Source organism: Pseudoalteromonas sp. Bsw20308, assembly GCF_000310105.2.
Classification (GTDB): domain Bacteria; phylum Pseudomonadota; class Gammaproteobacteria; order Enterobacterales; family Alteromonadaceae; genus Pseudoalteromonas; species Pseudoalteromonas fuliginea.
In genome coordinates this window covers 2306857-2422199 of the sequence record NZ_CP013138.1, presented here as the reverse complement: position 1 = coordinate 2422199, position 115343 = coordinate 2306857, and the positions used below count along the sequence as shown (strand labels likewise).

The following is a 115343-nucleotide window of genomic DNA, read 5'->3' as shown; positions in this document are numbered from 1 at the left end:
TGCCAGGCGCATGTACGCCAATTTCGTAACCTAAGTAAGAGCTACAAAACGGTTCGTTTAAGGTGGCGTAAGAGTGCACACGTTCCCCAAATGCTTTGGTAATTAAATCTGCGTAATGGGCAAATTCGTAAGCGGTGTTACGGTTTAGCCAGCCACCTTCGTCTTCAATGTGTTGTGGTAAATCCCAGTGGTACAGCGTTACAAAAGCTTTAATGTTACGACGTTTTAATTCATCTAAAATGTCGGTATAAAACTTAACGCCTGTCGGGTTTAAGTGACCGCTTTTAGTCATTACGCGTGGCCACGAAATTGAGAGTCTGTAAGCGTCTACACCTAATGACTCAATTAGGTTTATATCGTCTTTCCAGCGAGTGTAGTGCTCGCAGGCTACATCGCCATTTGAATTATCGACTATTTTGCCTTCTTTACTGCAAAAGGTATCCCAAATACATGGCAAGCGATCAGCTGCGCCGCCTTCAATTTGAAATGAGGCCGTAGCTACACCATAAGTAAAATTTTTGGCTAAAAGTGGTGAGCCACTAGGTAAAGATAATTGTTTCATTAAGAGAAAACCTCTGCTTCTTTTTTGGTAAAGTTTGCTTTGTATAGAGCGTATATTAAATTCATTATTGGAAGCGCTTCCATATTTAATTTGATTAATCACTAAGTATGGTATTTAATAACTTTAAGGAAGCGCTTCCATATTTAGGTTAGTGGCTATTGTTAAACAGGTCAATAGTTAAATTTAAATAACAAATGGGCGCTCACAAAATCACACTGACACAACACAGGGCTATAAAAATGAAAAAAAGCTTAAACACTAACAGGTTACACATGCTCCCCATTTTAATTGGAGGATTGTGCGTTTTAAGTGGGTGTAATAAACAAGAGATTAACGCAAATAATAGCCAAAGCGCCGTAGTCAAAAAGACTGAGCATGAGCAAGGTGATTTATCACTTTGGCCAACCCTTAAAAGTAAGGTAGTTAAAACCCCTGAAATTGAAAATACAATTGCACAGTATTTAAAAACAATGACGCTTGAGCAAAAAGTAGCGCAGATGATCCAACCTGAAATTCGCGATATTAGTGTTGAAGATATGCGCAAATACGGTTTTGGTTCGTATTTAAATGGCGGTGGCTCGTTCCCGAATGCTAATAAGCATGCAACGCCTGCAGATTGGATAACACTTGCTGAGAGCATGTACCAAGCCTCGGTTGATGACTCAATTGATGGCAGTAAAATTCCGACCATGTGGGGCACCGATGCCGTACATGGCCATAATAATGTGATTGGGGCGACGTTATTTCCGCACAATATTGGTTTAGGTGCAGCAAATAATCCTGCATTAATTGAGCAAATTGCAGCAGCTACGGCAATAGAAGTAATGGCAACAGGCATAGATTGGGTGTTTGCACCAACTGTTGCGGTTGTGCGCGACGACCGATGGGGCAGAACGTACGAAGGCTACTCAGAAGACCCTGCAATTGTACGTGAGTATTCAGCCGCAATTGTAAACGGATTGCAAGGCAGAGCCGATGAAGACTTTTTAAGTGATAAACGCGTAATTAGTACCGTTAAGCACTTTTTAGGCGATGGCGGCACAGTAGATGGTGACGATCAAGGCGATAACATTGATAGCGAAGAGGTGTTATATAACATTCATGCGCAAGGTTATATAGGTGGCTTAACCGCAGGTAGTCAGTCGGTTATGGCATCGTTTAATAGCTGGAATGGTAAAAAAAATCACGGCAACAAATACTTACTTACCGATGTATTAAAAAAAAAAATGGGTTTTGATGGCTTTGTTGTAGGAGATTGGAACGGACACGGACAAGTTGCAGGCTGTACAAATGAAAGTTGCCCACAGGCTGTTAATGCGGGGCTTGATATTTTTATGGTGCCAACGGGGGCTTGGAAGCCACTTTATGAAAATACAATTAAACAAGTAAAAGCGGGCACAATAACAATGGCGCGAATAGATGACGCCGTAGCACGTATTTTACGCGTTAAATTACGTGCGGGTTTATTTGATAAACCGAGCCCCGCAAATCGAAAATATTCAGGTAAATTAAAACTAATAGGTGCGCCAGCACATCGCGATATTGCCCGCCAAGCGGTACAAGAGTCGCTAGTACTGCTTAAAAACAACAACCATTTATTACCGCTTAACCCATCAAGCAACATACTTATAGCGGGCGATGCGGCCGATAACATAGGCAAGCAATCGGGTGGTTGGAGTATTACGTGGCAGGGAACTAATAATCAAAATGCAGATTTTCCTGGGGCAACGTCTATTTATGCGGGGCTAAAAACGCAAATTGAGGCTGCTGGCGGTAACGCTATTTTAAGCCCAACGGGTGAATTTAATACCAAACCCGATGTAGCCATTGTTGTATTTGGTGAAGAACCATACGCAGAGGGGCATGGTGATAAAGACAACCTTGAGTTTGAACGTAACAATAAACGTTCTCTTAAAATATTAAAAGCATTAAAGCAGCAAGGTATTGCGGTGGTATCGGTGTTTATATCAGGCAGACCAATGTGGGTTAACAGCGAGCTAAACGCGTCAGATGCATTTGTAGCAGCATGGCTTCCTGGCACTGAAGGGCAGGGTATTGCTGATGTTTTATTAGCGGATAAAAATGGGAAGGTGCAGTATGACTTTAAAGGTAAATTGTCGTTCTCGTGGCCTAAATCGCCACTACAAACCGCAGTAAATAAGGGCGATGCTGATTACTCGCCATTATTACCCTATGGCTTTGGCTTAACGTATAAAGATGAAAGTACGCTTAGCAATAATCTAAATGAAGACTCAGGTGTTGATATTAGTAACCTTGCGCCGCTATCTATATTTAATGGCAGCTTTAAAACACCGTGGCGTTTGTTTTTAAATTCAAACAGCGAGCAGCACCAAGTAGCAAGTAATAGTGTAAAGCTTGGCGGTATTACTTATCGCACTGAAGACAAAGCGATTCAAGAAGATGCGATGCAATTTAATTTTGATGGCACTGCAGCCAGCTACATCGAAATTAATAGTAACTTTACCGAAGACAAAGTGGCCTACATTGAAGCAAATTCAGCCCTAAGCTTTAGCTATAAAGTAAACCAAATACCTAGCTCACAAACATACCTTGCAATGAAGTGCGAACAAGGCTGTGGCGGCGAGCTTGATATTACCCGTGATCTTGAAAATGCTGATTTAAATAAATGGCAAACCATGAGTATAGATTTAACGTGTTTTGCTAAAAAGGGCGTTGATTTTGCCAGAGTAACCAGCCCTTTTATTATTAAAACGGCAGGAGAACTTAGCGTTTCAGTTGCAGATATCAGCTTTGAACCACAAGGCGCTAAAACAGCAAAAATAAAGTGTGAGTAGTAGAGTGCTTATAAGTTAAGTTTATTGTGTGTTGTCTCAAAGCCCTAAGGGCGTGTTGATCTTTGTGGATTGAAATTTGTTCAATCTAGGGGCAGTTTAATCGCGGCGCGAGGTTTGTAACCTAGTGGGCTAAGTAAAAACCGAGCAACAAAGAGTAAATTGCCCCTAGGCAGAACCCTACGGGCAGCGCATGTTTGGCATTTATGCTACGTTATCGCCTATTTATGGGGAATAACCACACTACATAGGCTCTGCCTTGCCTAAAAACCAAACATACTGCTGCAAATTCAACCACCAAAGAACAACACGCCCTAATAAGGGCTTTTTTTATGCTGGGCAATACTGCTTTAAAAAATCATGGTGAGGCGGTAATTGGCTTACGCGTTGCTCTATTTGTTGCTTAATACCGTGTAAAAAACGGGTGAGTTCTTCATCGCTCATCATGCTGGCTATTAAGTGATGTTGATTAGGCTCGATACCTTGGCCAAGCATAACTTGTACCCACGAATCGACTCTAAAAATGTCGCCATCGTCTAGAAATACACGGCCTGTTTGCTTAAACAAATCAATTTTATGTTGAAGTGTTTTTGGCACTTCCATGGCATTACAATGCTGCCAAAACTCGCTGTCATCGCGATTAGTTACTTTGTAGTGCAGCACGATAAAGTCGCGAATATTTTCAATTTCGCTTTTAAGCTGTTTGTTGTATTCATCAATGGCGTGATTGGTAATGCCATTAAACGGAAATAAACGCATAAAGCGAATAATACCCGACATAATTAAGTGAATGCTGGTGGACTCAAGTGGCTCTACAAAACCGCTAGCAAGGCCAAGCGCTAGGCAGTTTTTGTTCCAGCCTTTTAAGCGACGCCCTGTTTTAAATTTAATAATACGCGGCTCTGTAAGCGGCTCGCCCTCAATGTTATTTAATAATAGCGCTTTGGCTTGTTCGTCATCCATATATTGGCTGCAATAAACTAATCCGTTGCCGACACGGTTTTGCAGCGGTATACGCCATTGCCAGCCGCTTTTGTGGGCAATAGAGCGGGTAAGTGGCAATACGGTCTCGCTGGTTGATTTTGTTTGCACCGCAATGGCGCTGTTACACGGTAGTAAATGAGACCAGTCTTCGTAGCCAGTATGCAATGCTTGCTCTATTAATAAGCCTCTAAAGCCGGTGCAATCAATAAAAAAGTCGCCGTTAATGTGCTCACCACTATTTAAAATCAATGATTCTATATGGCCCGTTTTAGTGTTTTTTATTACTTTTTGTATTTTACCTTCAATGCGTTTTACACCTAATGGCTCTGAAAATTCACGTAAAAACTGCGCGTAACGCGTGGCATCCATATGGTAAGCATAGTTAATGGGGTTTTGCTGATTAAACGCAAATTTACCGGCTTTAGCCGCTTGCAGCTCGTAGCAGTAATCGCCAAATGGGTTGTTTATTCCAAGTACTTGACCTTGCAGCCAAAAGTGATGAAATTCACCCGCCCAGCATTCTTTGCCCGTTGCGCCAAATGAGTGAATATAATGCGTGTTTTCATCGCCCCAGTTTTCAAAGCTAATACCTAATTTAAAGCTTGCTTGAGTGGCTTTCATAAATGCTTGCTCGTTTATACCCAGCAATTTATGGAATGTACGAATAGGCGGAATTGTAGCTTCGCCAACACCTACAGTGCCAATATCGTCAGATTCAATAAGGGTTATGTTTATATTGTTACCAATTAGTTTAGCAAGTGCCGCTGCGGCCATCCAACCAGCGGTGCCGCCTCCAGCAATTACTACGTTTTTAACAGCGTTTGTTTTAGTCATTATGTGGCTGCCCATTATTTGATAAAAGGTGATTTAAAAGCGCGCGATTACTTGGCAGCCCATTTAAGCACTGCGCTATTTTTTCGCGATTTTGCTGGTAATAATAATCCCCAGCACGTGGGTCGTTAAATGTATTTTGTGCAGAGACTGTTTGTGTATTAAAGCCCATGCCATATAAAACGTATTGGTAACTGCTTGATGAAAACACTTCTTCGTTTTCAATAAAATCAAAGCGGCTAGGGGGCTGAAATTGCCAAAGTTTAAGTAAGTTTTGCAGGCGCTCGGGCGCGGTATTTAAATTACTAATATCTTGCCAATAAGGAGTATCGTCGCGCTTGCTTAGCACATAATGAAGTTTTAAAAACTCAATAACGCGTTGCCAACGAGTGCTAAAACGGTCATTAAAACGCGTTTTAAGCTGGCTCATGTGGGTGCGGTTTTGCGGGAGTTGCTCGCTTATCATGCTAATTGAAAGCTCAACCATAGCAAGAGCTGACGCTTCAAGTGGCTCTAAAAAGCCAGCTGACATACCTACGGCAACACAGTTTTTAATCCAAAACTTTTGTCTGTAACCAGGGCTGAATTTTAATACGCGGTAGGTAAGTTGCTCAGCTTGTTGCTCACTGGTGCTTTTGGTTATGTAGCTTTTTAGAGTATTTGCTGCGCTTTCATCACTTTGATATTTACTACTAAATACATAACCTGTGCCACGGCGTGTTGGCAGGGCTATGTCCCAAATCCAACCGTTACTTTGCGCTGTAGATAGCGTAGCAGAGGCAATTGGTTGATTGATGTGTGCATTAGGTATTTGCGCCGCAACAGCGCTGTTATTAAATAAAATATGATCTTGCGCTATAAACTCACTATTAAAATGATCACCAATTAAACGAGCGCAAGAGCCTGAGCAATCTATAAATAAATCACCCGTTATATCGCCATTATTATTTGTTTTTAATGCGGCAATATAGCCATGCTCGTCGTTAATAACCTCGGTTACATCGTCAGTAATATGAGTAACATTTAGGTTTTTAACGCAGTAATTTTTTAAAAACTCAGCAAATTTACCCGCATCTAAATGATAGCCATAGTTGGTAACTGCTGCATATTCGGGAGTTTGTAATTGTTTTGGTGCAAGTGCTGCTTGGCATACAAAGCTTTGCATATTAACAACGTCGGCAAATTTTTGGTTAGGTGCAATACGTTGCCAACTGGCGTGTAAATTAGTGTGCTCGTAGCCTTGTGGATTCATAAAAGGGTGGTAGTAGTTTTCTCCCTCGCTGAGGTTTCGCCAATTTATAAATTTAGAACCTTGCTTAAATGATGCGTCGCACTGGGTTATAAAATCACTTTCTTTAATGCCAATGCGCTTTAGCGTATTACGCATTGACGGCCATGTACCTTCGCCCACACCCAATATAGGCACATTTGCCGACTCCACTAACGTTACATTAAGGTGCGGGTGTTCGGCGGCTAATAAGCCTGCGCTTAGCCAGCCGGCAGTACCACCACCTAAAACGACTATTTTTGTTATTGGTTTGGTCATGAGTTAACCCCCTAAAGTTGATAACAATTAAACTAGCATTAATACTGTTTTAAATACAAAAAAGCCGCTAGTAAAAACTAACGGCTTTACTTTGTATTACCTTTAGAAGTTGTAACGCATACCAATATTGTAACGTGCACCTAGCTGTTGTAGGTTCCACAATTGAACTGACGTACGGCCATGTTCGCGGCTGTTTTGTTCAGTAATATTAAGGCCTTCAACAAAAAACGATAGTTGTTCGCTGTAGTTGTACGCAACATTAAAGTCGATTTGATAATATTCTTCAGTAAAGCCTGGCTCGTTTACGTATCGAGCTGCGCTATTTAAAAACTTATCACGCCAGTTGTAAGCAATACGTGCCTGAAAATCATCGTTTTCGTACATTGCTATAAAGTTAGCTGTATCGCTTAAACCCACTAATGCAAATTGTGTTGTAGTAGGGTCAGCGTTTACATCAAAGTCTATGTCGCCATTAACTGTGGTGTAGTTTGCTTGCACACCAAAGCCGCTTTCACCAAAAAAGTGCTGAAAGGCAATTTCGAAACCATCAATAGTGGCATTTTTATTGTTGGTAGGTACTTGCGCTGTAAATTCTAGTAATGGGTCATCGCTGTTAGCAATTACATCGTAAGCGGCTTCAAACTCTTCGTAAGTCATAGAGTCAAAATCAACGCCATTTTCTGTTGCGGCAACCATTTGAAATAAGTTTGAATCGGTTAGAGCAAGTCCGCGAGATTCTAGCTCAGCAATGGCAGCTTGAGCGCGAGGACCCGCTGTTGCATCGCGTAATCCGTAGTAGTTTTGCGTCATTGGTGTTAAACCAATAAAGTTTTCGATGTCTTTAGTGTAATAACCTACCGACACATAACTTGTTTCTGCAAAGTACCACTCAGCCGATACATCAATATTATCTGATTCAAGCGGCACTAAACCAGGGTTACCCGTTGACGCAGTAGCCGGTGAAGAACCCGCTAAAAGAGTAGGGGCGCCCGGTACACCAACAGTCGCTGCTGAACTTAAGTTGTCGTAAGTTGGGCGAGCAATTGTTGTGCTATAAGAAAAACGCGCTTTTATGTTTTCGATTACTTCTATGTCAAAGTCAAAGCTTGGTAAAAAGTGATCGTAGCTAGATTTAAGCGTGAAATCTTCTTTAGCTGAGCCAAAACGAACATTAAAGTCGTTATTACCTTCCCACGCTACTGCGTTAGGTAAGTCGATATTAGCCGTTGAGGTAATGTCGGTAGACTCTTGGCGCGCGCCAATTACAATGTTGTATGGCATATCGCCAATGTATCCGTTGTAAGTAAATTGCACAAACGCTGCGGTTATATCTTCTTCAATGGTGCGGTTAGTTGCAAATGCGCCATCGGCTGCAAAGTTAAACCCGTATTCTTCACCTGCCCAGTAACCAATTTGCGATGCGCTGCCAGTATAACCTTGGTTGTACGAGCCCGATGTATCGTAGTCGTCAAACTCAGCTAAAAAGTTTGTTGGGTTTAGGTAGCCATCAGGCAGTTCGCCTGGGTTTTCGATACCCCAGTTACCCATTGTATTACGTGTAAGTGATTGCAGTGAATGGCTTTCCATAGAGCGAGACTCTATACCAAAGTCAATTGCACCGTTTTCAATTTCGTATTTACCATGGATTCTAAATTCTGTTATTTCAGACTCTTGGCGAGCAAAGTTAGAATCTAAAATAGACGTACCCACATCAGAGGCATCTAACGTGTTATTACAATTTAGGTTATTTCGGCGGCAATCATCAAAATCGATACTCATTGATGGAAGTTCGCGGCTAAAATCAACTTCTTGTGCGTTAACTACGTTTGCACCCAAGCCTGCGTTTACCCAGCTGCCGTAAGGTGCATCTGGTTTGCTAGTGGCTTTTGAATTGTGCGCATCAAACATAAAGCTCAATTCTGAATTGAAATAGTACTCAACGTTTAAACCAATAGAGTCGTTTTGGTTAACTTGGTTTAACTCTTGAAACGCTAAACCTAAATCGCGTGTTTGCTGATCGCGACGTTCTTCTCGGTAATAAATAGGAGTTTTTACCGTGTTATCGTCAAACGTTAGCGCGCTTTTGTAGTTATCCATCCATATTGATTGCTCAGCACGGGCTTCGAATAAATCTTGCTTAGAATATGTGTAATCAAGCGTGGCTGTTAAATCGTCAATAGGGCTGTACTGCAGCGTTAATTGCGCGTTTGTACGAGTACGTTCTCTGTCGGCAATGGTGTAGCGCAAATCTGATGGCATTGAATAAAGCTGGCCAACGGCGGGTGCATTAGTTAAAACAATATCGTCTGCAGCTTGTGGGATTGTGCCGTCAAAAGCTGATGTATTCCATTGATTTACAAATGCACCTGTTGATGAGCTATCGCGCTGTTGCATACTTGCAGTTAACGAGGCACCAAATTTAGCTTCACTGTCGGTCCAGCTAATTAACCCCGAAAGCTCTGGTGTTATGTCATCACCAACGCGGTTTGTTGAGTCGTGTAATGCTTTTACGCCAATGCTTGAAACAAAGCCTGGGTTATCAAGTGGGCGAGCGGTATTAATATTAATTGTTGCGCCAATACCACCTGATGCAATGCTTGCTTTACCAGTTTTATATACTTCAACCGATTTAACGCTATCAGACGCTAAGTTTGCAAAGTCAAAAGCACGAGAGCTGGGTGTACCACCGCCTGCAGGCAAAGATGCCGCCGGCATTGTACGCCCGTTTAGGGTTACCATATTGTAGTCGGGGCCAAAACCACGAACCGTTACTTTAGAACCTTCACCATTTGAACGATCAATCGACACACCTGTAATACGCTGTAGCGACTCGGCTAAGTTGGTATCGGGGAATTTACCAATATCTTCAGCTGATATAGCATCTACAACACCAGCGGCGTCGCGTTTTAAACGAGTCGACTCTTTAATACTGCTTTTAAAACCAGTAACTTGAATTACTTCAACATCTGTATTTGCTTCTTGTGCATATACAGGTAAAGAGATTGATGCGCCTAAAATCAGAGATAGGCTAGTGGCTATCTTTGTTTTTCTTACAATATGGTTGGACATTCGGTTTCCCTCGCGCTTTTATCATTATTATTAACAGCTTGTATGGGGCTGTTATTGTGTAGTTATAAACATTGTCAAATGTATGGAAGCGCTTCCAGAAAGATCTGTTTAACTAGAATTTGTGGAAGCGCTTCCAGAAATGCTAGTTTAAATTTTGTATAGGGTCAACTATTGTTTTAATAAAATGAGACTAAATTGTTTTTAAAATGTATGTTTATTGGATTTGATTTTATTTAAATTATAAATTACAGGTGGTTATAAAAAACCATTTGAAATGGTGGTGTAACAATATTTTATTATAAGGAAGCTGGTTATTGATTCATTTAGTTATTTACACACTGTTATGAGGTGTTTAAATCAGCTTTTAGTAAGGGCTAAAGTTAATAAATCGGCCGTGGTCACTCAACAAAAAATAGGTACATTTGCTAACTTAGCGAAAATGCCGATGTAGTGATTATGTAAAACGCAATTGATGAAAACGCATCAAGCGGCGGTACTATCTCACTTTATGAATAGGTTATTAAAAAACCAATAATTGTTTAAAAAATCGTTAAATAAATCACTAAAAAGTAAGGTAGTTTTTGCAGAATATGGTTTAACCATAAACTTATAAAGTATTACGCATAAGGGAGTTGCGAGTCGCTAGTTTTATCGCTATTTTAAAGGTTCTCTCATAGATGGATTTTTTATGCGCAATAAATTTTTAGCGAGCTTTTATTCTTTTTTCTTATTAGTACTATTTGGGTGTGATGATCAAGTTTCGTCTTCGCAGAAAAAAGCCCATTTAGAGGATTTAGTAAAACCATCTTCAGATTCAAAACAACAAGAACAATTTACTAACGTTGAGGATCCAGTGTTAGTACTAGGGTTAGTTGCAACACATTGTAAAATGAATGAAACCGCTTATATAAACGCTAAGATGCAAAAAGTGCTGCGTAATCCAAGTGAAGATATTGCTTATAAACTTGAGCCTACTGATAACGTACTTTCTATTTGTGTTGCTAAAGACGACTCATCATTGAGCTATCGATTTGGTCGAATTAATGACATAGGGCTTGAAAAAGAAGCTACACCAAGTGCACCATTTGGTAGTTACTACAGGCAAGTAGGGCGTATTGGCGAGAGTATTTTATTTTTTAGTAATGGCGAGTATCATTATTATATTATTAACTCAGGCGGCATGGGCAGTGGTGTAACCGTTAATGTTTATAAAAATAAAACGCTAATAACTGAGCTTTTTTCAGGTAACGATCCTTATGATGACTTTGTTATAGCAACTGATTTAAATTTACCAAAAAAGCTGGTCAGTGAAAGGCAGCCTTTTAATAAGAAAATGCAGTAAATAATGACTCCACAACAGCAAAAGGTGATTGAACAAGGACACTGGTTTAAAAACCGCAGCCCTTATTTAAAAAGCTTTTTATTAACGCAAGGCAAAACGCTCACGCTAAAAGCCCAGCAATCATTATTTTTGCGAGGTGATAAGCACGATGGAATTTATGCCGTACTTAGCGGCGTGGTACGTATTAGTGGCGTAAGCAACGAAGGCAAAGAAGCCGTATTGAGTTTTGTAGATACGTCGCTGTGGTTTGGCGAAGTTACCTTGTTTGATGGTGGCCGGCGCACTCATGATGTATATGCACAAACTGATGTTGTGCTTTTTTACGTACCCCAACGCGCGCTTGAACAGCTTTTAAATGAACAGCCACAATATTGGCAAGAGTTTGGTTTATTGCTGGCACAAAAGTTACGGCTAATGTTTACCTCAATGGAAGATCACGCATTATTAAGCGCTGAACAAAAAGTATGTAATCGGCTTTTAATGTTGAGTGAACACACAGAGCATTTAACACCGCTTGTTTTATCTCAGCAGCAACTTGCTGATATGACCTACCTAACGCGCCAAACTATTAATCAAATACTGCAACAACTTGTTAGCCTACAAGCTATTAGCTTGGGGTATCAACGTATTACTATTATAGATAAACAAAAGTTACAGGCCTGTGCTGCACAAGCTTAAATAGGCTGGGTATTTTTAGTTGGAACCAAAATTGCTAAAGATAATGTAATGCAACAATGGATTTGAGCTAATGACAACAATAACCTTTAAAAATCAATATAGTAACTATAACTCATCGATTATAACTAAAGCGGCAAGCCCGAGCGAAGTTACGGCAACTAATGTCCTCCCTAATGAAAAAACAAGTGAAGTTAAAGGCATAAGCTCAGGCCCTCAAGAGCAAACATTTTTAGAAAGCGCGCAAGAAGCGCTGGTTTATCAGCGCTTAGGTGTAAATAAAGACAAGATAGACGAGCTCAAAGCGGCAATAGAAGAACTCACTAAAGAGCTACAAGGTGAGGGCGCAGACCCTGACGCAATTGCTGATAAAATTGAGGAACTTCAAAAAATGATCGATCAAGAGTATCAACAAGGGCGCGAGCGAATTGATATGCAAGGTGAGCATGAGCCGGGTAAAATAATTTCTGCATTTGCTTAATTTACACAATGTCGGATACCTGACATTGTTGTTGTGTCTACTTTTGCTAAAGTAAGTTTTACACATAAATTAAAGGCAATAAAATGAAAACACTTCAACAGCAACTTGGTAAATATGGTTTGTATCATCGTTCTAAGCGTAATGTACTAACGCACTTTTTTGGTATTCCGCTCATTGTATTTGCAGCGTTGTGTTTACTAGCGCGCATTCAAATACCCCTTGGTAGCTTTGTAATTGATGGCGCACAACTTTTTGTATTAGCGTCGGTTGTTTATTATTTTATGCTGAGCTTTTCGCTTGGCTTTATTATGGCCGTGATATTCACTTTACTCCTTGTTGGTGCTCAGCCTATTGCGGCAATGGCGTTTTGGCCGTGGTTGAGTATTGGCGTAGGTGTGTTTGTATTTGGCTGGGTACTGCAGTTTATTGGGCACTATTACGAAGGTAAAAAACCAGCGTTTGTAGATGACCTAATTGGTTTAATTATTGGCCCTTTGTACGTAACTGTTGAACTACTATTTTTAATGGGTTTTTACAAAACATTAGAAGATGAAGTAAACGCAATAGCGGGTCCTACAAGGGCGTAAAATACTTTACTAAGTACCTTTATAAAACCTAATAAATAACAATAAAAGGGCAGATAACGCATGCAATATAATAATAAAACCGTGTGGATCACCGGCGCATCATCAGGTATTGGTAAAGAGCTTGCTATACAATTTGCCGAGCTTGGAGCGCGCGTTATTTTATCGGCGCGCAATGTAGATAAACTAAACGATTTAAAAGCAACGCTTAAAGGCGAAGGGCACTTAGTTGTGCCGCTGGACTTAGCTCAGCCAGAGCATGTACTGAGTACAGTAACAGCAAAAATGAACGAGCTTCCTGCAATTGATATTTTAATTAATAACGGCGGCGTATCGCAGCGTAGCTTATTTTTAGAAAACGACTTTAACGTGTATCGCCAATTAATGGAGGTTAATTACTTTGGCTTAATTGCACTTACTAAAGCTATATTGCCTGCTATGGTGGCAAGGCGCAGTGGCTCAATTGTGTCTATTAGTAGTGTGGCGGGTAAAGTTGGTTCAAAATTTAGAACGGGATATTCGGGTTCTAAATATGCGGTTGTTGGTTTTATGGATTGCCTACGTGCAGAAGTTGCTGAACATAATATTCATTGTTTAACAATTTGCCCAGGTTCTATTAAAACAGCAATTGCGCATAACTCACTAAACGAGCAAGGCATAGCGCAAAATAAACCAGAAGAGTCGATAGAAAATGGCATGGATGTAAGCGTAGCAGCTTCAAAAATGATTCGTGCCATTAGTAATAAAAAAGACGAAGTGATTATTGGCAAAGGTTTAAGTGGTTGGGCGCCCACAATTAAACGCTTTTTTCCTACTTTGTTTAATCGCATTACTGCAAAAACAAACTATAGGTAGCGTCGTTTATTTCAAAGGCGTAAAATGCCGTAAATTTGATCAATTTAGAAAAGGATTCTAAATGAAGTATTTATGGCTGAGCCTGTTTTTTATTGTATTAATTTGGTCTGGTATTAACCCAAAAGATCAATTTACATGGCTGCTTGAAGTTATCCCCGCAATTATTGGCTTAGTGCTGCTAGCAAGTACCTATAGCCACTTTAAACTTACCCCTATTTTATACACTTTTATTTTAGCGCATTGTATTGTGCTGATGATTGGCGGGCATTACACCTACGCCGAAGTCCCTTTTTTCGACAACCTATTTGGTAGTGAGCGTAATAACTACGATAAAGTAGGGCACTTTTTTCAAGGGTTTGTACCTGCACTACTAGCTCGCGAAATTTTACTGCGCAAAAAAGTAGTAAATGGTCGAGGCTGGTTAATCACCTTTGTTATTTCGGTATGTTTAGCATTTAGCGCGTTTTACGAATTAATAGAGTGGTGGGTTGCAGTATTAAGCGGCGAAAACGCAGAAGCATTTTTAGGCACGCAAGGTTACGTGTGGGATACCCAATCAGATATGGGACTGGCGTTATTTGGGGCTATTTGCTCATTGTTAGTACTTTCAAGAGTACACGACAAACAGCTAAAAAACGTTAAAGATTATTTATAGGCTATAGGAACGTTCTATAGAAATGTTTATAAAAACATTGATAAAAAAGACTACTAACGTATGACAGTAAACACTAGTAACTACTCAATAAGTACAGACAAAAGCAAACTTAACTTTAACGTTATTTATAACTTTATTGCTAATAGCTATTGGGCCAAAGGCATTCCTAAAAGCGTGATGCAATCGGCTATTGATAACTCAATGTGTTTTGGTGTTTACAGCGCTCATAACGAACAAGTTGGCTTTGCCCGAGTAGTGACCGATAAAGCAACCTTTGCTTATTTAGCAGATGTATTTATTGCCCCGCACTTGCAAGGTAATGGGCTGAGTAAGTTACTTATTAAAACGATAGTAGAGCACCCTGAGCTACAAGGGCTCAGGCGCTTTTTATTAGCGACTTCTGATGCACATGGCCTTTACGCGCAATACGGGTTTAAACCGATAGACAACCCCGCACTACTAATGCAAATAAGTCCTGAGGATGTGTATGGTAAAAATTATCGTGATACCTATTAAATGGGGGAAGAGTAAATTCCGTCTAATGTTCTTGTTAGGTGTTTAAGCTTGATAGCATCATATATGTGACAAATGCAAAAAGACAAATAGGCACTAAAATATATGCGACTACATCTGACATACACCAAGTCCCTTCAAATAGCTGATCCCTTCTAAAAAGAGAAATAGTTGTGCCGTAAACAATTATAAGAACAACAGCTATTATTGGCATCCATGAAATTTCATCATTTGCCAAAAGCAATAATGGCAGCAATAAAGATATACACCACAGAGTAGCTACAAAACTTGCGCTTTTATAAAAGCTTGCCAAATACTTCATAACATCTAACGTCCGCATGCTGGTTGGCTAATATCCGAAGCGTAGGAGCCAACCAGTATTTATCATTGTTGAAGCGTTTGTTAGCTGTGCATTACACCCAAACATCATCTTCTGCTGTAAGTTCGCTACCTGAATCACCAGTATTAACAACACCTTTAGGTTCAACTATCATGATTTTACATTCTGAAGTTGCTATAGGTTTATGTTCAATGCCTTTAGGGATTACAAACATTTCACCTGATTCTAATGTAACGACTCCATCGCGAAATTCAATGTTAAGGCACCCTTCAATTACAATGAAAACTTCGTCAGTATCCGGGTGATCATGCCATACAAATTCACCTTCTACTTTGACCAATTTAAACTGATAGTCATTCATTTCTGCAATTACACGAGGAGACCAATGATCTGTAAACTTAGTAAACTTTTCTTTAAAATTGATTGCATTATGTTTCATGAAAACTTCTCTATAGCTAGTACAGCTAGCGCCCGCATAAAATGCGGATAATGCTTGGCTAAAATTAGCGAAGAATGAGCGTCAGCCAAGCGTTTGACGTCATTTTTGATGCGCTTAAGTTATCTATTTAGACGGTATAAGCCACATTCATTAGCCCATTTTTCAATTTTTTCTGCGTGTTTAGGATTACGTAAATAGAAAACATTAGTGTCGTCCCAGCTTTCAAAATATACAGCCTCCAACTCAGGCAGCATCACTTTATAAAAATGACTACTATCTACATTATGTGGAGCGCACATTAGGTAAGCTTCTTTAGCAGCGTCCGAGGTAAATTTGCGAAACTGTGGTTTAGCTGAACTCCAACGACCTTTAAATGTAAAGTTTAGAACCTCAGTGTTGTCGATTAATTTTTTCGCAAATTTAACGAATTTTGCATCTCTACTTTGTTGCTCCTCATCAGCAACATCAGATAAGTATTTAATTGAGTCTTCTGCTCCCAACCAACGATCGAAAACCGAAACCGCCATGTAAGTATATGCATCAGTATCTTCTACAGCATACAACTTATCAAGATCTGGATACTTTTCTCGCAAGTCTATTTGAGATTGTATATCCAATGCCAGAAATTTACGCATATCTTCCTTGGTAACTTAACGAGCCTGTAGATTAACTCGTTTTTTAATTTTTTTATTGATAAATAAACCATAGCTGAGTTCCTATTTTGGTTCAATTGATTACTGTATTTTTACGTAGAATATTGAAGTGTTTGATATTGTTTTAATTAGCGTTTTGGAAGGGGGGACGGGTGTTTGAGTGGCTTTTATTTAGGGTAAAATGGCTTATCCTTCTTAATGCATCGTGTTTTGCAGCTTTTCTATATTATGAACAAGGCAATACAGTTGCCGCAGCGTGAAGTAAGGCATTCACTTTCATTTGACCCCGTAAGGTCAATTTATTCATACCTTTGTTCACTGTAATGTTCCGCTTTTTATTTAAAGGAAAGTCGGTTCAAGGTAATTAGGATGGGTGTCATCCTAATTTCTGCCCATTGCGGACCCGCATGATGGGTGTTGTGGGGGCTGGAGGTTAGAGACCTCCGGCTACCCGATTAAGTTCTATTTTTTAAGATTTGCTTCTTTTCAATATAAGCTAAGAATTCTTGCCCTTGCTTAGTTAGAGAAAAACGACGATATTTTACAGATGCGACTTTTTCATTTATTACGAGATTATGTATTTGTAACTTAGGAAGTATATTTTGATAAACAAACATGGTTAAATCATCAGTACCATGCTGATTTGTAACACCTGTAATTAGATGATCTTTTAGCCACATCAGCGCAGCGAACAAATTCATTTTAGGCTGTTCCATAGCCTTCGGAAAATCAATTTCAATTGATTTCAAGATCAAAGCCAACTCTTCATTTGACGAATCTTCCTTAGATGATGGTGCATTTTTAAGCTTGTCTTGAAGAGAGCCCATCTCATTTGTCAGTTCTCTATTTTCTTTAGTTAATCGTGTTATTTCATCAACCAAGCTTTTCGTATCTGGTACTTCTGCGCCTGATATCCAACCGTCTAATTCTCTAGTTGCAGCAATCTCAGGTAAACTTTCCAGAACACATAATCGAATATCTTTTTCATCTTCGTAAAATGATGACATATTAGATAATACTTTTTGTTTAAATGCTTTCAATTCGACTGGATGATCTTTTTCGAAAACAGAAGCACCAACTTTTTTAATTTTTTCATCTAACGCATTATCGTTTATAACAACTGCGAATAATGGTTTCCCTATATCTAAAGCATAATTGTATTCTAACTCTGTATAACTTAAACCACTGTCTGGCTCAACACTTCCATATCTTCCACCTAAAATTAACATATAAACATCTGATTCATCGATCCAACGCTTAATAATACTCCATTGGCTTTGATCTCCGGCTGTAAATAATTCCATCCCAGCAGGTATATGTCCTGATTTCAAAATTGCGGACACAGCGGCTTGTCTTTCAGGAACTAAATCTAAATAGGTTGATGAGACGAATACTTGTAATCTTTTTTTCATTAATTTCTCTTTAAACACAGAAGGTAGATAGCAACACGGGCACTTAACACTTTAGTATTTATGCAACACGTAGTTTGTGTTGCATAATCGCTTGTTGGACTGAGGCGCTACCTGCTCGGTGTGTTCGCGTTGGTATTGTTTATGCTATGGACTTTACTTATAAAGAAAGGCTTTTTATGGCCTAACCGATATTTAGCCAATTTCATTGACGTGTATATCGTATCTAAGCTATCCCTGCGTTACTCAGCGTTTATTATGTCCCCATTAAACCTAATATTTAACTGTTAAGCAATGATATTTTCACCACGCACAGTCGCTACTAACCTGAGCAATTAAGCAGGTTAACTCATTGATTCTATTCAGCAGGCTCGCCCACTAACTCGTTCGCTCTGTTGTAAGAATTGCTGTTTCCGACGCTGATATACCAATAAATCGTAAGTAACTGCTTTAATTACACTTGCTTGTGTAAGCATATTATAAAGGGTGGTTTAGGGATGGTGGAAGCTGTAAAAAACGAGGTCATAAATTATTTACTAAACGCGTCTTCCTGCTTTTGAAACAGGGCTGACACGTTTAAGTATACTTATACCAGTCGACTTAAATATTTAGCCTTTCTAGCGTGCTAAATAAAGCGTTAACGGCGTTATAAATTTCTCATGTAGAACAACTACATGTCGAAATTTATGCCTTGTTATCACTCTATTTATCCGTCGCTATAAATGTCTAATAACTTAATACGATTGGTATTATTTGGCTTTTTTAGCCTCTAGAGTTTCTATTTCACTCCAGATTTTTTCGGCTTCTGCGCTTAACATTGCAAAGCTTTTAATGTCGCCTTTTCTTTGTGCCTGCATGCCTTGCTCTAGTTTTACGTCGTATTCTTTACGCAGTTTTTTTACGGGATCAGGCTTTAAAAATGAAAACATTAGTATTCTCTTAATTTATTAAGTTATATGTAATTAGTGTACGCATTAATGGGCTTAATAGTTCTTTGTTTGGTGAAAATGTTTACTTTGCGCTTTAAAAGCGCAAAGTAAACACGGTGTAATTATTAACGTACTGTGTGCTAGTTCTGGTTCTAGTGCTAATGTTTACATTTCTGGCTCTAGGCGTTTAATACCTTGCCCATCAATACCTAAATAAATAAAACCATTACTGCTTTGGGCTAAGCTGCGTACTCTGCCAATTCCATCGAGTATTTTATATTGCTTAACAACCTTACCTTTTGAGAGCTCTAGTGCGCTAATGAATGCAAATTTCATTGATGCTAGTAATAGCTTACCTTTAAGCTTTGGGTATTTATCACTCGTTACATACAACATATCGGATGGCGCAATAGAAGGGGTCCAGTGTAATGCGGGCGATTGCATGCCGTCTTTTTCTTTAAGGTCGGTAAACTTGGTACCGCTGTAGTTAACGCCATAGCTTACTAAAGGCCATCCGTAGTTAGCGCCTTTTTTTATTATATTAAGTTCATCGCCGCCGCGTGGTCCGTGCTCGTGAGACCATAAAATATTGTTTTGATTATTAAACCACATGCCTTGTGGATTACGGTGCCCATAAGACCATGCCGCATGTTTTGCATCTTTTTGTTTAACAAACGGATTGTCGCTTGGGATATTACCGTTTTCGTGTAAGCGATAAATTTTACCGCCATCACGCGTGAGATCTTGCGGGTTTATGTCGCGCGAGCCGCGATCGCCAATTGAAAAATAAACATAACCTTCATTATCAAACACAATACGGCTGCCGTAGTGCTGGCCTTTGGTACTATTATGCTCGCCTTTGTATAGCAATTGCTGATCAGACAGCTGCGTATGATCGCTATTTAGCTTGGCGCGCATTAAGGCGGTGTTACTTCCGCTTCCTTTGCCCTCACTACTTGAGTAACTAAAGTACAGCCATTGGTTTTGCTTACTATCGGTGTGTAGTGATAAATCAAGCAATCCACCTTGGCCATTAGCGTCAATGTCGGGCAGCCCTGAAACCTTAGTTAACGTAGTGGTATTTTTAGGTAATAAAAATAACGCTCCGCTGCGCTCAGATATTAGTAAATCACCATTAGCTAAAGGCTCAATAGCCCAAGGTATAACCACTCCTTCTGCCGCTGTTACTGCGTTAACGTTAAGCGATAAAGTATCGAGCTGTTTATAGTTTTTTACGTAATCGCTTTTTGCATTTGCGGGTGCATTAATAGCAAACATAGCAACGGTTAAGCCTGCACTTATTAGTTTAGGGTGAATGTTATGTGACCTTAAATTTATCATTATGGCTTCCAAAATTAATTCAATCTTACATAACCTTAACATGGCATAAATGAATTTGTTAAGCGTTGAGTTGAATGAAAAACACACACTTATATATTTTAAAATTACCTCTTCACAGGAAATTGTTTTAGCAAATTGCGCTAATAAAAATTGAATAATTACTCTATTGGGGTTGAAAACTTAAAATTTGAGCGTACACTTGTGCGCTGAAGTTTGGGCGTACACGTGTAAGTTCAAAGTAATTAAGATTTGATAGAGATTTAACCATGATGACTCAAGTATTAAACCAATTTTCAAAATGGTTTTTACACCATCAAAGTTTTGCAGGCTACATAGAGCCAATAATGCAGGTGTTTAAACCTGCGTGGCGTGCAGGGCAGTTTAGAGCGCAAGTAGTTAGTACAGCTGTGCTTGATGGCGGTTTTTTAAGTGTGCAACTTAAGCCAAGCAAACAATGGCAGGCACATACGTCAGGGCAGCATATAAGTTTAACGGTTGAAATTAATGGGCGATTATTAACACGCGTTTTTACCGTGGCCTCAAGCGCTCAGCAATTTAAAAATACAGGTTTGGTGCGCTTACTAATCAAAACAAATGCGCAAGGGCGCTTTACAGGCTTACTCAGCAGTGCATTAAAAGCGGGGTTGTGGTGCAATATTTCTGCGCCAAGCGGCGACTTTGTTTTTAAAAACACACACACGCCAGCCACTTTTATTGCAGGCGGCTCGGGTATAACACCTATGCTGGCTATGCTTGATGATTACTTAAGCCAAACTACGCAAAAAGTGTCGTTAGTGTATTACGCAAAAGCCACTGAGCATCAATGTGTTGATGAGCTAAGTGAGTTGGCAGCGCAATTTGAGCATTTTTCGTTTTTATTATTAACGCGTGAGCAATCAAGCGATATAACCAGCAATATTAAGCCGTGGGAAAACCCAGACATTTACTGCTGTGGCCCTGCAGCATTTATGCAAACGGTGAGCGATTTTGCTAAAACGCATAAGCTAAATTACTACCAAGAGGCCTTTGGTTTGGCGCTGCCTACCTTAAACGACGACAGCCAATTTAATGTAAAAATTAACGCTAGTGCCCATGTTGTATCGGGCAACGATGTTTTACTGACTCAGTTTGAAGAAAAAAAGCTCCCCGTTAAACGCGGTTGCGGTATTGGTATTTGCCATCAATGCCAATGTATTAAAAAGTCAGGCGTGGTACGTAATTTAAAAACAGGTGAATTGAGTGACAACGGCGAGCAATTAATACAACTTTGCGTAAGCCAACCTGTTAGTGATTTGGAGTTACAATTATGAAAAACATTAACTATGACATGCTCGCAAGCGAGCTAGATGCCATTAAAATGGACACCCTTGGCAAAGTAGGCCAACAAGATGCCGACTATATTCGCTCTGTTGTGCGCAAACAGCGAGTGTGTGAATGGAGCGGGCGAATTTTGCTAATGCTCGGTTTTATTCAACCATTATTGTGGGTTGCAGGTGTGTTGTTATTAGCGCTTGCTAAAATTTTAGACAATATGGAAATTGGCCACAATGTAATGCATGGTCAATACGATTGGATGAACGACAAGCAACTCAACTCACAACATTATGAGTGGGACATAGCGTGCGATGGACAAAGTTGGCATCGCGTTCATAACTTTGAACACCATACGTATACTAATATTATTGGTAAAGACAGAGACTTTGGTTATGGCTTGTTGCGTTTAAGCGATGATTTTAAGTGGCGTTTTAAAAATGTATGGCAGTTTTTTACGTATATTAATTTAAGTGTGTTATTTCAGTGGGGCGTGTCGTATCACGAGTTAGCAGCAGAGCGTGTTTTTATTGGTAAAAAGAAAGAAAACCGCGAAGGGCTTGTTTCACACTCTACATTAAAGCATCGCTTTTTTAGTAAAGGCGCTCGCCAATTAATTAAAGATTATGCGATATTTCCGTTACTTGCAGGGCCTTTATTTTTATGGGTATTGGCGGGGAATTTAGTAGCAAACTTAATCCGTAATTTATGGACGTCGACCATAATATTTTGTGGTCACTTTACTGAAGAAACGCAAACTTTTAAACAAGAAGACTGCGTAAACGAAACCCAAGGGCAGTGGTATTACCGCCAAGTATTGGGCTCGTCTAACATTAAAGGGTCGCATTGGTTTCATGTTTTAACAGGGCATTTGAGCTACCAAATAGAGCATCACTTATTTCCAGATATGCCGTCTTCGCGCTATCAAGAAGTTGCACCTCAAGTACAAGCCGTTTTGAAAAAACACGGCATTGATTACCATACAGGTAGCTTTTTTAAACAGTATACCTCGGTGTTAAAACGTATTATTAGGTATTCGTTCAAGTAAATTATTTACCTTTAAGAATCGGCTAGTGCAACTGCATTAGTCGATTTTTTTGTTTATAGCACCCAATGCGGTTGATTAGTAAACAGTACTTGCAAAAATTTCTCATAGTTAATTAAAAAAGCCTTACTTTAGCTATGGTTAAATGGCGGGTGATTGTCATACAATGGGGGAAAATAGACCACACAAGAGAGATTAAAATGGCCGCATTTGGTACCGTGTTTATGCCGCAGATGATTCAAGCTCGTTTTTCTGATAATAAATGGAGCGAAAGCTCAATTGTCCCTTCCGATAAACTTGAACTTCATGCTGGTGCGCACGTTCTTCATTATTCAAGTACATGTTTTGAAGGCTTAAAAGCCTTTCGCCATGAAGATGGTTCTGTTTATCTTTTTAGAATGGATGCAAACATTGCACGCATGCAACAAAGCTCAACGCTATTAAGCTTACCGAGTTTTGACAGCGATATGCTAAAAACGATGATTATCGATATTATGCGCGAATACGCAGATGAAACGCCATTACCGCCGGGCTCTATGTATATTCGCCCAACACACATTGGTACTGAGGCGGCAATTGGTAAAGCAGCAGCGCCATCAATGAGCTCGCTTTTGTACACGTTACTATCGCCAGTAGGTGATTACTTTGCCGGTGGTGCAACTGCACTGCGCGTGCTGCTTGAAGAAGATGGCATGCGCTGCGCCCCGCACATGGGAATGGTAAAAAGTGGTGGTAACTACGCCAGTGCTCTAGCACCTATTAGTGCTGCACGAACTAAGTATCAGGCAGACCAAATTTTATTTTGCCCAGGTGGCGATGTACAAGAAACCGGTGCTGCTAACTTTATACTTATTGATGGCAACGAAATTATTACTAAAGCGCTTGATAGCACGTTTTTACATGGTGTAACGCGTAATAGTATTTTAACCATAGCCAAAGATTTAGGTATGACGGTAAGCGAGCGTAACTTTAGCGTTACTGAGCTACTAGAACGTGCTGCTAAACCAGGTACTGAAGCGGCGCTTTCGGGCACTGCAGCTGTACTAACTGCTGTGGGGACGTTTATTCATAACGATAAAGAATACAAAGTAGGTACTGGCGAGCCAGGCCCAACGACTGCACGCCTTCGCCAAGCATTGAACGATATTCAATGGGGTAAAAGTGAAGACAAACACGGTTGGTTAACTAAAATCTAATTATAGATTTAATAGCAACTCGCATTAAAAAGCCACCTAATCGGTGGCTTTTGTGTGTTTGGTTACTTTAAGCTGTGCTTATTAAAACTTCATTTCTATTTTACCGTACACGTAGCGTCCGTTAAATCCATACGCTGAGAAGCTAGAGTAAGCAAATAAACGCGAGAAGGTTGTTAAATCGTCAACATTTTCACGGGTTGCGTCTGGGTAAACATCAAAAATATTATTAGCACCTACGCTCAGCGATACGTTGCTAGTAAGCGAGTAGGCCACATCTAAGTCAGTTATCCATTTAGGTTTAAGCACTTCGTTACGTTCTGGGTTATCTGAAGGGTCTTGTGTTTCACCGTAACGCGTTGTTCTAAGCGTGGTGCGCCATTGATCCATATTCCATGTTGCACTTAAATTGTATTTATTACGCGGTGTACTTACTTCAAAACGACGTAGTTCGTTACCAGAGAATAAGTTGTCTTGATCAAACCCAGCACCTTGCAGAGCTGCTGGTGGGTCAATTATATCGGTAACTTCATTTTTACCGTAGTTATAACCTAAGTTAAAGGCAACATCTCCGTAACCATCGGTTGCTACATTATAAGAAGCTACAACATCAACACCGCGCGTTTTACTGTCAATTGCGTTTAAGAAAAAACGACCTTGGTTAGCGCCTGTACCTTCAAGAAGTTGCTCAATAGCAGCGCCCGATAAGTTGTTTGATAGCACAATGCGGTCATCAATTAATATTTGGTAGTAATCAACCGATAAGCTGAAATTAAAGTCGGTAGACCATGTAAAACCAACGCCGTAGTTTGTGGCTTCTTCAGCATCTAGACCCGGCGAGCCCAGTGCTTTTGCTACATCGCTGCTTGGTGCAAAGGTACCTGTTTCGGTTGGTTCACCATCAACAAATACAGTGGCCACTGAGGTAAAGTATTGCTGCTGCAAAGAAGGTGCTCTAAAACCAGTAGAAACAGAGGCGCGTAGTGCTAAGTCTTCAGTTAATGAGTAACGAGTTGCAACTTTACCATTAACGGTATCGCCAAAGTCTGAGTAATCCTCGTAACGAGCGGCAACTGTTAGGTTCCAATCATCGGTAAGGTAAGTTTCAAGGTCTATATATAAGCTCACGTTATGACGGCTATTATCACCTTCGGATTCCGGTGTAAATCCAGGAAAAACTTGTGATCCCGCTGCGCCAAATGGGCCATCAACAGGGTCGGTTACTGCACCGCCTGGGCCAAATGTGCCTTGTGCGTATGAGGCTTCTTCGCCTGCATCTATTTGGTAACCTTCACGGCGATACTCAGCACCTACAGCTACGTTTACAGAGCTTTCTAAAAAGCTGACGTCTACTTCGCGGCTAAAATCAACGTTTAAGGTAAGTTGATCGTAAGTAAGGGTGCCGGCATCAAAGCTTGTTTGGCTAGTTGGGCCGTATGAAGTATTTAAGCTGTTGGTAACACCAAATTCAAATGCATCTTGACCATATACGGCCGATACATCGTAATTCCATTCGCTTACGAAGCCTTTAACACCCAGAGCTAATGAAAAGTCATTTATATCTGAGGTAATAACCGGTAAAAAACCATCAGGATAAATCTCTTCTACGTTACGACTATCGCTTGCGCGACGATAAAACCCGCCGCCTTCGCCTTCACGTTTGCTGTAAGAGCCAAATGAATATAAATCGGCGTTGTTTGTTAACTGGTAACCTGCGTTGTAAAAAATAGAGAAGTCTTCAACATCGCCATTACCAAAATTATGGTTATATCGATTTACGGTCAGTTCGCGTGGGTCGAGTGAGCCATCTTCTAATCGTGCATAGTTTTCACGTTGGTCGTAGTCTGAGCGGTTAGTTGAATGGCGGTCGCGGTATTCTGTTGAGATGTTTAAAAAGCCATTATCGCCTAGTTCAAAACCCATATTACCTTGTAGGGTTAATGTTTGACCGTCGGTTAACGAGCGATCGCTACCCTCGGTAAAGGCTAAATCACCATCACTGCCTTCAGATACTGACTTTAGCTGTGGTACACCATCCATTTCAGTAACGTTAGCGCCGTAGTTTGCTGAAAACGAGCCACCGCTGCTGGCACTTTTAAGCACAATATTAATAACACCGGCTATAGCATCAGAGCCATATTGCGCTGCTGCACCATCACGTAATACTTCAATGCGGGCAATAGCATTTGCTGGTATCGCATTTAAATCAACCGATGATGAACCACGACCCGTTGAGCCATTTAGGTTAAGCAGTGCATTACTGTGGCGGCGCTTGCCATTAACAAGCACTAGTGTGTGATCGGGTGCTAAGCCACGAAGTTGGGCAGGGCGCACATGGTCGCTACCATCTGTAAGGGATGCCTGCGGAAAGTTAAAGCTTGGTAATAAACTGCTAAGCAGGGCATTCGTTTCAGTAAAGCCTGAATTTTTAAGTGCATCAGCACCTATAATATCAATAGGCACTGAACTATCTTCTACTGTACGACCTAATCGGCGAGAGCCTATGACGCTTATTTGTTCAATATTTTCTTCTGCTTTGGTGTTTTGCTCTGCAGCATTTACTGAGAGCGAACCCAGTAGTGCAGCAGAGGCGCTCATGGCGAGTAATATTTGTGGTACCGATGTCTGTAATTGAAATAATGGCTTTTTATTCATGTTCTATTTCCCTCATTCGAAACCCATTGAATTATTCTATTTTTTTATACAAAAAAGTGGGTAAACCTCTTTGTTACTTTGAACATATACTTAATTAACAAAGTCAGTCAATTGAATAACATTCAATTAATCTAGGGATTTTTATAATTACATTTGGTTGTTTTTTATAATGACCATTGTTTTAGTTATATAGCTAAGGTGATTGCTAAGTAATTGATGAATAATGAATTATATTTAAAAGTTAAATTTAACGTTTAGTTAACTGGTAAGATGAGGTTGATGGGTTTAATTAATTGAGAGTAGGAAGCCGTTTTTATTGGGCTGGCAATAAACAGCTGTTGAGCTATAAATATTTTTAAAAAATGTAAAATACAAAACCACCCATTAAATGTTAACTAAATTAACATTTAATGAGTGGTTTATAAATTATGTACTACTTATTAGAACCTATACTCTAAAGCATGAAGTAATTTTGTTTTTATAAGTAATTGGTATAAAAAAGAGTGCTAAAAATAGTGTTAAAATTTAATTTTTCCTACAAGCATATCTTTAAACATTACCCAATCTCCCCACAAACTGTAAAAAGGGTGTTTAAAAGTAGCAGGGCGGTTTTTTTCAAAAAAGAAATGCCCGACCCACGCAAACCCATATCCAATAACAGGTAATAGCCATAATAAACTGTATTGTTGTTTTATTAATGCTATTGCGCTTACAGCAAGAACCAGTGTACTTCCTATAAAATGTAAGCGGCGGCAAATAACGTTGCGGTGCTCTTTTAAATAATAAGGGTAGAAGGCTTTAAAACTTTTAAATGTGGGGTTTGTACTTTGCATTGCGTGCTCTTTTATTGTTTTTTATTTTATGAAGATTGTGGGCTATTAAAGCGCACCTTTACATTTGTTTACAACGACAAATAGCATTGAACGCATCTTAATAGACAAAAGAATTAAAAGTTAATAACTTCTTATGCTATTAATAATAAATAAGAACCGAACTCACCATGTTTAAGCAAACTTTAACATGTGCTGTACTTATGGCACTTAGCGGTTGTTCAGAGCCAACTAATACAGTAACTCAAGAAGAAGTAAAAGTATCAATGAAACAAGTAAATACAATTGTGTACCCAGAGACTAAAAAAGGTGAAGTGGTAGACACTTACTTTGAAGAATCGGTGACGGATCCATATCGTTGGCTTGAAGATGATATGAGCGGCGAAACTGCTGATTGGGTTAAAGCGCAAAACAATTTAACGTTTTCTTATTTAGAACAAATACCTTATCGCGATAAGTTAAAGCAGCGCCTTGAAAAACTAATGAATTACGAAAAAATAGGCCCTCCTTTTACTGAAGGTGATTACACCTATTTTTATAAAAACGATGGTCTGCAAAATCAATATGTTTTGTACCGCAGTAAAGATGGCGGCGACGTTGAAGTATTTTTAGATCCAAACAAGTTTAGTGAAGATGGTACGACGTCTATGTCGGGTTTATCGTTTTCAAAAGATGGTTCATTGCTCGCGTATCAAATATCTGAAGGTGGCAGCGATTGGCGTAAAATTATAGTTATTGATGCACATACTAAAGAGCAAGTTGAAGAAGCGCTTGTTGACGTTAAATTTAGTGGCATAGAGTGGCTTGGCAACGAAGGTTTTTATTATTCAAGTTACGAAAAACCTAAAGGCAGTGAACTCTCGGCTAAAACAGATCAGCATAAAGCGTATTACCATAAGTTAGGTACAGATCAATCTGCTGATAGTGTTGTATTTGGTGAAACTGATGAGCAGAAACATCGCTATGTAGGCGCTGATGTAACTCATGACGGCCGCTACTTACTTATTTCAGCTAGTACGTCAACCTCAGGTAATAAGCTGTTTATAAAAGACTTAACAAAGCAAAACAGTGAGTTTGTAACGGTTGTTGGAAATACTGATTCAGATACATCAGTGATTGATAACGAAGGCAGCAAGCTATTTTTAGTTACTAACCTTAATGCACCAAACAAAAAAGTAGTGACAGTTGATGCAAGCAACCCAAGCCCAGAAAATTGGGTTGATTTAATTCCTGAAACCAAAAACGTACTAAACCTTACAAAAGGCGGCGATACCTTTTTTGCAAACTACATGGTTGATGCGATTTCGCAGGTAAAACAGTACAACAAAAAAGGCGAGCTAATTCGCGAAATTACATTGCCAGGCGTGGGTACAGCACGTGGTTTTGGCGGTAAAAAAGATCAAACAACGCTTTATTATTCGTTCACTAACTACAAAACACCAGGTACTACTTATACGTTTGACGTAACTACGGGTGAATCGGGTGTTTATCGTAAGTCGGCTATTGATTTTAATAGTGATGATTACACGTCTGAGCAGGTGTTTTACACATCAAAAGACGGTACTAAAATACCGATGGTAATTACCTATAAAACAGGCATTAAGCTTGATGGTTCAAACCCTACAATTTTATACGGTTACGGTGGTTTTAATATTAGTTTAACGCCAAGCTTTAGCCCCGTTAATGCAGTATGGCTTGAGCAAGGTGGCGTGTACGCCGTTGCTAATATTCGCGGTGGTGGTGAGTACGGTAAAGACTGGCACAATGCAGGCACTAAATTGCAAAAGCAAAATGTGTTTGACGACTTTATTGCCGCAGCTGAGTACTTAAAAGATAAAAAGTACACATCTAAAAAGCGTTTAGCACTTCGCGGTGGATCTAATGGTGGTTTGTTAGTTGGCGCAGTGATGACGCAGCGCCCTGACTTATTTCAGGTGGCTCTACCTGCTGTAGGTGTACTTGATATGCTGCGCTACCATACATTTACAGCAGGCGCTGGTTGGGCATACGACTACGGTACCAGTGAGCAAAGCAAGGAAATATTTGAATACATTAAAGGTTATTCACCACTTCATAATGTAAAAGCAGGTGTTGAGTATCCAGCGACTATGATCACAACCGGCGATCATGATGACCGCGTTGTCCCTTCGCATTCGTTTAAGTTTGCCGCTGAGCTTCAAGCAAAGCAAACAGGTAATAATCCAACGCTTATTCGCATAGAAACAAATGCGGGGCATGGTGCAGGTACACCTACCAGTAAAACGATTGAGCAGTACGCTGATATATTTGGTTTTACGCTATACAACATGGGTGTAGAGTCGTTATAAAAGCGCTTTAACAAAATATAAAACTAAAAAGGCCGAGTAAATTAAATTTCCTCGGCCTTTTTAATAGAATTGGTATTGCTACTGCATAGGTGAAAACAATCGTTGATACGTTTTATAAGCGTACTCATCGGTCATTCCGCTCAAATAATCGCAAATTATACGCATCCCTTGGTTTTGCTTTTGTGCTTCTATGTATTGTGCTTGTGTTGTTTCGGGCAATAAGCGCAGCGGATCGCTAGCAAACGCGGTAAATAACTCTATTAGTAAGTTTTGACCTTTGAACTCTATTTGTTGCATTTCGGGGTCGCGTATTAAACGTTGAAACACAAAATGCTTAAGTATTTGCAATACACTGTCGTATTGGGCATCTAATTTAGCGGTGTACTTTAAAATAGGGCATTCAAAGTCATCGTTTTGAATATCCAAATGTATATGAATAATAAAGGTATTAACCAGCTCACCTATGGCATCTTTTCGCTCATAATCATTTTTTGAAAACAAGCGCTGGGTCAGCGATTCAAGCATGTCGTTTAGCCAGTCAAAGTTTAGTGCTTTTAAATGGGGCAGAGCATGGGTTTGCCAATCGTCTAATGTGAGTACGTGGGTTGCAATGGCATCTTCTAAGTCGTGTACCGCATATGCTATATCGTCGGCATGTTCCATTATGGCGCTATCGAGCGATTTATACATTGTTTTAGCGCGGTACTTATCAATAGCGGCATGGTTACCTAACAATGTTTTATCGTTTTGACTCAGTGGTTCTACTATCCAATTGAATATGGTTGCATCGTCGTTGTATAACCCTTTGGCAGGTCGCCAATCATCAGCTTTAATAAATGCACGGCCTGTTGTTGCATCGGGAATGGTATGCCAAAGCGTATTAATAAACGCGGGGTATTTTATAAATCCTAATAAAGTACGACGAGTTAGGTTCATACCGTGGCCATTACTGTAAGGCTCAAGTTTTGCAACTATGCGCAGTGTTTGTGCGTTACCTTCAAAACCACCATGATCGCGCATCATGTAATTTAGCGCTATTTCACCACCATGGCCAAAAGGCGGGTGGCCAATATCGTGCGCCAAGCACAGTGTTTCTAGCAGTCCAGTTGATGGAAAGTGCTTAAAGTCGCTATGTTGCGCTTTTAAATGGCGCAATATGCCGGTACCAATTTGCGATACTTCTAAAGAATGGGTAAGGCGAGTGCGGTAAAAGTCGTTTAGGCCAATGCCCATAATTTGGGTTTTAGCTTGCAAACGCCTAAATGCAGCTGCATGAATAATACGCGAACGATCGACCTGCCACGGCGAGCGGTTATCGCTAGGACGATGTTTATATTGCTCTATTATTCGGCTTTGCCATTGTTTATCCATACTGCTTACTCACACATAGTTAATATTATTAAACTTTGCTCAGTATACCCATGGACTTATAAATTGCGAATGAACAAATGCACTACATAGGCTCTGTTTTATCTAAAACCCAAATACATTGCTGAAGATTCAACCGTAAAAGGTTATCAAACCCCAGTTATTCGCGTTTATAAAGTGGCTTAGGTATAATGCGCCTTCGTATGCTTGTGTATAAACCATGCATAGTTGTTGTTTCAAAGAGAGAATACATGTTAAAAACGATTTTTAAGCTTTTACTAACCGTGTTTTTTGTATGGGCGCTTGCATATCCGTTTATACAAAGTGACGATGTTGAATCGGAAGAACAAACGTCAGAACAACCAAAAAAAGTGAAGAAAAAAGAAAAACCATTACATAATGTAAAACTGCCAAAGTTTTCAGAATTTAGTGATGTTAAAGAAAAAAAACATGCATTTTTTAGCTTTATTCGTCCGCACGTTGAAGCCGAAAATAAAAAAATACTACAGCAACGCGCTAAGCTTGAAATAGCACGCATGATGCTTGAGGATAACGAGCCACTGCAATCTAAACAAAGCAAAGATATTGTTAAAATTTTAAAGTCGTACGGCTTACCAACCACGATTGATACGCTAATACTTACACAAGCACTACGTCGTGTTGATATAATTCCTAAAGAATTAGCGCTTATGCAAGCAGCGAATGAATCTGCGTGGGGCACATCGCGTTTTGCACGTATTGGCCTTAACTTTTTTGGTCAGTGGTGTTATTCAAAAGGTTGTGGCATGGTGCCAAGACGCCGTAATACAGGTGCTGTGCATGAAGTGGCTGCGTTTAAGTCGGTAAGAGCGGCTATAAATTCTTACTTTAAAAATATCAACACGCATCCTGCTTATAAAGATTTACGCGCGATTCGCGAAAATTTACGCCTTGAACAAAAGCAGATCAAGGCGACAAAACTAACGCAGGGTTTAATGTCATATTCTGAACGTGGTGAAGCGTACATTGAAGAATTGAACACTATGATCAACCAAAATAGAGCTTACTTTGATGAATAAACGTATTCTAAATTGCGCGAGTGTTATCTCGTTGTTGTTGCTTAGTACGACTGTATTTAACGCCAATGCGAGAGAATTTGTGATGTCGTACGACGGTTTTTACGATCGTTTAAAGGTAGTTAACAAAGGCGATTTTCAATATGCGCGAGTTAACTTTTATATAAGTGATATAGCAACTAACGAAGCGTGCGCAATAAAAAGCGGTACTATTTTAACCGAAAAAAACGAGTATCCGCTCAACTTTACCGATAAAGCACAGCTACTATTACCGTTCGATAAACAACTTGATAGCGATAAAGCGGTGATTGTTGTTCAGCCACAAAACCCTGAACATGATTGCCAATTAAAGTTACAAATAGAAGCAAATGAACTTGAAGGTTTAGCGCTTTCAAAGCAGTCGTTATATACCATTAACGAAGAACTTGATGAGCTGTTAACTGATCTGTCGGGCTTTTTTGTAAGTAAATTAATGTGGTTTTTATTACCAGAGCAAAAGGGCGTAGCAGTTACATTTAAAAGCCCAATGCAATTTGATGATAAGAGCATAACGTGTGAAAAGTCAGTGTGTTACTTTGCAGTTAAAGATAGCTGGGAAGATGATACCGCAGCACTTGGTGATATATCGCAGGTTATTAAAGTAACGCCTTGGATTGTTAAGTAGCTCACATACAAAAGCGGCATTTAGCCGCTTTTTTTGTACCAAAATTAGTATTTGCTTTTAGTCTTTATTTAATAAGTGGTGCAGATGAATCGCGCTGCATTAAAGTGGGTTCAAAAAAGCGATTTATAACAAGGTTTTTATTTTGATAAACATCTTTAAGCACTAATTTAGCGGCCATTTCGCCCATTTTCCCGACCGGATTATCTATGGTCGTGAGTGTAGGGTACAGATAGTTTGCAAAAATAACGTTATCAAATCCAACAATCGATAAATCGTTTGGTAAATTATAACCGTGCTCTCGAGCATATTTCATAGCACCGGAAGCCATTTCGTCATTGGCGCACACTAGTGCAGTAAAGCTGAGCTTTTCATCAATAAAATGTTTTAAGCCTTCACTACCACCGGTTTCGTTAAAATCGCCAATGTAATAAAGCGCAGGATCAAATTTAATACCAGCCTCTGTGAGTGCTTGTTTATGACCCTCTAAGCGGTTAAAAGCATCGGCTTTAAACTGCGGACCTGCAATGTACGCTATTTGTGTATGGCCTTGATTTAATATCGATTTAGTGGCTAGGTAGCCACCTAATTGATTATCTAAACTGATACAGTTATCTTTTAATTGCTCTACGTAACGGCTCATTAAATAAACGGGCGTAGAGCCTTTACTTAGTTTTATTAGGTAGTCGTCTGAAACGGCTTCAACGTGCAAAATAATAGCATCGCAGCGTCTGCTAATTAAAAACTCAATGCCTTCTTGTTCTTTGTCTTCTTCACTGTGCCCGGTGGTAATAATAACGTGTTTACCCGCAGCACGAAGCTCCGACTCAATACCTGCCATCATTTGGGCAAAGAAAGGACCATGTAACTCAGACACTAAAATACCGACACTGTTAGTACAGTTAGAGGCTAAAGATTGCGCTATTGAGTTAGGCTTGTAGCCAAGCTGCTCCATGGCATCAAGCACTTTTTGTTTGGTTTTATCGCTTACACGGGTATTTTTGTTCATCACGCGAGAAACGGTGGCTAACGATACGCCCGCAAGCTCTGAGACTTGATAAATTGTTGCCATGTTATTTGTTCACTCGCTTATCCTTAACTAGGGTCTGTTGATCTTTGCGGATTAAAATTTGTTCAAACTAGGGGCTATTTAATCGCGGCGCGAGGTTTGTAACCTAGTGGGCTAAGTAAAAACCGAGCAACAAAGAGTAAATAGCCCCTAGAAAGAACCCTTTGGGCTGCGCCTGTTTGGCATTAATGCTACGTTATCGCCCATTTATGGGGAATAACCACACTACATAGGCTCTGCCTTGCCTAAATACCAAACAGACTGCTGCAAATTTAACCTTGAAAGATCAACAGACCCTAGTTGTTAGTTTAGATTGAATATTTTCAACAACCTGATTAGTCAGTGTATATTTTTTCATTATGTAGGCAACAAATAAAGATCCAAAAGCAGGTAAGACAGTAAATGAAAGTAAAATACCGTGTTGAGTATCAAGTGTTTGTACTGCATCGGCCTGATAGCTGTAAAAAGATAACAACCAGCCTGCAATTGCGCCGCCTACCGCCACGCCCATTTTAATAAAAAATATGACGCCTGAATAAACTAAACCCGTAATGCGTACACCTGTTTTTTCATGCCCGTAATCTATGGTGTCGGCCATTTTGGCCCACAACAACGGGGTTGCCATATCTAAAAAGAATTTCCATAAAATAAAGGCAGTAAATGCGAGTACTAATTGATCTTTACTAATAAAGTAGCTAAAACCACAAATAGCGGCAGCAATAACTTGTAAGCTTATATAGGCTTTTATTTTACAAAAGCGCTTTGCAAGCGGTTGAGCTAAAGCACAACCTACCATGCTTGCTGCAACGCCTAGTGTCATAAATAAGGTGATTAAATCGTCTCGACCTAAATAGTATTTTACGTAGTAAACAGCAAGCGTAAGCCTTAATACTTGACCGGTAAGTAAAAAGAACGCCGCTAAGCAAAGCGTTCGCCATTGATCGTTTTTAATTAATGCTTTAACACTTTGGGCAAAAGGAATGTTTTGCTCTTTTGGCTGTTGTATACGCTCTTTTGTGCCTAAAAAACAAAGTAAAAATAGTACAAAGCCTAAAATGCTCATTGCAGTCATGGTGTATTGATAGCCCTTAGCTGCATCGCCTTGGCCAAAGTACTCAACCATTGGCATAGTACAACCCGCTACTATTACGCCGCCTAACATACCAAATACAAAGCGGTAAGACTGAATAGTCACGCGCTCTTTTGCGTCGCTTGTAAGTACACCGCCCAGTGCACAATAAGGAATATTGATAGCGGTGTAAGCCACCATAAGTAGTGTGTAAGTAGTAAAGGCGTAAATTATTTTATCGGTGCCTTCTAAATCAGGTGTGGTAAACGCTAAAATACTAATAATGGCAAAAGGAAGTGAAAGCCAAAGTAGGTAGGGGCGAAAGTGCCCCCAGCGCGTATGTGTTTTGTCAGCAAGGTTGCCCATTAATGGGTCGGTTACGGCATCAAAAATACGTACTGCTAAAAACATAGTACCGACAACAGCGGGTGATAAACCCACTACGTCTGTGTAGTACAGCATTAAAAACATCATAACTGTTTGAAAAATAATATTACTGGCGGTGTCGCCTAAGCCATACGCTATTTTTTCTTTTACACTGACCATGATTATTTATCCCGCTTTATACTTGTTTTTAGTTATGGGTATGCTTTTATCTTTTAGAGATGAGTTCTTTATAAGCTAAGCCACTATTTTTAATAGTGCGTTGCTGGGTTTTATAATCTACATACACAATACCAAAACGTTTTAAATAGCCTTCAGCCCATTCAAAGTTATCCATTAAGCTCCAAGCAAAGTAGCCATGTATAACAACACCTTGTTCAATTGCATTATGAACCGCGTTTAAATGAGTATTATAATAACTTAAACGGTCTAAGTCGTTAACTTCACCATTATTATACGTATCGGGCATTGCTGCACCATTTTCGGTTATATAAATAGGCGGTAAGGTGTATGTTTTATTAAGCGATACGAGCAAGTCAGTGAACGATTGCGGATAAATTTCCCACCCCATATCAGTTAGCGGGCCCGTAGGTGCAATAGGCTCATAAATGTCAGTAGGGTGCGCTTTATAAACTTGGCGGGTATAAAAGTTAATACCTAAGTAATCAATAGATTGAGAAATTAGTTCCATATCGCCCTCAAGAATCTCAGGCTGATGGTTTAATGGTAATTGATTAATTATATCGGGGTATTGGGCATCAATTATTGGTTTGATATACCACTGATTAAGGTAGTCGTCTGCAAATGCAGTGGCTTTTAAGTCTTCATCACTTTGAGTTAGGCTATAACACGGCGTAAAGTTTAGCACTATGCCATTTAAAGTATTAGGCGAGTTTTGCTTTAATACGCTCATAGCGAGTCCGTGGGCTAATAATAAATGGTGCGCTGCTTTACGACCATATTCTTTACCCACTTTACCTGGGGCATGGATACCAATTTCGTAACCCAAAAACGCGCTGCAAAAGGGTTCGTTTAATGTAGCGTAAGAATACACTCGTGTTCCAAATGCGTTAGTAATTAGTTCTACGTATTGCTCAAATGCGTAAGCTGTTTTTCTGTTGAGCCAGCCGCCTTCATCTTCAAGGTGTTGCGGTAAATCCCAGTGGTACAAAGTAACAAAGGCTTTTATATTTTTTCGTTTTAGCTCATCTAAAATATCAGTATAAAACTTAACGCCTACAGGATTTAACTTTCCGTCTTGAGTCATCACGCGAGGCCATGAAATAGAAAGCCTGTAAGCATCAACACCTAGAGACTCTATTAAATCTATGTCTTGTTGCCAATTATTGTAATGATCGCAGGCAATATGACCATGTGAATTGTCAGCAATTTTACCTGCAGTACTACAAAAGGTATCCCAAATACACGGTAAGCGATGCTCATATCCGCCCTCTATCTGAAATGATGCTGTAGCTACACCATAAACAAAGTCTTTTGTTAATAGAGGTGAATTAAATGGTAATGATATTTTTGTCATTGGTTACAAACCTTTTTGAGAACTTAATTGCACGCTTAGCGCTTATTTTTACTGACTTTCAGCGGGTACAAAACATTATTAAAAATAAAAGTTGTTGAAATATGTAACATGTTCGTATTTAATTAGTCGTGAAAGCGCTTACATTTTTAGATTAATGTTAATTAATCTTCAGGTCAACTCTTAAATACTGCGCCTTAGCGGGGTTTGTATTAATTACTTACTGAAGATCAATTTATAATAATAAATTGCGGAGAGCACATGGCTAGTTCAGCACCACTGACATCACACACACAGTCGCAAAACCACCAAGATAAAAACTATGGTTTTGCACTTACATCTTTAACTTCACTGTTTTTTATGTGGGGTTTTATTACCTGCTTAAATGATATTTTGATTCCGCATTTAAAAGCGGTTTTCGATTTAACGTATGTACAAGCAATGCTTGTGCAGTTTTGCTTTTTTGGCGCTTACTTTTTAATGTCACTCCCTAGTGGACACATTGTTAAAAAGCTTGGTTATAAAAAAGGAATCGTGGTTGGGCTTTTAATTGCGGCAGTAGGGTGTGTCTTATTTTACCCAGCAGCGTCTTTACATAGTTATCCTGTATTTTTATTCGCTTTATTTGTACTTGCCAGTGGCATAACGTTATTACAAGTATCTGCTAATCCTTATGTAAGTTTGTTGGGTTCTGCAAAAACAGCGTCTTCTCGTTTAACGCTTACTCAAGCTTTTAACGCGTTAGGCACTACAGTTGCGCCATCATTTGGAGCACTGTTAATTCTGGACTCAGCGTCAGATGCCTTTTTAACACCGGCTCAAAATGCAGAATCAGTTCAACTTCCTTACCTCCTTTTAGCTGCAATGCTTATTTTACTAGCTGGTATTTTTGCATGGCTTAAATTGCCAGACATTATGAGCGAGCAAAAAGCAGAAGCCGAAAAATCAGAGGCAATTGAAGGCAGTGCTTGGCAGTATCGCCATCTTGTATTAGGTGCTGTGGGTATATTTATGTATGTTGGCGCAGAAGTGGCAATTGGTAGCTTTTTAGTAAGCTTTTTAGCACAAGAAAATATAGCAGGGCTAAAAGAAAATGTTGCAGCTCATTACATCACTTATTATTTTGGTGGTGCTATGGTTGGGCGTTTTATTGGTGCTGCTGTAATGCAAAAACTACCCGCAGGTAAAGTACTTGGCTTTAACGCAACCATGGCTATTATTTTAGTCATTATTGCCATGAGCACGTCGGGTCAATTAGCAATGTGGTCAATACTATTGGTTGGTTTATTCAATTCTATTATGTTCCCAACTATTTTTAGTTTAGCGTTAAATGGACTTGGTAAGCATACCGCTCAAGGCTCTGGTATTTTGTGTTTGGCGATTGTAGGTGGTGCAATAGTGCCACTTTTACAAGGTGCGCTTGCTGATAGTGTGGGTGTTCAACTTTCGTATGTTTTACCTATTTTATGTTACATATTCATTGTTTTTTACGGCCTACGAGGCAGCAAAACAGTATTAGTGAAGGAGCCATCATAATGAAAACGACTTTTAAACTTAATGCATTAGCAATTGCAACGTTAGTAGGAAGTGTTACTGCACTAAGCGGATGTACTAACGAAAGCAATGTTGAAAAAGTAAATGTTGAAGCGCAATCAAAGCTAGAGAAAATTTGGCCAAAGCTTTCAATTGCAGTAAAAAAAGACCCTGCTATTGAAGCTCAAATTGTCACGTTTTTAGAAAATATGACGCTTGAGCAAAAAGTAGCGCAAATGATTCAACCAGAAATCCGTGATATTACCGTTGAAGACATGCGCAAATATGGTTTTGGCTCTTACCTTAATGGCGGTGGTGCTTTTCCTAATGGCGATAAGCATGCAACGCCAGAGGATTGGGTTGCACTTGCAGAAAAAATGTATCAAGCATCTATTGATGACTCTGTGGATGGCAGCAAAATTCCAACTATGTGGGGCACCGATGCAGTACATGGTCATAATAACGTAATTGGCGCGACACTTTTTCCACATAATATTGGTTTAGGCGCGGCTAATAACCCAGATTTAATAGAGCAAATAGCGTCTATTACCGCAGTAGAAGTAATGGCTACGGGGATAGATTGGGTATTTGCACCCACTGTAGCAGTAGTACGAGACGACCGATGGGGCAGAACGTACGAAGGCTATTCTGAGGATCCAAAAATTGTTCACGATTACTCAGCAGCGATTGTAAATGGATTGCAAGGTAAAGCCGATGGCGACTTTTTAAGTGATAAGCGCGTTATTAGCACGGTTAAGCACTTTATTGGCGATGGCGGCACTGTTGATGGGGATGATCAGGGAAATAATATAGACAGCGAGCAGTCGCTATTTGATATTCATGCCCAAGGTTACGTAGGTGGTTTGTCGGCGGGTAGTCAATCTGTTATGGCGTCTTTTAATAGCTGGAATGGCGTTAAAAATCACGGCAATAAATACTTACTTACAGATGTATTAAAAACACGTATGGGTTTTGATGGTTTTGTAGTGGGTGATTGGAACGGCCATGGGCAAATTAAAGGCTGTACTAACGAAAGCTGCCCAGAAGCGGTAAATGCTGGCCTTGATATTTTTATGGTGCCAACAGGCGCGTGGAAGCCGCTATATGAAAATACAATTGCACAAGTAAATGCAGGTAAAATAAGTATGAGCCGCATTGATGATGCGGTTGCACGTATTTTACGCGTTAAGTTACGCGCTGGGTTATTTGATAAACCAAGTCCGGCTAAGCGTCTTTACTCGGGTAAAACAGAGCTTATTGGCGCGCAAGCGCATCGCGAAGTAGCACGTCAAGCTGTGCGCGAGTCGCTTGTATTACTTAAAAATAAAAATAACCTATTACCTATCGCAGCTAATCAACGCGTACTTGTTGCAGGTGATGGTGCCGATAACATAGGTAAACAGTCGGGTGGGTGGAGTATTACGTGGCAAGGGACTAATAATAAAAATGCAGACTTCCCTGGAGCAACGTCAATTTACAAAGGGCTTGAAGAGCAAATATCTGCAGCAGGTGGAAGTGTTACTTTAAGTGCTGATGGTACGTTTGAACAACGTCCTGATGTTGCCATTGTTGTATTTGGTGAAGAACCTTACGCAGAAGGGCACGGCGATAAAGATAACCTTGAGTTTGAGCGCGGAAATAAAAAGTCATTAGCACTTTTAAGCTCGCTAAAAGAGCAAGGTATTCCTGTTGTATCGGTGTTTATATCAGGTCGACCTATGTGGGTTAACAGCGAGCTTAACGCATCTGATGCGTTTGTGGCTGCATGGTTACCTGGTACAGAAGGTGCAGGTATTGCTGATGTTTTATTAAAAGCGGCAGACGGCACCATCCAAAATAACTTTAAAGGTAAGCTATCGTTTTCTTGGCCTAAATCGGCGGTACAAACTGCGGTTAATAAAGGCGATGAAAATTACGAACCATTACTTCCTTATGGTTTTGGTTTAACGTATGGCGATAAAAACGTGCTAGCTGACGACCTTGATGAAGACTCTAAACTTGATAACTCAGGGCTTACGAGTATGGATATACTTGTTGGTGCACCTGTAGCACCATGGCGCTTATTGTTAAAATCGGGCGATGAGCTTTTAGATGTATCGAGTAGTACCCATGAATTTGGTGCAATTAAATACCGAACTGAGGACAAAATAGTACAAGAAGACGCGCGCCAATTTAACTTCAGTGGTGCAGAAAAAGCCAGTGCTGAAATAGTAACAAGCTTTGCAGAAGATACCATTGCCTACGTTGAAGCAAACAGTGTGATTAGCTTTGATATTAAATTAAACGAAGTACTAACGAGCGATATAGCACTTGCTATGACTTGCTCAGGTGAATGTGGTGCAAGCATTGATTTAGCAAACGTAGTGGACAAAGCTATTGAAAATAAATGGCAGTCAGTATCAATCGATTTAGGTTGTTTTGCTGATAAGGGTGTTAACTTTGCAAACCTAACAAGCCCATTTAGCTTACGCAGTAATGGTAAAACATCAATTTCTGTAGCTAATATTCAGTTTTTGCCAAATATGGCAGGCGAGGCTACGCTCTCTTGTAAGTAGTTTATTAACTCTATTGTGTGTTTACCAAAGCCCTTCAAATGAAGGGCTTTTTTTATGTAGAGGATTAATACTAACCTGCATAAATACTTGAGTAATTTAACGAATTAAATAATTCTTAAACGTTGTTAATTTAGAACAACTAGATACAAAATCTAGCTTAATTTTGGCGCAGTTTATTTATAATGACTAAGTCAAACTTTCTAGGGCTGATTTAATATCAGGGTGATAAAAGCGATAATTATGAGCTTGGGCCTTACGTGGGATAACAAATTGCCCAGTGGTTAATAAATCTGACATTTCACCCATTAGCAGTTTAAGTACTGCGGTTGGCATAGCGATAAATGCAGGCCGCGACAATGCATTCCCTAAGCTTTTACTAAACTCGGCATTACTGACCGGGTTTGGTGCTGTTGCGTTAACTGGGCCTGAAATTTCTGGATGCTTAATTATAAAGAGTATTAGCTGAATCATATCGTCAATGTGTATCCACGACATACCTTGCTCTCCGTTACCAATCGGGCCGCCTAAGCATAATTTAAAAGCGGGTAGCATTTTACCTAATGCCCCACCTTTTTTAGCTAAAACAATACCCGTTCGTAAAAGGCACACTCTGGTTTGTTCTGATTGCGCGAGTAAAGCTGCATTTTCCCACTCTTTACAAAGCTGGTGGCTAAATTCGTCGTGTGGGTTTTCAAAAGTTTCATCAATAGGGTTACTATTTTGTCGACCATAAAAACCAACGGCACTACCTGATATAAAAGTATGTGGGGGAGTGTTACTGGCTTTAATTGCTTCACTAATTTGCTGTGTAACACCAATACGGCTGTCTCGTATTATGTGTTTTTGTTTGTCACTCCAACGTTTATTAACAATCGGTTCGCCAGCTAGATTAATAACAATATCAACGCTGTTAAAATCCACTGAATTAACATTGCTTACGGCTTTAACTTTATGGCCCAATAATACGTTTGCTTTAGTCGGGTTTCGGCTAAGCACAGTAACCGTATTATGGTGAAGTAAAAAAGGGCATAAGTGCTTACCAATTAATCCGGTCGCGCCAGTAACAAATATATGCATTATTAATCCTTACAATAAAATAGTAGCAAGTGATTAAAAAACATACTCGCTAGCAAACAGCTTTGCAAATTTATACGTAAAGCATACTTTTATGATCACTTGGTAATTATTTCATTTCATTAGCTTTTGCCTTACACTGGGGCAATATAATTAATAAAAGGATTAGTGAGTTGGCAAATTTAACTGGAGTGAATAAAAGTTTAATAGTTTTTGCTGCCTTGGTCGTTGTACTTGCGGGTATAAAATCAGCAAGTGTAATTATTATTCCATTTATTCTAGCGGCGTTTATTGCCATTATTTGTAATCCATTTATTAAGTTTTTCGCGCGATATCGAATTCCCAAAGGTATTGCTGTTATGTTAGTGGTACTAATTATTGTTGGTTTAGGCGTAAGCTTAGGTGGGCTTGTTGGGCAGTCCATAAACGATTTTTCGCAGCAGCTTCCTGAATATAAAACACAGCTTAAAGAAGAGTTTGTATGGCTGGTCGATTTAGCATCTCAATACAACATATTGATTAATAAAGAACAGTTAATCAATATGTTCGATCCAGGAAAAATGGTCGATGTAGCCACGGATATGCTCACTGGTTTAGGTGGGGTAATGGCCAACATGTTTTTAATTATTTTAACGGTTGTGTTTATGTTGTTTGAAGGGCCGATGCTGAGTAATAAAATACACATGGCCCTTGATGATCCCGATAGTAAAATGAAACAAATAGACCGCTTTTTAGAATCGATAAACTCCTATCTTGCTATTAAAACATTAGTGAGTTTAGCCACTGGTATAATCGCTGCATTTTATTTATGGATTTTAGATATCGATTATTTTGTACTGTGGGGAGTATTAGCGTTTATGTTTAATTACATTCCTAATATTGGATCAATTATCGCAGCTGTACCTGCGGTATTACTTGCCCTTATTACTCAAGGCCCATTAGTGGCAGGACTTGTTGCTGCAGGGTACTTAACGATAAATACGGTAATGGGCAATATTGTAGAACCTAAATTTTTAGGTAAAGGGCTGGGTCTTTCAACATTAGTGGTGTTTTTATCATTAATATTTTGGGGTTGGTTACTAGGCACTGTAGGTATGCTTTTATCTGTGCCATTAACTATGATTGTAAAAATAGGCTTAGAAGCCAGTGCCGAAGGTAAGTGGGTTGCCACTTTATTGGGCAGTGGTGAAGACGCCGCCAAAAATAACTAGTCGCTGTAACTATCAAGGGCTGGATAAATTACAGCTCTTGATTGCTAAAGACTAATTATTGAATTAATAGCTTCGTCAACTGCATTTATTGCACCCTCTAAGTATCCTGCTTCTTGTTTTGCAAATTCACTCGCTACAAAATGAATATTTAGGTTACTTAGCTGCTCACCCAAGCCTGAAAAATTAAATTCAGGGTGTTGTGAAGACTGAGTACGGTCGTCCTCATTGGCTACAAGTTCATCCTCTGCCCAGTCTTTAATAAAGTACCCTGTTGCCTTTTTTGCATCCTGACCATAAAAGTAGCTAAGCTGCTGGACACAGGCTTGAATTAACTGCTCTTTAGTTACTTCGCTTCGTGATAAGTAGGGCACACCTATAAAACCAAATAATGCGGCGTAATTATCATCTTCAGCACTGGCATCGTGAATTTCGACCATAGGGCCGACACTGCTAAAGCATTGTCCTGATAAGTTATTATCACGCCAAAATGCATGTTCAAAAGTAGCTATAAACTTGGCTTGTCCTGCCATCCATGTCGGTACGCTGTTGAGGCGGCTTATGAGTGTTGGAGTAGCCCATTGTTCAGGTGTTAAATGGGCTGTCACCATGCGTGCAGGAATTGCTGACATTAGTTTATTCGTATTGAAGTGTTTTATATTACCTAAATGATTCACTGTAATTTGCCAGCTATCACCGCTCTTTTTAAGCTCAGTGACATTGTGGTTTAACAATACAAAATCTGGATTAAGTTGCTCATACAATGCAGTTATTAAGGTATTCATACCGTGTTTGAGCCTAAATAATTGCATCTCTCCAGCGCCTGCAATTTGTTGTGGTTGCTCTGAATGTGGCGATTGGTATAACACATCGCCTTTGGTGTATTGCTCAAATAGACTTAAGTTGAGTGACTTGATTAGCGCTTGAATTTTTGGCTGGTGAGGAAATATCCATGTAGGCCCAAATCAAAACTAACACCACTATTTATTGGTGATTGCGCCGAATAAATTCTGCCACCTAATTGCGATTTAGCTTCTAATAATAAATATGGGGCATTAAGTAGTTGCAACTGATACGCACTGTATAAGCCCGCCAGCCCGCCACCTATAATAATTACAGGTTTAATCATCTTATTACCTATAAGCAATCGATTAGTAGATTGCTTGTTTTAAAATGGTTTTTTAAGTGCATCAGTAAATTGGTTGATAAGTTGGATTTCACAGATTTTATAACTAATAGCCGCAGTTGTTGCATTAGGGAGTTTTAATAAATAACGCCATTGGCAAGCGCTTTCTATGTATTTTTCATTATTACTAATGCTGCGCATAAATAATGGAAGTATTTGGGTATTACCTGTACTTTCTTGTGATGTAGTGAGTTCGTATTTACGCTTTTGTATCCAACTGCCTTGCACTAGTTTTGCTTTATTTATTTGTGTATCTAGACATTGTATATAACGCTTAGCTTCATCCGTGGTTGCTTTTTTTACTAAAGTACACGCTTCATCAGCAAAACTGTATTGGCTAATTACTAACAGTACAATTGCAGTTAGCCTTAATAAATTATTACTTTTTATCATTATAATTAAACTCTAAAATAAATTGAGCACCGCCCAAGTTATCAGCTTTAGTGATAGTGAGAGTACCGTGATACGACTTAACTAAATCAGATACAATTGCCATACCCACACCGTGTCCGCTTTCATATGTATCTAGGCGTGTACCACGAGTGAGTAAAGACTCGCGTTTGTCTTCTGGTACACCAGGACCATCATCGCTAATACCAATACACAGAGTTTTACTTTGGGCTACTTGTATTTCGACTTGTGAACGACATGCTTTACAGGCGTTATCAATTAAATTACCCAATAGTTCCATTAAATCGGTTTGATCACCTAAAAAGTAGTCTTTATCTGTTACTGTGCAACTAAAAATAATATCTTTATCACGATACACTTTTGCCATAGCACTTAAAATAGAATCGAGAACTGGCTTAATTGGCGTTTGTTTCTTCCAAGTATCAGAGGCACCGGTTGCTGCGCGTTTTAATTGGTGCTCGATCATCACATTAATACGGTCAAGCTGCTCTTGTGCATCTGCATCATTAGCCAGCGGGCTTGATTTCAAAACAGCTAGTGGTGTTTTAAGCGCGTGTGCAAGGTCGCTCAATGAGGCTCTGTAGCGCTCTTTCTGACGTTGTTGAGAATCAAGGAGTAAGTTTAAATCGGACTTAATAGTTTGCAACTCAATGGGGTATAACCCTTTAATTTCTTGGATATCGCCAGACTCGATCGCTTTTATTTCTTTATCAAGTCGTTGCAGTGGCCGTGCACTCCAAATAAAACCAACCGCCATAAGACCTGCGATTGCAATGCCCATTATAAACATCCAATCAACAAGTGTTTGCTTAAAACCGTCCATTAAACGCAGTAGGGCATCGTTACGTTTAACTAATATGAAGCGTGCCTGTTCTGATTGATCTATGTTGTTTAAAATAACAGTAAGGCTAAGTTGCCAGTACGCAGTGTTTTTATATTCAACTCGTCTAAAGTCCGCTGCACCTGCTTTTGTTTCTACTTGTTGAGGTACAAAATTAACATTAACTGCTGATTCAGAATGCCAAATGGGTTCATCGTCACGATAGATCATTGCGTAGGTATCGGAGTTTAGTCTATTTAACTCAGGCGCTAAAATTGTACTTGGCATAATAATGCCATGCTCAGTAAAGTCGACTTCAGATATAAGCGAGTATAGCTGTGCTTCGAGAGTTTTTTCTGTCGCATCAACAAGTGAAGCGTAATACGCTTTGCCAATTGAATAAAACAGGATTGGGAGTGCGACTAATAAAACAAAGACAAGGATAAATCCTTGCCTTATTTTTAACGATATTTGCGGTATTACCACTGACTTTTAAGCCTGTAACCGCGCCCACGTAGTGTCTCTACTGGGTTTAATACACCTTCAGGGTCAAGTTTCTTGCGTAAACGCAGTACAAATACTTCGATAACATTTGAATCAAGGTCAAAATCTTGATCGTAAATGTGCTCAGTCAATTCTGATTTTGAGATTACTTTTTGCGGGTTTACCATTAAATATTCAAGCACTTTATATTCGTAAGCGGTTAGGCTGAGCTCTTTATCATCAACCCAAACTTGCTGCGAGCGTGTATGGATTTTGATTGGGCCTGCTGTCATTTCTGGGTTTGCCTTACCGGCACTACGACGAATTAATGCATTACAACGTGCAATAAGCTCTTCAACGTGAAATGGTTTTGTAAGATAATCGTCTGCGCCAGCATCTAAACCTTCTACTTTGTCCTGCCAGCGATCACGCGCTGTTAAAATTAGAATAGGGATAGTAATACCTTGTGCACGTGCTTTATTAATCAGTTCGATACCGTCTATTTTAGGTAAACCTAAATCAACAACGGCCATATCAAGCGGATATTCAGTAATATGGAAAAGACCTGCTTCACCATCGTGGCATAAATCCACGCTGTAACGTTCTTTTTCTAAAGCATTACGTAGGTTATCTGCTAAATGTAAATCGTCTTCTATAACTAAAATTCGCATCGGTTAATCCTTTTTTACTTCGCCAGTTTTTTTATTTATATGTAAATCGACGACATGGCCGTCAGATTTGAGTATTCGCACTGTATAAAAGTCAGTTTGTTCAGAAATCTTAAGCGTTTTACCGTTAATGGTTTTTTTTGCGAGTATTACAGCCTTTTTTTTGCTTACTTCAGCTTTAGCCGTTGGATTTGTGGCTGTTGTATTTACTTGAGAAAAACTAGCAAAGCTAGTACAAGCAATAAAAGTAAGACTTAATAATATGCGCATGATAGAACCCCTAGACCAAACACACTTAGTTTAATTAACTAAGTTACTAAAATTCAAGTAAAAACACTAAATTAGCTTTTACTTTAACAATTTTAATTAAAAACCCGTGAACAAACCCTGAACTATGTTAATAAGCGATTATTTATAGTTAAGCAGGGAACACTTTTTTAAATGGTTTAACAACAGTATTTTCATATACGCCTGCGGCAACATACGGATCAGCCGCAGCCCATTCACGCGCGGCTTCTATTGAATCAAACTCAGCCACAACGAGTGAACCGGTAAAACCAGCCTCTTGAGGATCTTCACTGTCAACTGCTGGAAAAGGACCTGCAGTAAATAAGCGATTTTGTGAATCAAGCTCATTAAGACGTTCCAAGTGTGCTGGGCGTGCTGCTTTTCTAAGCTCTAAGCTGTTTTCAACATCTGTTGAGTGAATCATGTACAACATAAGAAATCTCATAAAAATTGTTAAATTTGATTAACGCAATACTATCACAGCGTTGAAAATTGGTGAATTAAAAGCGTATTTAGGCAGGTTTACACTTCGATTTTATTTTTACACTGTATTTGCTTGAAAATATCTGTGTAACACTGGTAGAGTCGCTGAAATATACAAAATAATAAAAAGGTTTTATGCATGAGCGATAATAGAGAGCGATTTAGTTCCCGTCTCGGATTCATACTAGCGGCAGCAGGTTCTGCTGTGGGTATTGGTAATTTAGTTGGTTTTCCTGTTTCTGCTACCAAAAATGGTGGTGGCGCATTTTTATTAATTTATGCTTTATTTGTCGTATTCATTTGCTTACCTGTCATGATGGCTGAAATGGCAATGGGCCGTAATGCTCAAAAAGATCCACTCGGCTCGTACAAGTTGTTGGCAAACAATGACAAAAAGTGGAAGTTTGCAGGGTTTTTAGCTGTGCTTACACCATTTATGATTGCAGTGTTTTACATGGTAATTACAGTGTGGATTTTCGGCTACTTAATGCAAACTGGTTTGGGGAATTTAGATTTACTCGCTGAACCTAGCCATTTTGGTGTTTTTATTAACAGCTACACTGTTTTTGGTTACATGGCGGTAGTGGTAATTATTGTTAACTTAATTTTATTAGGGGGTGTTAAGCAAGGCATAGAAAAAGCCGCTAAATTTCTGATGCCAGCACTTCTAGTCATGCTTCTTGCTTTAGTTATTTATGTATTAACACTTGATAATGCAATGGCAGGTGTTAAATATTATATTATCCCTGATTTTTCTAAAATGAGTGCAAGCGTACTTAATGGGGCGCTAAGCCAAGCATTTTTCTCGTTGTCGTTAGGTATGGGTATATTAATGACTTACGCGTCGTATATATCTAAAAAAGATGACATTGTAAGTAGTGCAAAAATGGTAGCAATTACTGACTCGTTAGTCGCCTTTGTCGCAGGTCTTATGGTATTACCGGCTATATTTAGTTTTGATCCAAACACAGACCCATCAGCACTTTCTGATTCGTCAGTGTCGATGATTTTTGTGTATTTGCCGAAAATATTATTAGCACTGCAAAATGATATCGGATACGTAGGCGCATCAATTGTAGCATTCTCGTTTTTCTTGTTGGTATTTTTTGCTGCAATTACGTCATTGGTATCTATTGTTGAAGTACCGACAGCCACATTAAGCGACCGCAAAGGAATTAGCCGTAAAAAAGCATTGGGTATTTTAACACTTACAACTGGCGTGCTAACTATTTTATGTACTATGTCGTTTGGTATGATTGACAGCCTTACCTCGTTTACCAGTTATGGCGGTGTAAATAAGAGCTTTTTTGATATTATTGTTGATGTATTCTACGACACAATTTTACCGCTTAACGGCTTAATGGTGTGTTTGTTTGTAATGTACCGCTGGAAAAAAGCACGTTTAACACAAGAGCTAAGCTTAGGCTCGCCTAATTATGCTGGTAGCTTAATGGAAAAATACGTTAATTTTTCACTTTCAACGTTTATTCCAATTATTTTAGCGGTGATATTTATAAATACAGTCGCGACTAAGTTTTTTGCTCTAAAAATATTTGGCTTTTAAATACAGACCCAATTATATAAGCCGTACTTGTTGCGGCTTTTTTGTATGTAAATTTAAATAAAGGTTACTTTAATTAAATGCGCCTGAGTCGAGGTAGCTGCCAATGCCAAGGGTAAACATCCAAAGCCCCCATAAGCTATGCTCAATAACGCACACAAAGGTTGAGCGGCTTTTTGCGTAGGTATAAGCAAACAGTAAGCCACCTAAAAATGCTAAGGCTACTGCAATCCAATTTGCATACACAATATGCGCCAACGCAAATACACTCGCACTAACTACAATACGCACTGCTTTTTTTGGCATGATGCGTTTATAACGATGAAAAAAATACGTTCTGAATATTAATTCTTGAGGAATAACCGACAGTATTGGGTAGAGCACCAACAGTAAAAGCCAATCATTAAACGAGTTACGGGGAAGGGTAAACCAGTTTCCCTGATGAATAATCCCGTAAAACATACCTGAGAACAGCGCACCTAAAAAAAAGAAGCTAAACACACGCTTTTTAACAGCAGAAAATTGCCCAAGGCTTGTAAGCCTAAACCGTTTAAAATGAGGATCGCCCAGTAGCAACATACAGCACACACTCATAAGTATAATAAGCGCAGGAATAAGCCAGTTTGCTAAATGCTCACGTAATCCAAAGCCCAACAAAGGCAGCAATACAAAAATGAGGGTAAATTCAAACCAGCGGTATTGATTAGCGTTCAAGGTCGTCTCAACTTGCTTTTTTTAATAAGCTAGCAAGCTAAGACGACACTTTTATGACGAGGGGGCTTACTTTGCAGGCTCTTCTTCATCAGGGAAGTATTTATATAAGGCGATAATAGTGGCAAAAATGCTTACAAAAGTAATACCCATTAAACCAAACACTTTAAAGTTAACCCAAAAGTCGAGCGAAAAATTATACGCAATATAAATGTTTAGTGCCGCTATACCAGCAGTTATAGCAACCCACATTAGGTTAAGCTTATCCCATAATGGTTCTGGGACAACAATGGCTTGTTTTGTATCATTAGCATTTTCGAGGATTGAGCTAAGCGCTTTTTTAACGAGATTTTTATTAAGTACATAACGGCTAACAAGTAACGTTAAACTTAAACCTGCATATATCAGTGTTGCTTTCCATTTAATGTATTGCTCATCATGAAGTACCAGCGTTAACGTACCAAACACAGCCGCAATGCCAAAAAATATCCACTGACGAGTAGGTACATTGCCATGTTTAAAGTAGCTATAAGCAACTTGAATGAGCGTAGTGGCCATTAATAAACCGGTAGCCCAATAAATATCGACGAGTTTAAACACTGCAAAAAACAGTATGAGTGGAATGTATTCAATTAATGCGTGCATAGTCTACCTAAATTATACAAAAAAGAGTCAAAGGCTTTTTACCACATAAAGCTTAGCAACTACAAGGTTGACTTGTTGCCCTGTAACCCTTAGCCTGCGTGGCTTTATTACCAATTTGGTTTGGTATTTTTCATATCATCATATTCCCACGCTTAACCAACACTGATTTGGCGTGTATTTAGGAGCCTAAAATGAATAAAGCAGAACTCGTTGCTGCCATTGCACACAAAAGTGAATTAACAAAAAAAGATTCTCAAGCGGCACTTTCAAGCTTGCAAAAAGTCATTACTAAATCGCTTTCTGAGGGCGATCAAGTTCAAATTAATGGCTTTGGTACCTTTGCGCTAAGTTATTACCCAGCGCGTACTGGGCGTAACCCACAAACAGGGGCTGCAATTGAAATAGAAGGCGCAAATAAAGCGGTTTTTAAACCCGCGAAAGCGTTAAAAGATCTGCTTTAAATTTATTTAAGGTTTTAAACCTCGTATTGATAGATAAGTTACATGAGCGCGAAGTAAATTCGCACCTACGGGTATATGCTGTAGATCAGGATTACACGTCGCGTTTAATGGCTTTAAATTACATGAGCGCGAAGTAAGCGCACCAATGGGGAAATATGCTGTAGGTGAGGTTTTATACCTCGCTTTTGGTGGTGTAAAATTACATGAGCTGGAAATAAAGTAGCACTTATGTACATTATTCATAATCTCTAAATAATTTACATGGCAGCATAAACTCTATTACAATTTACTCCTTTATTTTCAATTGCTTGTTATCGGCACGCATCGTGCTTTTTTGATTGTGTATTTTAAATATAACTTTTAAGAAAATAAGGAGATCTCAATGAGTACATTACAAACAAGCACACGTTTACAAGGCAAAAAAATTGCAATTTTAGCCACTGATGGATTTGAGCAAAGTGAGCTTTTATCTCCACGCAGCGCATTACTTGATGTTGGTGCAAACATCGAAATAGTATCAATTAAAGAAGGCCAAATTACTGGTTGGAATGAAGACAAGTGGGGCGATAAAGTAACAGTAGATAAATTAGTTACAAATGCAGACCCCGCTGATTACGACGCGCTTATGCTTCCTGGTGGTTTATTTAATCCAGACAGTTTACGCCAAGATAAAGATGCTAAAGCCTTTATTGATGGATTTTTTGGCGCAGAAAAAAACAAACCCGTTGCTGCTATTTGCCATGCGCCGTGGTTGTTAGCTGAAATTAATAAATTGCGCGACCGTACTATTACCTCTTTTCCAAGTATTAAAAGCGATTTAATTAATGCAGGTGCTAATTGGGTTGACCAAGAAGTATGTGTAGATAAAGGTTTAGTAACAAGCCGAAGCCCAGCTGATTTAGAAGCATTTAATGCTAAATTTATTGAAGAGATTTTAGAGGGTAAACACCAAGCTCACTAATTTGCTTTTTTTAAAAAAAAGGGCATTTTAAAATGCCCTTTTTTAATGCGTAAATTTACACTTTTTATAATGCGGTTGCGGCTTTCATTTCACTAACAAATGCTTTTAACTGCGTTGTCATTGCGTCTAAATCGTTAAGGTTAGCTTCAATAATTTTAACTACAGCAGAGCCTGAAATAGCACCTGCTGCGCCTGCGTTAAGTGCGGCTTTTACATCATCTGGTGTTGAAATACCAAACCCTAAAAGAGCAGGAGCTGCATGGTATTCTTTTAATTTAGTGACAATATTACCCGCTGGCATTTGTGCTTTAGCATCGGTACCGGTAACACCAGCGCGCGATAGTAAATACGTATAACCACGACCGTAAGAGGCGCATTGGCGAAGTGTGTCATCATCTGCATTAGGTGTTGCAATAAAAATTGGGTCTACACCGTTATCCATTGCCGATTTTCTGAATATTTTAGATTCATGCAAAGGCACGTCAGCCACTAAAATAGAATCTACGCCTACCGCTTTTGCATCTTTGTAAAATGCTTCTATGCCGCGCTTAAAAACAAGGTTTGAGTAGAGTAATAATCCAATTGGAATATCGGCGTTGTACTCGCGTATTTCTTTAATGACATCAAAGCAATCTTGCGTGTTAATGTGCACATCAAGTGCGCGAATATTAGCTTTTTGAATTACAGGACCATCCGCAATCGGGTCAGAAAACGGAATACCAAGCTCAAGTGCATCAGCGCCGCCGTCAATTAGGCTTTTAATAATCGCAACACTTTGCTCTTTACCTGGGTCGCCAATCGTTACAAATGGTACAAACGCACCTTGTTTTTGCTCGTTAAGCGCTGCAAACATTTTGCCGTAACGATCCGTTTTTACTTGGCTCATAGCTGACCTCTTTCAGTTAGTACATTGTGAACGTGTGCTAAATCTTTATCGCCACGACCACTCAAATTAATCACTATAACACTTTCCTCGGTTTGCTCTTCTGCGTATTTAAGCGCATAAGCTAACGCATGGCTTGATTCAAGTGCTGGAATAATACCTTCATTTTTAGCAAGCGACTGAAACGCATCAAGCGCTTCTGTATCGGTAATACCCACATATTGAGCGCGACCAGTTTCGTGTAAAAATGCATGCTGAGGACCAACAGCTGGGTAATCAAGGCCTGCTGATACAGAGTAAGACTCTTCAATTTGGCCATCGTCATTTTGCATAATGTACGTATAAGTACCGTGTAATATACCTTTAGTGCCTTTACAAATTGTTGCACCGTGCTCATTTGTATCAAGCCCCTTACCTGCAGGCTCAACACCAATTAATTTAACGCCTGGCTCGTCAATAAAGTCGGTGAACATACCAATTGCGTTTGAACCACCACCAACACAGGCAATAACAGCGTCAGGTAAACGACCTTCGGCTTTAAGTACTTGTTGTTTGGCTTCTTCACCAATAACTTTTTGATACTCACGTACAATTGTTGGGAATGGGTGAGGACCTGCGGCTGTACCTAGTAGGTAATGCGCGTCTTGATAATTTGCTGACCAGTCACGCAGCGCTTCATTTACTGCATCTTTTAATGTGCCAGAACCCGCTGTAACAGGAATAACTTCTGCGCCCATTAACTTCATTCTAAATACGTTTGGTTGCTGACGTTCAACGTCTTTTGCGCCCATATAAATACGACATTTTAAACCCAATAATGCACATGCAAGCGCGGTTGCAACACCGTGTTGACCTGCACCGGTTTCAGCAATCACTTGTTTTTTACCCATGCGCTTAGTAAGTAACGCTTGGCCAAGTACTTGGTTGGTTTTATGTGCGCCACCGTGTAATAAGTCTTCACGCTTTAGATACAGTTTTACTTTTGGGTTTTTAACTAAATTGCGCGTTAAAGTAAGTGGGGTAGGACGACCCGCATACTCGTTTAATAATTTACTTAGCTCAGCCTGAAACTCAGGATCTTTTTGTGCTTTGTTAAATTCGTTTTCTAACTGCTTAAGCGCAGGGACAAGTAACTCGGGTACAAACATACCGCCAAACTCGCCAAAATAAGCTGGATTTTGCATTTTAACCTCAATAATTTCTGATGCTTGTAAAAGCATTATGTAATTTGTTAGGGCACTTTTTACCCGCAGATTCTTCAACGCCTGAGTTTAAATCAAGGCCTAAGGCACCTTTAAAAAGCGCATCTTTAATATTGTCTGGATTTAAGCCTCCAGCGAGCATAAATGGAGTGGTTGCATCATGAAGCACCGACCAATCAAATGCTTTACCTGTACCGCCAGCTTGTGTATCGCTGTGTGTATCGTAAAGATGTCGGTCAACGCCATTTACAGGCGTTGGCAATGCATCTTTTATTGCTTGGGCTTTCCAAATCTCGCAGCCGGTAGGTAACTGTGTACGCAGCTGAGCGATGTAATCGTCACTTTCTTGACCATGTAATTGAACTGCCGCCAATTTTAGCACACTTGCGTATTGAGCAACTTGCTCAATGGGGGCATCTACAAACACACCCACAAAATTAAGCGGGGCACTTTGGCTTAGCTCTTTTGCGCAATCTAAATCAACATAGCGAGGCGATTTAGGATGAAAAATTAAACCACCATAAACAGCACCGTTTTGATATGCCGTTTGTGCATCTTGGCTACGTGTTAAACCACATACTTTATTGTCGCCTAAAATAACACGGCGACATGCTTGCTCTAAATCACGCTCGCCCATAAGTGAGCTGCCAATTAAAAAGCCATCGCATAATGGAGCTAAACGTTTTACGTCTTGATGGGTATAAATACCCGATTCCGAAATAACCACTTTATCAGCCGGAATAAGCTTTCGTAGTTTTTCAGTAGTGGCTAAATCGGTGCTTAAATCGCGTAAATCGCGGTTATTAATACCAATAATTTGTGCATTAAGCGCAAGTGCGCGGTGTACTTCTTCTTCATTACTTACTTCTGTTAACACCGACATATTAAGTGAATCGGCAACAGCATGCAGTGCTTTATAGCTCTCGTCATCGAGTACTGAAAGCATCAGTAATATAGCGTCACCGCCATAAATACGCGCCATATATACTTGGTACTCATCTATAAAAAAGTCTTTACAGATAAGCGGTTGTTCTACTTGGCTGCGCACAAATTCAAGATAGTCAAAACTGCCTTGAAAATATTTAGCATCAGTTAACACGCTCATGCAGGTGGCGTATTTTTTATAAACTGAGGTAATTTCGGTTAAATCAAATGGCTCTCTAATTAACCCTTTTGAGGGCGATGCTTTTTTACACTCTAAAATAAACTGTGTGCCTGGGGCTGCTAATGCTTTGTAAAAACTACGGCTTGTAGGCACTGCAAGGTGTTTAAAGCTTTCAAGCGGGCGTGCGGCTTTACGCTCAATGAGTTCTAATTTTTTATCAGCAACAATTTTGTCTAATACATTAGCCATTACTTACCTCAATAATTGCATTTAGTGTGTTCATGGCTTGCCCTGAACTTAATAATGTTTGTACTTGTTTTGCCCCTTCTTTTAACGTTTCTGCTTTACCTGTTAGGTATAAAAGGGCAGCTACGTTAACCACAATAGCAGCATTATGTGCATCTGTGCCTTTGCCTTGCAAGATGGCGAGGCTAGCATTTGCGTTGTATTGTGGGCCTTCACCAGCGAGTTGTTCAAGTGAATAGTTTGCAAGGTCGAAGTCGCTTGGGTTTAGCGTGTACTGTGTAAGCTCGCCATTATTTAGCTCAACTACCGTTGTTGGACCGTGTAGAGCTATTTCGTCAGTGCCCGAGCCGTGAACAATCATAGCGCGCTTTGTGCCAAGGGTTTTAAGTGTTTGTGCCATTGGCATACATAACGCTTCGTTATACACACCTAACAATTGCACATCAGGTGCTGCTGGGTTAGCAAGCGGGCCTAAAATATTAAAAATAGTGCGTGTTTTAAGCGCTGTACGCACGCCCATCGCATGGCGTACGCCACTGTGATAGTGCGGTGCAAATAAAAAGGTAAAATTGGTTTGCTCAAGGCATTTTGCTGCCTGCTCTGGGCTCATATCTATATTAATGCCCAGCGCTTTTAGTAAGTCGGCAGAGCCTGAATTACTCGATACACTGCGATTACCATGTTTTACCATGTTAATGCCGGCAGCAGCGGCAACTATGGCTGCTGTTGTGCTTATATTAATTGTGTTTGAACCATCGCCGCCAGTGCCACAGCTATCGGCAAGTTGTGTACTGCTGGTAGTAAAAGCAACAGCGTTTTCGCGCATTGAGGCTGCAGCACCTGCTATTTCATCGCTTACTTCGCCTTTAATTTTAAGGCTTATTAGTAGGGCAGTTAGCTCAATCTCGCTCATGTTACCTTGCATTATTTCATCAAACAGTGCTTTGGCGTCTGCGTAGCTTAATGATTGCCCTGTAATTAGTTGTTCAATAGCGTGTTGAACATTTATGGGTTGTTCTGGTTGTGTACTCATAATGTCCTCTTTTATTTGGCGCGTGTTAAGTAAGCGACACTTTGCTGAAGTAGCATTGCGCCGTTTGGCGTCAGTATTGATTCTGGATGAAACTGGTAACCCAATGTGTTGTCATCATGATGATAAATAGCCATTGGGATATCTTCGTACTGGGCAATAACCTTAATATTATCAGGCACTTTTTTTGCCATTAATGAATGGTAACGTGCTACAGGCATTGTATTGCCCATACCATCAAATACAGGATGTTCGCCTAAATTAATAATTGAAGACTTACCATGTACGGTTTCACCCGCGTGACCGATTACTCCGCCATAGCTTTGTGTTAACGCTTGTTGGCCTAAACAAATGCCTAACATTGGGAAGTGGCCTTTAGAGAGTTCGATAAGCTCCATTAAACAGCCTGCATCGCTTGGTGTGCCAGGACCAGGGGAAAGTACTAAGAGTACTTGGCCTTGCTCTTGGCGCATTTTATTAAAAATAACCTCAGCGCTAATGTTGTTTCTGTAAACAACGAGTTCGCAGCCAAGCATCGTTAGCTCATCAACTAAGTTATATGTGAATGAGTCAAAGTTATCTAAAAAATAGATTTTAATAGGATTCGCTTTGCTCATTTTATACCGCCTTATACGTAGATTTTATGGCGGTGATAACCGCTTGTGCTTTAGCGCGAGTTTCGTTTGCTTCTGAAATAGGATCTGAGTCAAACACCACACCTGCACCTGCTTGCACGTAGGCTATGTTATTTTTAACAAAAGCTGAGCGAATAACAATACAGCTATCCATTGCGCCATCACCGGTTAAGTAACCAACAGCGCCGCCATAACTGCCACGGCGTTTCCCTTCTGTTTGACGTACAAGCTCAGCAGCACGTACTTTTGGTGCACCAACAAGGGTGCCCATGTTCATACACGCTTGGTAAGCGTGTAGTGCATCAAGTTCTGGTTTTAATGTGCCAACAACGCGTGATACTAAATGCATTACCTGTGAATAGCGGTCTACTTTTAATAACTCTTTGGCAAAACGCGTACCTGCAACACTGATGCGGGCTACGTCGTTACGTGCTAAATCAACGAGCATTAAATGCTCGGCGCGCTCTTTTTGATCGTTTCTTAGTTCCAACTCAATGCGGCTGTCTAGGTCTGGGTTTATTTGCCCGTTAGTAAATTTGCCGCGCGCTCGAGTACCAGCAATTGGGTAAACTTCTACTTGCTGATTACTTACGTCGTACTTAAGGGCCGACTCAGGAGACGCGCCAAATAATGCAAAGTCTTCATCGCGCATATAAAACATATAAGGGCTTGGGTTTTGCTTTTTAAGCTGGCTATACGCATGTAAAGAATCAGGGCAAGGTAGTGAAAATGTACGCGACGGCACTACCTGAAAAATATCACCATCTACAATGTTCTTTTTAAGCTTAACCACTTGCTCGCAGTAAGTGTCATCGTCTATATCAACGCTTACCTCACATTCGCCACTTTGCATATCCGCACTAAATTCTGCTGCGTTATCGCAAAGTGTATTTAATCGTTCTAACTCTTTACCTACTTCAAAGCAGTTAGCGTGTACGTCTGGGCCATTAAATACATTACCAATGAGCTCAGTTGTTTGCTTTTGATGATCAATAACAACTAAGGTTTCGGCTAAGTAAAATACGTAATCTGGGCAGGTATTTTCACCATCAGGTACATCACTTAATTGCTCAAAGTTTGCCACCATATCGTAAGCAAATACGCCGCCTAAAAATACCGAAAATGGATTGTTAGTTGTGCTTTTAATACTGTTGATACACGTACGTAGTGCGCTAAATGCGTTATCAGCAACGAGCTTGCTCGCTTCGTCAGTATCGCCGCTAGTGTCTAAATAACAAAGGGTAAGTGTTTCGCCGTCTAAAGTGGCATCACAGCTTTTAACATTTGCCTGCAAGTAGCTAAGTAGTTGTTGCCCATTATTAGATTGAGCATTAATAGTGACTGTTTTACCTTGGCATACGATGCGCAGTGCACAGTCTACTAAAATTAAGCTTTTTACACTGTCTTTAGAATCAATCTCAGCCGATTCAAGCAGTAGTGAGTTAGGCTTATCAAGTGCCGCGTATAATGCAAGAGGGCTACTAATATAGTCGCGTACTTGCGTAATGCTTGTTACTTCGCCTGGTGTGGTAGTTATATGACTAAAAATCAAACCTCATTCCCTCAAAAAATTAAACCCCGCAATGCTTTTGCAATGCGGGGTTTGAATAACGATATCTAAATTACAAACAGATCATTACCGTCCCGCTATATCAGGCGCCACCACCAACGATGTGTAAGAGTAAGACCGTTATTCATGTTTTTCTGCCTCAAAATTTATTAAATATTTTTAACGTATATGTTTCGTAAAATTTAGTTATAAAAAAACCCGCACAGTTGCGGGTTTTGAATTTTTGTTAGACACGACAATTCATCACCCGAAAATTACGAGTGCCACCACCAAATAGTGTTTAAGTTTGAATTGATCATTATTGTTAATTCTTAATGTGTCTGAAAGTGGCTACAGTAAAACGTATCTTATGCTTTTGTGTCAAGTGTTTATTTAAAACAATTTAGTCAAAAAAGTTGTTATACTTACATAAACACCAGTAACCCTTAATTTTAAGCAGTTTTCTTTTGATAAAATATGATTTACATAGCCATACCACACATTCAGACGGGCGTTTAACGGTTGAAGAATTATTGCATCGCGCTGTTGATAAAAATATTGATGTGTTTGCTATTACCGATCATGACACTGTGGCAGCTATTAAGCCTGCTCAGCAATTTATTAAAGCAGAAAACTTACCGCTTTCATTAATAACGGGTACCGAAGTGTCTACCAAATGGGAAAGCTTCGAAATTCATATTGTAGGTTTAAATATTGATATTAATAATATTGACCTTACCTCTTTATTATCAGCTCAGCAGCAAAAGCGAGAAGAGCGTGCGCTAGAAATTGGCGCACGCCTTGCAAAAAATGGATTTGATGGCATTTACGAGCAAGCTAAAGAGCTGGCAAAGGATGCGCAAATTACGCGCGCACATTTTGCACGCGCCCTTATTGAGCGCGGTGTAGCTAAAAATTTCCCGGGTGTTTTTAAAAAGTACTTAGGGCGTGGTAAAACAGGCTACGTGCCAAGTTGCTGGTGCACTATGCAAACCGCTATTGAAGCAATACATGCCGCTGGTGGTGTTGCTGTACTTGCGCACCCAAGTAGCTATCAAATGTCAAACAAGTGGCTACGCAAATTATTAGTAGAATTTAAAAGTGTAGGAGGAGACGCAATGGAAGTTGCACAACCTCAACAGGCGCCAAGCGAACGTCAATTTTTAGGTGAACTCAGCCGTGAGTACGAACTACTTTGCTCGCAAGGGTCTGATTTTCATTTTCCGACAAGCTATTTAGAGCTTGGCAAAAATTTATACTTACCGAAAGACTGCCAAGGTGTTTGGCAAGTTTGGGAAGGACAAGAAGGGGCATTAACATGAGTCAATTATTCCATATTCATCCTGATAACCCGCAACCAAGATTGATTAGTCAAGCCGTTGATATTATTAAGCAAGGCGGTGTTGTTGTTTACCCAACAGATTCGGGCTATGCCATTGGCTGTAACATTGGTAATAAGCAAGCCAAAGAGCGCATAGAGCGTATTCGTGGTATTGAAAAAAACGATAATTTTACGCTAGTTTGCCGTGATTTATCGGAGCTATCTACTTATGCTCGTGTAGATAACCAGCTATTTAGATTAATTAAAAATAATACGCCAGGGCCTTATACCTTTATTTTTAAAGGCACAAAAGAAGTCCCTAAGCGTTTATTAAACGACAAGAAAAAAACCATTGGCATGCGTGTAATTGAACACCCAATTGCTTGTGCGTTACTTGCCGAACTTGGCGAGCCGCTAATGTCGTGTTCTTTAATTTTACCAGGGCAACAATTTACAGAATCAGATCCTGATGAAATATTAGAGCGATTAGATAAGCACGTTGATTTAATTATTCACGGTGGTTACTTGCCAGAGCAAGCAACCACAGTAATCGATTTGTCAGAAGATGAAGTTCAAATATTACGTGTTGGCTGTGGTGATACAAGCCCGTTTGAGTAATAACAAGTGAGCGAAAATACTGCTGATACAAAAAGTAGTGAAAAGCCAGTGCAGCAAAAGCTGCCACTGGCTTTTTTGCATGGTAAAGCGGTTGTAGATAAACCAGAAGACTTATATATTCCGCCCGGTGCGCTCGAAATAATATTAGAAACCTTTGAAGGCCCGCTCGATTTACTGCTTTATTTAATTAAAAAGCATAAGCTTGATGTGCTCGACCTTTCTATTTTTAGTATTACAGAGCAGTATGTAAGTTACGTTGAAATGATGACCGAGTTTCAACTCGAACTTGCCGGTGAATATTTAGTTATGGCCGCGTTACTTGCACAAATTAAGTCGCGCTTATTACTTCCTGTACACGAAGAGCTTGAAGAGGAAGAAGACCCTCGCGCTGAGCTTATTAAACGTCTACAAGAATATGAGTTATTTAAAAAAGCCGCCGAAAACCTCGATGATATCCCCCGTGTTGGGCGTGATATTTTTATAGCGCATGCCGCTATGCCAATAAATGAAGACACAAGTCAAAACCTCCCCGATATTGAACTTAAAGACTTAATGCTGGCGCTGAGTGATGTAATGGCGCGAGCAAAAACGTTTGAACATCATCAAATTACTGCCGAAGTACTCTCAACCCGAGAGAGAATGAGCCAAATATTACAACAGCTATCGAAAGCAAATTCAGCAGTGGTGTTTAATGCGCTTTTTACGCCTGATGAAGGGCGTAGTGGTGTGGTAGTTAGTTTTATAGCCATGCTTGAACTCATTAAAGAAGGACTTGTTACTTGTTTGCAAGTAAGCCCAGAGAGCTTAATTTATGTCAGCTTGAGCGAGCAATCCACTCTATAAACTTATCTGTTTAATCCTCAACTTCTAAAACTGACTTTAATTATCAAAGTTCTGTGCGTATACGCACGTAAAGTGTTTGTAAATGTTATTTTCATTTAAGGCTATGCACTATATTGTAACGTCATAGCATTATAGGACGTTACACATGTTTAAAAATACACCTTCATCTTACGGACTTGTCGCCATTATTTTACATTGGCTCATGGCGTTGACTATTTTTGGCCTGTTTGGTTTAGGTTTATATATGGTTGAGCTTACTTATTACGATAGCTGGTATAAAGGCTCGCTCGATTTACATAAAAGCATTGGTATTACGCTTGTGGCCGTATTCTTATTTAGAATTTTATGGCGTGCTTTATCTACACAACCTAAACCATTAGGTGAAAGTAAAGGCATGAACCAATTAGCACATACTGCGCATATTGCTATGTATATTATTTTGGCTGTTATTGTTGTTGCAGGGTATTTAATATCAACCGCAGACGGGCGTCCAATAGAAGTATTTACTTTATTTAATGTATCAGCGCTTGATTTTGCCTTTGATGACCAAGCCGATATTGCAGGAAAAATACATTATTACGGCGCGTGCACATTAATCGGGTTTGCAGTATTGCATGCACTAGGGGCGTTAAAACATCACTTTATCGATAAAGATAAAACCTTAATTAGAATGATCAAACCATTAAAGGATGATTAAAATGAAAAAATTATTAGTAAGCACAGCCGTTTCGGCTGCAATGATGTTATCGGTAACAACTGCTAATGCAGCCGACTACGTAATTGACACAAAGGGTGCTCATGCATTTGTAAACTTTAAAATTAAACATTTAGGTTACAGCTGGTTACATGGCCGTTTTAATACCTTTGATGGTAAATTTAACTACGATGCTAAAAACCTTAATGCGTCGCAAATTATGGTTAATATAGATACAACAAGCCTTGATTCTAATCATGCCGAGCGCGATAAACACCTTCGTGGTAAAGAGTTTTTAAATGTTGATAAATACCCAACAGCGACGTTTAAAAGCACCAGTATTAAATTTGAAGACGATTCAGGTCAAGTAACAGGTGATTTTACGCTGCATGGTGTAACCAAAACCATTACTTTTGAAATTGATAAAGTGGGTGAAGGTAAAGATCCATGGGGTGGTTACCGTGTAGGCTTTGAAGGTGAAACAAGCCTTAAGCTTACCGACTACGGTATTGATTACAATTTAGGGCCAGCCTCTACCCATGTAGATATAGGTTTATTTATTGAAGGTATTCGTCAGTAATATATAAAATACTTAATTATAAACAATAAACAGCGTCATTTTTAATGGCGCTTTTTTCTATAAATACTTATTTTTCTATACGCTCTTGCAATAAAGGCCTTAAATGCTCTGGCAACCAGCGCATTAGCACATCATTATAAGCTGGTGTTTTTTTTATTACTTTGAGCTGCTCATTAAGCATTGCTATATCTTTTGCACCTTGCTCATTTTTAGTGCAACCAATAAAGCCATAACTTAACGCAGGGGATTCGGTTAACGGTCGTTGTGTTAAATTTTTATCAAAATTCATTAATTTAGCTAAATAATAATGTTCGCTTGGGTAACCCAATAAAATATCAATCCGTTTTAAATTAAGCATATAAGTAAGGCTCGCTAAGCTGTCGCGAGTAGGTCTTATTACTAAATCTATATCGGGAGTAGTGTTTATAACCGAATCTATCTCTTTTCCATAAGAACGACTCATTGATATGCCGAGTGTTAGCTTTTTATCACGTATTAAATCTAATAATGACACTTCAGTCGCATCAGGCAATTCAAGTGCGTCTGCAAGCTTGCTATGCATAGCAACAGAAGGTGATAGGCCTGTAGTTGAGCTTTCGTCTGTAAAGTAAATATGCTTTTTTCGGTAATCATTTTTATAAAGAGATAATGCGCAAGTATTATTGGACGTATTTGATAGCTCTTGGATTACTTTTCCCGAAGGGATGATAATTTGATTAAAGGTAATAGCGGGTAGTTGTTTTTCAAGTAGGGATATAATGCTTTCATCGCGGCCTTGGTGTTGATATTGGCCATTTAAAATGTAGTACGGTGCAAAGTCGTGCGTTAACCAATTAATGGTTTTAGCATTACTTACAGGGCTTAAAAAACAAAACATTAAAAAAAGTATACATAAACGGAGCATTACAGCAGTTGCCAATAATTATTATTGTAAAACTATTGTAACCATTAAAGGGCTAAAAAGTAAAATGCCAGCAACGAGGCTGGCAAAATATATTTTCAATAATCGCAATAATAAAAAGCAATTAAAGTTTTGTTTAACTAGCTTTTAGCCATTTAACAAATTGGCGTGCATCACTCGCTTTTTGAAATAATGCATTTTTTAAACCTTGTGTATCACTAAAAATTACACGATGTTTGTTTACTGAAATTGATTGCACTGGATGTGCAATTTGGATCATAGACCCATTATATTTATAAGACATAATAAAACTCACTTTATTCTTGTTATTTATTCTGCGCTATATTTTATAGCTTCGTGCAGTCAATAAATAAACGATGTTGTGTTTAGCTTCATTACAGTGTTGACGATCTTTATGACACTTTTGCGATGATAATAAAATTCATCTCGGTATTATTTAAGGGGTTCTCGCCGTACAATAACTTAGCTTTCAAATATACGTTTTGCGGGGCTTACTGGATCAGGGTAAATGGTTAACCGCGGCGGTTTCTTTAAACCAGAGAGGGAAGGTAACTTATATGTATATTATGTGCAAGCTATTTTTTTATTTATTTATAATACATTTTATCAACTGCCTATGGCCTCCAATTTTATTTACTAAAGGATAAGTATGAATTACCTAATTGCGAGCGATATTTTTGGTTTAACACCTGCTTTTACGCAGTTTACAGAGGGGTTTGACACTAAGGTAACGGTTATTGATCCTTATGATAATGAGTTACAACCTATTGATAGTGAAGAATATAACTACAATAAATTCATACAGAAATGCGGGCATGATAAATACACCGACAAACTTCAAAAATGTTTTGCGCATTTGCAAGCACCAACAACTTGTATCGCATTTAGCGCAGGGGCAAGTGCAGCATGGCGCGCACAGTTATTAACAGGCAATACACACCTTAAAAAGTTAATAGGGTTCTACCCATCACAAATTCGTAATTATTTAGCATTAGATGCAAACGTACCCTGTGAGTTTATTTTTCCTAAACATGAGGTACATTTTAATGTTGATGAAGTGATAGCCATTTTAAATAATAAGTCCGCAGTAAAGTGTAATAAAACAAACTACCTACATGGTTTTATGAACGAGCACTCAGTCAATTTTAATGAGCAAGCGTATAACTATTTTAGCCATTACTTAAAAGTAGCGTTATAGCTGATTGATTTGCGCTTTTGTAATATTAGGAAAGTCAGTGCGGTTATTGTATTGTGCGTATAGAGTAGAAAAAACACTGCTTCTAGATTGTTTATCAAGCTCTTTTATAAACATTTTAGCGTTAGAGCGTGCTGGCCTACAGCATAATTGATACGCCTTTATAACACTTGCCAAAGTTTGCCCTTGTTTTTGCAATGCTAGATCTGCTTGGGCAAAAAAAGCTGCGCCTGTCCAGTAAACACGTTGCTGAGCACGTTGTTTCCACATATCGGCAGAGAGCTTATTAAGTGGCTGTGTTTTAGTTTTGGTTTGCAGGCGGGCACGATCAAACCCTGCATTTAAGCGTTGTACAAACTGCGGCTGGGTGATTATACCGCTGTCACGCATTATTACGTTTTGCATATAACTGGCAAAACCCTCGCTTAGCCAAAAACCGGAGTAGGGAAATAGCGGCAAATATAAATGTGAAAGTTCATGGTATAGCGTCCAATCTTTAGTGAATGCTTTTAAACTGGCGTAACGATCTATATGTAGTTCTAGCCCATCGGGATTATTTCGCTTTACAGTAGCCCAAGGTACTGGCTCAAAAGCAAAATATTGCGGTTTTAAATAAATAGGTAAGGTACTTTGTTTTAGAGGCCCTAACGTATTTTGTGTTTTTTCAACACTTTGATTCACCCAAGTAGACACCGTCCTTTGACCACTACTTGAGAGTGAATTGAGGTTGTGTATTACTACCTCAACGGCTAACGTTTTAAACGAGTTGATTGATAGTAGCAATATAAAAAAGAGTTTCATTAAAGTGTTCCACTGTAATTTAATAGCTAATACGATAAGGCTAATTAAACAAGACCAACTCATGACGTAAATAGTCACAGTTAATTTGTTATTTTTTTAAATGATAGTAACTATAAAAGTACAAATACAGACACGCCTTAATTAGCATGCTTTAATCATATTTATAGAACCTTTGTAGGTGTTAGCAATGCAGTACCAACATATAAATGTGCCAACGCAAGGTCAAAATATCACGATAGACCAATACGGACAGTGGCAAATTCCGTTAGAACCTATCATTGCTTATATTGATGGCGATGGCGTGGGTTTAGATATCATGCCGGTAATGCGCCACGTTGTTGATAGTGCAATTGAACATTGTTACAAAAACGCTCGAAAAATACATTGGATGCAGGTTTATAACGGCGAGCAAGCCGCAAAACTGTATGACGGTGACTGGTTTCCACAAGAAACAATTAACGCAGTACGCGCCTGTAAAATTGCCATAAAAGGGCCGTTAACAACGCCGCTGGGTGGTGGCTTTCGCTCACTCAATGTAGCCCTCAGGCAAGAAATGGATTTGTTTGTAAATATGCGCACTATAAAAGGCTTTAGTGCACTCCCTTCTCCTTTAAAAAATCCTTTTTTAACAAACATAACCGTGCTGCGCGACAGCAGCGAGGATGTGTATTCAGGTATTGAATGGCAAGCTGGCAGTGTAGAAAGCGAAAAAATGCTCGACTTTTTATGCGAAGAAATGGGGGTAACCCGCTTAAGGTTTTCACAAGAATGCGGTATTGGTATTAAAAATATATCTAAAGAAGGCTCTGAGCGACTAATGCGCTTTGCCATTAACTATGCACTTAAAAACGATAGTGAATCCTTAACACTAGTGCACAAAGGCAATGTACTTAAATTTACCGATGGGGCATTTAAGCGTTGGGGGTATGCACTTGCACAAAGCGAATTTAATGCCACTGCACATGAAAATGGGCGTTGGCTGCAAATAGAGCGAGTAAATCAAGCACCTCTAATTATTAAAGAAGTTATAGCCGACAACATGCTGCAGCAATGTTTAATGCACCCAGAGCAATTTGATGTAGTGGTGACGACTAACCAAAATGGTGACTTTTTAGCGGATATGCTGAGCGCACAAGTTGGCGGTGTTGGCATAATGCCTGCTGCAAATTTAAATAACGATGTCGCATTTTTTGAGCCTACACACGGCACGTTTGAACGTATAGCAGGGCAAAATAAAGCAAACCCCAGCAGTAGTATTTTAAGTGCGGTATTAATGCTTAAATTTATGGGATGGGACGAGGCCGCATTACTGATAGAAAATGCGTTAGAGCAAACATTTAAAAGCGGTGAAGTAACCTTTGATTTAGCGCAAGAGCAGAGCGATAACTCAAGTATTCATAACTCGACAACCTTAACTTGTACTGGCTTTGCAAAGAAGGTTATCGAGCACTTTTAAACACATTCATTATTAAGCTGCTGAGGCAGTTTTTACTCTGTGCATGCAAGGGCGGTTGGTTAACTGCGCTGCACGATGGTAAATCTCATGTGCTTGAGGTTCATCGCACTGCGTACCACTAAGCGTATCCATTAACGCAACAACAATAATTGCAGGAACCTGGCAGCAATATTCATCTAAAACAGCTTCTGTCGTTTGCGCATCGACATGGCAAAGCGGGTGGTTTTTAAGTTGGTATGCGTTTAATAATGTATCTACTTCTAATACATCATCTGGCTGATGTTTTGTTTTACGACATTTACAACCAAACTCATCAACTAAAGTAGCTAATGCTTGGTAAGTTTCAGTGGTGTTAGCTTTAGTGCATAACTGCTCTTCAATAAACTGATGTAAATTAGCATCAATAAATAACCCGTCTTGTTGTGTGAAGCTTGATGTTGTCATAATAATTACTCTTAGTTTGTTGGCTTAACTTCACTCTAGCGCTAAGTGTATTATTAATGAAATTGTTGTTTTCAATAACTGATATTGATTTCATCAATAGTAAGTTTTAAAACTAAATAAAAAATAGAAAACATACCTAAATTATACTAATTAATTTGGTGCAGAGTGGTAAAAACGTGCACAAAACTGGAACAAGGGGAGTCATTGAGGAATAAAGATGGACTATTAGTTAATTGTTTTTATTGAATTTTAATTTTTTTATGAAGTTGGTACTAAGCTTGCTAATCATACACTGTAGGTAGACTCCTATATCGACGATTTCCAAAAGCGCCATGGTATTTTCCCAAAGTTGAATACCACGGCGCTTTTTTATTTTCTTGTGTATTTTATTTAGCCGTCACATGAACAATAACAGTAGTAATGTTAAATTTTAATAAAGTAGGGAATAGCCACTAAAATAGCGCCTACAATCAACAGCATGCTAACACTGCTCATAAAATACGGAAATACCAATAGCGATAAACCAATACAAAGTGGTACTACGGCTTTTTTTCTTCGCCCGTAAGTAAGGTAGCCAATACCAATGCCACCAAACAAAACACTCCACGCAATTATTGATGCACTATCCATTTGTAAATTACCTATTTTGAAATACTGATTTAAATTACGACCGACATAGCCAGCTTTTCAATACCATGTGAAGGAGTCCATCTTTTAAATTCCACGAAGCCATGCTTTTTATATAAATTTATTGCAGGAGTATTAGCAACCGCAGTCTCCACTATTGCATGAGATAAATCACTCATTGCTAAAACATAACTTATTAGCTTACTTGCGATACCTTTTTTAAAATGATTAGGATCAACGGTTAAACTACAAATATCTAAACACTCGTTGTTTGTATCTACTTCAATAACGGCTGCTAAACATTCATTTTCGCTGTAGCCATAAAAAGTTGTTTCTGACTTTTTTATACCTTTAATATTACGCGCTAAAGGAGGAAAGTTATGCGCGCCGATCAGTTTAGCCTCTATAGCATAGGATTTTTGAAAGACAGCAAAAATTTTATTTGCAGTATCGTTATTCTTATTATTAAGTTTGTTTATCATTATATTCTTCTAATGAAAGTAAAGCTTGGACATTATACGCGATAGTAAAATACCTGGTGCTTGATGTGATGAAAATAATAATTTATCTATCTGCAATCGTTTTAGCAAACGCTAATAACTCACGTCTTAACCATTGGTGTGCAGGGGCGTGGTGCAGCAGTGGGCTCCATATCATTTTTACTTCAATAGGCACTATTTGAAATGGTACAGGGCTGATAACTAAATCAGTATGAGAGGTTAATAACTTAGCTTGCCTGCGCGGTAGGGTGGCAATAAGTTGCTCTGATTGGCAAAGCAGGCTTGCGACCATGTAGTGGCGAGTAAAAACACGTATTTTACGGGTTTGTTCTAGTTGCCAAAGCGCTTCATCTACCCAGCCTAATTTTTGCTTTCCTGATTTATTAGTAACAGCGGCTTCAGGCCCCCAGCCGGCACGGTTTACCCAAATATGTTCTTTTTGTAAGTAGTCGTCTAACCCTGATTGCTGTAAAAATGTATTTTTAGGATGGGTTAAACAACAGTAATTATCGCGCCAAACACTGGCTTGATGAAACGAGCGTGGCAGGCCATTAAAGCGATTTATTGCTAAATCTATAGTGCCTTTTTCCATATCTTGTAGGTTTACGTCGCTTGGACTTAATACATCAAAATTAATACCGGGGTTTTTACTAAGCTGCGCCGTTATAAAAGGGGCTATTAGGGTCGACTCTATGTAGTCGTTTGCCATTATTCTAAACGTAACTTCAGCCGTTGTAGGGTTAAATTGCTCACTAGGCTGCGTAATAGCTTCGGCCATTTTTAATAGGGCCTCAACTTCAGGCTTTAATGCAAGTGCCTTTGCCGTTGGCGTCATAGAGCCTGCAGCACGCACCAGCAGTGGGTCGTCAAATAAATCGCGCAAACGTTTTAATGCGTTACTCATAGCCGGTTGCGTAAGCGCGAGCTTATTCGCAGCTTTTGACACACTTTTTTCATCGATGAGTACATTTAAGTAAACGAGAAGGTTAAGATCGACGTTTCTTATATTCATAGAATCAATTCTATTTATATGGTTTATTAATTATCTAAATTAAAGCCTGCTTGCTAAGGTGTAAACAATTAATAAAAAATAACCGCCATAACTGGCATCAATATAAGTGCTGTATTTATGCAAAACAGGCTAACAAATCAATCTAATAATACGCTGCAAAACGTTATTGCCAGCAAGCTTGCGCGATCTGTTTTTGCTGGATTTGAGGCGATGTTTTCGCAATTTTTAAATATTACACTGGGTGCGCAAAGCCGTTTTGAACAACGACAGTACCACAGTGTGCAAAGTGCTATGCGTGAGCGTTTACAGGTTTACGAGCGCGAAGTGAAAAACGTGAGTGAAGCCGTGAGAGTTATTGCTTATGCTGAACTTACTTGCCCGCAAACGTGGCAGTTAGCTAAAAATATTTACGGCGATATGGTACAAAATCACGAAAATAAACCTATTGCGCATACTTTTTTTAATTCAACGTTTGGGGCAATTTGGGACGATAAAAAAATTCGTACTGTGCATTTGTTTGTATTAAAAGCAAAGTATCGTAGTGATCCACGCTCTTATGGAAGCTTAGTGAGCAGGGTATCGCTAAATAATGGGTTTAATAACGCCGTTAAAACGCTTATTACTAATCAAATATTTAGAGTGCCATTTAGTAATTTAGAACGCGATGTAGCCACATTACAAAGTACGTTAATGCAAGGCGCTAAGCAGCAATGCAAACAGGTGTACGAACTTATAAATTTAAACGACGGGTATATTGAATACGCCAACTCATTATTTTTTAGAAACAAAGCCTGTTATTTAATTGGGCGCTGCATTGCTAAAAATGGCGACAATATGCCTTTTGCTATCGCTATTTTAAATACCGATGAGGGACTAAAGCTTGATGCTGTAATGATGGGCGCCGATCAATTAAGTTTATTATTTGGTTTTGCACGCACCTATTTTATGGTTGATACCGATAAGCCCGCACGTTATGTAGATTACTTAAGTGTGTTAATGCCACATAAACAACGCTTTGAGTTATTTAACGCCATTGGTTTTATAAAGCACGCCAAAACTGAGTTTTATCGGCACAAGATTGATACGACTAAAAATAGTCCAGCCAACTTCAAGTATGTTACAGCACCAGGGACGCCAGGTATGGTAATGCTGGTATTTACTATTGAAGGGCTAGATTACGTTTATAAAGTAATTAAAGACAAATTTAGTGCGCCAAAAACAGCTACCAAAGCACAAGTGAAAGAAAAGTATAACTTTGTAAAACAAGCCGATAGGGTTGGTCGTTTGGTAGACACACACGAATTTAGATATTTAGCGTTTGATTTAAGCCGTTTTAGCGACGAGCTGCTTGAGCAGATGAAAAGCCAAATTGGCAGCAGCATAGTTATATCTGGCAAGGCACTAATTTTAAAGCACGTTTATGTTGAGCGTAAAATGACCCCGCTTAATTTATATATTAACCAATGCGATAACAAAAGCTTAGAGCGAGTAATGGTTGATTACGGTAAAGCAATTAAAGAATTAGCCGGTGCTAATATATTTCCGGGCGACATGCTAATGAAAAACTTTGGCGTAACGCGATGGGGGCGAGTGGTGTTTTACGACTTTGACGAAATTTGCCCGCTTACCGATTGTAACTTTAGAGACGTGCCACAAACCCAAAATGCACTCGAAGAGCTAAGTAGTAACTCGTATTTTGATATAGCTGAAAACGATATATTTCCGAGCCAATTTAAGGTGTTTTTTAGTGCCAACGATATTGCGTTTAACTATTTTAATGATGAGCACAGTAACTTGTTTTTAGCGACGTTTTGGCAGAGTTGTCAGCAAGAAATACATAATGGTTATCTACCCGATGTTTATCCTTATAAACAAAGTTGGCGCTTTTGAGGTTGTTTGAATCTGTGTTCATCCCCATCTATATGTTATTACAGTTTTTAAACTTGGAGCAACAATGAAATATATTTCTCATGAAGATGGCAATCTTGCATTTAGTGAAACCGAAAAGCCGGTTTTAAAGAGCCATGAAGTACTTGTTAAAGTTGCAGCAATAGGTGTAAACCGTGCAGACAGTATGCAGCGCCAAGGTAAATACCCGGCCCCTGCGGGAGATAGCCCTATTCTAGGTTTAGAATGTGCCGGTGTTGTTAGCGATATTGGTGGTAAAGTTGATAGAGTTTGGCTTAATAAACGTGTTTTTGCTTTGTGTTCTGGTGGCGCTTACAGTGAATACGTAGCCGTTGATGCAAAGCAGCTTATGGAATTACCCGATGATGTAACAATGGCTGAAGGCGCAGCAATAAGCGAAGTGTACCTAACAGCATTTGGCGCGTTATTTGAGCTTGGTAAATTGCAAAAAGGGCAAACAGCGCTTATTCATGCAGGTGCTAGTGGCGTAGGCGGTGCCGCAATTCAAATGGCTAAAAGCGCTGGTGCTACCGTGGTTATTACCGCTGGTACGGATGATAAATGCCAACACGCAAAAGAGCTCGGTGCCGATCATACAATCAACTACAAAACCACTGACTTTGTAGAATATATGAAAGCAAATGAGTTAACAGCAAATGCAATTGTAGATCCTGTTTCGGGTAGTTACTTAAATAAAAATGCCGCTATTGCAGCCATGGATTGCCAAATTGTAATGCTTGCATTTTTAGATGGACGTTTTGCTGAAGTTGATTTTGCCGCGCTTTTACAAAAGCGTATTTCGTTTCATGCCTCAACGCTTAGAAATCGTAGTATTGAGTTTAAACGCCAGGTGCGCGACGACTTTGTAGCACGCTTTTACAATGATATTGCCAATAAAAAGTACGATTTTAACCTGTATAAAACATTGCCTTGGAGCGACGCAAACGAAGCCCATGCTATTTTAGAGCGTAATGAAAACGCAGGAAAAGTGGTTTTACTTGTAGAGTAACTCTTTAATTTTAGGGTTTAGCCCATATACTAAGCCCTATAAAAAATACTTAAGGTTTAATAATGAATCCAATACTAGCAATACTTAAAGAGCACAATGTAAGCGACGAAAAAGTAAAAGCATTGTTTGAAGCGTTTACTCAAAACCCAATGATGGCAATGGCGCTTGTTCAAGAGCTTGGTATTCCGCCAGAAAAGTTACAACAATTAATGGCAGTCGTGATGACTCAACCGCATCTTATTAAAGAAGCGACTGACGAACTTGGTTTAGATTTTGAAAAAGTAAAAGAAGCGAAAGAAAAACTAAATCAACAGTAATTGATAATCTAATTTTCAGATTGATCATATAGCAAGGTAAGCAACTACCTTGCTATACCCGCCGTAAAGCACACACTTTTTGTTACACTCTACATTGAACTGCTCAGCATTTAGTTAGTCATAATAATACTTAATTAACGCAGGGAAATAACATGAAACCGCTTTATAAGTTTTGGAAAAACAACCGCTCTCTTATCGTATTTATTGCACTAATGAGCGTATTTAGAAGCGCTGTAGCCGATTGGTACGAAGTGCCAACAGGCTCAATGAAACCAACAATTCAAGAAGGTGACAGAATACTTACCGATAAAATGGCCTATGATATTCGAGTCCCATTTACGCATATAAAACTACTTAAACTAGCGGACCCACAAACCGGTGATATTATTGTTTTTGACTCACAAGCTGCCGATAACCGTTTAATTAAACGTGTAATTGGTGTGCCAGGGGATACGGTTGCGCTTGAAAATAATGAGCTCATTATTAATGGTAAAAAACTTAATTATGCAGATCAGCAAAGCAACATAGACTCGCTTGATAAAATCGAAGATTTAAACGGGTTAGCGCATTCGATAAGAGTGGCAAATATTCCTTCACGTTTATCGGGCTTTGACGCAATTACAATTCCTGATGATTATTATTTAGCAATGGGCGATAACCGCGACAATAGCGCTGACTCGCGTGTAATAGGTTTAATTCCGCGTAATGAGTTATTAGGAAAAGCAGAGCGCGTTATAGTGTCTCTTGATTACGATAACTATTACCTACCAAGAAAAGACCGCGTATTGAAAAAGCTCAATTAAATAAGATAATTAATTTTATAGTTAAAATATAACTGCCTATTTAGGCAGTTTACTTATATATTTTTTTACAAGCTTGGTAAGAACACTACGCTCTTGTTCGGTATTTAATACCTTACAAAAATCGCCACTGACTGCAACGCCACAAGCACCTGCTTCAAACCACTGAGATATATTATCTAAATTCACACCACCAACAGGCATTAATTGTGCTTCTGAAAATGGACCCGTTAATGCTTTAAAGTAACCAACGCCCATACTACCAGCAGGAAATACCTTAATAATATCAGCGTTATATTCAATTGCATTTGCTACATCGGTAGGTGTTAGTGCGCCCATTAATACGGGTAACCCGTGCTGGTGGGCAAGTTCGACAACCGATTTGTTGGTATTTGGCGTTACGATAAACTGCGCGCCTGCATCAATAGCTTGCTGGGCAAGGGTGGTATTTATTATTGTACCTGCACCAATGAGTGCATTTTTGTGAGCTGCACGCGCTTTTGCTATTTCTTGCTCAAAGCCAGGTGTGTTTGAAGTGATCTCTAATACGTGTATGCCCACATTTACTAAACAATCAATTAATGGTGCTACATCGCTTTGTTGTTTTAAGCGCAGTATGGCGACTAACTTGTGTTGCTTTATTTGGCTACTTACTTTTGTTCTGTTGGTATCTAAAATTTGGGTCATAATTACAATTCACTTTATTTAATGCAAAGGCGTTTGTATAAACGGCTAGGCTTAATATACGACTAAACATTACTTTTGCCCATAAAAAAACCGCTGATGTATCAGCGGTTTTTATTGTATGCGTAATATTACATTACGCGCATACCAGGCTCTGAGCCGTCATCTGGGTTAAGAATATAAATTTCTTTTCCGCCAGGGCCTGCTGCTAATACCATGCCTTCAGACATACCAAAGCGCATTTTACGAGGCTTAAGGTTAGCAACCATAACGGTTAACTTGCCTTCAAGATCCTCAGGTGCGTAAGCGGATTTAATACCCGCAAACACTTGGCGAGTTTCGCCGCCTAAATCAAGTGTTAGCTTAAGTAGTTTATCTGCGCCTTCTACGTGCTCTGCTTTAGCAATCTTAGCTACGCGTAAGTCTACTTTTGCAAAATCATCGAACTCAATCTCGTCGCTAATTGGCTCTTTTGCAAGTGGGCTGTTAGGGTCAATTGTTACTTTTGGTGCTAAGCTTTCTTTAGATTCTTCAACCATTTTGTTCACTTTATCCATTTCAACACGTTGCATCAACGGTTTAAATTTATTTATAGGGTGGCTTACTAGCGCATTTTGAACGCCGTCCCATGCAAGGTCGTCATTTAAAAACGCTTGTACGTTATCAGCCATTCCTGGTAACACGGGTTTTAAGTAAGTAATTAAAACGCGGAACAAGTTAAGACCAAGAGAACACACTTCGTGTGCTTCTTGTTGCTTAGTTTCGTCTTTAATTAATACCCAAGGTGCTGCGCCATCAATAAATTGGTTTGCTTTGTCGGCAAGCGCCATTATTTCGCGAATTGCGCGGCTGTAATCGCGGTTCTCGTAGTGTGTTGTAATGCTCGGTGCAGCAGCTTGAAACTCTGCTAACAGCTCTGGTTGCATAATAGTGCTGCTTAGCTTGCCATCAAACTTTTTAGTAATAAAGCCAGCACAACGGCTCGCTATGTTGACTACTTTACCTACTAGGTCTGAATTTACGCGCTGTGCAAAGTCTTCTAGGTTTAAATCAAGGTCAACAATACCGCTACTTAATTTTGCTGCGTAGTAGTAACGTAAGTACTCTGGGTTTAAGTTATCTAAATAAGTACGCGCTTTAATAAACGTACCCTTTGATTTAGACATTTTTTCGCCATTCACAGTTACAAAACCATGAGCGAATACGTTAGTTGGCTTTCTAAAATTAGCGCCTTCTAGCATTGCTGGCCAAAATAAGCTGTGGAAGTAGATAATGTCTTTACCAATAAAGTGATAAAGCTCTGCGTCTGAACCTTCAGCCCAAAACGCATCAAAGTCGAGGCCTTTTTCGTCACATAGGTTTTTAAAGCTCGCCATGTAACCAATAGGTGCATCTAGCCAAACGTAAAAATATTTGCCTGGTGCATTTGGGATTTCAAAACCAAAGTAAGGCGCATCACGGCTAATATCCCACTGTTGCAGGCCATCGGTAAACCATTCGTCTAGCTTGTTAGCCATTTCTTGCTGAATAGTTCCCGAGTGTAACCACTCTTTTAGCATGCCTTCAAATGCTGGCAGGTCAAAAAAGTAATGCTCAGAATCTTTAAGTACAGGCTCAGCACCTGACATTACAGAACGCGGATTAATGAGTTCGGTAGGGCTGTATGTAGCACCACACGAATCACAGCTATCGCCGTTTTGGTTTTCAGACTTACACGTTGGGCAAGTACCTGTTACAAAACGGTCTGGTAAGAAAATACCTTTTTCTGGATCGAATAATTGCGAAATAGTGTGCTTTTTAATATGACCGGCATCGTTTAGGCGGTTATAAATAAGTTCGCTTAATTCTTTGTTTTCTTGGCTGTGCGTGCTGTGGTAGTTATCAAATTTGATATTAAAGTCAGCAAAGTCGCGTTGGCGCTCTATGCTCACTTGTTTTACCATTTCTTCAGGCGTGATCCCTTGCTTTTGCGCATTAAGCATAATTGGCGTGCCGTGGGCATCGTCTGCGCAAACATAATAAGCTTCGTGGCCTTGTAGTTTTTGAAAACGTGACCAAATATCAGTTTGAATATATTCCAATAAATGACCTAGGTGAGTAGGGCCATTTGCATAAGGTAATGCGCTGGTAATCAGGATCTTTCGCTGCGTCATAATCATTCCGAATTGAGGATAAAGCGCCGTTTTTATTATACAAACGGCAATTATCATTAATTTATCTACAAGCTATCTGCTTAGAGTGCGCACAGCTTATGGATTTTTATTAATTGACTGGTGTTAATGCCCTGAATGTTACATAATTCCGTGGCACTTTTCATCAAAGAAACGCTATTTAATTGCTATGTTTGGACTGTCGAAACTATTCTCTTCTAAATCGGTGCAAAAACAACCGATTATAACTGCCTTAGCGGCATATCGTAGTGCGGCTTTTGCCGTCGGTATTGACGAAAGCTTTATCGATACTATTACTCAAAATGACGATAAATCACTACACATTAAATTAACTCTGCCATTTGCTGGGCAATCAGAAATGCCTTTAGTTGAGCAACACGTAAGTGAAAGCTTAAATGTGCCTGTAACAATTAGCGCCAAGGTTATCATTAAAGAGGCGGCTAAGTTTAAAGCGATTAAACATATTGTGCTTATTGCCTCAGGCAAAGGTGGGGTAGGTAAGTCGACTACTGCTGTTAACTTGGCAGGCGCGCTTAAAAATGAAGGCGCAAAGGTGGGTATTTTAGATGCTGACATTTATGGCCCATCTATCCCAATGCTTTTAGGGTTAGTGGGCGCAGAGCCCGTCACTAAAGATAACAAACAGCTACAGCCTTTTGATGCAAATGGCATTAAAGCGCAGTCAATTGGCTTTTTAGTTCCAAGCGATGATGCCACGGTATGGCGTGGACCAATGGCGTCAGGCGCGCTGAGCCAGTTACTTAACGAAACCGATTGGGGCGAGCTTGACTACTTAATTGTTGATATGCCACCTGGCACCGGTGATATTCAACTTACAATGAGCCAAAAAGTACCCGCTAGCGGCACAGTTATTGTCACTACGCCGCAAGACTTAGCCCTTGCCGATGCGCAAAAAGGCATTGCTATGTTTAATAAAGTAAACGTACCGGTGCTTGGCTTAATAGAAAATATGAGCCACTACATTTGCAGCCACTGCGGTGAGGCAAATCACGTATTTGGTAAAGACGGTGCACAAAAGTTGGCGCACAAGCATGGCGTGCCTGTACTTAGCCATATTCCACTTGCAATAGATATACGTGAGTATTCTGAGCAAGGTAAACTTATTGCAAACGATAACGACGCAACAATAAGCAAAACATACAGCGCAGCAGCGAGGCTAATAGCCAGCACGCTCTATTATCAACAGCATCACAATGCGATTGAAATTGTGATTACAGAAGATTAATAAATAATGAGACTTTCAGACACACATATTAAAGAATACCTAAGCGATGGCCGCATTGTTATTGAGCCTGCACCAACAAGTGATATGATTTCAGGCGTGACTGCCGATTTACGCTTGGGAAATAAATTTAGAACTTTTAATGCGCATAACGCCGCATATGTTGATTTAAGTGGTCCAAAAGATCAGTTAAATAAGGCCATGGAATCGATCATGAGTGAAGAAATAGTGCTTGATGAAGGTGAAGCATTCTTTTTACACCCAGGTGAACTTGCACTGGCTATTACCCATGAAAAAGTAACGTTGCCAGCAGATATAGTAGGTTGGTTAGATGGACGCTCATCGCTTGCACGTTTAGGTTTAATGGTGCATGTAACCGCGCACCGAATAGACCCAGGCTGGAGCGGTAATATTGTTTTAGAGTTTTACAACTCAGGTAAATTACCACTGGCGCTTCGCCCACTGATGAAAATTGGGGCTATGAGCTTTGAAATGTTATCGGGCCCATGTGAAAACCCATACAATATTCGTAAAGATGCAAAATACAAAGATCAAAGCAGCGCAGTAGCAAGTCGTATTAGTGACGATAAATAATCACCAAATATAGGCATTACTCGTCTATTTTATGAAGCGCATAGCCAAGTAACTCAAAATACTGGTTAAGCGCTTTATTTGCTTTATTAATATGCTCACTATTTGGGTATATTAAATTACTACTTTTTAAGCCTCCCACTAAAAAGCTATTTTTTATATATGTGTGGCCTTCAATACAGGCTTCAAAACACCGCGCTGCAAGCTCTTCTGGCATGCTCATATAATCCATATTGTGGGCTTTATCGTGTTCTATACACGTTTGTACAAAGTTATTTGCATCAATACCATCTTCATCTAAAAATACATGTTTATAAAAACTGTTCAAAGCATTATTAAGTGGATGCGATAAATTAGGCGTGTTTGAAAGCCATAATTTTGAGGCAAAACCAAATCGTGGTTTTGCTGCAAATAAATGCTCGCTTATATGATGGTCAAACGCATGAAACCATTCGTGAGCAAGTGCACCACCGCCTGCATTTTTTGCAAGGGCAAGCGTTTGAGAAGCTGCATTATAATGCGCTTGCACACCTTTTTGACCACCATGACCAAATGCAAAGTTAAGCTTGCCGCGCAGGCCAATAGCTTTGGGCGGTAAATGCAGTATTTGCGCAAGATCCGCCAGCGCATCGTAAATTAAATTAGCGCTAATGTAGCGCTCTTCTTTAGTTACCCATTTACCGACGACCATAGATCTAAAGCCGAAGGTATCTCTTATATCGCTAAAGTCGACTTGGTCGTCAAAGCGATAGTCGGGTCCTTGGCGAGTAAAGCCACGTTTTAGTCTGTTAGGGTAGTTACGCATTGCAAGTTTCATATAGTAACGAATTTAATCTAAGTAACGTGCTTTTACGTGCTCAGGCATGTGTTGGGTTTGTTTTTGTATTAATTCATTAAGCGTATTATAAAGTGGTGCGGGATTTAGCTGCTCTATTAAAAACAAACTATGCGCTACAGCTTCAAGTGTGGATAGGCTGTCGGCCCTAGGGGCTTTACGAATAGCATAACGATTTTTGGGTAGCTGTTTAAAACTGACCGTTTTAAATTGATTTAGTAATGTGGTGAGTTGCAAAATTTTGTAGGCTTTTTTCCAAGTACCATCAACCACGATTAAATGGGTGATGTTTTTTACACTTAGCTGCTCAGCGCTATCGTCTAAATTTATAGCGTGTTCGTTAGGGTAGAGTAAAACAGTTGAGCTTACTGGCAGTGTTTTTAGTATGGAAAAGTCATCATTATTTTCGCCTTTGATTATTTGGCAATCAGTTAGGCATAAATTGAGTAGTTTAGCGGTATTTTTTGCTATTTTTTCTTCACTCGGGTGCTGTAGAATAATAACCGTAACTTTGTTGTTTATATTTGTAATTGCGTTGCAAATACAGGTGTTTAGTGAAAAGTTACAATGATTACAAAGTGTGCGTGCCATTTAATAAACTTTTTGTTGCCAGTATGATCCTCGCAATTATACATTTATAAGGTAATTAAGTTGGTTTTTTTTACGCATCAATATAAAGTAGTACTATTAAACTGTAACTTACATGGATTGTTTTAAGGGCTTAAAATATGACAGAAATAAATATTGATACATCGGCATTAGAGAGTATGGAATCGTTATTGGGTGAGCAGTTTGCTGACACGCTTGATTTTTGTTGCGCAGAGTTTGAACGTTTAGGCTCTGAAGTTTTAGCAACTATTGGTAAAGACAGAGAAGCGGCTATTCGTCACTCTCACAGTTTAAAATCGAACGCGGCGCAGTTTGGCGCTTCAAGCCTTGCTGAAGTATCGCGTGTTATTGAGCAAAATTTAAACCTAGATAACCTAGCTAAAGCTATCGACGCATCTAATAGCTTAATGGCTCAAGTAACAGGCTCTCAAGCTAAGCTCAATGAATGGTTAGCATCTCGCTAATTATTGAAGCTGAAACGTGAATTTATTTCAGTATTAAGCACCTAAATTGACTGGCATTTTACGCCTTTACTAGGTTAGTCTAAAGACTCACTAGGGCGTATTGATCTTTCGGGATTGAATTTGCAACGAGTGTCTGGTTTTTAGGTTAGGCAGAGCCTATGCAGTGTGGTTTTTCCACATAAATAGGCGATAACAACACATAAAAACCAAACACGCATTGCCCAGAGGGTTCTTCCTAGGGGCTATTTTCTCTTTGTTACTCAATTTTTACTTAGCCCATTAGGTTACAAATCTCGCGCCGCGATTAAATCGCCCCTAGGTTGAACAAATTTAATCCATAAAGTCAATACGCCCTAAAGAGGTAAAAATGTCTGATATTAAAAAGAGTCACAAATTAGAAGGTGTATGTTATGACATTCGTGGGCCGGTTTTAGCACAAGCTAAAAAAATGGAAGACGAAGGTCAAAAAGTATTAAAATTGAATATAGGTAATCCGGCTGCTTTTGGTTTTGATATGCCAGAAGATATGCACCGCGATATTATCCGCAACTTATATTCAGCCCAAGGTTACTGTGACTCTAAAGGCCTCTATTCAGCCCGCGTGGCTATTTATCAGCACTATCAACAACGTGGATTACATAATTTAGATGTAGATAGTATCTATATTGGTAATGGCGTAAGCGAACTTATTCAAATGATCACCCAAGCGCTATTAAATAATGGCGATGAAGTGCTTATTCCAGCTCCAGATTATCCACTTTGGACTGCTTCTGTCACATTATCGGGTGGTAATCCGGTGCATTATTTATGTGATGAAGAGCAAGATTGGTTTCCGGACATTGCAGATATAAAAAGCAAAATAACATCTAAAACTAAAGCGCTGGTATTAATCAATCCTAATAATCCGACAGGTGCGGTTTACAGTGACGATTTGCTAATGCAATTAATTGATATAGCACGTGAACATAAACTACTGTTATTGAGCGATGAAATTTACGAAAAGATTTTATACGATGATATAACGCATACTTCAATCGGCTCACTTTGTGATGATGTACCAATCATTACTTTTAACGGTTTAGCTAAAACCTACCGTGCAGCAGGGCTGAGAATGGGGTGGATGGTGTTAAGCGGTCGTACCTCAGTTATGGATGATTTACGCAAAGGTCTTGAAATACTTTCATCTATGCGTTTGTGCGCTAATGTACCTGCGCAATATGCAATTCAACAAGCGTTGGGCGGCGTGCAATCAATTGATAATTTAATTAACCCTGGTGGTCGCTTATACGAGCAGCGCGATATAGCATGGCGCGGGTTAAACGCTATTGAAGGCATTAGTTGTAAAAAACCAAAAGGCGCGCTCTATGCGTTTGCCAAAGTAGATACAGCACTTTTTAACATTAAAGATGATGAAAAGATGATGTACGATTTGCTAAAAGCCGAAAAAATATTACTTGTGCATGGCAGGGCGTTTAATTGGCCCGAGCCGGATCATTTTAGGTTGGTATTTTTACCAAGCAAAGATGATTTATCGGATGCGATGTTAAAAATGAAGCGCTTTTTTAAAGACTATCGCCAAGTATAGCTATTAAAAAAATAAAAAAACGAGCCAAATTTGGCTCGTTTTTTACTTTAGTCATGAATATATTAGCTAATACGCTTTATCTACACGCACCGTGTTGTCGTTCAAGTAAACTAATCTTACGTTATCGCCTTTGCTAAAGCGCATTGATTGGTCTTGATCTTGAACAACCATAAACTGATCGCCGTTTTCAACTTGTATTAATAACTCTACAAAATGATTTTGCTGATAATGACTTTGCTGCTGCCTATTATGTGCAACACTGCCGCCAATTACCGAGCCTAATATTGTTGCTACTGTGCGGCCGCTACCGCCACCAAACTGGTTGCCTACAACACCGCCGAGTAATGCACCGCCGAAGGTTTTCCAGCCGTTGTTTTTGTCTTGAATGATTTCTTGTTCGGTAATATTGCGGACCGATTTTACGTCACCAAATAAAACTTGCTGCACAGGAACTGCTTTATTGCGCTCGTATTTAGCAAACGTAGGCGCACTTATTGTAAGTAAAGCGCACATCATTACAGTAATTGCTTTCATAACTTGCTCCTTTTATACCAACCTGCATAAATCTTTGATCAATTTAACGAATTAAATTGCGCTATAACGTCGTTAAAAATTTTTTATTTAGAACCACTAGATACAAAAATTTTTGCCTAGTACTAGCGTAATTTTCTTAACGTTAAATAGACCCCATATATAAGCCGATTGGTATTAGCTACCAGCCAAAGGTTGATTTTTCTTTCGTTTTACGAATTTCAGTTTCGTCTGCCCATTCAACTAGGCCGCTTTCCATATCCATTAGACGCATCGTAAATTTATAGTATACGTCTGACTTATCAGCATTTGATTTAACGATACTTGATAAATTTCCGTATAACATATATTGCGCGCCAATTTGTTTACCAAATGCAACGGCTGTAGCAGGGTTAACAAGGGCATCTTCGTTTTGAAAAGTTAATTGCTCACGTACTGACTCAACACGGGTCATATCTACAAAACGGAACTTACCGCTGCGTAGCATTTGTGTTGAGATTGAATCGGTGATTGATTCAGTATCAATGTGTTCACTGGTTTTGTTTTTAATACGCTCAACAAATACTACAGGGCGTTTATTAGCGGTCATTGTGCCAACAACGGGTGAGCTGAGTAATGAATCGGTCATTTGGCTCGCTACTTTTTGTAAGTCAGTAGAGCCAAAATTAATATCGGTTGTTTCTACGGCTTGTGCGTCGCCATAACTTACTACGGCTTTATTAGCACAGCCACTTAATACTAAAGCGCTCAAGCCAACTAAAGCGTAAGTTGATGCTGTTTTAAATTTGTTACTGATGATCATGGTTGTTTCCTTTAATCTTTAAATTCTTGTGATTCGGTAGACACTTCTCTAACTGCTAAAGAAAAGGTAACCGCATCAGAGCTTGGTGCTAAGCCCGGTAATTGTGTTTTTGCAAAACCAAATAAGGTGAGTGCTTGCCAAGGTGAGTGGTTGCCTTTAATAACAAAGCCGTCTTTATCAAACCAATTAAATTGATACTGTAAATACTGTGATTTTTTATACTGACTCGAAAGTGTCACTACCACATCGGTTAACTGGTTTGTTTGACGGGTCTTTATGTCAGTTATAGTCAGCTTTTTACTTAAAGCTGGGTTATCAACACGTAATTGCTCATTAAACTGGCTTTTATTTTGTTCAACAGAAATACCGGATGTAATCGGTTTACTTGAACATGCACTTAGCATTAGTACTGCTAATAATGGCGCTATGTATTTCATGATGGCTCCTAAAGTTGAACTACGTGGTAATTAAAGTAGTTATTGATAGAGGTTAAGTAAATTAACGTTAACCCTTGCTTACTAATGGTGAAATTTATAGGCGCTTGTGTGCCTATATGCAGAGAATGCTCACCTGTATTTAGGTTTTGCCTTGCAACACTTATTTGATTTGGAAGCGTAAGCCAACTGCGTGTATCAGCTTGCTCAGATGCCAAATTATAAATATTGGCAATTATGTTACCTACATCACCGGCGCTGCGAGCAAACTCTGCACGCACTTTTTCTTTTGCCACTAACCTAAGTACTTGACGGGCTACTTTTGCAGGTATTTGATCTTCTAATGTTTTGGCTGCAAGTGCTTCAATGTGTACCAGTGGACTAAGCGTTAAGCTTTGTACATCAATGTTTATGGTGTTAAGACGGCGCACATAGGCGTTATCTTTATATACCGGCATTGCTAGGCTATAAAAGCGTGCATCGCCACGTGATGAATAAATTGGTAAGCGCAGTTTAAATTCATCTTGTTTTGGTACTAAGCCTTGTTCAAATAAAACAATCACTTCGCCTTGTGATGAAGAAATAGTTGGCGCATCACTAAAACGTTTTTTGAATTCACTTAAGTCTTGCGCAAACCCTTGTTTTTTAGCAAGGCGTATTACGTCCTGTTGTAAATAAATATTGTTAGGTTGTATAGCGAGTGCTTTTTTATAATCAATATAAGCATCGTCGTATTGTTTAGCACTTTGGTAAAGCAAAGCAGATAAGTAAAACGTGTAGGCATTTTGAAAGCCATTTTTTACATCCCTGGTTACATTGTTCATACTCGGGTAGTGCTGTTGCGCTTCTTTTATTGTTGAGTCTACTTCAGTTTGATTTTCTGCAAGTGCATCAACTTGTACTTTATTAGCTCTACGAATTTCTACTAAAGCGCCTTCAATATCATTTTTATATACATAGTTAAGTGCTTTATAGCTATGAAGCATGCTCATTTCGTAAGCAGGTGGAACATAGGTAATGGCTGAGTCGTTAGTAAATAACGCATTACTTTGTTCAAGCCCTGCACTTACCTGTATTTTGGCGGCTTCACGTTTTTTTTGCATTTGCGTATACACATTCTCGAATTTGCTTTGTGCATCATTTGCTGTATTCGCTAAGTCGTTTAAACGAGCTTGCTCGAGTTGGTTGAGTAAGTAGCTGCTGTGCAGGGTGCTATTATTAGCAATAAGGGATTGCGCTTCTTCGATATTATTTTTCTCGATCGCATTTCTTATTGGTGTCATTTGCGTGGCATAGTCATTAAATAGGTCACTAAAACCTATTGTGCTACACCCACTTAAAATAAAACAAAAGCTTAAAGTTATACTTAGGCGCACTGCGCACTCCTCTTAATTTACCTACATACATTAACATATTATTTTTAGCTAAATGTGTGAAATATTGTAAAAAATCGTAGAGTAAAATTGCCTGCTAATCTAAAAATATAAGATCACACTGGTGAACAAAACGTGAACTCTATTAATTTTTTATCAACTACACTGAAATAGTAATTTAGCTTTTACGGTCTAGCTATTTGTTATATCACTCAGAGGAAATAAAAAATGAAAAAGTTCACAGGTGCAGCAATGGCTGTAATGGTTGCAGGTTTAGTTGGTTGTAATGCAACAGAGGCAGAAACATCACCATCAAGTTCTGTTGCAAATAATGGCGCAACAACTGATTTAGTTCATTGTTACGATGCAAATGTGTGTGGCGGTCATAACGATTGTAAAACAGCTGAAAATGCATGTGCTGGTCAAGCATCATGTAAAGGGACTGGTTTTGTAGCTATGCCTGCAAAAGCGTGTGCTGACGTTGGCGGTAAAGTAAAAGATAAATGGGTTGGCAGTGTAGCTAAAGCTGATTTAGTACATTGTAATGATGTAAATGTGTGTGGCGGTCATAACGATTGTAAAACAGCTAATAACGCGTGCGCTGGACATGCATCGTGTAAAGGGACTGGTTTTGTATCAATGCCAGCAAAAGCATGTGGTGACATTGGTGGTTCTGTAGGTAGCTAATACCAATTTTATTAAAAATATGATCTTTTTATCGCATTAAATAGCACACTTATTGCGTTATTTTCTTAGCGCTATAATAGATCACTAATTTAATGCAATTGGTATAAAAATTTATCGAACGCATAAAATAAGCCTGAACGATGTATTTTATTATTCAGGCTTATTAAGGAAGTTTATGACAAATCGTTTTTTAGGTTTTGGTTTAGGACTAAGAGCCCCTCATTTTGAGCAAATTATTGCAGAGAAACCAGCTGTAGATTGGTTTGAAATTATTTCAGAAAACTATTTTGTAGCCGGTGGAAAACCTTGGCATTATTTAAATAAAATCAGATCTGATTACCCCATTGTGATGCATGGTGTATCAATGTCGATTGGTAGTACAGACGCAATCAACAAAGACTATTTAAATCAGTTAAAAAACACCATTGCAAGAGTAGAGCCGCAGTGGGTGTCTGATCATTTATGCTTCACTCAAGTTGGCGGCATAAATAGCCACGATTTACTGCCAATGCCTTACACCAATGAGGCGCTTGAACATTTAGCTAATAAAATATCGCAAGTTCAGGACTACCTAGGCCGAGAGATGATTTTTGAAAATGTGTCGAGTTATTTAACATACAACGCTTCACAAATGAGTGAGTGGGAATTTTTAGCGCAATTACATAAGCAAACTGGCTGTAAGTTTTTAATGGATGTAAACAATGTTTATGTAAGTGCACGTAATCACGACTTTAACGCAATGGATTATTTATCGGCTATTCCGAGTACTGCTATTGCGCAAATTCACTTAGCAGGACATCAAGACTTTGGTACGCATATTATAGATACTCATGATGAAGATGTCCCAGATGCGGTATGGGACTTATATGCTCAGTATGCAAAAACATTAGGTCCTGTAAGTACTATGATTGAACGCGATGATAATATTGGCTCCCTTGATGATTTAATAACTGAGCTTGAGCATGCTAAAACGCTAGTGAAACCGTTTTGGGATATTAGAGCATGAGCGATTTAGCGAAGCTGCAACAACAGTTTATGGATTTACTGCAAGGTGAAAGTTCGGATATTAGCGACCAAATTGCGCAGCAAGGGCAGTTAAACACACAACAGCGACTCTCTATTTATCAAAACGCTTATAAAATTCGTTTAAGAGCTGTTGTAGAACAAGATCACGAACAGTTGGGCATTTACTTAGGTGATGATTTATTTGAGATGATGGTTGATGGTTATTTAGCTTTATATCCTTCAACTCATACGTCACTACGAATTTTTGCAGATAAATTACCTGATTACTTAGCCACCAATACTCCTTTTAACGATTACCCCATACTTGCAGATATAGCCAAATTTGAACGACTATTGCTAAGCGCGTTTGATGCAAGCGATAAAACATTACTCAATGTATCAGAGCTTGAAAGTATTGAACCACAGCAATGGCCAAATTTACTATTAAAATTACATCCAAGTGTACAGTTAGTCGCGTTTAATACGTTGGCGGTTGAAAGTTGGCAGGCAATAAAAGAAAAGCAAACACCGCCAGAACCAATAGCCTCAGAACCTCGCTTTTGGGTTATTGCACGTGATATTGACAGGCGTACACAATATTTAAGCGTTGATGCACAAGAGCATCGCTTACTGAATCTATTAAAACAAAACACACCCTTTGCACAGTTATGCCAATCCTGTTTAAATGAGCTCCCTGGTGAGCAAATCGCTGGGTTTTTAATTACTAAAATTAATCAGTGGCTTGAACGTGGTTGGTTAATTAACGAGTAAGTTTAAACAACAATGTTTTTTTGTTGCAAAGGAATTTTTTTGAAAGCCACCATATACACAATCATTGCTTTAATTGCGTTTGCCGCAAATTCTCTTTTTTGCAGAATGGCTTTAGCCGAAGGCTATATAGATGCTTGGAACTTTACAGTTATTCGCTTACTAAGTGGTGCAGCGTGTTTAGGCATTATAATGGCTATTTATACCCATAATTTAAAACGTAAAGGCACATTTAACCCCGCTATTATAAGTGACAGAGGAAGCTGGCGAAGCAGTATTAGCCTGCTAGTTTATGCACTTTGTTTTTCGATTGCTTACGTAGAGCTTGATACAGGCACTGGCGCACTTATTTTGTTTTCCGCTGTGCAACTTACTATGATTGGCTGGGGTATATATCAAAAAGAGAAGTTGAGTGTGCTTCAGTGGTGCTCGTTTATAGTGGCGCTAGGTGGCTTTGTATATTTAATGCTGCCATCTGCTGCAGTGCCTTCACTGTTTGGCGCATCACTTATGGCACTCAGCGGTATAGGATGGGGTATTTACAGTATTCGCGGTAAAGTGTGTGTATCGCCACTGCGTACTACTGGGTTTAACTTTATAAGAAGCTTAGTTGCTATCCCTGTTTTATTACTCGTAGGTATGAGTTATTTAAAAAATATCAGTATTGAAGGGGTGTTACTTGCGTGTGCCTCGGGTGCGATAGCATCTGGGATTGGTTACAGTGTTTGGTATGTGGCTATGCCACTGCTTAAAAGTACCCAAGCTGCTGTTGTGCAGTTGTGTGTGCCGGTACTTGCAGCCATTGCTGGTGTTTTGTTTTTATCTGAGCAGGTAACAATGGAGTTTGTAGTCGCAAGCTCCTTAATATTAGGGGCCGTGCTGGTGTTTATTTTAAATAAAAAGAAGGCTTAATATAACCTAACCTTCTTTTAGGTGTGGGCTTACGTTTGTTACAAAGCGTGTATAAATAGCAGGTAAGTTATCAAGTATTGCCTGCTTGCCCTGTAGTTCACTGTTTTTTATACATTCAAAAAGTACTTGCTCGCTAAGTTTATTCACTAATAATTGTGATTGCTTAATATGGCTTATATGCCAAAGCTCAGGTGCGACGCCACCTAAATCATGCTGGTAAGGGCGATAAAAGCCAAATTTAACTAAGTTAGTATCAAGCCAATTACTTAAAGGCGCAAAAGGCCCACCTTGTAGGTATTCATCAGGTGCTAGCTGCAGTTTATAATCATCACTTACCGCAGCTTTATCAAACACATCTAAGTCAGTCCCTAAATGATGCCTGCTTGCCCCAGGTAGTGCAGAGTAGAGCATTATAGCTATACATTTATCAATCTCGCTTAGCTTAGTTAAATCTACAACTTCTTGCTGTTTATTATAAACAGGTCGACTACCTAAAAACTTATTATTCCAAATAATTGACTGACGTTCAAAGTCGCGAAAACTTGAGGCAATAGTAAGATCAAATCCCGCTTTTTGAGCTGCACTTTGCAGCGCTAAAAAGTCGCTAATAATAGCGCTGTGCAAGCGATGATTTTGTATATCAGTTAAATGTGTATCACTTTGCCCTGTAATACACATTATTGGTGTTGGTTGAGTGGCATCCATTATGTTAAAAGTTGCTCTAATATTTGCTCGTAAATGTTGGTAAGGGCTATTAAATCATCGGTACTTACGCATTCATCTACTTTATGAATAGTAGCGTTACGTGGCCCTAGTTCAATTACTTTAGCACCTGTTTGCGCAATAAAACGCCCGTCAGATGTGCCACCTGTGGTTTCTAGGTTTGTGGTTAAACCGGTTACCGATTTAATAGCATTGACTGTGGCATCAACAAGGGGGCCGTGCTCGGTAATAAAAGGCAAACCATTTACTATCCAACTTAATTCATAATTTAAGTTATGCTTTTGTAGAATGTCATTTACACGTTGTTGTAATTGCTCATGCGTTACTTGCGTACTAAATCTAAAGTTAAACTGTATTTCTAGTTCACCTGGGATCACATTACCAGCACCTGTGCCGCCATTAATATTTGAAATTTGAAAGCTGGTAGCAGGGAAGTATTCATTTCCGTTATCCCACACCGTTTGGCTAAGCTCAGTAAGTGCAGGGGTTGCTAGATGAATTGGGTTTTGTGCTAAATGTGGGTAGGCTACATGCCCTTGTACGCCCTTAACGGTTAAAAAAGCGGTGAGTGAGCCTCTTCGACCATTTTTAACAACATCACCTAGTACATCTCGTGATGAAGGTTCGCCAACTAGGCACATATCGATTTTTTCACCGCGTGCTTCTAGCGTATCAATTACACGAGTCGTCCCGTTTACAAATGGACCTTCTTCGTCAGAAGTAATTAAAAATGAAATTGAACCTTTATGATCTGGGTGCTTAGTAACAAAACGCTCGGTTGCTACAAGCATTGCTGCAAGTGAGCCTTTCATATCGGCAGCGCCACGGCCATGTAAGAGACCGTCTTTTATTAATCCTGAAAACGGCGGATGTTGCCAATTTTTTTCAGGGCCTGTTGGCACCACATCGGTGTGACCTGCAAAACAAAAGTGCGGTGATTGTGTGCCTTTTCGAGCCCAAGTGTTAAGTGTGTCGGTAAAAAATAATGACTCTATATTAAAACCAACCGCAGCAAGGCGATCGTTCATCATTTGTTGGCAGCCAGCATCTTCGGGGGTTACTGACTCTCGTTGGATTAGCGCTTGAGCGAGTGCAATTACGTCAACAGTCATTATTTAAAAATCTCATCGTATTGAACTGCTTTAAAACCTAAATGGTAGCTGCCATTGTTTACGAGTACCGGGCGTTTGATCATTGCAGGTTGTTCAACTAACAGTGAAATAGCACTCTCTTTAGTTAAGCTTTGTGTTTGCTCATCAGTTAATGCACGATAAGTAGTACCACGTTTATTAACAAGCTGTTCCCAATCAAGCTTATCAGCAAAGTCACTCACCATTTGCTCATTCACGCCATCTTTACGGTAGTCGTGAAAAGTAAATTCGACATTGTTATCGGTTAAATATTTTTTAGCTTTTTTAATCGTGTCACAATTGCTAATGCCGTATAAGGTAATCATAGATTTAATTCTTCTTAATAATAGTTAATAGAGTGTCTTCACCCGCTTGTACCAGTGAGTGAGAGTAATGAAATGTACCAAGGTTGTGGCCATTTAGTAAAATTAGGCTAGCAAGCATAGGAGTATCAAGCTCTCGTAAATCAAAATAAGCAAGGCGTTGGCCTTTGATTATTTTGCTACCATTGAGCTGTGCTATATGAGTGTGTGTAATTGGTTGCGATGTTGAAATGGTTAAGTTGATTAACACTTTTAACCCATTTTTTGCTTGTAATATAAACTCCGTGCCTGCATTTTTTACCTGTAATAAAGTGCCATCAAAGGGCGCTAAAATTTTATGGTTAGTTAGTTGCACTATAATACCTGGCCCAAGTGTGCCAAAGCGAAACAAAGGTTCTGGATGTTCGTTTAGCTCCAGTACTTTGCCTGAAAAAGGGCTGGTAATATTAATGGCGTTACGAGGTATTTTGTTTTGCGCAATATATTCTACTTTTTGTGCTTTCATAATTTATTCAGCCACCACATTGTAGCCATCTTTTTTTAGTGCTGTAATAGCTTGAAGTGCAGTTTGCTTTTTTACAAGTATGTAATCGGTGTCGTAAGTTGAAATTGAAAATATAGATATTTTAGCACGTGCTAATACACCCGAAATATTGGCCATTATTCCGGTCAGCGAAAAGCCAAGTGGGCCAACAACTTCAAGTGCTTGCCAATTTGGCTCTGTGTCTAGGCTGTTTATTTCAAAGCTACTAGGGCATACAATTGAAAGTTCGTCGTGGGTTTTAGAAATAAAAAACAACGGGAGTTTTAACAGCGCCGCAGGTATGTCGGCATCTATATCTAAGCTATGTATAGATAAAACGGTGCTGTGTAATTGTAATGTTTGTTTTGACATTAAAAACCTGCGAAACAGCAATATCGGTAGGTTTATAGTATAGATTATTAGCTTTAAATTAAAGGTGTAACAGTAACTAACCTGATAGTAAGTGAGTTAATTCCCGAAGGTAGAAAAACTTACCCACAATTTCTGTGGATAAGTATGGGGGTTGCAGGGTATAAATAGCCTAACTATTTAATTATTAAATAAATAATAGCTAGGCTATAAAAAGCACATGTTAGTGTTGGTGTTTAATTAAGTGCTTCAGCTTGTGCTGCTTGAATGGCCGTTAGTGCAATGGTATACACAATATCATCAACTAATGCACCACGGCTTAAGTCGTTAACAGGTTTGCGCATACCTTGTAACATTGGACCAATACTTATTAAATCAGCGCTACGTTGTACTGCTTTATAGGTAGTATTGCCTGTATTTAAATCAGGGAATATAAATACAGTCGCTTTACCTGCAACAGGGCTATTAGGTGCTTTTTTAAGTGCCACGTTTTCCATAATGGCTGCGTCGTATTGAAGTGGCCCATCAATGATTAAATCAGGACGCTTTTGCTGTGCTATTTTTGTGGCTTCGCGTACTTTTTCTACATCAGCGCCCGTGCCAGACGTACCCGTACTGTAACTGATCATAGCTACACGCGGCTCTATACCAAATGCAGCAGCAGAGTCGGCAGATTGAATCGCTATATCTGCAAGTTGTTCAGCATTAGGGTCTGGGTTAATCGCACAGTCACCATAAACTAACACTTGGTCAGGCAGCAGCATAAAAAACACGGATGATACTAACGATGATCCTGGCGCTGTCTTAATTAACTGCAGTGGTGGGCGAATTGTATTGGCAGTGGTGTTTACTGCACCCGACACTAAGCCATCTACCTTACCTTGCTCAAGCATCATTGTGCCAAGTACCACGTTATCTTGCAGTTGCTCTTGCGCGACTACGGCAGTTAGACCTTTGCTTTTTCGGATTTCGACCATAGGCGCAATATAATCATTAATGATGCTTTTAGGCTCAATAATACTTACGTGTTCGTTAAGCTCAATCCCTTGTTGCTCTGCAATGCGCATTATTTCTTCGCGATCGCCAAGCAATATAGTTTTAGCAATGCCGCGTTGGCCACAAATAGCAGCCGCTTTAATAGTACGAGGTTCATTGCCTTCTGGTAGCACAACTGTTTTTCCGGCTTTACGGGCTTTGTCTGTTAACAAGTAACGAAATGCTGGAGGCGATAATTTACGTGTTTTACCTACGCTTTTTGCTAACGTGTCTAACCAGTCAGAATCAATATGTTCAGCGTTATGATCTTTTACTTTTTCAATTCGTTGGTCGTCGTCGTTTGGTACTTCCATATTAAAGTTATGCAGTAATAACGAGGTGCGCCATGTATCGCCATCAGTAGCGAGTATAGGCAAGCCAGTTTGCATAGCTTGCTCACACAAGGCCATAATACGTGGCTCTGGCTCAAAGCCACCGGTGAGTAATATAGCGCCAAGTTTAGTGCCGTTCATAGCTGATAAACACGCAGCAACAAGTATGTCTGAGCGATCGCCTGGTGTTACCAATAAGGCGCCAGGCGTAAAGTAATTTAAAATATTTGACACTGTACGCGCACAAAAAGTAATACGACGCAGGCGACGATGCAGCATATCGCCTTCGTTAATTATCGTTGCTTTTAAATACGCGCTTAAATCTTTTACGCGAGGTGCGACTAAGTCAAAATCCCAAGGGATTGCACCAAGTAGCATAAACGGGTTTTTTCTAAAAATAGGTAACGACGCTAAACGATTTAATTCGTTTTCAAGTTCTTCTGGTTTGTAGGTGTCAACTAAATCGGCGCGAGCGCGGCCCTCTTCATCAAGTGGCGCATTTACTTTATTAAAAATACAGCCAAGTACGCGAGGGTGATCAATTCCACCATAGTTACCCGCTGCGATTTCAAGGCGGTCTTCTATTTGTGTAATGCTGTAATTACCGGGGGTGAGTACAAATACAATGTCGGCGCCAAGTGTTTGTGCAATTTCACGATTTACACGTCCAGCGTAAGGTTGACGACGAGTAGGGACCATACCTTCTATGATGGCTACTTCATCGTCGTTTATTTTGCTCTCAAAACGCTCAACAATTTCCTCTAGTAGGTCGTCACCTTTGCCATCGCCAATCATTTGCTCTGCGTAATCGAGTGCAAAAGGTGTAGGTGGGTTAATCGGTGAGCCTTGGGTAACTATTTGCGTTGATTTTTCAGGGCCCGTTTCACCCGAGCGGGGCTGCGCAATTGGTTTAAAAAAGTTAACTTTAACTGTTTTTTGTTCAAGAGCACGCACTAAACCAACTGATACCGACGTTAAACCAACACCTGTAGATACAGGAATTAACATAATACGACGCGCCATATTAAAGCTCCTTTGCTATGTTTGCAGCATCAAGTGCAATAACCCACTCTTCATTTGTAGGCATGACAACGGCTTTACTATGTGCCTGTGAAGAGCTAATAATGCCTTCTTGGCCAAAACGAGCATTAAGATTAGCTTTTTGATCGCAATCAAGTCCTAAAAAGGCAAGCTGTGAGATTACTTTTTCACGAATAATATCAGAGTTTTCGCCAATACCGCCGGTAAAAATAATCGCATCAAGGCGTTGTAGTGGTACCATATAAGCGGCAATTTGTTTTGAAAGACGGTAGCAAAACATATCAAGCGCGAGTATTGCTTTTTTATTACCGGCAACAGCCGCTTCTTCGATTGTGCGGCAATCATTAGAAAGCTCGCTGATACCTAATAAACCACTTTTTTGATTGAGCAAGTTATCTATTTGCTGTGCAGTGTAATCGAGCTGCGTGGTTAAAAAGTTAAACAGGCCTGGATCTATATCGCCACTACGGGTGCCCATCATTAGGCCCTCTAGTGGTGTTAGGCCCATACTGGTATCTACACTCTTACCATTTTTAATAGCACACACTGAACAACCATTACCTAAGTGGGCACTGATAAAGTTACTTTGCTCAATAGGTTGATTAAGCAGTTTTGCTGTTTGGCCTGCAACATAAAAGTGGCTTGTGCCATGAAACCCATAACGTCTAACGCCAAATTCTGTATATAGCTTATATGGCAGTGCATAAAGGTAAGCTACTTCATTCATCGTTTGGTGGAACGCAGTATCAAATACGGCTATTTGTGGTAAGCCTTCGAACGATGCCTGTGCAGATGCAATGCCTAACAAATTAGCATGTCCGTGAAGTGGCGCAAGTGTTGCTGCCTGTGTAATACCCGCAATGACCTTCTCGTCAATCAAAACAGATTGCGTAAAATGCTCGCCGCCGTGCACAACACGATGACCCACAGCAATAAGTTGCTCATCTAAGCTATGATCTTTTATTAGGCTTACTAACGTATCTATTGCCTCTGCATGGGCTTGACCTGCTACTAAGTTAATGACAGTTTTAGCGCCGTTGAATTTATATTTTATAGAAGGAGTTGTCGCACCTAAGCGCTCTGCTAGACCAGATATAATTTCGTGGCCCGTGTTTGCATCAATAATGGCAAATTTTAAGCTGGAGCTACCACAATTTAGTACTAAAACGTGTTGTGACTTAGGGGAGGTTGTTGGCATAAATTCATTTCCATAAACAAAATTTAGTAAGTGAACGTGAAACATTAATCGTAACACTCAGAGTGATAAATAAAGCTAAAACATTTAATTAAGCTAAACTAAAATGTAGCTGAATCAATGCGAAATATTTTACCCCAGTTATGGAATTTAGTTTAGTGTTTTGCACACTTTAACAGCAAAATTAAGCACTTTTACTGAGAAAGTAAAAGCCCTTAAAATTGTGTTACACTTTAGAAATAATCAATTTAGTATTGTGTTTTAATAGAGTCACTGTGAGGAGTCATGATGCAAAAAAGTGTGATGTCACAAGTACAAACAGGGCGGTTGTATGCAAAACAATGGCCAATGAGAAAAGAACTAGCACCTCTATTCATCGAGTTTAAGGTTATTAAAGCTACTGATCTTGCGATCACAGTTATGCCTATTTTAGCCATGCTTACGTTATTTTTTCAGCTGAATTACCTCGGTCCAGACTTCTTACCGCAAGCTATTGCGAGTGCTTTGTTTTTTATCTCGTTACCGTTACAAGGGTTATTATGGCTAGGTAAGCGTGCGCAAACACCTTTAGAGCCAGCCATGCAAAAGTGGTATCACGAGCTTTATACAAAAATGGTTGCCAACGGTTATCAAGCGCAGTTAAGCGAAAAAAAGCCTCGTTATTTGGAGCTTGCGAGTCTACTTAAAGACATGTTTGATAAAATGGATAAAGCGTTTACGAAAGAGCAATTTTAGACGTCGTTAAACTTACGCCTAAATAACTCCAAATTTGATTATGCAGTTTTTGTAAACTGCGTAATGTAAAATGACAAGGTGACAGTATGCTCGCCTTTTTCCTTGAGTGCTTCCCAATGTTCTGGCCTGAACTTCCATGCAAATGGCGTCATCATTATTAAGTTTTTAATATCAGTAAAGCTAAGCGCGACATGCTCTGTTAAAAGAGCTTGCTCTGATTTTTGAAACCCTTTTGGCGAAGATATTTCAGTATGTTCGTTTACTTTTGAATATATATACGACTTTAACTCTTTTAAATGACAAGGACCTGGGCTTGCAACCACTAACGTTGCACTTTGATTTGCAAGGCGCTCAAGCTCTTGCTCAAACAAAGGTGCAAATACGCTAACAAGTACATCAGCAAATTGGCTTTCAAAAGGCGCTTGGCTAATTGATGCCACACTAAAGTTGCAATTAGGGTAGCGCTTTGCTGCATATTTAACCGCAGATTTTGAAATGTCGACGCCGTACACAACTGCGTTTGTTTTACTTGCTATTGCTTGAGTATAAAACCCTTCACCGCATCCCAAATCAATAATAGTATTTGCACTTATATTACTGATTATGTCGCTAAGGTTTTGTTGCAAAAAGCCATAATAGCCACGCTCTAAAAATGCACGCCTAGCTTGTACCATTTCAAGCGAATCGCCTGGTTGTTTTGAGTTTTTTTGTTGCACAGGCAGTAAATTAACATAGCCCTCTTTAGCAACATCAAAGCTATGGTTGTTAGCACAACGAAGTGTTGAATCAGTTTTCAAAAGTGCGTGGTTACACAGTGGGCATTGATATTGTAGACTCATGAGTCTAGGTAGTCCTTATCGTAAAAAGTTTTTACCCAATGCGGGCGATAGGTGATCATAACTGTTATAGCCATACCGTTGAGCATTGCTTCAGGAAACCAAATTATGGCACTTAAATAAACGTAGTTATCTGCGAGTTCTTGCCAATTGTATTGCCCTATAGCTAAGTAAAATAAAGCACCTAGGCTTATTTTTATACAGGCTATAACCCCTGCAGTTATGAACGCACAAACAAATATATAAACAAAAAAATGACGAGGTAAATACTGGTAACTAATTATAAAGCCAAGGTAGCTTAGTAAAATAGGAATAAACGCACCAATAAGCAGTTGAACTGGTAACAGTTCAAGTTCAATTTGACCAAATGCAGTCAGTAGGGCTGTGGCAAGTAGGCTACTTAAAATAGTCAATCGCCAGCCTAAAATTAATGTTGCAGCTGTAACGCCTAATATGTGTAAATCGAGACCAGTTAAAATTCCTGCTTTTATTCGCCAAAGCACTGCAAAAACTAACGCACATGCAAGCACGCCAGTTTGACGGGCTGGCGTATTAAGCAATGTTTTATATGTTTTTTTATCAAAGCTTAGTAGGGCAATAATAATTACAAGGGCCCAAAGTAGCCCTTGTATTGTTATGCTGAGCATAGTAATTACTTAAATGTTGACCATATAGGGCATGATCTGAGGGTTTTTCAATACCGCGCAGTTCGTAATCAATACCAGTATCTATACAGCGTGCTGCAAGCTCATTAGTTGCAAGTACTACATCTATTCGAAGTCCTCGGTTATCTACAAACCCCTTAGAGCGATAGTCAAACCATGAGTATTGATCGTCTGTTTCTGGGTTTTGTTCTCTAAAGGTGTCTTTAAAGCCCCAATTAAGTAATGTTGCAAGCCATTCACGCTCTACCGGTTGGAAAGAACATTTACCCGTTTTTAACCAACGTTTAGCATTTACTTCACCAATACCAATATCTAAATCGGTAGGTGATATGTTGATATCGCCCATAACAATTATATCTTGATCGGGTGTATGGTTTGTTTCAAGGTGAGTCATCAAGTCAATATAGAACTGGCGCTTATAAGGAAATTTAGTTTCGTGATTGATATTATCGCCTTGCGGGAAATAACCATTCATTACGGTTAAATCACGACCGTTTTCTTGCTCTACAGTAACGCTTATCATGCGTTTTTGCGATTCCTCTGTATCGGTAGCAAATCCTTTTAAGACCGATTTAGGCTCTTTCTTGCATAACATAGCCACACCATAATGTGCCTTTTGACCATGGTAATAAACGTGGTATCCCATTTTTTGCACATCTTCTAGTGGGAACGCCTCATCATGAACCTTAATCTCTTGCAGTCCAATTACGTCTGGTTGATGTTTATCGATAATTGCTTGTAATTGATGAAGACGAGCACGCAGACCATTGATATTGAAAGAAATCACTTTCATTGAATTTACCTTAAAATTGGTTCTATTTAATGCACCAAATTGTATCAGTATTTACGCGTACATAACATGACTGAAATGGAGAAAATCGCTGCATAATTGTTGACCAAATGGTGCTTAAAGTTTAAACATTGTTAATGCTATATTAATTTGTTAAATAAATAAAAAATTCAATTGATATCTAAAAAGCAGGTTATATAATGCGCGAAATCACTCAATAAGCTCGTTCAAATAGGATCTCACATGAAAACACAACTAATTTTAGCTGCAGCACTTCTAGCATCAACTACGGTCTCGGCACAAAGTAATTCGTATTTTAGTAAAGATAATAAAATAGAATCTAAATTGTGTGTATTAAGTGCCAATGAAGGCTTTTCTGCCGCTCGTAAAGAAGCAGCCCAGCATGGTGTGTTTTTATCACGCTTTTCACAAAGTATTTTGTGTAATGGCGAAGATATTCGTGATATTGCTAAAAAAGGAACAACTGCTGAAGTGATTAAAACTAAAGTTGAGGTGTTTGCTAAAGACACTCAACAAGAAACACAACTGTGTATGACTGCTTTAAAACAAGGTCTAGCGCCAGTTCGTCAAAAAATCGGTAATTTAAACTCTCTAAAGTGTAATGGTCAAAAAGTAACTGATTTTGTAAAACGTTATCAAAATGCGGCTATTTAATAACACAAAGATTTGAAAAGCATGCCCAGTATATTTACATATACTGGGCTTTTTTTTGCAAAAATTACAAAGCACTTTGCAAAGTTTTCAGATATAACTTATTGAAATTGTTCATTAAACACTCTATTTATTTGTAACTATTTGATTTTAATTAGTTAACTAACATTGGCATCCGAATTGTATTAGCTAAAGTGACATTTATTTAATTACAAGGACACGTCTTATGAAAAAGTTAACATTAGCAACAACAATTTTAGCATCTTTGAGCCTCGCGGCTTGTTCTTCAAATCAAGGCCTTGAGAAAATAGACAGTGATTTTGCAAGCCTGGACAACGACAGCGATGGCTACATTTCAAAAGTCGAAGCGGATGATGATAGCATCTGGGAGCATTTTTCGAATATTGATACCAATATGGATAATGAAATTAGCCGTAAAGAATTTAACGCCTACATGCAGCTAAATGCAGGTAAAGTGGCGACTGATAGTGACGTAAGTGAATCAGCGTTTAAAGCTGAAATAGCTAAGTTTGATAAAATTGAGAGTAGTTTTTCAAGTTTAGATAATGATAGCAACGGTTATATTTCGATTGCTGAAGGCAACGATGATGATATTTCAAATCATTTTGGTTATATGGATGAAAACCAAGATAAGCGCATCAGCAGAAGTGAGTTTAAGGGTTACATAAAAAAATACGGTAATGCTGTAGCCGAAGATGACGCACTAGAAGCAATTAAACGCAGCTAATATTTGTTGTTTTAAAGAGTAAATTAGAAGCCAGTGATAATCACTGGCTTTTTTGTGTTTAAAATCTAGTTATTTAGTAGATATATTTTCCTAGTTTGGTGTTGTTCTGTCATAATAGATGGCTGTGTATTTTTATTTGTTAAGAGTGTGTATGGCGGGTCGGCGAATTAGTGATGAACAACTAGTTGAGATCATTGAAGCAGCTATTTTTGTTGCAGATAAGCCTGTTAGTAAGCGCCACCTTAAAGACGTAGTATTAATAGATTTAGCTATTTCTATGGCGCGAATAAACGACGCAATAGATACTATACAAGAACATTTTCAAACTCGTGGTATTCGTCTAGTCGAAGTTGGCAGTGGTTATCGCTTTCAGGCATGTAGCAGTTTAAGCCCTTGGTTAAATAATTTGTGGCAAGAACGTGCGCCTAAGTATTCACGTGCTTTACTGGAAACATTATCGCTTATTGCATACAGGCAGCCCATTACACGTGGCGAAATTGAGCAAGTAAGGGGAGTTACTACGGGTTCGAATATTATAAAAACCTTACTCGAAAGAGAGTGGGTTAAAGTGGTAGGGCATAAAGAGGTTCCGGGTAAACCGGCTTTATATGCAACTACTAAACAATTTTTAGATTATTTTTCGTTAACAGGTTTAGATAATTTACCAGCGCTGCCAACAGAGCAGCAAAGTAAAATTAACCAGTTATTAAGTGATCCTTCTGTGAGAGAACCATCCGAATGAGTATACAAGGTGAAAAGTTACAAAAAGTCCTAGCCCGTGCAGGCGTAGGCTCGCGCCGTGAAATGGAAAAATACATTGATGCAAACCGCGTTAGTGTAAACGGTAAAGTGGCAAAGTTAGGCGACCGTGTTGAGGAAACAGACTTAATTCGTGTTGACGGACACACTGTGAAAATTGAAGAAAAAGCAGATAGAATTTGTCGTGTAATTATGTATAACAAACCAGAAGGTGAGCTAAGTACACGTAAAGATCCAGAAGGGCGTCGTACTGTATTTGACCGACTTCCTCGTATTGATGGCGATCGTTGGATTGCAGTAGGCCGCTTAGACGTTAATACATCAGGTTTGATGCTGTTTACTAATGATGGTGAGTTAGCAAACCGTTTAATGCACCCAAGTTATGAAGTAGAACGTGAATACTCTGCACGTGTATTTGGTGAAGTAACCAACGAAACGGTTAAAAACCTACTACGTGGTGTTGAGCTTGAAGATGGCCCAGCTAAATTCACGACTGTAACCCCAATGGGTGGCGAAGGTGTTAACCGATGGTTTAACGTAACGTTAAATGAAGGGCGTAACCGCGAAGTCCGCCGTTTATGGCAATCTCAAGATGCGGAAGTATCTCGTCTTATTCGTATTCGTTACGGTAAATTGGAGCTAGATAAGCGCGTACCGCAAGGTGGTTGGATGGAGTATGATCTAGAAACGGTAAACTATTTACGTAAAACCGTTAAATTAGGTCGCGAGACGCAGACTAAGCTTTCTGTTATGCCAGAAAAGCGCAAAGATAAACGCGCTAAAATCAACCAAATCCGTAAAGCAGTTAAAAAACACAATCAACGTGTTAAGCCGACTAAACGTAAATAATCAATTAGTTATTTATTTAACACAAAAAAGCCGCTCATTGCGGCTTTTTTAATGTGCTTTTAAATAACACAGGACTTAGGCTGAGTTATTTTTTTACCTGAGCATCTAACGATTCGCCATTCACTTCACTAGAATCGTCACTCATTAGATATAAATAGGTAGGCATTAAATCCTCTGGTGTAGCAAGCGCGTCTCTATCTTCACCTGGATATGCAGCCGCTCGCATTGAAGTGCGCGTAGCACCTGGGTTAATACAGTTTACACGAATGTTTGTTTTACCTACTTCACATGCCCATGTTTGCATCATGCCTTCTACTGCAAATTTCGAAATGGCATAAGGTCCCCAAAATTCACGGCCTTTGCGACCAACACCTGATGATGTGAATACGATTGATGCATTATCAGATTTACGAAGAACCGGAAACAAGGCTTTAGTGATCATCGCTTGTGCAGTCACGTTCACTTTCATTATATTTTCGAACGTAGATGAGCAAAAATGCTCAAGTGGGCCAAGCGAGCCTAAAATACCGGCATTATTAAGAAGCCCATCTAGGCGGCCAAACTGATATTCAATCGTTGCGGCAAGGTCGCGGTAGTTTTGCTTCGTTGCGCCTTTTAAATCCATAGGCACAATTGCAGGTTTAGGATAACCTGCATTAACAATTTCATCGTAAACACATTCAAGTTTATTAGTTGTTTTACCTAATAAAATAACCGTAGCACCATACTTTGCATATGTAATGGCTGCTACTCGACCAATGCCATCGCCGGCGCCTGTTATTAAAATAACTTTATCTTTGAGTGCGTTTTCAGCTGCTTGATAAGTGTGCATAAAAGTACCAAATTGTATGATTTTTTTAATTTTAACATAGCAAAACGTGAAGTAATCGAATTTATTGCAAAATTAGGTGGCGAAAATAGAAACTTTACGTTAAGTTTAACTGGTCTAATGTCTCATTAATAACCTGATTACATTGTTTTAACTTAATACACTGATTAAACACACTATAAAAATAAAATATGTGCGGAGCCAACAATATGAAAAAAATGCTACTTTCACTCTCGGTTACAGCTGCTTTAGCAGGTTGTGGCGGTGGAGAAACGTTAAAAGATGTTAAAAACGACACAGCCCCAGTTATTCCAACGGCAACAGTAAGTTTTGACCCTGCTAATGGAGTTATATCTGTTCCAAACGATTTGTTAATGAGTGGTACCCAAGACGGTACATTAAACATTCCTGGTGAATTAGATGATGATAACGTGTCTATTCCACGCACAGCTTATGCCAACCCACAATTGGCTCTAGGCGCACTTGATGGTTGGTCTTCGCAGGTTCCTTATAAAATTGATTTAACATTCCCACCGAGTGTGAGTTTAGATGAAGCGTCTGCTGGGGCTCCTGGTACGGTTAGAATTTTTGAAGTAATAATGGGTGCAAGCTTAACGGATGAAGAATGTTCGGTAGTAGCTGCAGGTACTGCTTGTAAATTAGTGGGCGAACTTACCTTTGGTGTTGACTTTGTTACTCAGGCTTCAGGTAATGCTGTTGCAATTGTTCCTCTAAAACCATTTAAAGCTGGTAGTTCATACATTAATGTATTAACAACAGGGCTTAAAGACTCATTGGGTCGCTCTATTGAGCCATCTTCAACTTATGGGTTAGTTAAACAAGAGGCGCCATTAATTACAGCAGCGCAACTTGGTTTGCAGGGCGCAGTTAATAGCTACGAAAATGTAGTTGTTAGTTCTGGAAATATTACGAAAGACGACATTATTTTCTCAGGTGCGATGACTATTCAATCAGCAGGGCCTGTGCTGGGTACTATCAAGCAGTTGTTAGCAGTGAGCTTGCAACAGCCAAGTATGGCAACACCTGCTGTGCAAGTACCAGAACAACCAATGGTAAATGTACAACAAGTATTTGCTTCACAAGGTGTTGAAGTATCGCCTGCTTTTTCTGGTGTTCAATACCAAAAGGGTAGCATTATGCTTCCTATGTACCTAGGGACTCCAACAGGCACTGAGATAAGTGATTTAAACGATACATATTGGCAAGGTATGTGTGATAACGCAGTAGCAATACTTGGTTATAAAGCTGTTGCAGGTGATGCTTTTCCTGCAGAACCTATTAGTGAGAATGACGGGTTATGTTTTGCATTGAGTAGTGGACAGCTTCGAGATTTAGGTTTAGACAGCACGCGTCATTTAACTAAATATAATACCATTCCAAAAGTACAAAGCATGGCGAATGTGCCAGTACAACTAACAAAACCTATTTTACCAATTATTAACGGTGTTCGTGCGCAACTACAATTACCGGCTATTGAAATGCCAGAAAATGGCTGGCCTGTTGTAATTATGCAACATGGTATTACTACGCAAAAAGAAAGTATGCTAGCGTTAACTGCCCAACTTTCTATTCAAGGTTTTGCAACTGTAGCAATTGACCACCCAAGACATGGTGAACGCGGTATCGATGTTGATGGTGATGGAAGTGATGACTTTAATGCAACAACAGGTTCGGTACTTAGTTATATGGACTTGAGTTCATTACTTGTTGCGCGAGATAGCCTACGTCAATCAGCGGCTGATTTATTAGGCTTACGCTTGGGTTTAAACTTTATTAACGATACGACTATCAATAGTAAAGATGTTACCTACATCGGGCATTCGTTAGGGTCTATTGTAGCCCCGGCATTTATTGCTCAAGCTAATAGCCCAATGGCACCTACTGTTGACCCACTGTTTAATGTAAATACAGTAGCACTTGCAAGTGGCGGCGGTGGCATAGCAAGCTTCTTACTTGAATCTGCTGCGTTTGGTCCATTTATTCAAGGTTCAGTACTTTCACAAGCTGGTACAACCGAAGCTGATGAACTTAATGTCTACCTACAAGGCGCTGCGCTTTCTAACTGTGGCTCATTAGTACCAGACATGGAAGCTTACTTAACATGTGGTTACAATGAATATGTTGCATCACTTACTACTGCGGGTGAAACGACTAAACTTACTAACATTCAAGGTGTATTTACACAGTTTGCATTTGCGGCACAAACAGCACTTGATAGTGGCGATCCAACTAACTACGCTGCCACGGTGAAAGCATTAGGTACTCCTGTTTATACTAATGTTGTTGTGGGTGATGGTGTTGATAACAAGCCCGACCAAGTGATACCGCCAATGGCAGCTAATAATCCTATTTCTGGCACAATTCCATTAGCTAACTTGATGGGTCTTGAAACAGTAAGTACTTCGCAAGCATTAAGTGAAACACCTTCGAGCTATTTAGTTAAATTTACTAAAGGGCATCATGGTTCTATATTAACGCCAGCTCAAGATGCTGCAAAGGCTTCAACTGTTGAAGGCAGTGCTGCTGCTAATGCAGAAATGCAGCTGCAAGTAGCTACTTATTTAGCTGCACGTGGACGTATGTTATTAGTTTCCAACCCTGAGGTTGTGACTGATTAATAACCAGTAAAATAATTAACCTTTAAAAGCCACTGAAAAGTGGCTTTTTTTTGTTTTAAAGCATGTTAAATTAGCTGAAATTTATAAATGGAGAAACCAGTTGGAATTTTTATACGAGTACGGTTTGTTTTTTGCTAAAACAGTTACTTTTGTTATCGCTATCGCAGTTATTCTAATGTTAATAGTTGGCGCTGCAGTTAAGCCAAAAGCTAAAAAAGGTGAAATACAAATAGATGATATATCAGAGCAATTAGAAGAACTTAAAGAAAGTTTTTTGCAAAATACGCTCGGTAAAAAAGAGCTTAAAGCACACCAAAAACAGATTAAATCGCAAAGTAAAAAAGCAGATAAAGACGAAGCTAAACCTCGTTTATATGTAATTGACTTTGTGGGCAGTATGGATGCACACGAGGTGGAAAGCTTACGAGAAGAAATAACAGCCATTATCTCTATTGCTGAGCCTAGTAAAGACAAGGTCCTTATTCGTTTAGAAAGTGGTGGCGGGGTTGTACATGGGTACGGACTTGCTGCTTCGCAACTACAGCGTATTAAAAATGCTGGCATACCCTTGAGTGTCTCAATTGATAAAGTGGCTGCCAGTGGAGGGTACATGATGGCATGTGTTGCCGATGAAATACTTGCTGCACCATTTGCAATTGTTGGCTCTATTGGGGTGATTGCTCAAATTCCTAACTTTAATAAAATATTGAAGAAAAATGATGTTGAATTTGAACAAATAACTGCTGGTGAGTTTAAGCGTACACTGACTTTATTTGGTGAGAATACGGATAAAGCTCGTGAAAAATTTCGCGAAGAAATTGAACAAACTCACGACTTATTTAAAACATTTGTGAGTACACAACGCCCAAGTTTAGATATAAATCTAGTTGCGACAGGCGAGCATTGGTTTGCAACGCAAGCTATTGAAAAAGGCTTGGTAGATGTTATAAAAACAAGTGATGATGCTTTATTAGAGCAGCAACATGAACGCCAAATCTATAAAATTAAATATAAAGTCAAAAAAGGACTGAGCGATAAGCTAGCGCTTGGCTTGAGTAGTGGCGTAAATAAAGTCGGGATAAACTTACTTTCTAAATTTAAGTCCCTAAATCCTTAGATTAGAATTTTTAACCTGAGAACAAGCTAATTATTTTTACTCGAAAAAAACCTTGATGCAAAACATCAAGGTTTTTTATAACTCAATAGTCATAGATTATGAATCAATAGACTTATGATAATCTTCTAAATCTTTAGCTGCGTTAGGGTCATTGAATACGCTTTCATCAAGTTCACCTTCAGACTTGGCAACAACACAGGTAACCATACAGTCACCAGTAACATTTACCGCAGTACGGGTCATATCTAGCAATCTATCTACGCCAATTATAATAGCAATCCCTTCTACAGGTAAGCCAACTTGGTTAAGTACCATTGCCAACATTATTAAGCCAACACCAGGAACACCGGCTGTGCCTACAGATGCGAGCGTAGCTGTTAATATGACCATTAAATAGTCAGAAATCGTTAAATCAACACTAAACACTTGTGCAATAAATACGGTTGCGACGCCTTGCATAATCGCTGTACCATCCATATTAATGGTTGCACCTAGGGGGATAGTAAGTGAGGCAACTGAGTTGCTTGCACCTAACTTTTTAGTCGCAGTTTCAAGTGTAATAGGCATGGTTGCGCTAGAGCTTGATGTACTAAATGCAAATAAACAGGTGTGCTTCATTTTAGCTAAGAAAATACGCGGGTTTAAGCCCGTTAGTATTTTTAATAGTAATGTGTAATTTACAAGCGCATGTAATAGCAGGGCCAAAACAACAACGCCAAAATATTTAGCTAGGCTCACAATTAAATTGAGCTCTATTGTAGTGAACAGCTTTGCCATTAAAAAGAACACGCCATATGGTGCGATGTTCATTAATAAAGTAACTAATTTTAAAATAACTGTGTTTAAGTCTTCAAATACATCAGCAACGCGTTTGCCTGCTTTACCACTTAGTGCCATAGCAATACCAAATAGTAATGCAAATACAATGACTTGTAGCATGTTGCCTTTAGCCATTGCTTCAAATGGATTTGTTGGGAACATGTCTATAATAACTCTAGCTAGAGTAGGTGCTTCTTTTGCATCGTAACTCGCTTGAGAAGGTAAGCCAATTCCTTCCCCAGGATTAAATAATAAGGCAAGGGAGATTGCTACTGTAATAGCTATAGCTGTAGTTAGTAAATATAAACTAATAGATTTGCCACCTAAGCGTCCCAGTTTTTTTGGATCGCTAAGGCTACAGGTTCCACAGACAAGTGAAACAAAAACGAGCGGAACAACTAACATTTTTAAGCTAGCGATGAATATTTGCCCACCAACATGAAAAAGGCCATCGACAAAAAATGCTTTAATTGGCAAAGAGAATAACCCAAGTGGTATTAGATAATCGTCTTCACCAGCTAAAATAGCTTGAAATATAAAGCCTACTACAACCCCTAACCCCATACCTATCATGATGCGAGTGGTTAAACTCATTGAACGGATTTTTGACATATACCCTAATCTACTTTTAATAAATTTTGTCATAGACTACCAGTCTATAAATATTTATACAGAAAAAGTTAGTATTTATTGAAAATTATTTTATACAAAAAAGTAATAAAAAACTGTGATTTTAAACTAGGTTATAGGTTAATATTAGGTAAATAACGTTTAGTTAATAATAACAACACTAGGGAGAGGTCAATGCCTTTAACGCGATTGCTCAGTATTATGTTACTTAGCTTTTTACTCATGGCTTGTGGCGGAGGTGGGACGCTTGAAAAAGATGGCACAGTGGGTGGTGATACTGATACCGACACAACTGTTTATACATTAACTCTTCAAGGGTATTCTCAAACTAGTGACTCTGAATCAAATGCAGTAACTGCTGACGCGCCAATAGATTTACGTGTAACACTTAAACAAAATGATACCCCAGTTGCAGGTAGACGCATAACGTTCAGTTTAGCTGATGGTGTGGGTGAACTTAATCCAGAGTCGGCATTAACCCAAAGTGACGGTATTGCCACTGTTGAACTTTCTGCGGGAACAATTACAGGCGCGGGAGAAGTTACTGCGACGTATACTATTGATGGCGCATCGTATACAGACGTTTTTGATTTTCAGACTCAAACTGAAGTTATACCTAAAGTAGAGCTGGCCGTTAATTTACAAACATTAAATGGAGGAGAGGCCAGAAATGTAAATTTTTTAACGCCCGCAATTGCACAAGCAATACTTCTATTAGATGGTGAACCAGCTGCTTTTCAGCTAATACAATTTAATCTATCAGGCTTTGGAACAATAAATCCGTCTAATGGAACAGCAATGACCAATAATGAAGGCATTGCTAAAATAGATATACTTGCTGGCACTGAAGCTGGTGCAGGAACTGTTTCAGCTACTTATATTACTGAAGATGGCAGTAGTATAAACTCTAATGCTTATACTTACACTACAGCAGGCGACGCTCCTGTGCTGGGATTGTCGGAAGATTTTACGATTGATTTAAGCTTACTTTCGGCGACAACGCTGGCACAAACGAGCCAGATTAGTGCAAGTGAAAGTGGTTTAATTAAGGCGCTTGTTCTAGATTCTGATAGTCAACCGGCGGTTGGAGAAGTTGTTACCTTTAACTCATCGCTTGGTAGTTTATTGCCCAGTTCAGGGACTGCACTGACTGACTCAAAGGGCATAGCTACGCTCAATTTGACATCAGGAACAATTGAAGGGGCTGGTATTGTTACCGCTCAGTTTGAAGCGGTTGAATCTACATTGGGCTTTTATACCAGTGGGGATGCGATTGATCCAAATCAAAGCAGTGCCGATATAGCATTTACAATATTCCAAAACTGCCCACCTGACTTCAAAACGACGAAGGATGTGAGTTTATGTGAAGAGACTGCCGGTATTTCTGGTGATTCAATCGGCATCCTTTATATTAAAGTTAATAAAAAAGATTCAACTATACCACTAACTCAAACTCTCGTTACGGCAACAACAACGATTGGCTCTATTTCACCTACAACGGGCACCGCAATCACCGATGTAAATGGTATTGCAATACTTGATATTATCCCTGGCAGAGATGTAGGGGCTGGCGAAATAACTGTTTCAGTATTGGGGAGCAGCATTACCAAAGCATTTCAGATAGCTGCTGTAGATATTGATATTACTATAACAAGCTCTTTAGCTGATGATGAATTTCTAGCCGCAGGTGCTACAGCACTAATTTCTATTGAAATTACTAAAGATGGTGAAGCCTATACAACCCCATTAAATGTAGAATTTTCATCAGGCTGTGTTGCAAGTGGTTTAGCTGTGATGGATGAAGCTGTTACCAGCATTGGTGGTTTCGCTCGTTCAACTTACCGACCTTTAACGTGTGTTGGCGGCGATATTATTACTGCAACAGTTGTTACTGGTGGTGATACTGTATCAGGTACGGCAACGATTAATGTATCTCCAGCTGATATTGGCTTCATCCAATTTATTGAAGTAACACAACCTGTCATTTCATTAAAAGGTACAGGTGGAGCTAACAGAAGTGAAATTTCAGAAGTTAGATTTAAACTAATTGATTCTAACGGTAATGCACTAGCTTCTAGAACTGTCGACTTTACATTATCCACTTCAGTAGGTGGAATTACGCTTAGTACCGCTTCGGCTATCACCAATAGTGCTGGTGAGATACAGACTACAGTTCAGTCTGGTGCAGTTGCGACGCCTGTGCGTGTTATTGCTTCAAGTAAAGATGATGTTGGTGGCGAAACTGTGGTTGTAACAGCGCCTTCGGATATTTTAGTTATAAGCACAGGGATTGCTGATCAAAATAGCTTTTCACTATCTCGCTCAGAGTTTAATACGCATGGCTTAAATGTTGATGGGACTTTAGTATCTGTTAATGCGCGCTTAGCCGATCATTTTAATAACCCGGTACCAGATGGCACTGCTGTAAGTTTTATTACTGAAGGTGGTGTTATCGAACCAAGCTGTACGACTACGAATGGCGTTTGTAGTGTTACGTGGACAAGTAGTAATCCACGCCCGTTTACCGATTCAATGTACGAAAATACAATTGCTCAAAAATGTGATGGTGGATTACCGTGTCCATTAGGTATTTTAAATAATGATCTAACATTAGATTTACCATTAGGAGGGCGTGCAACCGTTCATGCATATGCTATTGGTGAAGAGACTTTTTCAGACTTAAATGGTAATGGTTACTTTGATAGCGAAGACTTCTTTGATGATTTATTTGATATTCCAGAAGCTTTTATTGATAACAATGAAGATGGCACTTTTGGCGGTAAAGACTGTAACGATGGAACGGATCCTTGTTCACGTGATAACTCAACAGGCGATGAGTTTGAAGAGTTTGTAGATTTTGATGGTAATGGTTCTTGGACTACAGAGAACGGTTTATATAATGGTTTACTATGCCGTCAAGAAGACGAAACTGCTGGTATATGCAGCCGCCAAATGGTTAACGTATTTCAAAACCAAGAAATTGTAATGTCTGGTGATGCTGCTTTCTTTAGGTTAATAACTTATGCCAATGATTGTGCTGCTATTACAGGCGTAACAGCGACTGAGGTGCGTGTAAATAGTGACCCTACAGGGCCTTTAGTGCGTAGTTCAACAGGCCAGCTAATGTGTGGAGTTGATTCAATAGACTTAACAGAAGCGACAGGAACTAATAGTGTTGGATTAACCGTGTTCATAGCTGATGCCTATAATAACCCTTTACCCGTTGGGAGTGAGGTAAGTATCGCCTCTGAAAATGGTATTCTAACGGGCACTAACAGTTATATCTTTCCTAATACAACAAGTTTTGTGCCTGTAGGTATTTCCTTTGGTATAACAAGAGAGCCAGCCGATGGAAGAAATGATATAACTGATGGTTTTTTAACAATTAGTGTTGAAGCTACATCGGGTCTTATTTCGTCAACTTCAATTGCAGTTACTGACGACGCTAAGCTATAATTTTATGATGTTTTAAAAATATGCCAACCTTTAGGTTGGCATTTTTGTTTGTGTTCTATATATTCCACAACAATTATTCTAAAAACACCTGTTTGTTTAAATTAGCAACAGAAATTGTTCGTTTATTCAGTAAATACTGAAAAGTTTGTATTAAAAGCTTGTAACAACTAGTGTTTGTAGATATACCTATAAATATTCGCGCCGCTTAGAGCGGTAAACACATTTTTAATATTTGGTTAGAAATAGGCAACTATGGGCAAATCGCTAGTAATTGTAGAGTCACCTGCTAAGGCTAAAACAATTAATAAATATTTAGGTAATGATTTCATCGTAAAGTCTAGTATCGGACATGTACGAGATTTACCTACTTCGGGTTCGAGCAAAGCTAAAGTGCCGGCAACTAAAACGCCAGCAGAAGTTCGTAAATTGCCACCTGAAGAAAAAGCAGCGTATAAAAAACAACGAGATTATACCAACTTAGTCGCACGTATGGGAATTGACCCTGAACAAGGCTGGGAACCGCATTACGAAATATTGCCGGGTAAAGAAAAAGTTGTCCAAGAATTACAAAAACTGGCAGAAAATGCAGATCAAATATATCTCGCAACGGATTTGGATAGAGAAGGGGAAGCGATTGCTTGGCACCTTCAAGAAATCATTGGTGGAGAGCCTGAAAAGTATAAACGCGTAGTTTTTAACGAAATTACTAAAAATGCGATTCAACAAGCGTTCGAAACGCCGGGTGAGTTAAATACCGATATGGTTTTTGCTCAGCAAACGCGACGCTTCTTAGATCGCGTTGTTGGCTTTATGGTGTCGCCATTACTGTGGGCAAAAGTCGCTCGCGGACTTTCTGCAGGTCGAGTTCAATCAGTTGCAGTGCGTTTATTAGTTGAACGTGAACGTGAAATTAAGGCATTTATACCAGAAGAGTTTTGGGATATTCATGCTGATGTTAAAAACACAGAGTCAGAGTTACGTTTAGAAGTAACCAAACAAGACGACAAGCCATTTAAGCCAGTAAATGAAGCTCAGGCTAGCGCAGCAGTTAAAAGCCTTGAGAATGCCAAATATAAAGTTGTTAATGTTGAAGAAAAACCAAGTAAGAGTCGTCCAAGTGCGCCTTTAATTACTTCAACAATGCAACAAGCGGCAAGTACACGTTTAGGTTATGGCGTTAAAAAGACCATGATGCTTGCTCAGCGTTTGTATGAAGGTGGTTACATTACGTATATGCGTACCGATTCAACTAATCTGTCAAAAGATGCAGTTGCTATGTGTCGTGAATATGTAACGGAGCAATTTGGTGAAAAATATTTACCAAAAGATCCAATTAACTACAGTTCTAAAGGCAATGCACAAGAAGCGCATGAGGCTATTCGTCCATCAAGTGTAACAGTGCTTTCTGGTCACATTGAAGGCGTTGACGCTGATGCTAAAAAATTATACGAGCTTATTTGGCGTCAATTTGTTGCATGTCAAATGGTGCCTGCAGAATATGATCTAACTACTTTGACTGTTGCAGCAAACGATTTTCAGCTCAAAGCAAAGGGTCGCGTATTACGCTTTGATGGTTGGACTAAAGTACAACCTGCAATTCGCAAAAAGAATGAAGAAGATCAATCATTACCACCGGTTACGTTAGGTGAAACACTGACTCTTGTTGAGCTTGATCCTAAGCAACATTTTACCAAGCCGCCTGCGCGTTTTAGTGAAGCGAGTTTGGTTAAAGAGCTTGAAAAACGAGGCATCGGTCGTCCTTCTACGTACGCATCTATTATTTCAACGATTCAAGACCGTGGTTATGTACGTGTTGAAAATCGCCGTTTCTTCGCTGAAAAAATGGGTGAAATTGTTACCGATCGTTTAGTTGAAAACTTTACAGATTTAATGAATTTTGACTTTACCGCTAAAATGGAAGGTCGGCTAGATGATATCGCGGAAGGCGAGCGCGTTTGGACTGAAGTACTTGATAAATTCTATGCTGATTTTTCAACGCAACTAACTGTCGCCAAAGATGAGCCAGAACAAGGTGGTATGCGTCTTAACGAGATGGTTGAAACAGATATTGAATGCCCTACGTGTAGCAGAAAAATGGGTATACGCACGGCCTCAACCGGTGTTTTCTTAGGGTGTACTGGTTATAGCCTTCCACCAAAAGAGCGTTGTACTACAACGATGAACTTGGTATCGGGTGATGAAGCTGTAGCTGCAGATGTTGAAGATGTAGAAACTGAAAAGTTAATGCAAATGAAGCGTTGTCCAATTTGTGAAACAGCAATGGACTCATACCTAATTGACGAAACTCGTAAATTGCACGTGTGTGGTAATAACCCCGCATGTAAAGGCCATGTAGTTGAGGAAGGTACCTTTAAAATTAAAGGCTATGATGGACCAATTATCGAATGTGATAAATGTGGTTCGGACATGGAGCTTAAATCGGGTCGCTTTGGTAAGTACTTTGGCTGTAATAACGAAGAATGTAAAAATACTCGTAAGCTACTTAAAAATGGCGAAGCAGCGCCGCCAAAAGAAGATCCTGTTCACATTACTGAATTAGAATGTGAAAAATCAGATGCGTATTTTGTTTTACGTGATGGCGCTGCGGGTATATTTTTAGCCGCAAATACTTTTCCTAAGTCACGTGAAACACGTGCACCTAAGGTAGAAGAGTTAAAACGCTTTAGAGACCGCATTTCGCCTAAGTTTTATTATTTAGCAGATGCACCAGCTAAAGATCCTGATGGTAATCTTGCTGTTGTACGCTATAGCCGTAAAAATAAATCTCAGTATGTTATGACTGAAGTTGACGGTAAAGCTACCGGCTGGACTGCTCATTATGAAGCGGGTAAATGGACCGAAGAAGCGAAGAAAAAAGCAGCACCTAAAAAGAAACCAGCGGCTAAAAAAGCCCCTGCTAAAGCAAAGGCTAAGCCAAAAGCAAAAAAAGAGGCTGAATAAGTAAATAATCGCTTATTCATCGCTTTTAAAAGCTAAAAAAACCGGAACGCACAGCTTGTGTCGATTCCGGTTTTTTTTATTTATTTATATGTACTTCGCAATGGCTTTGTTAGCCGCACATATAATACCAACCTGCATAAATATTTGAACAATTTATCGAATTAAATCACTCTACAACGTTGTTAAAAATTTTTATTTAGAACAACTAGATACAAAATTTTTGCTTAGTTCTAGCGCGATTTTCTTATCGTTAAATAGACCACATATACAAGCAGATTGGTATGAATATTATTAAATTTTTACAGAAGATATTTTCTTGTATCCTTCTGATTCAAGTTCATCATTTACACACTTTAATACGTATGCATTTAGATCTTCATTACTTACGTCGTCATCTTTAGCCCAGTTAACACACATTTCTGTGTATTCTTTTATTGTTTCGGCTGAGGCGTTTGTCGCATCGTCTGCTACTGCGTAAGTTGCAGATACTGCAAATAAAGGTGCTACGATTAATGCTAGCAATGCTTTGTTCATTCGTTTATTCCTAAAAAAATGGTGTGACGACTGAATTACGCTATTTAAGTTGAAGCGTAAAACAATAGTGCCCAGTACAGAACAATTCTGTTGGTATGCTGATTTTTAAACGAAATTGAGATAAAAGATAACGAAATATTTTTATCGTGAAGATGAGTAATTCATCTATCGGTATTTTCACATCATTGTGTTGTTGTGAGTTATAAGCTAAGGTCGCTTTTTTAAATTAAAAGACCAAAAAATGTCATCACATACACCTCAAAAAAAGCCACGCCAAGCGAATAAATTAGAGCATGCGTTAGAATCTTTTATCTTTAAAGGACGTTGGCTTCTGGCCCCATTTTTTGTTGGTTTACTCTTTGCAGTTGTATTGTTACTAATAAAATTTTTTAAACAGCTTTATTTAATGGGTATTGCGACGTTTTCAGCAACTAATCAAGAATTACTTGTTGGCATTTTAACCTTAGTCGATACCGCACTATTAGCAGGGCTATTACTAATCATCACATTCAGCGGTTACGAAAACTTTGTTTCAAAGCTTGATATTGATAATCATGAAGACAGACCATCTTGGATGGGGAAAGTCGGTTTTTCAGGGCTAAAAATGAAACTAATAAGCGCAATCGTGGCTATTTCAGCTGTTGAATTATTAAAAGTATTTATTAACTCAGGTGCATACCCAAACGATGAATTACTGTGGAAGGTGATTATTCATGTTACGTTTGTTATGTCTGGTGTTCTATTTGCGCTAACTGATTACTTAAACAGTAAAACCCAAAGTCATTAGAAAAATTAAATGTACAAAAAAGCCCAAGTAATTTACTTGGGCCTTTTATGTTTAGAGCTTAGCTGTAACATTAAGTGTAACTATTGATGTCATTAACACTCTGCATAAAAGCAAGCGTAAGGCTCAAGTGTTAGTGTATCTTGGCTTAATTTTGCGCTGTGATGGCTAAGCTCAGTGTATTCTTTAACGATTGATGTTGGCATATCAATACTTGCTTGTTGAAAGCTTAGATTAAACATGCAAAGCATTCTTTGCGTTCCAAGGGTTCTATAAAAAGCAAGCACAGGCTCAGGCGTTTCAATAAACTCAATATCACCCTCAAGCAAAACCGTTTGCTTTTTTCGCCAGGTCATAAATTCACGGTAGGCATTTAAAATTGAGTTGTTATCATTTGTTTGCATCGCAACTGATTGTTTTTTGTGTGCATCATCTACTGGGAGCCAAGGCTTGGCTTCACTAAACCCAGCGTGCTGCGATCCAGTTTGCTCCCAAGGCATTGGCGTTCTACAGCCATCACGCCCTTTAAAGTTAGGCCAAAACGTTATGCCATACGGGTCTTGTAAGTCTTCAAAGGCAACACTTGCTTCACCTAACCCTAATTCTTCACCTTGGTACATACACACGCTGCCACGAAGAGAGGCAAGTAGGGCGGTTAACATTTTACATTGCTGAGAGTTGATTTTGCCGTTTTCGCTCCAGCGGCTTGCTACGCGCTCTACGTCATGATTGCTAAATGCCCAGCATGGCCAGCCCTCAAGCATATGTTGTTCTAGGGTTTGAACCGTAGTTCTAATATATTCACTTGAGTAATCATTTGTTAAAAGCTCAAAGCTATAACCCATATGAAGTTTGTCGCCGCCTTGAGTATATTCTGCCATAGTTGCT

At 39.3% G+C, this 115343-nt stretch carries 107 protein-coding genes and 3 pseudogenes (2 of these 110 only partly in view); 49 read left to right on the top strand and 61 right to left on the bottom strand.

From position 1 onward, the window contains the following. On the bottom strand, positions 1–562 hold the beginning of the coding sequence (locus D172_RS10395; RefSeq protein WP_007375485.1) for a GH1 family beta-glucosidase. Its footprint begins 767 nt before the window's first position; the window shows 562 of its 1329 coding nt (coding positions 1–562); it begins with the start codon at positions 560–562; its stop codon lies beyond the left edge, outside the window. Positions 563–801: 239 nt separating this feature from the next. On the opposite strand from D172_RS10395, the gene D172_RS10390 reads away from it, so the two are divergent. Continuing rightward, entirely contained in the window at positions 802–3378 is a 2577-nt protein-coding gene (locus D172_RS10390) for a glycoside hydrolase family 3 protein (RefSeq protein WP_033022987.1), read from the top strand. A 327-nt stretch (positions 3379–3705) separates the two neighbouring features. On the opposite strand, the gene D172_RS10385 is transcribed toward D172_RS10390, so the two are convergent. The 3 genes from D172_RS10385 to D172_RS10375 form a co-directional block, all read right to left on the bottom strand. Continuing rightward, positions 3706–5193, bottom strand: a complete 1488-nt coding sequence (locus D172_RS10385) for a tryptophan halogenase family protein (RefSeq protein WP_007375483.1) — start codon at positions 5191–5193, stop codon at positions 3706–3708. Next, entirely contained in the window at positions 5186–6736 is a 1551-nt protein-coding gene (locus D172_RS10380) for a tryptophan halogenase family protein (RefSeq protein WP_007375482.1), read from the bottom strand. The genes D172_RS10385 and D172_RS10380 overlap by 8 nt, the downstream gene beginning before the upstream one ends. Positions 6737–6838: 102 nt before the next feature. Next, complete coding sequence (locus D172_RS10375; RefSeq protein WP_007375481.1) at positions 6839–9805, bottom strand: TonB-dependent receptor; 2967 nt, start codon at positions 9803–9805, stop codon at positions 6839–6841. A 688-nt stretch (positions 9806–10493) separates the two neighbouring features. On the opposite strand from D172_RS10375, the gene D172_RS10370 reads away from it, so the two are divergent. The 7 genes from D172_RS10370 (at position 10494) to D172_RS10340 (ending at position 14913) form a co-directional block, all read left to right on the top strand. Beyond that, on the top strand, positions 10494–11147 hold the full coding sequence (locus D172_RS10370) for a hypothetical protein (protein ID WP_007375480.1): 654 nt from the start codon (positions 10494–10496) through the stop codon (positions 11145–11147). Positions 11148–11150: 3 nt separating this feature from the next. Next, complete coding sequence (locus tag D172_RS10365; RefSeq protein ID WP_007375479.1) at positions 11151–11825, top strand: Crp/Fnr family transcriptional regulator; 675 nt, start codon at positions 11151–11153, stop codon at positions 11823–11825. A 70-nt stretch (positions 11826–11895) separates the two neighbouring features. Further along, positions 11896–12303, top strand: a complete 408-nt coding sequence (locus D172_RS10360; RefSeq protein WP_007375478.1) for a hypothetical protein — start codon at positions 11896–11898, stop codon at positions 12301–12303. 83 nt (positions 12304–12386) lie between these two features. Then, a complete protein-coding gene (locus D172_RS10355; RefSeq protein WP_007375477.1) occupies positions 12387–12890 on the top strand; it encodes a DUF962 domain-containing protein in 504 nt (167 codons plus the stop codon). A 60-nt stretch (positions 12891–12950) separates the two neighbouring features. Continuing rightward, complete coding sequence (locus D172_RS10350; protein WP_007375476.1) at positions 12951–13742, top strand: SDR family oxidoreductase; 792 nt, start codon at positions 12951–12953, stop codon at positions 13740–13742. A gap of 61 nt (positions 13743–13803) precedes the next feature. Continuing rightward, positions 13804–14397, top strand: a complete 594-nt coding sequence (locus D172_RS10345; protein WP_007375475.1) for a DUF2238 domain-containing protein — start codon at positions 13804–13806, stop codon at positions 14395–14397. Positions 14398–14457: 60 nt separating this feature from the next. After that, entirely contained in the window at positions 14458–14913 is a 456-nt protein-coding gene (locus tag D172_RS10340; protein ID WP_007375474.1) for a GNAT family N-acetyltransferase, read from the top strand. A gap of 34 nt (positions 14914–14947) precedes the next feature. On the opposite strand, the gene D172_RS10335 is transcribed toward D172_RS10340, so the two are convergent. The 7 genes and pseudogenes from D172_RS10335 to D172_RS10310 form a co-directional block, all read right to left on the bottom strand. Continuing rightward, positions 14948–15250, bottom strand: coding sequence for a hypothetical protein (locus tag D172_RS10335; protein ID WP_033022984.1), 303 nt, complete (start codon positions 15248–15250; stop codon positions 14948–14950). A gap of 73 nt (positions 15251–15323) precedes the next feature. Beyond that, a complete protein-coding gene (locus D172_RS10330; RefSeq protein ID WP_007375472.1) occupies positions 15324–15689 on the bottom strand; it encodes a cupin domain-containing protein in 366 nt (121 codons plus the stop codon). 119 nt (positions 15690–15808) lie between these two features. Continuing rightward, a complete protein-coding gene (locus D172_RS10325) occupies positions 15809–16324 on the bottom strand; it encodes a hypothetical protein (RefSeq protein ID WP_033022982.1) in 516 nt (171 codons plus the stop codon). Positions 16325–16537: 213 nt separating this feature from the next. Beyond that, positions 16538–16670: pseudogene (locus D172_RS21925) on the bottom strand (transposase); the annotation flags it as partial. Positions 16671–16797: 127 nt separating this feature from the next. Further along, the gene (locus tag D172_RS10320) at positions 16798–17754 is read right to left on the bottom strand and encodes a DUF4062 domain-containing protein (RefSeq protein WP_007375470.1); all 957 of its coding nucleotides are present in this window, start codon (positions 17752–17754) and stop codon (positions 16798–16800) included. 746 nt (positions 17755–18500) lie between these two features. Further along, positions 18501–18680: a DUF6435 family protein gene (locus D172_RS10315; RefSeq protein ID WP_007375469.1), complete on the bottom strand. Its 180-nt coding sequence runs from the start codon at positions 18678–18680 to the stop codon at positions 18501–18503. A gap of 165 nt (positions 18681–18845) precedes the next feature. Next, positions 18846–20021 carry a PQQ-dependent sugar dehydrogenase gene (locus D172_RS10310; RefSeq protein WP_007375468.1) on the bottom strand — a complete coding sequence of 392 codons (1176 nt, stop codon included), beginning with the start codon at positions 20019–20021 and terminating at the stop codon, positions 18846–18848. 266 nt (positions 20022–20287) lie between these two features. Between D172_RS10310 and D172_RS10305 the strand changes: the two genes are divergently transcribed. The 3 genes from D172_RS10305 to D172_RS10295 all read left to right on the top strand — a co-directional run bounded on the left by D172_RS10305 (position 20288) and on the right by D172_RS10295 (position 23573). Beyond that, positions 20288–21331 (top strand): flavin reductase family protein, encoded by a 1044-nt coding sequence (locus D172_RS10305; RefSeq protein ID WP_007375467.1) that lies wholly within the window; start codon positions 20288–20290, stop codon positions 21329–21331. Next, positions 21328–22380 (top strand): fatty acid desaturase family protein, encoded by a 1053-nt coding sequence (locus D172_RS10300; RefSeq protein ID WP_007375466.1) that lies wholly within the window; start codon positions 21328–21330, stop codon positions 22378–22380. The genes D172_RS10305 and D172_RS10300 overlap by 4 nt, the downstream gene beginning before the upstream one ends. A gap of 134 nt (positions 22381–22514) precedes the next feature. Further along, complete coding sequence (locus tag D172_RS10295; RefSeq protein WP_257721345.1) at positions 22515–23573, top strand: branched-chain amino acid aminotransferase; 1059 nt, start codon at positions 22515–22517, stop codon at positions 23571–23573. Between the two features lie 81 nt (positions 23574–23654). Here D172_RS10295 and D172_RS10290 read toward each other — a convergent pair whose 3' ends face one another. Next, a complete protein-coding gene (locus D172_RS10290) occupies positions 23655–26225 on the bottom strand; it encodes a TonB-dependent receptor plug domain-containing protein (RefSeq protein ID WP_007375464.1) in 2571 nt (856 codons plus the stop codon). Positions 26226–26743: 518 nt separating this feature from the next. Then, positions 26744–27058 (bottom strand): DUF962 domain-containing protein, encoded by a 315-nt coding sequence (locus tag D172_RS10285; protein WP_007375463.1) that lies wholly within the window; start codon positions 27056–27058, stop codon positions 26744–26746. Between the two features lie 167 nt (positions 27059–27225). Between D172_RS10285 and D172_RS10280 the strand changes: the two genes are divergently transcribed. Further along, entirely contained in the window at positions 27226–29382 is a 2157-nt protein-coding gene (locus tag D172_RS10280) for a prolyl oligopeptidase family serine peptidase (RefSeq protein ID WP_007375462.1), read from the top strand. A gap of 78 nt (positions 29383–29460) precedes the next feature. Here the strand turns inward: D172_RS10280 and D172_RS10275 are convergent, their stop codons facing one another. Then, a complete protein-coding gene (locus D172_RS10275) occupies positions 29461–30753 on the bottom strand; it encodes an anti-phage deoxyguanosine triphosphatase (RefSeq protein WP_007375461.1) in 1293 nt (430 codons plus the stop codon). A 248-nt stretch (positions 30754–31001) separates the two neighbouring features. Here D172_RS10275 and D172_RS10270 point away from each other — a divergent pair, with 248 nt between their 5' ends. Next, entirely contained in the window at positions 31002–31808 is an 807-nt protein-coding gene (locus tag D172_RS10270; RefSeq protein ID WP_007375460.1) for a glucosaminidase domain-containing protein, read from the top strand. Then, complete coding sequence (locus D172_RS10265; protein WP_033022979.1) at positions 31801–32469, top strand: DUF2987 domain-containing protein; 669 nt, start codon at positions 31801–31803, stop codon at positions 32467–32469. The genes D172_RS10270 and D172_RS10265 overlap by 8 nt, the downstream gene beginning before the upstream one ends. Before the next feature lie 64 nt (positions 32470–32533). On the opposite strand, the gene D172_RS10260 is transcribed toward D172_RS10265, so the two are convergent. The 3 genes from D172_RS10260 to D172_RS10250 form a co-directional block, all read right to left on the bottom strand. Then, positions 32534–33538, bottom strand: a complete 1005-nt coding sequence (locus D172_RS10260) for a LacI family DNA-binding transcriptional regulator (RefSeq protein ID WP_007375458.1) — start codon at positions 33536–33538, stop codon at positions 32534–32536. Positions 33539–33821: 283 nt separating this feature from the next. Continuing rightward, positions 33822–35150, bottom strand: coding sequence for a glycoside-pentoside-hexuronide (GPH):cation symporter (locus D172_RS10255; protein WP_007375457.1), 1329 nt, complete (start codon positions 35148–35150; stop codon positions 33822–33824). A gap of 46 nt (positions 35151–35196) precedes the next feature. Beyond that, complete coding sequence (locus D172_RS10250) at positions 35197–36525, bottom strand: GH1 family beta-glucosidase (protein ID WP_007375456.1); 1329 nt, start codon at positions 36523–36525, stop codon at positions 35197–35199. 258 nt (positions 36526–36783) lie between these two features. Between D172_RS10250 and D172_RS10245 the strand changes: the two genes are divergently transcribed. Together D172_RS10245 and D172_RS10240 are read left to right on the top strand one after the other, a co-directional pair. After that, positions 36784–38058: a sugar MFS transporter gene (locus D172_RS10245; RefSeq protein ID WP_007375454.1), complete on the top strand. Its 1275-nt coding sequence runs from the start codon at positions 36784–36786 to the stop codon at positions 38056–38058. Continuing rightward, on the top strand, positions 38058–40610 hold the full coding sequence (locus D172_RS10240; protein WP_007375453.1) for a glycoside hydrolase family 3 protein: 2553 nt from the start codon (positions 38058–38060) through the stop codon (positions 40608–40610). Before D172_RS10245 ends, D172_RS10240 begins: the two co-directional genes overlap by 1 nt. Positions 40611–40796: 186 nt before the next feature. On the opposite strand, the gene D172_RS10235 is transcribed toward D172_RS10240, so the two are convergent. Next, entirely contained in the window at positions 40797–41687 is an 891-nt protein-coding gene (locus tag D172_RS10235) for a TIGR01777 family oxidoreductase (protein WP_007375452.1), read from the bottom strand. A 170-nt stretch (positions 41688–41857) separates the two neighbouring features. On the opposite strand from D172_RS10235, the gene D172_RS10230 reads away from it, so the two are divergent. Further along, positions 41858–42895, top strand: coding sequence for an AI-2E family transporter (locus tag D172_RS10230; RefSeq protein ID WP_008138322.1), 1038 nt, complete (start codon positions 41858–41860; stop codon positions 42893–42895). Between the two features lie 44 nt (positions 42896–42939). On the opposite strand, the pseudogene D172_RS10225 reads toward D172_RS10230, so the two are convergent. From D172_RS10225 to D172_RS10200, 6 genes and pseudogenes are all read right to left on the bottom strand, one after another. Continuing rightward, positions 42940–44021: pseudogene (locus tag D172_RS10225) on the bottom strand (flavin monoamine oxidase family protein). A 39-nt stretch (positions 44022–44060) separates the two neighbouring features. After that, on the bottom strand, positions 44061–44471 hold the full coding sequence (locus tag D172_RS10220) for a hypothetical protein (protein ID WP_007375449.1): 411 nt from the start codon (positions 44469–44471) through the stop codon (positions 44061–44063). Beyond that, entirely contained in the window at positions 44458–45795 is a 1338-nt protein-coding gene (locus D172_RS10215) for an ATP-binding protein (RefSeq protein WP_007375448.1), read from the bottom strand. Before D172_RS10215 ends, D172_RS10220 begins: the two co-directional genes overlap by 14 nt. Continuing rightward, complete coding sequence (locus tag D172_RS10210; RefSeq protein WP_007375447.1) at positions 45789–46463, bottom strand: response regulator transcription factor; 675 nt, start codon at positions 46461–46463, stop codon at positions 45789–45791. Before D172_RS10210 ends, D172_RS10215 begins: the two co-directional genes overlap by 7 nt. A 3-nt stretch (positions 46464–46466) precedes the next feature. Then, a complete protein-coding gene (locus D172_RS10205; protein WP_007375446.1) occupies positions 46467–46730 on the bottom strand; it encodes a PepSY domain-containing protein in 264 nt (87 codons plus the stop codon). A 148-nt stretch (positions 46731–46878) separates the two neighbouring features. Next, on the bottom strand, positions 46879–47181 hold the full coding sequence (locus D172_RS10200; protein WP_033022975.1) for a YciI family protein: 303 nt from the start codon (positions 47179–47181) through the stop codon (positions 46879–46881). A gap of 189 nt (positions 47182–47370) precedes the next feature. On the opposite strand from D172_RS10200, the gene D172_RS10195 reads away from it, so the two are divergent. Then, positions 47371–48795, top strand: coding sequence for a sodium-dependent transporter (locus tag D172_RS10195; RefSeq protein ID WP_007375444.1), 1425 nt, complete (start codon positions 47371–47373; stop codon positions 48793–48795). A gap of 69 nt (positions 48796–48864) precedes the next feature. Here D172_RS10195 and D172_RS10190 read toward each other — a convergent pair whose 3' ends face one another. Together D172_RS10190 and D172_RS10185 are read right to left on the bottom strand one after the other, a co-directional pair. Next, entirely contained in the window at positions 48865–49506 is a 642-nt protein-coding gene (locus tag D172_RS10190) for a CPBP family intramembrane glutamic endopeptidase (RefSeq protein ID WP_007375443.1), read from the bottom strand. A 66-nt stretch (positions 49507–49572) separates the two neighbouring features. Further along, a complete protein-coding gene (locus D172_RS10185) occupies positions 49573–50148 on the bottom strand; it encodes an inner membrane-spanning protein YciB (protein ID WP_007375442.1) in 576 nt (191 codons plus the stop codon). A 191-nt stretch (positions 50149–50339) separates the two neighbouring features. Between D172_RS10185 and D172_RS10180 the strand changes: the two genes are divergently transcribed. Further along, entirely contained in the window at positions 50340–50609 is a 270-nt protein-coding gene (locus D172_RS10180) for an HU family DNA-binding protein (RefSeq protein WP_007375441.1), read from the top strand. 382 nt (positions 50610–50991) lie between these two features. After that, a complete protein-coding gene (locus D172_RS10175) occupies positions 50992–51570 on the top strand; it encodes a type 1 glutamine amidotransferase domain-containing protein (protein ID WP_007375439.1) in 579 nt (192 codons plus the stop codon). A 64-nt stretch (positions 51571–51634) separates the two neighbouring features. On the opposite strand, the gene trpA is transcribed toward D172_RS10175, so the two are convergent. The 6 genes from trpA to D172_RS10145 are packed head-to-tail and all read right to left on the bottom strand — an operon-like array spanning position 51635 to position 58223. Continuing rightward, on the bottom strand, positions 51635–52456 hold the full coding sequence (gene trpA / locus D172_RS10170) for a tryptophan synthase subunit alpha (RefSeq protein WP_007375438.1): 822 nt from the start codon (positions 52454–52456) through the stop codon (positions 51635–51637). Beyond that, positions 52453–53637: a tryptophan synthase subunit beta gene (gene trpB / locus D172_RS10165; RefSeq protein ID WP_007375437.1), complete on the bottom strand. Its 1185-nt coding sequence runs from the start codon at positions 53635–53637 to the stop codon at positions 52453–52455. The genes trpA and trpB overlap by 4 nt, the downstream gene beginning before the upstream one ends. Before the next feature lie 7 nt (positions 53638–53644). Beyond that, positions 53645–55009 carry a bifunctional indole-3-glycerol-phosphate synthase TrpC/phosphoribosylanthranilate isomerase TrpF gene (gene trpCF / locus D172_RS10160; protein WP_007375436.1) on the bottom strand — a complete coding sequence of 455 codons (1365 nt, stop codon included), beginning with the start codon at positions 55007–55009 and terminating at the stop codon, positions 53645–53647. After that, entirely contained in the window at positions 55002–56039 is a 1038-nt protein-coding gene (gene trpD, locus D172_RS10155; protein ID WP_002961580.1) for an anthranilate phosphoribosyltransferase, read from the bottom strand. Before trpD ends, trpCF begins: the two co-directional genes overlap by 8 nt. Before the next feature lie 11 nt (positions 56040–56050). After that, positions 56051–56653: an aminodeoxychorismate/anthranilate synthase component II gene (locus D172_RS10150; protein WP_007375435.1), complete on the bottom strand. Its 603-nt coding sequence runs from the start codon at positions 56651–56653 to the stop codon at positions 56051–56053. 1 nt (position 56654) lies between these two features. Beyond that, the gene (locus D172_RS10145; RefSeq protein ID WP_007375434.1) at positions 56655–58223 is read right to left on the bottom strand and encodes an anthranilate synthase component 1; all 1569 of its coding nucleotides are present in this window, start codon (positions 58221–58223) and stop codon (positions 56655–56657) included. Positions 58224–58687: 464 nt separating this feature from the next. Here D172_RS10145 and rnm point away from each other — a divergent pair, with 464 nt between their 5' ends. The 5 genes from rnm (at position 58688) to D172_RS10120 (ending at position 62276) form a co-directional block, all read left to right on the top strand. Continuing rightward, entirely contained in the window at positions 58688–59542 is an 855-nt protein-coding gene (rnm, locus tag D172_RS10140) for an RNase RNM (protein WP_007375433.1), read from the top strand. Next, positions 59539–60159, top strand: coding sequence for an L-threonylcarbamoyladenylate synthase (locus tag D172_RS10135; RefSeq protein WP_007375432.1), 621 nt, complete (start codon positions 59539–59541; stop codon positions 60157–60159). Before rnm ends, D172_RS10135 begins: the two co-directional genes overlap by 4 nt. Before the next feature lie 6 nt (positions 60160–60165). Next, positions 60166–61002, top strand: a complete 837-nt coding sequence (locus D172_RS10130) for a segregation and condensation protein A (protein WP_007375431.1) — start codon at positions 60166–60168, stop codon at positions 61000–61002. 145 nt (positions 61003–61147) lie between these two features. Then, a complete protein-coding gene (locus tag D172_RS10125) occupies positions 61148–61699 on the top strand; it encodes a cytochrome b (RefSeq protein ID WP_007375430.1) in 552 nt (183 codons plus the stop codon). Between the two features lies 1 nt (position 61700). Then, complete coding sequence (locus tag D172_RS10120) at positions 61701–62276, top strand: YceI family protein (RefSeq protein WP_007375429.1); 576 nt, start codon at positions 61701–61703, stop codon at positions 62274–62276. A 67-nt stretch (positions 62277–62343) separates the two neighbouring features. Here D172_RS10120 and D172_RS10115 read toward each other — a convergent pair whose 3' ends face one another. Continuing rightward, positions 62344–63153: a TIGR02285 family protein gene (locus D172_RS10115; protein WP_007375428.1), complete on the bottom strand. Its 810-nt coding sequence runs from the start codon at positions 63151–63153 to the stop codon at positions 62344–62346. A 160-nt stretch (positions 63154–63313) separates the two neighbouring features. Further along, the gene (locus D172_RS21575) at positions 63314–63481 is read right to left on the bottom strand and encodes a hypothetical protein (RefSeq protein WP_007375427.1); all 168 of its coding nucleotides are present in this window, start codon (positions 63479–63481) and stop codon (positions 63314–63316) included. A 366-nt stretch (positions 63482–63847) separates the two neighbouring features. Here D172_RS21575 and D172_RS10110 point away from each other — a divergent pair, with 366 nt between their 5' ends. Further along, the gene (locus D172_RS10110; RefSeq protein WP_007375426.1) at positions 63848–64396 is read left to right on the top strand and encodes a hypothetical protein; all 549 of its coding nucleotides are present in this window, start codon (positions 63848–63850) and stop codon (positions 64394–64396) included. On the opposite strand, the gene D172_RS10105 is transcribed toward D172_RS10110, so the two are convergent. Beyond that, on the bottom strand, positions 64391–65194 hold the full coding sequence (locus tag D172_RS10105) for a hypothetical protein (RefSeq protein ID WP_008138360.1): 804 nt from the start codon (positions 65192–65194) through the stop codon (positions 64391–64393). The two genes, D172_RS10110 and D172_RS10105, sit on opposite strands and share 6 nt — an antisense overlap. A 187-nt stretch (positions 65195–65381) precedes the next feature. Here D172_RS10105 and icd point away from each other — a divergent pair, with 187 nt between their 5' ends. Next, entirely contained in the window at positions 65382–66650 is a 1269-nt protein-coding gene (icd, locus tag D172_RS10100) for an NADP-dependent isocitrate dehydrogenase (protein ID WP_007375424.1), read from the top strand. Between the two features lie 12 nt (positions 66651–66662). On the opposite strand, the gene D172_RS10095 is transcribed toward icd, so the two are convergent. From D172_RS10095 to D172_RS10080, 4 genes are all read right to left on the bottom strand, one after another. Then, positions 66663–67094, bottom strand: coding sequence for a hypothetical protein (locus tag D172_RS10095; RefSeq protein WP_007375423.1), 432 nt, complete (start codon positions 67092–67094; stop codon positions 66663–66665). 423 nt (positions 67095–67517) lie between these two features. After that, positions 67518–67724, bottom strand: a complete 207-nt coding sequence (locus tag D172_RS10090; protein ID WP_007375422.1) for a hypothetical protein — start codon at positions 67722–67724, stop codon at positions 67518–67520. A 29-nt stretch (positions 67725–67753) separates the two neighbouring features. Further along, entirely contained in the window at positions 67754–68203 is a 450-nt protein-coding gene (locus D172_RS10085) for a GNAT family N-acetyltransferase (RefSeq protein WP_007375421.1), read from the bottom strand. Positions 68204–68285: 82 nt separating this feature from the next. Continuing rightward, positions 68286–69233 carry a LysR family transcriptional regulator gene (locus tag D172_RS10080; protein WP_008138369.1) on the bottom strand — a complete coding sequence of 316 codons (948 nt, stop codon included), beginning with the start codon at positions 69231–69233 and terminating at the stop codon, positions 68286–68288. Between the two features lie 117 nt (positions 69234–69350). On the opposite strand from D172_RS10080, the gene aceK reads away from it, so the two are divergent. The 4 genes from aceK (at position 69351) to lepB (ending at position 73270) form a co-directional block, all read left to right on the top strand. Continuing rightward, a complete protein-coding gene (gene aceK / locus D172_RS10075; protein WP_007375419.1) occupies positions 69351–71123 on the top strand; it encodes a bifunctional isocitrate dehydrogenase kinase/phosphatase in 1773 nt (590 codons plus the stop codon). Between the two features lie 64 nt (positions 71124–71187). After that, on the top strand, positions 71188–72150 hold the full coding sequence (locus D172_RS10070) for a zinc-binding dehydrogenase (RefSeq protein ID WP_007375418.1): 963 nt from the start codon (positions 71188–71190) through the stop codon (positions 72148–72150). A gap of 62 nt (positions 72151–72212) precedes the next feature. Continuing rightward, positions 72213–72467, top strand: coding sequence for a DUF2999 family protein (locus D172_RS10065; RefSeq protein ID WP_002963210.1), 255 nt, complete (start codon positions 72213–72215; stop codon positions 72465–72467). Positions 72468–72619: 152 nt separating this feature from the next. Continuing rightward, positions 72620–73270: a signal peptidase I gene (gene lepB / locus D172_RS10060; protein WP_007375417.1), complete on the top strand. Its 651-nt coding sequence runs from the start codon at positions 72620–72622 to the stop codon at positions 73268–73270. Positions 73271–73306: 36 nt separating this feature from the next. Here the strand turns inward: lepB and D172_RS10055 are convergent, their stop codons facing one another. Next, entirely contained in the window at positions 73307–73954 is a 648-nt protein-coding gene (locus tag D172_RS10055) for a bifunctional 4-hydroxy-2-oxoglutarate aldolase/2-dehydro-3-deoxy-phosphogluconate aldolase (RefSeq protein WP_007375416.1), read from the bottom strand. A gap of 128 nt (positions 73955–74082) precedes the next feature. Beyond that, positions 74083–76104 (bottom strand): methionine--tRNA ligase, encoded by a 2022-nt coding sequence (gene metG / locus D172_RS10050; protein WP_007375415.1) that lies wholly within the window; start codon positions 76102–76104, stop codon positions 74083–74085. A 187-nt stretch (positions 76105–76291) separates the two neighbouring features. Between metG and apbC the strand changes: the two genes are divergently transcribed. Continuing rightward, the gene (apbC, locus tag D172_RS10045; protein WP_007375414.1) at positions 76292–77368 is read left to right on the top strand and encodes an iron-sulfur cluster carrier protein ApbC; all 1077 of its coding nucleotides are present in this window, start codon (positions 76292–76294) and stop codon (positions 77366–77368) included. Positions 77369–77374: 6 nt separating this feature from the next. After that, complete coding sequence (gene dcd / locus D172_RS10040; RefSeq protein ID WP_007375413.1) at positions 77375–77959, top strand: dCTP deaminase; 585 nt, start codon at positions 77375–77377, stop codon at positions 77957–77959. A gap of 16 nt (positions 77960–77975) precedes the next feature. Here the strand turns inward: dcd and D172_RS10035 are convergent, their stop codons facing one another. Continuing rightward, on the bottom strand, positions 77976–78761 hold the full coding sequence (locus D172_RS10035) for a CLCA_X family protein (protein WP_033022998.1): 786 nt from the start codon (positions 78759–78761) through the stop codon (positions 77976–77978). A gap of 24 nt (positions 78762–78785) precedes the next feature. Beyond that, positions 78786–79382, bottom strand: coding sequence for a tRNA-uridine aminocarboxypropyltransferase (locus D172_RS10030; RefSeq protein ID WP_007375411.1), 597 nt, complete (start codon positions 79380–79382; stop codon positions 78786–78788). 137 nt (positions 79383–79519) lie between these two features. Here D172_RS10030 and D172_RS10025 point away from each other — a divergent pair, with 137 nt between their 5' ends. Beyond that, positions 79520–79864, top strand: a complete 345-nt coding sequence (locus D172_RS10025; RefSeq protein WP_007375410.1) for an Hpt domain-containing protein — start codon at positions 79520–79522, stop codon at positions 79862–79864. A 367-nt stretch (positions 79865–80231) separates the two neighbouring features. Next, positions 80232–81449, top strand: a complete 1218-nt coding sequence (locus D172_RS10020) for a pyridoxal phosphate-dependent aminotransferase (RefSeq protein WP_007375409.1) — start codon at positions 80232–80234, stop codon at positions 81447–81449. 66 nt (positions 81450–81515) lie between these two features. Here D172_RS10020 and D172_RS10015 read toward each other — a convergent pair whose 3' ends face one another. From D172_RS10015 to D172_RS10000, 4 genes are all read right to left on the bottom strand, one after another. After that, the gene (locus D172_RS10015) at positions 81516–81983 is read right to left on the bottom strand and encodes a glycine zipper 2TM domain-containing protein (RefSeq protein ID WP_007375408.1); all 468 of its coding nucleotides are present in this window, start codon (positions 81981–81983) and stop codon (positions 81516–81518) included. A gap of 178 nt (positions 81984–82161) precedes the next feature. After that, positions 82162–82782, bottom strand: coding sequence for a penicillin-binding protein activator LpoB (lpoB, locus tag D172_RS10010; protein ID WP_007375407.1), 621 nt, complete (start codon positions 82780–82782; stop codon positions 82162–82164). 11 nt (positions 82783–82793) lie between these two features. Continuing rightward, positions 82794–83219, bottom strand: a complete 426-nt coding sequence (locus D172_RS10005; RefSeq protein WP_007375406.1) for a YcfL family protein — start codon at positions 83217–83219, stop codon at positions 82794–82796. 8 nt (positions 83220–83227) lie between these two features. Then, the gene (locus D172_RS10000) at positions 83228–84592 is read right to left on the bottom strand and encodes a COG3014 family protein (RefSeq protein ID WP_007375405.1); all 1365 of its coding nucleotides are present in this window, start codon (positions 84590–84592) and stop codon (positions 83228–83230) included. 225 nt (positions 84593–84817) lie between these two features. Between D172_RS10000 and D172_RS09995 the strand changes: the two genes are divergently transcribed. The 4 genes from D172_RS09995 (at position 84818) to D172_RS09980 (ending at position 87961) form a co-directional block, all read left to right on the top strand. Continuing rightward, entirely contained in the window at positions 84818–85276 is a 459-nt protein-coding gene (locus tag D172_RS09995; protein WP_007375404.1) for a hypothetical protein, read from the top strand. Between the two features lie 175 nt (positions 85277–85451). After that, positions 85452–86282 carry a DUF692 domain-containing protein gene (locus D172_RS09990; RefSeq protein WP_007375403.1) on the top strand — a complete coding sequence of 277 codons (831 nt, stop codon included), beginning with the start codon at positions 85452–85454 and terminating at the stop codon, positions 86280–86282. After that, complete coding sequence (locus D172_RS09985) at positions 86279–87052, top strand: DNA-binding domain-containing protein (protein WP_007375402.1); 774 nt, start codon at positions 86279–86281, stop codon at positions 87050–87052. The genes D172_RS09990 and D172_RS09985 overlap by 4 nt, the downstream gene beginning before the upstream one ends. Before the next feature lie 39 nt (positions 87053–87091). Further along, positions 87092–87961, top strand: coding sequence for a DMT family transporter (locus D172_RS09980; protein WP_007375401.1), 870 nt, complete (start codon positions 87092–87094; stop codon positions 87959–87961). Positions 87962–87967: 6 nt separating this feature from the next. Here the strand turns inward: D172_RS09980 and D172_RS09975 are convergent, their stop codons facing one another. The 7 genes from D172_RS09975 to D172_RS09945 form a co-directional block, all read right to left on the bottom strand. Then, complete coding sequence (locus tag D172_RS09975; RefSeq protein ID WP_007375400.1) at positions 87968–88666, bottom strand: M15 family metallopeptidase; 699 nt, start codon at positions 88664–88666, stop codon at positions 87968–87970. After that, positions 88666–89796, bottom strand: a complete 1131-nt coding sequence (dapE, locus tag D172_RS09970; RefSeq protein ID WP_007375399.1) for a succinyl-diaminopimelate desuccinylase — start codon at positions 89794–89796, stop codon at positions 88666–88668. Before dapE ends, D172_RS09975 begins: the two co-directional genes overlap by 1 nt. Then, positions 89796–90140 (bottom strand): ArsC family reductase, encoded by a 345-nt coding sequence (locus D172_RS09965; RefSeq protein ID WP_007375398.1) that lies wholly within the window; start codon positions 90138–90140, stop codon positions 89796–89798. Before D172_RS09965 ends, dapE begins: the two co-directional genes overlap by 1 nt. A 4-nt stretch (positions 90141–90144) precedes the next feature. Beyond that, positions 90145–90642, bottom strand: coding sequence for a PTS glucose transporter subunit IIA (locus D172_RS09960; RefSeq protein WP_007375397.1), 498 nt, complete (start codon positions 90640–90642; stop codon positions 90145–90147). Between the two features lie 3 nt (positions 90643–90645). Further along, a complete protein-coding gene (locus tag D172_RS09955; RefSeq protein ID WP_007375396.1) occupies positions 90646–91032 on the bottom strand; it encodes an ACT domain-containing protein in 387 nt (128 codons plus the stop codon). 233 nt (positions 91033–91265) lie between these two features. Then, positions 91266–93419: a phosphate acetyltransferase gene (pta, locus tag D172_RS09950; protein WP_007375395.1), complete on the bottom strand. Its 2154-nt coding sequence runs from the start codon at positions 93417–93419 to the stop codon at positions 91266–91268. Between the two features lies 1 nt (position 93420). After that, the gene (locus D172_RS09945; RefSeq protein WP_007375394.1) at positions 93421–94635 is read right to left on the bottom strand and encodes an acetate kinase; all 1215 of its coding nucleotides are present in this window, start codon (positions 94633–94635) and stop codon (positions 93421–93423) included. Positions 94636–94920: 285 nt separating this feature from the next. Between D172_RS09945 and yfbV the strand changes: the two genes are divergently transcribed. Then, on the top strand, positions 94921–95367 hold the full coding sequence (gene yfbV / locus D172_RS09940; protein ID WP_007375393.1) for a terminus macrodomain insulation protein YfbV: 447 nt from the start codon (positions 94921–94923) through the stop codon (positions 95365–95367). Between the two features lie 38 nt (positions 95368–95405). On the opposite strand, the gene D172_RS09935 is transcribed toward yfbV, so the two are convergent. The 3 genes and pseudogenes from D172_RS09935 to xthA all read right to left on the bottom strand — a co-directional run bounded on the left by D172_RS09935 (position 95406) and on the right by xthA (position 97661). Beyond that, positions 95406–96206 carry a putative RNA methyltransferase gene (locus D172_RS09935; protein WP_007375392.1) on the bottom strand — a complete coding sequence of 267 codons (801 nt, stop codon included), beginning with the start codon at positions 96204–96206 and terminating at the stop codon, positions 95406–95408. Beyond that, positions 96203–96850, bottom strand: a complete 648-nt coding sequence (locus tag D172_RS09930; RefSeq protein ID WP_007375391.1) for an energy-coupling factor ABC transporter permease — start codon at positions 96848–96850, stop codon at positions 96203–96205. The genes D172_RS09935 and D172_RS09930 overlap by 4 nt, the downstream gene beginning before the upstream one ends. Before the next feature lie 5 nt (positions 96851–96855). Next, a pseudogene (gene xthA, locus D172_RS09925) lies at positions 96856–97661 on the bottom strand (exodeoxyribonuclease III). A gap of 240 nt (positions 97662–97901) precedes the next feature. Here xthA and D172_RS09920 point away from each other — a divergent pair. The 4 genes from D172_RS09920 to rluB all read left to right on the top strand — a co-directional run bounded on the left by D172_RS09920 (position 97902) and on the right by rluB (position 100686). After that, positions 97902–98333 (top strand): hypothetical protein, encoded by a 432-nt coding sequence (locus D172_RS09920; protein ID WP_007375389.1) that lies wholly within the window; start codon positions 97902–97904, stop codon positions 98331–98333. Between the two features lie 223 nt (positions 98334–98556). Continuing rightward, positions 98557–99078, top strand: coding sequence for an EF-hand domain-containing protein (locus D172_RS09915; protein WP_007375388.1), 522 nt, complete (start codon positions 98557–98559; stop codon positions 99076–99078). A 151-nt stretch (positions 99079–99229) separates the two neighbouring features. Further along, a complete protein-coding gene (gene scpB, locus D172_RS09910) occupies positions 99230–99820 on the top strand; it encodes an SMC-Scp complex subunit ScpB (protein ID WP_007375387.1) in 591 nt (196 codons plus the stop codon). Beyond that, positions 99817–100686 (top strand): 23S rRNA pseudouridine(2605) synthase RluB, encoded by an 870-nt coding sequence (gene rluB, locus D172_RS09905; protein ID WP_002959716.1) that lies wholly within the window; start codon positions 99817–99819, stop codon positions 100684–100686. Before scpB ends, rluB begins: the two co-directional genes overlap by 4 nt. 85 nt (positions 100687–100771) lie before the next feature. On the opposite strand, the gene D172_RS09900 is transcribed toward rluB, so the two are convergent. After that, on the bottom strand, positions 100772–101518 hold the full coding sequence (locus D172_RS09900; protein WP_007375386.1) for a YciK family oxidoreductase: 747 nt from the start codon (positions 101516–101518) through the stop codon (positions 100772–100774). A gap of 206 nt (positions 101519–101724) precedes the next feature. Here D172_RS09900 and D172_RS09895 point away from each other — a divergent pair, with 206 nt between their 5' ends. Both D172_RS09895 and sohB read left to right on the top strand, forming a co-directional pair. After that, entirely contained in the window at positions 101725–104154 is a 2430-nt protein-coding gene (locus tag D172_RS09895; RefSeq protein ID WP_007375384.1) for a VolA/Pla-1 family phospholipase, read from the top strand. 100 nt (positions 104155–104254) lie between these two features. After that, entirely contained in the window at positions 104255–105271 is a 1017-nt protein-coding gene (gene sohB, locus D172_RS09890) for a protease SohB (RefSeq protein ID WP_007375383.1), read from the top strand. Positions 105272–105367: 96 nt separating this feature from the next. On the opposite strand, the gene D172_RS09885 is transcribed toward sohB, so the two are convergent. Next, positions 105368–106702, bottom strand: coding sequence for a dicarboxylate/amino acid:cation symporter (locus D172_RS09885; protein WP_007375382.1), 1335 nt, complete (start codon positions 106700–106702; stop codon positions 105368–105370). Positions 106703–106894: 192 nt separating this feature from the next. On the opposite strand from D172_RS09885, the gene D172_RS09880 reads away from it, so the two are divergent. Together D172_RS09880 and topA are read left to right on the top strand one after the other, a co-directional pair. Beyond that, on the top strand, positions 106895–110176 hold the full coding sequence (locus D172_RS09880) for a hypothetical protein (RefSeq protein WP_007375381.1): 3282 nt from the start codon (positions 106895–106897) through the stop codon (positions 110174–110176). Positions 110177–110428: 252 nt separating this feature from the next. Further along, a complete protein-coding gene (gene topA / locus D172_RS09875; RefSeq protein WP_007375380.1) occupies positions 110429–113137 on the top strand; it encodes a type I DNA topoisomerase in 2709 nt (902 codons plus the stop codon). Positions 113138–113428: 291 nt separating this feature from the next. Here the strand turns inward: topA and D172_RS09870 are convergent, their stop codons facing one another. Then, positions 113429–113671 (bottom strand): hypothetical protein, encoded by a 243-nt coding sequence (locus D172_RS09870; protein ID WP_007375379.1) that lies wholly within the window; start codon positions 113669–113671, stop codon positions 113429–113431. A 241-nt stretch (positions 113672–113912) separates the two neighbouring features. Between D172_RS09870 and D172_RS09865 the strand changes: the two genes are divergently transcribed. Continuing rightward, complete coding sequence (locus D172_RS09865) at positions 113913–114458, top strand: TIGR00645 family protein (protein ID WP_007375378.1); 546 nt, start codon at positions 113913–113915, stop codon at positions 114456–114458. A gap of 92 nt (positions 114459–114550) precedes the next feature. On the opposite strand, the gene D172_RS09860 is transcribed toward D172_RS09865, so the two are convergent. Further along, a protein-coding gene (locus D172_RS09860; RefSeq protein ID WP_007375377.1) for an alpha-glucosidase family protein crosses the window boundary here: on the bottom strand, positions 114551–115343 show its 3' end. The gene runs 830 nt beyond the window's last position; the window shows 793 of its 1623 coding nt (coding positions 831–1623); the start codon falls outside the window, past its right edge; it ends in the stop codon at positions 114551–114553.

Coding starts and splice junctions, on each gene's coding strand:
- D172_RS10030 (WP_007375411.1), bottom strand. CDS start 79,382: ATGGCACGCACACTTTGTAATCATTGTAACTTTTCACTAAACACCTGT.
- D172_RS10055 (WP_007375416.1), bottom strand. CDS start 73,954: ATGACCCAAATTTTAGATACCAACAGAACAAAAGTAAGTAGCCAAATA.
- D172_RS09920 (WP_007375389.1), top strand. CDS start 97,902: ATGAAAACACAACTAATTTTAGCTGCAGCACTTCTAGCATCAACTACG.
- D172_RS10210 (WP_007375447.1), bottom strand. CDS start 46,463: ATGCGAATTTTAGTTATAGAAGACGATTTACATTTAGCAGATAACCTA.
- D172_RS10370 (WP_007375480.1), top strand. CDS start 10,494: ATGCGCAATAAATTTTTAGCGAGCTTTTATTCTTTTTTCTTATTAGTA.
- aceK (WP_007375419.1), top strand. CDS start 69,351: ATGCAAAACAGGCTAACAAATCAATCTAATAATACGCTGCAAAACGTT.
- D172_RS09935 (WP_007375392.1), bottom strand. CDS start 96,206: ATGAGTCTACAATATCAATGCCCACTGTGTAACCACGCACTTTTGAAA.
- yfbV (WP_007375393.1), top strand. CDS start 94,921: ATGCAAAAAAGTGTGATGTCACAAGTACAAACAGGGCGGTTGTATGCA.
- D172_RS09880 (WP_007375381.1), top strand. CDS start 106,895: ATGCCTTTAACGCGATTGCTCAGTATTATGTTACTTAGCTTTTTACTC.
- D172_RS10195 (WP_007375444.1), top strand. CDS start 47,371: ATGAGCGATAATAGAGAGCGATTTAGTTCCCGTCTCGGATTCATACTA.
- D172_RS10220 (WP_007375449.1), bottom strand. CDS start 44,471: ATGATAAAAAGTAATAATTTATTAAGGCTAACTGCAATTGTACTGTTA.
- D172_RS09945 (WP_007375394.1), bottom strand. CDS start 94,635: ATGCCAACAACCTCCCCTAAGTCACAACACGTTTTAGTACTAAATTGT.
- D172_RS10255 (WP_007375457.1), bottom strand. CDS start 35,150: ATGGTCAGTGTAAAAGAAAAAATAGCGTATGGCTTAGGCGACACCGCC.
- D172_RS09990 (WP_007375403.1), top strand. CDS start 85,452: ATGACAAATCGTTTTTTAGGTTTTGGTTTAGGACTAAGAGCCCCTCAT.
- rluB (WP_002959716.1), top strand. CDS start 99,817: ATGAGTATACAAGGTGAAAAGTTACAAAAAGTCCTAGCCCGTGCAGGC.
- dapE (WP_007375399.1), bottom strand. CDS start 89,796: ATGACTGTTGACGTAATTGCACTCGCTCAAGCGCTAATCCAACGAGAG.
- D172_RS10240 (WP_007375453.1), top strand. CDS start 38,058: ATGAAAACGACTTTTAAACTTAATGCATTAGCAATTGCAACGTTAGTA.
- D172_RS10290 (WP_007375464.1), bottom strand. CDS start 26,225: ATGAATAAAAAGCCATTATTTCAATTACAGACATCGGTACCACAAATA.
- D172_RS09900 (WP_007375386.1), bottom strand. CDS start 101,518: ATGCACACTTATCAAGCAGCTGAAAACGCACTCAAAGATAAAGTTATT.
- D172_RS10175 (WP_007375439.1), top strand. CDS start 50,992: ATGAGTACATTACAAACAAGCACACGTTTACAAGGCAAAAAAATTGCA.
- D172_RS10340 (WP_007375474.1), top strand. CDS start 14,458: ATGACAGTAAACACTAGTAACTACTCAATAAGTACAGACAAAAGCAAA.
- D172_RS10385 (WP_007375483.1), bottom strand. CDS start 5,193: ATGACTAAAACAAACGCTGTTAAAAACGTAGTAATTGCTGGAGGCGGC.
- D172_RS10035 (WP_033022998.1), bottom strand. CDS start 78,761: ATGCGTAACTACCCTAACAGACTAAAACGTGGCTTTACTCGCCAAGGA.
- D172_RS09915 (WP_007375388.1), top strand. CDS start 98,557: ATGAAAAAGTTAACATTAGCAACAACAATTTTAGCATCTTTGAGCCTC.
- lepB (WP_007375417.1), top strand. CDS start 72,620: ATGAAACCGCTTTATAAGTTTTGGAAAAACAACCGCTCTCTTATCGTA.
- D172_RS10300 (WP_007375466.1), top strand. CDS start 21,328: ATGAAAAACATTAACTATGACATGCTCGCAAGCGAGCTAGATGCCATT.
- D172_RS10090 (WP_007375422.1), bottom strand. CDS start 67,724: ATGGATAGTGCATCAATAATTGCGTGGAGTGTTTTGTTTGGTGGCATT.
- D172_RS10355 (WP_007375477.1), top strand. CDS start 12,387: ATGAAAACACTTCAACAGCAACTTGGTAAATATGGTTTGTATCATCGT.
- D172_RS10285 (WP_007375463.1), bottom strand. CDS start 27,058: ATGCAAAGTACAAACCCCACATTTAAAAGTTTTAAAGCCTTCTACCCT.
- D172_RS10335 (WP_033022984.1), bottom strand. CDS start 15,250: ATGCGGACGTTAGATGTTATGAAGTATTTGGCAAGCTTTTATAAAAGC.
- topA (WP_007375380.1), top strand. CDS start 110,429: ATGGGCAAATCGCTAGTAATTGTAGAGTCACCTGCTAAGGCTAAAACA.
- D172_RS10235 (WP_007375452.1), bottom strand. CDS start 41,687: ATGCATATATTTGTTACTGGCGCGACCGGATTAATTGGTAAGCACTTA.
- icd (WP_007375424.1), top strand. CDS start 65,382: ATGCAGTACCAACATATAAATGTGCCAACGCAAGGTCAAAATATCACG.
- D172_RS09975 (WP_007375400.1), bottom strand. CDS start 88,666: ATGGATGCCACTCAACCAACACCAATAATGTGTATTACAGGGCAAAGT.
- pta (WP_007375395.1), bottom strand. CDS start 93,419: ATGGCGCGTCGTATTATGTTAATTCCTGTATCTACAGGTGTTGGTTTA.
- D172_RS10275 (WP_007375461.1), bottom strand. CDS start 30,753: ATGGATAAACAATGGCAAAGCCGAATAATAGAGCAATATAAACATCGT.
- D172_RS10390 (WP_033022987.1), top strand. CDS start 802: ATGAAAAAAAGCTTAAACACTAACAGGTTACACATGCTCCCCATTTTA.
- dcd (WP_007375413.1), top strand. CDS start 77,375: ATGAGACTTTCAGACACACATATTAAAGAATACCTAAGCGATGGCCGC.
- D172_RS10315 (WP_007375469.1), bottom strand. CDS start 18,680: ATGTTTTCATTTTTAAAGCCTGATCCCGTAAAAAAACTGCGTAAAGAA.
- D172_RS09955 (WP_007375396.1), bottom strand. CDS start 91,032: ATGTCAAAACAAACATTACAATTACACAGCACCGTTTTATCTATACAT.
- metG (WP_007375415.1), bottom strand. CDS start 76,104: ATGACGCAGCGAAAGATCCTGATTACCAGCGCATTACCTTATGCAAAT.
- D172_RS10105 (WP_008138360.1), bottom strand. CDS start 65,194: ATGAAACTCTTTTTTATATTGCTACTATCAATCAACTCGTTTAAAACG.
- D172_RS09995 (WP_007375404.1), top strand. CDS start 84,818: ATGAAAAAGTTCACAGGTGCAGCAATGGCTGTAATGGTTGCAGGTTTA.
- D172_RS10360 (WP_007375478.1), top strand. CDS start 11,896: ATGACAACAATAACCTTTAAAAATCAATATAGTAACTATAACTCATCG.
- D172_RS09985 (WP_007375402.1), top strand. CDS start 86,279: ATGAGCGATTTAGCGAAGCTGCAACAACAGTTTATGGATTTACTGCAA.
- trpB (WP_007375437.1), bottom strand. CDS start 53,637: ATGCAAAATCCAGCTTATTTTGGCGAGTTTGGCGGTATGTTTGTACCC.
- D172_RS09895 (WP_007375384.1), top strand. CDS start 101,725: ATGAAAAAAATGCTACTTTCACTCTCGGTTACAGCTGCTTTAGCAGGT.
- D172_RS10345 (WP_007375475.1), top strand. CDS start 13,804: ATGAAGTATTTATGGCTGAGCCTGTTTTTTATTGTATTAATTTGGTCT.
- D172_RS21575 (WP_007375427.1), bottom strand. CDS start 63,481: ATGTCTTATAAATATAATGGGTCTATGATCCAAATTGCACATCCAGTG.
- trpA (WP_007375438.1), bottom strand. CDS start 52,456: ATGAGCCAAGTAAAAACGGATCGTTACGGCAAAATGTTTGCAGCGCTT.
- scpB (WP_007375387.1), top strand. CDS start 99,230: ATGGCGGGTCGGCGAATTAGTGATGAACAACTAGTTGAGATCATTGAA.
- D172_RS09930 (WP_007375391.1), bottom strand. CDS start 96,850: ATGCTCAGCATAACAATACAAGGGCTACTTTGGGCCCTTGTAATTATT.
- D172_RS09965 (WP_007375398.1), bottom strand. CDS start 90,140: ATGATTACCTTATACGGCATTAGCAATTGTGACACGATTAAAAAAGCT.
- D172_RS10135 (WP_007375432.1), top strand. CDS start 59,539: ATGAGTCAATTATTCCATATTCATCCTGATAACCCGCAACCAAGATTG.
- D172_RS10280 (WP_007375462.1), top strand. CDS start 27,226: ATGTTTAAGCAAACTTTAACATGTGCTGTACTTATGGCACTTAGCGGT.
- D172_RS10260 (WP_007375458.1), bottom strand. CDS start 33,538: ATGGCAACAATTTATCAAGTCTCAGAGCTTGCGGGCGTATCGTTAGCC.
- D172_RS10320 (WP_007375470.1), bottom strand. CDS start 17,754: ATGAAAAAAAGATTACAAGTATTCGTCTCATCAACCTATTTAGATTTA.
- D172_RS09885 (WP_007375382.1), bottom strand. CDS start 106,702: ATGTCAAAAATCCGTTCAATGAGTTTAACCACTCGCATCATGATAGGT.
- D172_RS10180 (WP_007375441.1), top strand. CDS start 50,340: ATGAATAAAGCAGAACTCGTTGCTGCCATTGCACACAAAAGTGAATTA.
- trpD (WP_002961580.1), bottom strand. CDS start 56,039: ATGAGTACACAACCAGAACAACCCATAAATGTTCAACACGCTATTGAA.
- trpCF (WP_007375436.1), bottom strand. CDS start 55,009: ATGGCTAATGTATTAGACAAAATTGTTGCTGATAAAAAATTAGAACTC.
- D172_RS10310 (WP_007375468.1), bottom strand. CDS start 20,021: ATGATAAATTTAAGGTCACATAACATTCACCCTAAACTAATAAGTGCA.
- apbC (WP_007375414.1), top strand. CDS start 76,292: ATGTTTGGACTGTCGAAACTATTCTCTTCTAAATCGGTGCAAAAACAA.
- D172_RS10185 (WP_007375442.1), bottom strand. CDS start 50,148: ATGCACGCATTAATTGAATACATTCCACTCATACTGTTTTTTGCAGTG.
- lpoB (WP_007375407.1), bottom strand. CDS start 82,782: ATGATCATCAGTAACAAATTTAAAACAGCATCAACTTACGCTTTAGTT.
- D172_RS09870 (WP_007375379.1), bottom strand. CDS start 113,671: ATGAACAAAGCATTGCTAGCATTAATCGTAGCACCTTTATTTGCAGTA.
- D172_RS10005 (WP_007375406.1), bottom strand. CDS start 83,219: ATGAAATACATAGCGCCATTATTAGCAGTACTAATGCTAAGTGCATGT.
- D172_RS10205 (WP_007375446.1), bottom strand. CDS start 46,730: ATGCGCATATTATTAAGTCTTACTTTTATTGCTTGTACTAGCTTTGCT.
- D172_RS10350 (WP_007375476.1), top strand. CDS start 12,951: ATGCAATATAATAATAAAACCGTGTGGATCACCGGCGCATCATCAGGT.
- D172_RS10070 (WP_007375418.1), top strand. CDS start 71,188: ATGAAATATATTTCTCATGAAGATGGCAATCTTGCATTTAGTGAAACC.
- D172_RS09865 (WP_007375378.1), top strand. CDS start 113,913: ATGTCATCACATACACCTCAAAAAAAGCCACGCCAAGCGAATAAATTA.
- D172_RS10295 (WP_257721345.1), top strand. CDS start 22,515: ATGGTTAAATGGCGGGTGATTGTCATACAATGGGGGAAAATAGACCAC.
- D172_RS09960 (WP_007375397.1), bottom strand. CDS start 90,642: ATGAAAGCACAAAAAGTAGAATATATTGCGCAAAACAAAATACCTCGT.
- D172_RS10110 (WP_007375426.1), top strand. CDS start 63,848: ATGAATTACCTAATTGCGAGCGATATTTTTGGTTTAACACCTGCTTTT.
- D172_RS10325 (WP_033022982.1), bottom strand. CDS start 16,324: ATGCGTAAATTTCTGGCATTGGATATACAATCTCAAATAGACTTGCGA.
- D172_RS10020 (WP_007375409.1), top strand. CDS start 80,232: ATGTCTGATATTAAAAAGAGTCACAAATTAGAAGGTGTATGTTATGAC.
- D172_RS10380 (WP_007375482.1), bottom strand. CDS start 6,736: ATGACCAAACCAATAACAAAAATAGTCGTTTTAGGTGGTGGTACTGCC.
- D172_RS10375 (WP_007375481.1), bottom strand. CDS start 9,805: ATGTCCAACCATATTGTAAGAAAAACAAAGATAGCCACTAGCCTATCT.
- D172_RS10365 (WP_007375479.1), top strand. CDS start 11,151: ATGACTCCACAACAGCAAAAGGTGATTGAACAAGGACACTGGTTTAAA.
- D172_RS10115 (WP_007375428.1), bottom strand. CDS start 63,153: ATGTTTTGTTTTTTAAGCCCTGTAAGTAATGCTAAAACCATTAATTGG.
- D172_RS10270 (WP_007375460.1), top strand. CDS start 31,002: ATGTTAAAAACGATTTTTAAGCTTTTACTAACCGTGTTTTTTGTATGG.
- D172_RS10125 (WP_007375430.1), top strand. CDS start 61,148: ATGTTTAAAAATACACCTTCATCTTACGGACTTGTCGCCATTATTTTA.
- D172_RS10085 (WP_007375421.1), bottom strand. CDS start 68,203: ATGATAAACAAACTTAATAATAAGAATAACGATACTGCAAATAAAATT.
- D172_RS10080 (WP_008138369.1), bottom strand. CDS start 69,233: ATGAATATAAGAAACGTCGATCTTAACCTTCTCGTTTACTTAAATGTA.
- D172_RS10265 (WP_033022979.1), top strand. CDS start 31,801: ATGAATAAACGTATTCTAAATTGCGCGAGTGTTATCTCGTTGTTGTTG.
- D172_RS10200 (WP_033022975.1), bottom strand. CDS start 47,181: ATGTTGTACATGATTCACTCAACAGATGTTGAAAACAGCTTAGAGCTT.
- D172_RS10025 (WP_007375410.1), top strand. CDS start 79,520: ATGACAGAAATAAATATTGATACATCGGCATTAGAGAGTATGGAATCG.
- D172_RS10065 (WP_002963210.1), top strand. CDS start 72,213: ATGAATCCAATACTAGCAATACTTAAAGAGCACAATGTAAGCGACGAA.
- D172_RS10120 (WP_007375429.1), top strand. CDS start 61,701: ATGAAAAAATTATTAGTAAGCACAGCCGTTTCGGCTGCAATGATGTTA.
- D172_RS10150 (WP_007375435.1), bottom strand. CDS start 56,653: ATGAGCAAAGCGAATCCTATTAAAATCTATTTTTTAGATAACTTTGAC.
- D172_RS10305 (WP_007375467.1), top strand. CDS start 20,288: ATGATGACTCAAGTATTAAACCAATTTTCAAAATGGTTTTTACACCAT.
- D172_RS10015 (WP_007375408.1), bottom strand. CDS start 81,983: ATGAAAGCAATTACTGTAATGATGTGCGCTTTACTTACAATAAGTGCG.
- D172_RS10245 (WP_007375454.1), top strand. CDS start 36,784: ATGGCTAGTTCAGCACCACTGACATCACACACACAGTCGCAAAACCAC.
- D172_RS10095 (WP_007375423.1), bottom strand. CDS start 67,094: ATGACAACATCAAGCTTCACACAACAAGACGGGTTATTTATTGATGCT.
- D172_RS10330 (WP_007375472.1), bottom strand. CDS start 15,689: ATGAAACATAATGCAATCAATTTTAAAGAAAAGTTTACTAAGTTTACA.
- D172_RS10250 (WP_007375456.1), bottom strand. CDS start 36,525: ATGACAAAAATATCATTACCATTTAATTCACCTCTATTAACAAAAGAC.